Annotated in this window: 103 protein-coding genes, 4 tRNA genes and 1 riboswitch (2 of these 108 running past the window's edge); of the genes, 71 read left to right on the forward strand and 36 right to left on the reverse strand. The window is 71.2% G+C overall.

Translation table 11 applies throughout. The annotated features are described in order from the left end of the window. A protein-coding gene (locus ACFC1X_RS08860; RefSeq protein WP_376350135.1) for a hypothetical protein crosses the window boundary here: on the forward strand, positions 1–108 show its end. It extends 339 nt beyond the left edge of the window; only the last 108 of its 447 coding nucleotides appear in the window; its start codon lies beyond the left edge, outside the window; the stop codon is at positions 106–108. A gap of 53 nt (positions 109–161) precedes the next feature. Here the strand turns inward: ACFC1X_RS08860 and ACFC1X_RS08865 are convergent, their stop codons facing one another. Then, on the reverse strand, positions 162–1,163 hold the full coding sequence (locus ACFC1X_RS08865) for a chitinase (protein WP_376350138.1): 1,002 nt from the start codon (positions 1,161–1,163) through the stop codon (positions 162–164). A gap of 183 nt (positions 1,164–1,346) precedes the next feature. On the opposite strand from ACFC1X_RS08865, the gene ACFC1X_RS08870 reads away from it, so the two are divergent. Genes ACFC1X_RS08870 through ACFC1X_RS08885 form a run of 4 tightly spaced genes read left to right on the forward strand, consistent with a single transcriptional unit; the run spans position 1,347 to position 5,808 of the window. Next, the gene (locus ACFC1X_RS08870; protein ID WP_376350141.1) at positions 1,347–1,766 is read left to right on the forward strand and encodes a hypothetical protein; all 420 of its coding nucleotides are present in this window, start codon (positions 1,347–1,349) and stop codon (positions 1,764–1,766) included. Between the two features lie 18 nt (positions 1,767–1,784). Beyond that, positions 1,785–4,031: a bifunctional polysaccharide deacetylase/glycosyltransferase family 2 protein gene (locus tag ACFC1X_RS08875; protein WP_376350144.1), complete on the forward strand. Its 2,247-nt coding sequence runs from the start codon at positions 1,785–1,787 to the stop codon at positions 4,029–4,031. Then, the gene (locus ACFC1X_RS08880; protein WP_376350147.1) at positions 4,031–5,116 is read left to right on the forward strand and encodes an acyltransferase; all 1,086 of its coding nucleotides are present in this window, start codon (positions 4,031–4,033) and stop codon (positions 5,114–5,116) included. The genes ACFC1X_RS08875 and ACFC1X_RS08880 overlap by 1 nt, the downstream gene beginning before the upstream one ends. After that, positions 5,113–5,808, forward strand: a complete 696-nt coding sequence (locus ACFC1X_RS08885; protein WP_329471911.1) for a demethylmenaquinone methyltransferase — start codon at positions 5,113–5,115, stop codon at positions 5,806–5,808. Before ACFC1X_RS08880 ends, ACFC1X_RS08885 begins: the two co-directional genes overlap by 4 nt. Here ACFC1X_RS08885 and ACFC1X_RS08890 read toward each other — a convergent pair. Both ACFC1X_RS08890 and ACFC1X_RS08895 read right to left on the reverse strand, forming a co-directional pair. Further along, a complete protein-coding gene (locus ACFC1X_RS08890) occupies positions 5,795–6,175 on the reverse strand; it encodes a PASTA domain-containing protein (RefSeq protein ID WP_376350151.1) in 381 nt (126 codons plus the stop codon). The genes ACFC1X_RS08885 and ACFC1X_RS08890 overlap by 14 nt on opposite strands. A 93-nt stretch (positions 6,176–6,268) precedes the next feature. After that, complete coding sequence (locus tag ACFC1X_RS08895; protein ID WP_376350154.1) at positions 6,269–6,784, reverse strand: GNAT family N-acetyltransferase; 516 nt, start codon at positions 6,782–6,784, stop codon at positions 6,269–6,271. 47 nt (positions 6,785–6,831) lie between these two features. On the opposite strand from ACFC1X_RS08895, the gene ACFC1X_RS08900 reads away from it, so the two are divergent. Further along, a complete protein-coding gene (locus tag ACFC1X_RS08900) occupies positions 6,832–8,166 on the forward strand; it encodes a geranylgeranyl reductase family protein (RefSeq protein ID WP_376350157.1) in 1,335 nt (444 codons plus the stop codon). Here the strand turns inward: ACFC1X_RS08900 and def are convergent, their stop codons facing one another. Then, positions 8,167–8,811 carry a peptide deformylase gene (gene def, locus ACFC1X_RS08905; RefSeq protein ID WP_376350159.1) on the reverse strand — a complete coding sequence of 215 codons (645 nt, stop codon included), beginning with the start codon at positions 8,809–8,811 and terminating at the stop codon, positions 8,167–8,169. It lies immediately after the preceding gene. 735 nt (positions 8,812–9,546) lie between these two features. Continuing rightward, positions 9,547–10,374, reverse strand: a complete 828-nt coding sequence (locus ACFC1X_RS08910) for a C40 family peptidase (RefSeq protein WP_376350162.1) — start codon at positions 10,372–10,374, stop codon at positions 9,547–9,549. A gap of 744 nt (positions 10,375–11,118) precedes the next feature. Between ACFC1X_RS08910 and ACFC1X_RS08915 the strand changes: the two genes are divergently transcribed. From ACFC1X_RS08915 to nuoN, 14 genes are read left to right on the forward strand one after another with little or no spacing between them, the layout of a single operon-like run. Beyond that, positions 11,119–11,478, forward strand: coding sequence for an NADH-quinone oxidoreductase subunit A (locus ACFC1X_RS08915; RefSeq protein WP_003974383.1), 360 nt, complete (start codon positions 11,119–11,121; stop codon positions 11,476–11,478). A gap of 12 nt (positions 11,479–11,490) precedes the next feature. Then, the gene (locus tag ACFC1X_RS08920; RefSeq protein ID WP_018528252.1) at positions 11,491–12,045 is read left to right on the forward strand and encodes an NADH-quinone oxidoreductase subunit B family protein; all 555 of its coding nucleotides are present in this window, start codon (positions 11,491–11,493) and stop codon (positions 12,043–12,045) included. Then, positions 12,042–12,797: an NADH-quinone oxidoreductase subunit C gene (locus ACFC1X_RS08925; protein WP_376350167.1), complete on the forward strand. Its 756-nt coding sequence runs from the start codon at positions 12,042–12,044 to the stop codon at positions 12,795–12,797. The genes ACFC1X_RS08920 and ACFC1X_RS08925 overlap by 4 nt, the downstream gene beginning before the upstream one ends. Beyond that, positions 12,794–14,116, forward strand: a complete 1,323-nt coding sequence (locus ACFC1X_RS08930; RefSeq protein ID WP_376350170.1) for an NADH-quinone oxidoreductase subunit D — start codon at positions 12,794–12,796, stop codon at positions 14,114–14,116. Before ACFC1X_RS08925 ends, ACFC1X_RS08930 begins: the two co-directional genes overlap by 4 nt. Then, complete coding sequence (nuoE, locus tag ACFC1X_RS08935) at positions 14,113–14,985, forward strand: NADH-quinone oxidoreductase subunit NuoE (RefSeq protein WP_376350173.1); 873 nt, start codon at positions 14,113–14,115, stop codon at positions 14,983–14,985. The genes ACFC1X_RS08930 and nuoE overlap by 4 nt, the downstream gene beginning before the upstream one ends. Then, complete coding sequence (gene nuoF, locus ACFC1X_RS08940) at positions 14,982–16,334, forward strand: NADH-quinone oxidoreductase subunit NuoF (protein WP_206328600.1); 1,353 nt, start codon at positions 14,982–14,984, stop codon at positions 16,332–16,334. Before nuoE ends, nuoF begins: the two co-directional genes overlap by 4 nt. Then, on the forward strand, positions 16,331–18,835 hold the full coding sequence (locus ACFC1X_RS08945) for an NADH-quinone oxidoreductase subunit G (RefSeq protein ID WP_376350176.1): 2,505 nt from the start codon (positions 16,331–16,333) through the stop codon (positions 18,833–18,835). The genes nuoF and ACFC1X_RS08945 overlap by 4 nt, the downstream gene beginning before the upstream one ends. Then, entirely contained in the window at positions 18,832–20,208 is a 1,377-nt protein-coding gene (nuoH, locus tag ACFC1X_RS08950) for an NADH-quinone oxidoreductase subunit NuoH (RefSeq protein WP_376350179.1), read from the forward strand. Before ACFC1X_RS08945 ends, nuoH begins: the two co-directional genes overlap by 4 nt. Beyond that, positions 20,201–20,842, forward strand: coding sequence for an NADH-quinone oxidoreductase subunit NuoI (gene nuoI, locus ACFC1X_RS08955; RefSeq protein WP_307014451.1), 642 nt, complete (start codon positions 20,201–20,203; stop codon positions 20,840–20,842). Before nuoH ends, nuoI begins: the two co-directional genes overlap by 8 nt. Continuing rightward, positions 20,839–21,696 (forward strand): NADH-quinone oxidoreductase subunit J, encoded by an 858-nt coding sequence (locus ACFC1X_RS08960; RefSeq protein ID WP_376350182.1) that lies wholly within the window; start codon positions 20,839–20,841, stop codon positions 21,694–21,696. The genes nuoI and ACFC1X_RS08960 overlap by 4 nt, the downstream gene beginning before the upstream one ends. Continuing rightward, positions 21,693–21,992: an NADH-quinone oxidoreductase subunit NuoK gene (gene nuoK, locus ACFC1X_RS08965; protein ID WP_003974374.1), complete on the forward strand. Its 300-nt coding sequence runs from the start codon at positions 21,693–21,695 to the stop codon at positions 21,990–21,992. Before ACFC1X_RS08960 ends, nuoK (ACFC1X_RS08965) begins: the two co-directional genes overlap by 4 nt. Before the next feature lie 14 nt (positions 21,993–22,006). Further along, positions 22,007–23,971, forward strand: coding sequence for an NADH-quinone oxidoreductase subunit L (nuoL, locus tag ACFC1X_RS08970; protein WP_376350187.1), 1,965 nt, complete (start codon positions 22,007–22,009; stop codon positions 23,969–23,971). 5 nt (positions 23,972–23,976) lie between these two features. Beyond that, complete coding sequence (locus ACFC1X_RS08975; RefSeq protein WP_376350190.1) at positions 23,977–25,548, forward strand: NADH-quinone oxidoreductase subunit M; 1,572 nt, start codon at positions 23,977–23,979, stop codon at positions 25,546–25,548. Further along, complete coding sequence (gene nuoN, locus ACFC1X_RS08980; RefSeq protein WP_376350193.1) at positions 25,545–27,197, forward strand: NADH-quinone oxidoreductase subunit NuoN; 1,653 nt, start codon at positions 25,545–25,547, stop codon at positions 27,195–27,197. Before ACFC1X_RS08975 ends, nuoN begins: the two co-directional genes overlap by 4 nt. A 74-nt stretch (positions 27,198–27,271) precedes the next feature. Here nuoN and ACFC1X_RS08985 read toward each other — a convergent pair whose 3' ends face one another. Then, the gene (locus ACFC1X_RS08985; RefSeq protein ID WP_376350196.1) at positions 27,272–27,871 is read right to left on the reverse strand and encodes a Uma2 family endonuclease; all 600 of its coding nucleotides are present in this window, start codon (positions 27,869–27,871) and stop codon (positions 27,272–27,274) included. 194 nt (positions 27,872–28,065) lie between these two features. On the opposite strand from ACFC1X_RS08985, the gene recQ reads away from it, so the two are divergent. Next, positions 28,066–30,063, forward strand: a complete 1,998-nt coding sequence (gene recQ / locus ACFC1X_RS08990) for a DNA helicase RecQ (RefSeq protein WP_376350199.1) — start codon at positions 28,066–28,068, stop codon at positions 30,061–30,063. A 42-nt stretch (positions 30,064–30,105) separates the two neighbouring features. Here the strand turns inward: recQ and ACFC1X_RS08995 are convergent, their stop codons facing one another. The 8 genes from ACFC1X_RS08995 to fahA form a co-directional block, all read right to left on the reverse strand. Then, positions 30,106–32,835 (reverse strand): fumarate reductase/succinate dehydrogenase flavoprotein subunit, encoded by a 2,730-nt coding sequence (locus tag ACFC1X_RS08995; RefSeq protein WP_376350202.1) that lies wholly within the window; start codon positions 32,833–32,835, stop codon positions 30,106–30,108. Between the two features lie 11 nt (positions 32,836–32,846). Further along, positions 32,847–33,680 carry an ABC transporter ATP-binding protein gene (locus tag ACFC1X_RS09000; protein ID WP_376350204.1) on the reverse strand — a complete coding sequence of 278 codons (834 nt, stop codon included), beginning with the start codon at positions 33,678–33,680 and terminating at the stop codon, positions 32,847–32,849. After that, the gene (locus ACFC1X_RS09005; RefSeq protein WP_376350207.1) at positions 33,658–34,539 is read right to left on the reverse strand and encodes an ABC transporter permease; all 882 of its coding nucleotides are present in this window, start codon (positions 34,537–34,539) and stop codon (positions 33,658–33,660) included. Before ACFC1X_RS09005 ends, ACFC1X_RS09000 begins: the two co-directional genes overlap by 23 nt. Further along, complete coding sequence (locus tag ACFC1X_RS09010; protein WP_376350210.1) at positions 34,536–35,903, reverse strand: ABC transporter substrate-binding protein; 1,368 nt, start codon at positions 35,901–35,903, stop codon at positions 34,536–34,538. Before ACFC1X_RS09010 ends, ACFC1X_RS09005 begins: the two co-directional genes overlap by 4 nt. Before the next feature lie 13 nt (positions 35,904–35,916). Beyond that, the gene (locus tag ACFC1X_RS09015) at positions 35,917–36,144 is read right to left on the reverse strand and encodes a ferredoxin family protein (protein WP_030145386.1); all 228 of its coding nucleotides are present in this window, start codon (positions 36,142–36,144) and stop codon (positions 35,917–35,919) included. 33 nt (positions 36,145–36,177) lie between these two features. Continuing rightward, positions 36,178–36,966, reverse strand: coding sequence for a GntR family transcriptional regulator (locus tag ACFC1X_RS09020; RefSeq protein ID WP_376350214.1), 789 nt, complete (start codon positions 36,964–36,966; stop codon positions 36,178–36,180). A 280-nt stretch (positions 36,967–37,246) separates the two neighbouring features. After that, positions 37,247–38,185, reverse strand: coding sequence for a M56 family metallopeptidase (locus ACFC1X_RS09025; protein ID WP_376350217.1), 939 nt, complete (start codon positions 38,183–38,185; stop codon positions 37,247–37,249). Between the two features lie 170 nt (positions 38,186–38,355). Continuing rightward, complete coding sequence (fahA, locus tag ACFC1X_RS09030; protein ID WP_376350219.1) at positions 38,356–39,582, reverse strand: fumarylacetoacetase; 1,227 nt, start codon at positions 39,580–39,582, stop codon at positions 38,356–38,358. 496 nt (positions 39,583–40,078) lie between these two features. On the opposite strand from fahA, the gene ACFC1X_RS09035 reads away from it, so the two are divergent. From ACFC1X_RS09035 to ACFC1X_RS09055, 5 genes are all read left to right on the forward strand, one after another. Beyond that, positions 40,079–41,263: a DegT/DnrJ/EryC1/StrS family aminotransferase gene (locus tag ACFC1X_RS09035; RefSeq protein WP_376350222.1), complete on the forward strand. Its 1,185-nt coding sequence runs from the start codon at positions 40,079–40,081 to the stop codon at positions 41,261–41,263. Continuing rightward, positions 41,256–43,658: a lipopolysaccharide biosynthesis protein gene (locus ACFC1X_RS09040; RefSeq protein ID WP_376350225.1), complete on the forward strand. Its 2,403-nt coding sequence runs from the start codon at positions 41,256–41,258 to the stop codon at positions 43,656–43,658. The genes ACFC1X_RS09035 and ACFC1X_RS09040 overlap by 8 nt, the downstream gene beginning before the upstream one ends. A gap of 237 nt (positions 43,659–43,895) precedes the next feature. Further along, positions 43,896–45,689, forward strand: a complete 1,794-nt coding sequence (locus ACFC1X_RS09045) for a glycosyltransferase (protein WP_376351010.1) — start codon at positions 43,896–43,898, stop codon at positions 45,687–45,689. Between the two features lie 16 nt (positions 45,690–45,705). Next, entirely contained in the window at positions 45,706–46,158 is a 453-nt protein-coding gene (locus ACFC1X_RS09050) for a hypothetical protein (RefSeq protein WP_376350228.1), read from the forward strand. Continuing rightward, positions 46,155–47,300, forward strand: coding sequence for a glycoside hydrolase family 26 protein (locus tag ACFC1X_RS09055; protein WP_376350231.1), 1,146 nt, complete (start codon positions 46,155–46,157; stop codon positions 47,298–47,300). The genes ACFC1X_RS09050 and ACFC1X_RS09055 overlap by 4 nt, the downstream gene beginning before the upstream one ends. Positions 47,301–47,323: 23 nt before the next feature. On the opposite strand, the gene ACFC1X_RS09060 is transcribed toward ACFC1X_RS09055, so the two are convergent. The 3 genes from ACFC1X_RS09060 to ACFC1X_RS09070 all read right to left on the reverse strand — a co-directional run bounded on the left by ACFC1X_RS09060 (position 47,324) and on the right by ACFC1X_RS09070 (position 50,637). Continuing rightward, positions 47,324–48,079, reverse strand: a complete 756-nt coding sequence (locus ACFC1X_RS09060; protein WP_376351013.1) for a polysaccharide deacetylase family protein — start codon at positions 48,077–48,079, stop codon at positions 47,324–47,326. A gap of 104 nt (positions 48,080–48,183) precedes the next feature. Continuing rightward, entirely contained in the window at positions 48,184–49,545 is a 1,362-nt protein-coding gene (locus ACFC1X_RS09065) for a glycosyltransferase (RefSeq protein ID WP_376350234.1), read from the reverse strand. 27 nt (positions 49,546–49,572) lie between these two features. Further along, entirely contained in the window at positions 49,573–50,637 is a 1,065-nt protein-coding gene (locus ACFC1X_RS09070; protein ID WP_376350237.1) for a GNAT family N-acetyltransferase, read from the reverse strand. A 266-nt stretch (positions 50,638–50,903) separates the two neighbouring features. Here ACFC1X_RS09070 and ACFC1X_RS09075 point away from each other — a divergent pair, with 266 nt between their 5' ends. Then, entirely contained in the window at positions 50,904–51,704 is an 801-nt protein-coding gene (locus tag ACFC1X_RS09075; protein WP_376350240.1) for an HAD family hydrolase, read from the forward strand. Positions 51,705–51,729: 25 nt separating this feature from the next. Here the strand turns inward: ACFC1X_RS09075 and ACFC1X_RS09080 are convergent, their stop codons facing one another. Beyond that, positions 51,730–52,221, reverse strand: coding sequence for a transglycosylase SLT domain-containing protein (locus tag ACFC1X_RS09080; RefSeq protein ID WP_376350243.1), 492 nt, complete (start codon positions 52,219–52,221; stop codon positions 51,730–51,732). A 4-nt stretch (positions 52,222–52,225) separates the two neighbouring features. Then, positions 52,226–52,381, reverse strand: a riboswitch (cyclic di-AMP (ydaO/yuaA leader). A gap of 567 nt (positions 52,382–52,948) precedes the next feature. Between ACFC1X_RS09080 and ACFC1X_RS09085 the strand changes: the two genes are divergently transcribed. The 4 genes from ACFC1X_RS09085 (at position 52,949) to ACFC1X_RS09100 (ending at position 57,387) form a co-directional block, all read left to right on the forward strand. After that, complete coding sequence (locus tag ACFC1X_RS09085) at positions 52,949–53,959, forward strand: polyprenyl synthetase family protein (protein ID WP_376350245.1); 1,011 nt, start codon at positions 52,949–52,951, stop codon at positions 53,957–53,959. A 279-nt stretch (positions 53,960–54,238) separates the two neighbouring features. Then, positions 54,239–55,450, forward strand: a complete 1,212-nt coding sequence (locus ACFC1X_RS09090; protein WP_376350248.1) for an outer membrane lipoprotein carrier protein LolA — start codon at positions 54,239–54,241, stop codon at positions 55,448–55,450. Between the two features lie 28 nt (positions 55,451–55,478). Beyond that, on the forward strand, positions 55,479–56,447 hold the full coding sequence (locus ACFC1X_RS09095; protein ID WP_376350250.1) for an ABC transporter ATP-binding protein: 969 nt from the start codon (positions 55,479–55,481) through the stop codon (positions 56,445–56,447). After that, entirely contained in the window at positions 56,434–57,387 is a 954-nt protein-coding gene (locus tag ACFC1X_RS09100) for an ABC transporter permease (RefSeq protein WP_376350252.1), read from the forward strand. The genes ACFC1X_RS09095 and ACFC1X_RS09100 overlap by 14 nt, the downstream gene beginning before the upstream one ends. Before the next feature lie 26 nt (positions 57,388–57,413). Here ACFC1X_RS09100 and ACFC1X_RS09105 read toward each other — a convergent pair whose 3' ends face one another. Further along, entirely contained in the window at positions 57,414–58,016 is a 603-nt protein-coding gene (locus ACFC1X_RS09105) for a flavodoxin family protein (RefSeq protein ID WP_376350255.1), read from the reverse strand. A 117-nt stretch (positions 58,017–58,133) separates the two neighbouring features. Beyond that, positions 58,134–58,664, reverse strand: a complete 531-nt coding sequence (locus tag ACFC1X_RS09110; protein ID WP_376350257.1) for a DUF6668 family protein — start codon at positions 58,662–58,664, stop codon at positions 58,134–58,136. Positions 58,665–58,893: 229 nt separating this feature from the next. Here ACFC1X_RS09110 and ACFC1X_RS09115 point away from each other — a divergent pair, with 229 nt between their 5' ends. Further along, on the forward strand, positions 58,894–60,330 hold the full coding sequence (locus tag ACFC1X_RS09115) for a tetratricopeptide repeat protein (protein ID WP_376350260.1): 1,437 nt from the start codon (positions 58,894–58,896) through the stop codon (positions 60,328–60,330). A 28-nt stretch (positions 60,331–60,358) separates the two neighbouring features. Here ACFC1X_RS09115 and ACFC1X_RS09120 read toward each other — a convergent pair whose 3' ends face one another. The 9 genes from ACFC1X_RS09120 to ACFC1X_RS09160 form a co-directional block, all read right to left on the reverse strand. After that, positions 60,359–61,333 (reverse strand): M28 family metallopeptidase, encoded by a 975-nt coding sequence (locus tag ACFC1X_RS09120; protein WP_376350262.1) that lies wholly within the window; start codon positions 61,331–61,333, stop codon positions 60,359–60,361. Positions 61,334–61,505: 172 nt separating this feature from the next. Next, positions 61,506–61,976 (reverse strand): VOC family protein, encoded by a 471-nt coding sequence (locus ACFC1X_RS09125; RefSeq protein ID WP_376350265.1) that lies wholly within the window; start codon positions 61,974–61,976, stop codon positions 61,506–61,508. Between the two features lie 16 nt (positions 61,977–61,992). Further along, positions 61,993–62,994 (reverse strand): EamA family transporter RarD, encoded by a 1,002-nt coding sequence (gene rarD, locus ACFC1X_RS09130; protein ID WP_376350268.1) that lies wholly within the window; start codon positions 62,992–62,994, stop codon positions 61,993–61,995. Positions 62,995–63,152: 158 nt separating this feature from the next. Beyond that, positions 63,153–64,007 carry an SDR family oxidoreductase gene (locus ACFC1X_RS09135; protein ID WP_376350271.1) on the reverse strand — a complete coding sequence of 285 codons (855 nt, stop codon included), beginning with the start codon at positions 64,005–64,007 and terminating at the stop codon, positions 63,153–63,155. A gap of 170 nt (positions 64,008–64,177) precedes the next feature. After that, entirely contained in the window at positions 64,178–65,236 is a 1,059-nt protein-coding gene (locus ACFC1X_RS09140) for a 2-oxoacid:ferredoxin oxidoreductase subunit beta (protein WP_376350273.1), read from the reverse strand. Further along, entirely contained in the window at positions 65,229–67,166 is a 1,938-nt protein-coding gene (locus tag ACFC1X_RS09145) for a 2-oxoacid:acceptor oxidoreductase subunit alpha (RefSeq protein ID WP_376350274.1), read from the reverse strand. The genes ACFC1X_RS09140 and ACFC1X_RS09145 overlap by 8 nt, the downstream gene beginning before the upstream one ends. A 282-nt stretch (positions 67,167–67,448) precedes the next feature. Then, on the reverse strand, positions 67,449–68,108 hold the full coding sequence (locus tag ACFC1X_RS09150; protein ID WP_376351015.1) for a LuxR C-terminal-related transcriptional regulator: 660 nt from the start codon (positions 68,106–68,108) through the stop codon (positions 67,449–67,451). A gap of 279 nt (positions 68,109–68,387) precedes the next feature. After that, positions 68,388–69,755: a sensor histidine kinase gene (locus ACFC1X_RS09155; RefSeq protein WP_376350277.1), complete on the reverse strand. Its 1,368-nt coding sequence runs from the start codon at positions 69,753–69,755 to the stop codon at positions 68,388–68,390. Positions 69,756–69,891: 136 nt separating this feature from the next. Then, positions 69,892–71,148, reverse strand: coding sequence for a sensor histidine kinase (locus ACFC1X_RS09160; RefSeq protein ID WP_376350278.1), 1,257 nt, complete (start codon positions 71,146–71,148; stop codon positions 69,892–69,894). 198 nt (positions 71,149–71,346) lie between these two features. On the opposite strand from ACFC1X_RS09160, the gene ACFC1X_RS09165 reads away from it, so the two are divergent. The 13 genes from ACFC1X_RS09165 to ACFC1X_RS09225 all read left to right on the forward strand — a co-directional run bounded on the left by ACFC1X_RS09165 (position 71,347) and on the right by ACFC1X_RS09225 (position 83,533). After that, a complete protein-coding gene (locus ACFC1X_RS09165; RefSeq protein ID WP_376350280.1) occupies positions 71,347–71,742 on the forward strand; it encodes an NADH-quinone oxidoreductase subunit A in 396 nt (131 codons plus the stop codon). Continuing rightward, positions 71,733–72,392 carry an NADH-quinone oxidoreductase subunit B gene (locus ACFC1X_RS09170; protein ID WP_376350282.1) on the forward strand — a complete coding sequence of 220 codons (660 nt, stop codon included), beginning with the start codon at positions 71,733–71,735 and terminating at the stop codon, positions 72,390–72,392. The genes ACFC1X_RS09165 and ACFC1X_RS09170 overlap by 10 nt, the downstream gene beginning before the upstream one ends. Further along, on the forward strand, positions 72,389–73,516 hold the full coding sequence (locus ACFC1X_RS09175; protein ID WP_376350285.1) for an NADH-quinone oxidoreductase subunit C: 1,128 nt from the start codon (positions 72,389–72,391) through the stop codon (positions 73,514–73,516). The genes ACFC1X_RS09170 and ACFC1X_RS09175 overlap by 4 nt, the downstream gene beginning before the upstream one ends. Continuing rightward, positions 73,513–74,481, forward strand: a complete 969-nt coding sequence (locus ACFC1X_RS09180; RefSeq protein WP_376350288.1) for an NADH-quinone oxidoreductase subunit H — start codon at positions 73,513–73,515, stop codon at positions 74,479–74,481. Before ACFC1X_RS09175 ends, ACFC1X_RS09180 begins: the two co-directional genes overlap by 4 nt. Positions 74,482–74,483: 2 nt before the next feature. After that, positions 74,484–75,092: a NuoI/complex I 23 kDa subunit family protein gene (locus ACFC1X_RS09185; RefSeq protein WP_376350291.1), complete on the forward strand. Its 609-nt coding sequence runs from the start codon at positions 74,484–74,486 to the stop codon at positions 75,090–75,092. Continuing rightward, entirely contained in the window at positions 75,089–75,784 is a 696-nt protein-coding gene (locus tag ACFC1X_RS09190) for an NADH-quinone oxidoreductase subunit J (RefSeq protein ID WP_376350293.1), read from the forward strand. Before ACFC1X_RS09185 ends, ACFC1X_RS09190 begins: the two co-directional genes overlap by 4 nt. Next, the gene (gene nuoK / locus ACFC1X_RS09195; protein WP_234957991.1) at positions 75,784–76,176 is read left to right on the forward strand and encodes an NADH-quinone oxidoreductase subunit NuoK; all 393 of its coding nucleotides are present in this window, start codon (positions 75,784–75,786) and stop codon (positions 76,174–76,176) included. The genes ACFC1X_RS09190 and nuoK (ACFC1X_RS09195) overlap by 1 nt, the downstream gene beginning before the upstream one ends. Further along, on the forward strand, positions 76,173–78,167 hold the full coding sequence (locus ACFC1X_RS09200) for an NADH-quinone oxidoreductase subunit L (protein WP_376350296.1): 1,995 nt from the start codon (positions 76,173–76,175) through the stop codon (positions 78,165–78,167). Before nuoK (ACFC1X_RS09195) ends, ACFC1X_RS09200 begins: the two co-directional genes overlap by 4 nt. A gap of 6 nt (positions 78,168–78,173) precedes the next feature. Next, positions 78,174–79,775: a NuoM family protein gene (locus tag ACFC1X_RS09205; protein ID WP_376350299.1), complete on the forward strand. Its 1,602-nt coding sequence runs from the start codon at positions 78,174–78,176 to the stop codon at positions 79,773–79,775. Next, positions 79,772–81,319 (forward strand): NADH-quinone oxidoreductase subunit N, encoded by a 1,548-nt coding sequence (locus ACFC1X_RS09210; protein ID WP_376350302.1) that lies wholly within the window; start codon positions 79,772–79,774, stop codon positions 81,317–81,319. Before ACFC1X_RS09205 ends, ACFC1X_RS09210 begins: the two co-directional genes overlap by 4 nt. A gap of 260 nt (positions 81,320–81,579) precedes the next feature. Further along, the gene (gene htpX / locus ACFC1X_RS09215; protein ID WP_376350304.1) at positions 81,580–82,443 is read left to right on the forward strand and encodes a zinc metalloprotease HtpX; all 864 of its coding nucleotides are present in this window, start codon (positions 81,580–81,582) and stop codon (positions 82,441–82,443) included. Further along, complete coding sequence (locus ACFC1X_RS09220) at positions 82,440–82,856, forward strand: YccF domain-containing protein (protein WP_376350307.1); 417 nt, start codon at positions 82,440–82,442, stop codon at positions 82,854–82,856. Before htpX ends, ACFC1X_RS09220 begins: the two co-directional genes overlap by 4 nt. 86 nt (positions 82,857–82,942) lie before the next feature. Beyond that, positions 82,943–83,533 (forward strand): SMI1/KNR4 family protein, encoded by a 591-nt coding sequence (locus tag ACFC1X_RS09225; RefSeq protein WP_376350310.1) that lies wholly within the window; start codon positions 82,943–82,945, stop codon positions 83,531–83,533. Positions 83,534–83,616: 83 nt separating this feature from the next. Here the strand turns inward: ACFC1X_RS09225 and ACFC1X_RS09230 are convergent, their stop codons facing one another. Next, on the reverse strand, positions 83,617–84,861 hold the full coding sequence (locus tag ACFC1X_RS09230) for an APC family permease (RefSeq protein ID WP_376350313.1): 1,245 nt from the start codon (positions 84,859–84,861) through the stop codon (positions 83,617–83,619). A gap of 145 nt (positions 84,862–85,006) precedes the next feature. On the opposite strand from ACFC1X_RS09230, the gene ACFC1X_RS09235 reads away from it, so the two are divergent. Beyond that, positions 85,007–85,273, forward strand: a complete 267-nt coding sequence (locus ACFC1X_RS09235) for a GlsB/YeaQ/YmgE family stress response membrane protein (protein ID WP_125495721.1) — start codon at positions 85,007–85,009, stop codon at positions 85,271–85,273. A 77-nt stretch (positions 85,274–85,350) separates the two neighbouring features. Here the strand turns inward: ACFC1X_RS09235 and ACFC1X_RS09240 are convergent, their stop codons facing one another. Next, positions 85,351–85,839 (reverse strand): YajQ family cyclic di-GMP-binding protein, encoded by a 489-nt coding sequence (locus tag ACFC1X_RS09240; RefSeq protein WP_125495720.1) that lies wholly within the window; start codon positions 85,837–85,839, stop codon positions 85,351–85,353. Positions 85,840–86,074: 235 nt separating this feature from the next. On the opposite strand from ACFC1X_RS09240, the gene ACFC1X_RS09245 reads away from it, so the two are divergent. Both ACFC1X_RS09245 and ACFC1X_RS09250 read left to right on the forward strand, forming a co-directional pair. Continuing rightward, a tRNA-Tyr gene (locus ACFC1X_RS09245) sits at positions 86,075–86,156 on the forward strand. 124 nt (positions 86,157–86,280) lie between these two features. Beyond that, a complete protein-coding gene (locus ACFC1X_RS09250) occupies positions 86,281–86,499 on the forward strand; it encodes a hypothetical protein (RefSeq protein WP_125495718.1) in 219 nt (72 codons plus the stop codon). A gap of 67 nt (positions 86,500–86,566) precedes the next feature. Here the strand turns inward: ACFC1X_RS09250 and ACFC1X_RS09255 are convergent, their stop codons facing one another. Further along, on the reverse strand, positions 86,567–87,223 hold the full coding sequence (locus tag ACFC1X_RS09255) for an SDR family oxidoreductase (RefSeq protein ID WP_376350317.1): 657 nt from the start codon (positions 87,221–87,223) through the stop codon (positions 86,567–86,569). A gap of 206 nt (positions 87,224–87,429) precedes the next feature. After that, positions 87,430–88,704 (reverse strand): hydrolase, encoded by a 1,275-nt coding sequence (locus ACFC1X_RS09260; RefSeq protein ID WP_376350320.1) that lies wholly within the window; start codon positions 88,702–88,704, stop codon positions 87,430–87,432. Positions 88,705–88,916: 212 nt separating this feature from the next. Here ACFC1X_RS09260 and ACFC1X_RS09265 point away from each other — a divergent pair. The 9 genes from ACFC1X_RS09265 to ACFC1X_RS09305 all read left to right on the forward strand — a co-directional run bounded on the left by ACFC1X_RS09265 (position 88,917) and on the right by ACFC1X_RS09305 (position 94,242). Further along, positions 88,917–88,989, forward strand: a tRNA-Thr gene (locus ACFC1X_RS09265). 46 nt (positions 88,990–89,035) lie between these two features. Beyond that, positions 89,036–89,108, forward strand: a tRNA-Met gene (locus ACFC1X_RS09270). An 89-nt stretch (positions 89,109–89,197) separates the two neighbouring features. Beyond that, complete coding sequence (rpmG, locus tag ACFC1X_RS09275; protein WP_003948671.1) at positions 89,198–89,362, forward strand: 50S ribosomal protein L33; 165 nt, start codon at positions 89,198–89,200, stop codon at positions 89,360–89,362. A 129-nt stretch (positions 89,363–89,491) separates the two neighbouring features. Beyond that, positions 89,492–89,944: a MaoC family dehydratase N-terminal domain-containing protein gene (locus ACFC1X_RS09280; protein WP_122615726.1), complete on the forward strand. Its 453-nt coding sequence runs from the start codon at positions 89,492–89,494 to the stop codon at positions 89,942–89,944. A gap of 35 nt (positions 89,945–89,979) precedes the next feature. Then, positions 89,980–90,426 carry a MaoC family dehydratase gene (locus tag ACFC1X_RS09285; protein WP_376351018.1) on the forward strand — a complete coding sequence of 149 codons (447 nt, stop codon included), beginning with the start codon at positions 89,980–89,982 and terminating at the stop codon, positions 90,424–90,426. An 83-nt stretch (positions 90,427–90,509) separates the two neighbouring features. Further along, positions 90,510–91,097: a TetR/AcrR family transcriptional regulator gene (locus ACFC1X_RS09290; protein WP_376350324.1), complete on the forward strand. Its 588-nt coding sequence runs from the start codon at positions 90,510–90,512 to the stop codon at positions 91,095–91,097. Between the two features lie 104 nt (positions 91,098–91,201). Continuing rightward, positions 91,202–92,674: an MFS transporter gene (locus tag ACFC1X_RS09295; RefSeq protein ID WP_376350327.1), complete on the forward strand. Its 1,473-nt coding sequence runs from the start codon at positions 91,202–91,204 to the stop codon at positions 92,672–92,674. A 36-nt stretch (positions 92,675–92,710) separates the two neighbouring features. Beyond that, entirely contained in the window at positions 92,711–93,091 is a 381-nt protein-coding gene (locus tag ACFC1X_RS09300) for a DUF3291 domain-containing protein (RefSeq protein WP_376350330.1), read from the forward strand. Between the two features lie 95 nt (positions 93,092–93,186). After that, positions 93,187–94,242: a UDP-N-acetylmuramate dehydrogenase gene (locus ACFC1X_RS09305; protein ID WP_376350333.1), complete on the forward strand. Its 1,056-nt coding sequence runs from the start codon at positions 93,187–93,189 to the stop codon at positions 94,240–94,242. A 229-nt stretch (positions 94,243–94,471) separates the two neighbouring features. Here ACFC1X_RS09305 and ACFC1X_RS09310 read toward each other — a convergent pair whose 3' ends face one another. Then, positions 94,472–95,506 (reverse strand): adenosine deaminase, encoded by a 1,035-nt coding sequence (locus tag ACFC1X_RS09310; protein WP_376350336.1) that lies wholly within the window; start codon positions 95,504–95,506, stop codon positions 94,472–94,474. Positions 95,507–95,631: 125 nt separating this feature from the next. Beyond that, entirely contained in the window at positions 95,632–96,858 is a 1,227-nt protein-coding gene (locus ACFC1X_RS09315; protein WP_234957957.1) for a pyridoxal phosphate-dependent aminotransferase, read from the reverse strand. Between the two features lie 271 nt (positions 96,859–97,129). Here ACFC1X_RS09315 and ACFC1X_RS09320 point away from each other — a divergent pair. The 11 genes from ACFC1X_RS09320 to ACFC1X_RS09370 all read left to right on the forward strand — a co-directional run bounded on the left by ACFC1X_RS09320 (position 97,130) and on the right by ACFC1X_RS09370 (position 111,418). Further along, positions 97,130–97,202: transfer RNA gene (locus ACFC1X_RS09320), tRNA-Trp, on the forward strand. Positions 97,203–97,310: 108 nt separating this feature from the next. After that, positions 97,311–97,592, forward strand: coding sequence for a preprotein translocase subunit SecE (gene secE, locus ACFC1X_RS09325; RefSeq protein WP_376350339.1), 282 nt, complete (start codon positions 97,311–97,313; stop codon positions 97,590–97,592). A gap of 80 nt (positions 97,593–97,672) precedes the next feature. After that, positions 97,673–98,617, forward strand: coding sequence for a transcription termination/antitermination protein NusG (gene nusG, locus ACFC1X_RS09330; protein WP_376350342.1), 945 nt, complete (start codon positions 97,673–97,675; stop codon positions 98,615–98,617). Between the two features lie 182 nt (positions 98,618–98,799). After that, positions 98,800–99,234: a 50S ribosomal protein L11 gene (gene rplK / locus ACFC1X_RS09335; protein WP_003974315.1), complete on the forward strand. Its 435-nt coding sequence runs from the start codon at positions 98,800–98,802 to the stop codon at positions 99,232–99,234. Positions 99,235–99,318: 84 nt separating this feature from the next. Beyond that, positions 99,319–100,044: a 50S ribosomal protein L1 gene (rplA, locus tag ACFC1X_RS09340; protein WP_376350346.1), complete on the forward strand. Its 726-nt coding sequence runs from the start codon at positions 99,319–99,321 to the stop codon at positions 100,042–100,044. A 145-nt stretch (positions 100,045–100,189) separates the two neighbouring features. Next, positions 100,190–101,026, forward strand: a complete 837-nt coding sequence (locus tag ACFC1X_RS09345) for a hypothetical protein (RefSeq protein WP_376350349.1) — start codon at positions 100,190–100,192, stop codon at positions 101,024–101,026. Between the two features lie 128 nt (positions 101,027–101,154). Beyond that, entirely contained in the window at positions 101,155–102,000 is an 846-nt protein-coding gene (locus tag ACFC1X_RS09350) for a DUF1396 domain-containing protein (protein ID WP_376350352.1), read from the forward strand. 309 nt (positions 102,001–102,309) lie between these two features. Further along, positions 102,310–102,840 carry a 50S ribosomal protein L10 gene (rplJ, locus tag ACFC1X_RS09355; protein WP_064729329.1) on the forward strand — a complete coding sequence of 177 codons (531 nt, stop codon included), beginning with the start codon at positions 102,310–102,312 and terminating at the stop codon, positions 102,838–102,840. A gap of 117 nt (positions 102,841–102,957) precedes the next feature. Further along, on the forward strand, positions 102,958–103,347 hold the full coding sequence (gene rplL, locus ACFC1X_RS09360; RefSeq protein WP_376350355.1) for a 50S ribosomal protein L7/L12: 390 nt from the start codon (positions 102,958–102,960) through the stop codon (positions 103,345–103,347). A gap of 588 nt (positions 103,348–103,935) precedes the next feature. Beyond that, on the forward strand, positions 103,936–107,421 hold the full coding sequence (rpoB, locus tag ACFC1X_RS09365; protein WP_234957952.1) for a DNA-directed RNA polymerase subunit beta: 3,486 nt from the start codon (positions 103,936–103,938) through the stop codon (positions 107,419–107,421). Between the two features lie 97 nt (positions 107,422–107,518). Then, positions 107,519–111,418 (forward strand): DNA-directed RNA polymerase subunit beta', encoded by a 3,900-nt coding sequence (locus ACFC1X_RS09370; protein WP_114533305.1) that lies wholly within the window; start codon positions 107,519–107,521, stop codon positions 111,416–111,418. Between the two features lie 70 nt (positions 111,419–111,488). On the opposite strand, the gene ACFC1X_RS09375 is transcribed toward ACFC1X_RS09370, so the two are convergent. Further along, positions 111,489–112,781: a hypothetical protein gene (locus tag ACFC1X_RS09375; protein WP_376350359.1), complete on the reverse strand. Its 1,293-nt coding sequence runs from the start codon at positions 112,779–112,781 to the stop codon at positions 111,489–111,491. A gap of 101 nt (positions 112,782–112,882) precedes the next feature. Between ACFC1X_RS09375 and ACFC1X_RS09380 the strand changes: the two genes are divergently transcribed. From ACFC1X_RS09380 to rpsG, 3 genes are all read left to right on the forward strand, one after another. Continuing rightward, positions 112,883–113,941: a glycosyltransferase family 2 protein gene (locus ACFC1X_RS09380; RefSeq protein ID WP_376350362.1), complete on the forward strand. Its 1,059-nt coding sequence runs from the start codon at positions 112,883–112,885 to the stop codon at positions 113,939–113,941. Positions 113,942–114,159: 218 nt separating this feature from the next. Further along, on the forward strand, positions 114,160–114,531 hold the full coding sequence (gene rpsL, locus ACFC1X_RS09385; protein ID WP_003948652.1) for a 30S ribosomal protein S12: 372 nt from the start codon (positions 114,160–114,162) through the stop codon (positions 114,529–114,531). Positions 114,532–114,533: 2 nt separating this feature from the next. Further along, positions 114,534–114,701 carry the 5' portion of a 30S ribosomal protein S7 gene (rpsG, locus tag ACFC1X_RS09390; RefSeq protein ID WP_003974303.1) on the forward strand. It continues 303 nt past the right edge of the window, so the window shows 168 of its 471 coding nt (coding positions 1–168); it begins with the start codon at positions 114,534–114,536; its stop codon lies beyond the right edge, outside the window.

A 114,701-nucleotide genomic window follows, 5' to 3' on the forward strand; every position in this document is an offset into this window, starting at 1 on the left:
GCCACCGCCCTCGCCGACCTCGGCCGGGCCGACCTCGCGGTCCTCGACGACGGCGGTGACTGCGTCGCCACGGTGTGCGCCGGGCGCCTGGTGCACCGCAGGCGCTGAGCACCGCGCCTCAGCCGCCGAACGCCGCCAGTTCAGCCAGCGAAAGCCGCCCGTCAGCCGCCGAACGCCGCCCCGAACGCCCCCGCCTCCTGCGTCACTCCGCTGCAGTCGGTCGCCGCGTCGTCCGTGCCGGTGTCGTCGGCGCACGGCTGGTCGCGGAAGGACGCCCACACCGACACCCAGGCGATCCCCTTCTCCGCCGCGAAGGCCCGTACTTCGGCCGCGTCCGCGAGCGTGAACGTCTCCCCGGCGACGTCGTTGACGCCGAGCATCGACGTCAGGGCCATCCCCTGCCAGGCCTCCGCGTCGGACGTCCCGAAGACCTCGCGCAGCTGGGCGTGGGCGGCCCGCGCCGAGGCGAGGGCGTAGTCACCCATGTCGCCGGTGTAGGACTCGCCGTAGTTCATGGTCATGAGGTTGACCGCGCCGACCCGTACGCCGTGGTCGTTGGCGGACGCCAGCAGCGCCAGGGAGTCCGAGTCCAGGCCCGAGGGCATCACCGGGAGGGTGAAGGAGACCTCCAGGTCGCTCCGTTCCTCCTGGAGCAGCGCGATCGCCTGTGAACGCAGGGCGACGGAGCCGGCGTCGGTCAGTTCGTCGCCCTCGATGTCGAAGTCCGCCCGGGTGGCCCCGGCCGCGTCCAGTGCCTCGCCGTAGGCCCGCGCGAGGTCGGAGGCGTTGTCGCAGGCGGCCGCCAGCTCCGTGCCGGAGGCGCCGCCGAAGGAGACCCGGACGGTGGCGCCGGACTCCGTGAGTTTCGCGACGCGGGCGGTGGCCGAGGCGTCGTCGATGTCCTGGACACCGTTCCAGCGCGGGACGCAGTCGTCGCCGGAGGAGAGGACGAACGCCAGGTTGTACGTCGCCGGGTCGCCCGCCGTGTCGTTGGCGGAGGCGGTGGTGGCGCTGACGTAGGGGGCGTAGGCGGTGCCCGGTGCCGATGACCCGGACGGAGCCGCGCCGGCCGCGTCCGTGGTGCCGTCCTGCCCGGCGCACCCCGTGGTGGCCAGGGCGAGCAGCAGGGCGCACCCGGCCGCCGCCTTCCGGTGAGCCCTCATGTGCGCACACTCCCGTTCTCGTCGTCGGACGGGTGAACGTCTCACGCCTTGCTGGGCCTTTCCTGAGGAAAGAGCGGGGTTTCCCGCCGTCCCACAGGACGCGGACAGGCTGCGCCGCTCTTCACCGGGACCTCACAGCCAGGTCAGAGTGCGCGGCAGGCAAAGCTCCCTAGCGTCCGGGGAATGCACTCCGAGCCAGACTTCGCCCCCGGCGCCGCCGTGCGCGGCCGCCGTCGCAAACGCGGCACCGCGCCGGCCGCGGGGCCCGTGTTCGTCGACAACTCCGGGCGCCGGGCCAGGCTGCTGCGCCGGCTCGGCCTGCTGGTGGGGGCGGTCTGCGTCGGCTACGCGGCCGTGCTGGGCCTGGCCTTCATGGGCATCGGCACGTCGGTGAACCCTTCCTCGCTGCTGCCCTTCGGGGGCGGCGGGGGCCAGGGCGGCCCGGGGCCCGGCGGAGGCGGCGCGCGTCCCCAGGGCGGCGTCGCCCCCACGGACACCCCGCCGAGCCCGGCCGACCCCGCGCGCCCCACTACCTCCGCTGCCCCCTCCGCAGCCGCCTCCTCTCCCTCCGCCTCCGCTTCCCCCACCACCGCCACCGACTGACCGGACGCCCCCACCTCCATGACCACGCCCACGCCACCCCCCGCCCCGCCCGCACGGGGCCGCCGCCGCGCCCCCTCCCGCATCGAGCGGGCCGCCGGCCGCGCGGCCGCGCTGCAACGCCCGCGCGTTCTGCTGGCCCTACTGCTCCTGCTCGCGCTGACCTGCGTGATGCTCCTCGACGGCTATCTGCGCGCGGAGGTCGGCGGCGACCAGCGCGTCCGCACCGGCGCGAGCGCGAGCGACGTACCCGACGACGTCCTCGACGGCGGGCCGATCCTCACCTTCCCCGGCGCAGAGGCGACCACCGTCTCCGTCCCGGACAAGACGATCGTGCTGACCTTCGACGACGGCCCGGACCCCACCTGGACCCCGCAGGTGCTGGAGATCCTGGAGGAGTACGACGTGCCCGGCACGTTCTTCCTGGTCGGCTCGATGGTCGCGCGCCATCCGGGCATCGTGCGGGACCTGGTCGAGCAGGGCAACGAGGTGGGCGTGCACACCTTCACGCACATCGACCTCTCCTACCAGAGCGAGGCCCGCGTCGCCCGCGAGATCGAGCAGACCCAGCTCGCCCTCGCGGGCGCGGCCGGCATCACCACCACGCTGTTCCGGGCGCCGTACTCCTCGCAGACGGACGCGATCGACGACTACAGCTGGCCCGTCTACGAGAACCTCGGCGAGGACGGCTACACCAGCGTCTTCATCGACACCGACAGCGACGACTGGAAGCGGCCCGGCGTCTCGAACATCGTGAAGTGGGCCACGCCCGAGGACGGCGAGGGCGCGTCCGTCCTCTTCCACGACGCCGGCGGCGAACGGTCGCAGACGATCGAGGCGTTGCCGAAGTACATCGAGAAGATGCAGGCGAAGGGCTACACCTTCACCACGGTCAGCGGAGCCATGGCCGGGCAGCGGCCCACCGACGGGCCCGCCGACGGCGCCGGAGCCGGGTCCGGGTCCGGCGACGGTCTCCAGGCCGCCCATCACCAGGCCACCGGCGCCACCCTCTACGAGGGCAGGGCACTCGTCGCGGCCGTCGCCGTGGCCGAGTGGACGGTGCCGGCGCTGTCGGCCGGGCTCGTGATCGTGGGCGTCGCCGTCCTGGGCCGGTTCACGTTGATGCTGGTCCTCGCCCGCCGCCACCGCCGGCAGCGCAACAGACCCCGGTTCCGGTGGGGTCCGCCCGTCAGCGGGCCGGTGAGCGTGATCGTCCCCGCGTACAACGAGAAGGAGTGCATCGAGGCGACCCTGAGATCGCTGGCCCGCAGCACCCATCCCATCGAGATCGTCCTCGTGGACGACGGTTCGACGGACGGCACCGCCGAGATCGCCGAGTCCCTCGCCCTGCCGAACGTCCGGGTCGTCCGGCAGCCCAACGCGGGCAAGCCCGCCGCCCTCAACAACGGCGTCCGGCAGGCCCGGTACGACATCGTCGTGATGATGGACGGCGACACCGTCTTCGAGCCGGACACCGTGGGGCAGCTGGTGCAGCCCTTCGCCGATCCGTCCGTGGGCGCGGTCGCGGGCAACGCCAAGGTCGGCAACCGGCGCACCCTCATCGGCGCCTGGCAGCACATCGAGTACGTGATGGGCTTCAACCTCGACCGGCGCATGTACGACCTGCTGCGCTGCATGCCCACCATCCCCGGCGCGATCGGCGCGTTCCGGAGGGCGGCCGTGGAGGGGGCCGGCGGCATGAGCGACGACACCCTCGCCGAGGACACGGACATCACCATCGCCCTGCACCGCGCGGGATGGCGGGTGGTCTACCAGGAGCACGCCCGTGCCTGGACGGAGGCGCCCGGCTCGCTCCGGCAGCTCTGGTCGCAGCGCTACCGCTGGTCCTACGGCACCATGCAGGCGCTGTGGAAGCACCGCCGTTCCCTGACGGACCGGGGGCCCTCGGGCCGGTTCGGCCGGGTCGGCATGCCGCTGGTGGTGCTCTTCCAGGTGGTCACGCCGCTCTTCGCCCCGCTCATCGACGTGTTCACCGTCTACTCGATGGTCTTCGTCGACTTCCGGGCGGCGCTGCTCGCGTGGCTGACGGTGCTGGGCGTGCAGCTGGTCTGCGCGGCGTACGCCTTCCGGCTCGACCGGGAGCAGTACCGGTACCTGCTGATGATGCCGCTGCAGCAGCTCGCGTACCGGCAGATGATGTACCTCGTCCTCATCCACTCCTGCGTCACCGCCCTCACCGGCGGCCGGCTGCGCTGGCAGAAGCTGAAGCGGACCGGCGAGGTGGGGACACCTGCGGGGACCGGGTGATGGGCGCGCACAGCAGGAAGGCGGTGGCGGGCCGGGACCGGTACTTCGACACCCTGCGCGCCCTCGCGCTGGTCCGCGTGGTCGCGTACCACGCGTTCGGCTGGCCGTGGGCGGGACTGGTCCTTCCCTCCATGGGCGTCATGTTCGCCCTCGCCGGCACCCTGACGGCGAAGTCGCTCCGGCGGCCCGCGACGGTGGTGGTCCGGAGCCGGCTGCGCCGCCTGCTGCCGCCGTTCTGGTGCTGGGGCCTGTTCGTGGTGGGCGCGATGCTGGTGCGCGGCTGGATGCCGGGGTGGCAGATCGTCTTCTGGGTGGTGCCGCTCGGCGATCCGCCGGGCAGCGCGTGGGGCGAGCAGGTCTGGGAGGTCCTGTGGTACCTGCGGACGTATCTGTGGTTCGTGCTGCTCTCGCCGCTGCTGCTGCGGGCCTTCCGGCGCGCGCCGGTCCTGGTGCTGGTGCTGTCGCTGGCCCCCGTCGTCGTGCTCCAGTACGGTCGGCAGCCGCCGGAGAACCGGTTCGGGTCCGCGCTCACCGACCTCGCCACGTATCTGTTCTGCTGGATCCTGGGCTTCGCCCTCCAGGAGGGGGTCCTGGAGCGGGTGCGGCCGGTCCCCGTCGTCCTGGCCGCGTGCGCCGCGTCGGCGTACGGCGCCTGGTTCGCCTTCACGCACCAGGCCGAGTACGGCACCTACGACCTCGACGACATCCCGCTCGCGCAGGCCTTCTGGTCGGCCGGGTTCGCGACGCTGCTGACGTACGCGAAGGCGCGGCTCGGCATCGGCCTCGCGGGGCTCGCCCGGTTCCCGCGGCTCGACCGGCTGGTGACCGTGCTCAACGCCCGCGCGGTGACCGTCTACCTCTGGCACGAGCCGGCGCTCGTCCTCGCGGTGCTGGTCGTCGACCGCTTCTGGGAGGTGCCGGCCTTCGAGGCGTATCTGCCGCTGGAGAGCCAGTGGTTCCTGCTGGGCGTGGCCTGGGCGCTGATCGCGGTGTGCGTGCTGCTGTTCGGCTGGGTGGAGGACGTCGCCGCGCGGAAGAGGCCCCGACTGCTGCCGTACGGCGGTGCTGCAAGAATGGGCCCGTGACCCGCGCCTCTCTGAACAAGCAGCCGCACGAAGTCGCCTCGATGTTCGACCACGTCGCGCGACGGTACGACCTGACGAACGCCGTGCTGTCGCTCGGCCAGGACCGGGCGTGGCGCAAGGAGGTCGCCGACGCCGTCGACGCCCGGCCCGCGCAGAAGGTCCTGGACCTCGCGGCCGGTACGGCGACCTCGTCGCTGCCCTTCGCCCGCACCGGCGCGTACGTCGTCCCCTGCGACTTCTCCCTCGGCATGCTCCAGGTGGGCAAGGAGCGGCACTCCTGGCTGCCGTTCACCGCGGGCGACGCGACGCGACTGCCGTTCGCCGACGACGTCTTCGACGCCGTCACCATCTCCTTCGGGCTGCGCAACGTCCAGGACACGGACGCGGCGCTGCGCGAGATGTACCGGGTGACGCGGCCCGGCGGCCGGGTCGTCATCTGCGAGTTCTCGCACCCGACCTGGACGCCGTTCCGGACCGTCTACACCGAGTATCTGATGCGCGCCCTGCCGCCGGTGGCCCGCGCGGTGTCGTCCAACCCGGACGCGTACGTCTACCTCGCCGAGTCGATCCGCGCCTGGCCCGACCAGCCGGCGCTCGCCCGGAGGCTGGGCGAGGCGGGCTGGTCGAAGGTGGCGTGGCGGAACCTGACGGGCGGCGTGGTGGCGTTGCACCGGGGCTTCAAGGCGAGCTGAGGGCCGCGCAGTAGGGCCCGGGGCCGGGCGGTGTCCCGCCCGGTTCGCCCGGCTCACTGTCCGGCTCGGCCAGCTCCCGCCGGAGCCCGCCCAGCGGCGGCCGCGGCACCCGCGGCTCGCGGATGCCCCCGCCGCCCTCGCCCTCCCCGAAGTCGAACCACACGTACACCGTCGACTCCCGCGGCACCCGCGCCCCGGGCTGCGGAAACTGGCGTACGACGTGGTCGACGACGGCGAGTCGCACATCGGGCCGGTCCGACGCGTACAGGGACAGGCCCCGCGCGCGTGCCGTCTCCCGCGCGTCCACGGCCATCAGGCCGACCAGGCGCGGTACGTGGACATCGGATTTCTCGGGTACCAGGCGCACGGACGTCACCCCCAGCGGTACCCGGCAGCGTAGCTCCGCCGCGCACCGCCCGGAAGCACCAAGTGGCTTTCTGTGACAGTCGATTACACTGCGTCACGCTCCGTGGAGGGGGAGGCGGTAGCAGTGGCCCTTCTTGTCGGAGCCGGGGATGGTGAAGACCTCGGCGAGCCGCATGCCCAGCCGCTCCGTGACCGCGATGGACCGGGCGTTGCGCGCGTTGACCATCGCGACCACCTCCGCCACGCCCGCCCCGCGCACCCGCTCCAGCGTCTGCCGGGCCGCCGCCGTGACGTACCCCTTGCCCCAGTGCGCCCGCCCGAGCCGCCACCCGATCTCGATCTCGCCCTTGGGACCCCAGTCGCCCGGCCAGGGCTGGGCGCCGGTGAAGCCCATGACCTGCCCGGACTCGTCCACCATGGACCACAGGCAGAAGCCGTGCTCGGCGTCGTGCCGGCGCTGGCGCGCGGTCAGCTCCTCGTAGACGGACAGTTCCGCCGCCCGGCCGCCGTGGAACTCCATGACGTCCGGATCGGCGAAGATCCGGTGCCAGGCGACGGCGTCCTCGTCGGTGGGGACGCGCAACCGTACAACGGGCACAGCTCGGTTCACTGGGCAGCCCTTCAGCCGGGTGATCGGTGACGCTGAATAGACTGCCCATGTCCAGTGCCCGTCGGCACGCAGATTTCGAACTCTGGGGAGATCCCGCCGTGACCGAGCCCCTCTCCGAAAACACCGCCGATGTGATCGTCGTGGGCGCGGGGCCAGCCGGCTCCACGGCCGCGTACCACCTGGCCAAGGCTGGGCTCGACGTCCTCCTGCTGGAGAAGACCGCCTTCCCCCGGGAGAAGGTCTGCGGCGACGGGCTGACCCCGCGCGCGGTCAAGCAGCTCGTCGCCATGGGCATCGACATCTCCGAGGAGGCCGGCTGGCTGCGCAACAAGGGCCTGCGCATCATCGGCGGCGGCTCCCGCCTCCAGCTGGACTGGCCGGATCTGGCCTCCTTCCCGGACTACGGACTCGTCCGCAAGCGCGACGACTTCGACGAGCAGCTCGCCCGGCAGGCCCAGAAGGCCGGCGCCCGCCTGTACGAGCGCTGCAACGTCGGCGCCCCCGTGGTCGACGACCGCACCGGCCGCATCACCGGCGTGCACGCCAAGCTGGGCGAGGACAAGCGCGAGGTCACCTTCCACGCGCCGCTGGTCGTGGCCGCCGACGGCAACTCGACGCGGCTGTCCCTGGCGATGGGCCTGCACCGCCGCGAGGACCGCCCGATGGGCGTCGCGGTCCGCACGTACTTCACCTCGCCCCGCCACGACGACGACTACCTGGAGTCCTGGCTGGAACTGTGGGACCGCCGCGGCGCCCAGGACCGCCTGCTGCCCGGCTACGGCTGGATCTTCGGCATGGGCGACGGCACCTCCAACGTCGGCCTGGGCGTGCTGAACACCTCCGCCTCCTTCAAGGACCTCGACTGGCGCGAGATCCTCAAGGCCTGGTGCGCGTCCATGCCCGAGGACTGGGGCTACACCCCGGACAACATGACCGGCCCGATCCGCGGCGCCGCCCTGCCCATGGCCTTCAACCGCCAGCCCCACTACACCAAGGGTCTGCTCCTGGTCGGCGACGCCGGCGGCCTGGTGAACCCCTTCAACGGCGAGGGCATCGCCTACGCCATGGAGTCCGCCCAGATCGCCGCCGACGTCATCGTCCAGGCACACGCGCGGGCCACGCCGGCCCAGCGGGAGATCGCCCTCCAGCGCTACCCGCGCGTCCTGAAGGACACCTACGGCGGCTACTACACGCTGGGCCGCGCCTTCGTGAAGCTCATCGGCAACCCGAAGGTCATGCAGATCGCGGCCCAGCGCGGCCTCACCCACCCCGTCCTGATGAAGTTCACCCTCAAGATGCTCGCCAATCTGACGGACCCGACGGGCGGCGACGCGATGGACCGCATCATCAACGGACTGAGCAAGGTCGCGCCGAAGGCTTGATCAGCCCTCGGGCCCCTCGTCGAGGGCGAGGGCGCGGGCGTTGGCGTCCCGGCGCGTGAAGACCTCCGCGCGCCGGTCCGCCGACTGCCGCAGCGCGGCCTTCCGCTCGCGCGCGGAGAGCCGGTCCAGGTACACCTGCCCGTTCACGTGGTCGGTCTCATGGGCGAGGCAGCGCGCGAAGTAGCCGGTGCCCTCGACGAGCAGCGGCTCCCCGTCCTTGTCGAGACCCCGCACGACGGCCCGGTCGGGCCGCGGTACGGCCATGACGGCGCCCGGCACCGACAGGCATCCCTCGCCCTCGTCCAGCAGCCGCCGGTCGGCCGGGTCCAGGGGTTCGAGGACCGGGTTCACGATGTGCCCGACATGTCGGACACCGTCGTCGTCCGGGCAGTCGTAGACGAACAGCCGCAGTGCGACCCCTACCTGATTCGCCGCCAGCCCCGCCCCTTCGGCGACGTACATCGTGCGGAACATGTCGTCGATGAGCGCGGCCAGGTCGGGACCGAACTCGGTGACGTCCCGGCAGGGCTTGTGCAGCACCTCCTCACCGACCTCGGTCACACGTCGCACCGACCCGCGCCGGGCCTCGGGCGCGAGCGGCGGATACGCGGCGGCGGGCCGCCCCTGTACGAACACACTCGGCATGACGATTTCTCTCCTCCGGCTCGCGAACGGCCGACGGGAGCGCCGGCCCGCGCCCGAGCATGCCAGGAGGCACGGCGGGGCCGCGCGGGAATCCTGGGAGGCGGTCGAGGCGCCGGGAGGCGGGTGAGGCGCCGGGAGGCGGCGGGCGAGGCCGGGGGTGGCGGGACGCCGGGGTGTGGCGTGTGAGGCCGGGGGTGGCGTGACGCCGGGGTGTGGCGTGCGGGACGCCGAGAGACGGCGAGATGCCGAAGAGCGGCGAGTCGCCACGAGGCGGCGGGACGGCACGAGGCGGCGGGCGCCACGAGGCTGCCGGGCGCCAGGGGGTGGCGTGTGAGGCCGGGGGTGGCGTGCGGGACGCCAAGAGACGGCGAGATGCCGAAAAGTGGCGAGTCACCACGAAACGGCGGGGCGCCACGAAACGGCGGGACGCCACGAGGCAGCGGGGCGCCACGGGGCTGCGGGGCGCCACGGGGCTGCGGGGCGCCAGGGGGTGGCGTGCGCGGCCGGGTGAGGGTGGGACGCCCGCGACGTGGCGTGCGGGACGCCGGGAGGCGGCGAGATGCGGGGAGGCGGCGTGGCGCCAGGAGGCGGCGTGCGGGGGCCGGGAGGCGGCGTGCGGGGCCAGGAGGCGGCGGGACGCCGAGGCGGTGGCGCCCGGGGCGTCGGGAGGCGGCGGCATGCCGAAAGGCCGCAGCCCCCGAGCGGCTGCGGCCTTCGTACGGATGTGCCCGAGTGCTACAGCACGCGGACCGCGCCGCTCGGCGGGTCGTAGTCGAGCGTTTGCTTGACGACGCCCGTGGAGGAGTTCTGCGCGCCGACGAACATGCCGTCGCCGACGTAGATGCCCACGTGGTACGCGCTGCCCGCGCCACCCCAGTACAGGATGTCGCCCGGCTGGAGGTTGTCGAGGCCGACCTGGGTGCCGGCGGTCGACTGGTGCTGGGAGACCCGGGGGAGGCTGACGCCGACCTGCTTGAAGGCGGCCTGCACGAGACCGGAGCAGTCGTAGGCGGACGGGCCGGTGGCGCCGGAGACGTACGCCTTGCCCACCTGCGCCTGCGCGAAGGCGACGACCGCGGCGGCCGAACCGGTGGCGGTGGACGTGCTGGTGCCGCTGTCGGAGCCGGTGGAGGTGCCGGTGTCCGCGGAGGCGCTCAGGGTGGTGCGCTCGGCGCTGCGGGCGGCGCGCTCGGCGGCCTCCTTGCGCTCGGCCTCCTCGGCCTTCTTCTTGGCCTCCGCGGCCTTCTTCTTGGCGTCGGCGAGGTCGGCCTTGGCCTGCTTGGCGGCCTTGGCGGCAGCCGCGTCACGCTCGGCACGCAGCTCGTAGCTCGACGCCGCCTGCTGCGTGACGTCGGCGGACTGGGCGACCTGAGCGGCCAGGTCGGCCGTCAGGGTGGGCAGTTCGAGGGTCTGCGTCACCGGTTCGGCCGCGTTGGCCGACCCCGACGCACCGGCGACTGCCAGGGTGCTGAGGACGCCACCGGCAACTCCGGCCCGCATCGCGATTTTCGACGCGCTGCGGCGGGGCTTCCGGTGGCTGCGTATGTGAGCGGTGTGGGACATAGGGACAACCGGTATCAGTAGCTCCTCCATACCTTCAAGAAACGTGTGCTGCGCCACAGTTGTTCAATCGAGCCTCCGAACGCCGGGCGTGTCGCTCTTTATTGACGCCGTAACGGACATTGCGGACGGCCCATATCAGGCCTGTGATCACGGTCTTTGATCATTACGCCCGAATTGCCCCGCACCTACCACTGGTTGGTTCAGATGGCCAAGCCCGGTTCTCATGGGCCTCTCATGAATGTGGCGCAGGTCACGGAACGGTTACCCCGGCGCATGCGTCTCGGTGCGCCCCAGCGCTCGTGAACGCGTGCACGTGTCCACATCGCACCCCGCCCCTCCCTCCGACGTGTGAACGCGTCCTCTATCAAGCCACTTCGTCCAGCGCCAATTTGCATGCAAGGGAAGCATCTTGATATGGAGACGCCCCTCGGCGACCCTCTCTGGCCAGCGGCGACGATCGAAAATGTCACCTCTGGTGATCAGCTGAACGCTTCTTGTGTGAAGATCACCGCTCATCCGACTTCATGATCGTTCGTCAGGTGGTGGAGATCACAAAGCTTGTGCAATACCCCGTGTCGCAGATCACAGAGCGGCGGGCATAGGATGCGAGGCAGTTGGGCTTGTGACCTGCTTCACATGTTCGCGATCTTCGCCGGGACGAGCGGGGCTCGTGGGGCTGTTGGGGCGGCTGTGAGTCCAGTGCAACCGCCAGCAGTCAGTGCCGACTGAGAGGAGCGAGGAGCGGTGAACGCGTATGCGCCCATCCTCGTACTGGGAGCCCTCGGGGCAGGCTTTGCGATCTTCTCCGTGGTCATGGCCACGCTGATCGGTCCGAAGCGGTACAACCGGGCGAAGCTCGAGGCCTACGAGTGCGGCATCGAGCCGACCCCCACGCCGGCCGGCGGCGGGCGCTTCCCCATCAAGTACTACCTGACGGCGATGCTCTTCATCATCTTCGATATCGAGATCGTCTTCCTCTACCCCTGGGCCGTCACCTTCGACGCCCTGGGGATTTTCGGGCTCGTGGAGATGCTGCTCTTCGTGCTCACCGTCTTCGTCGCGTACGCGTACGTATGGCGGCGCGGCGGCCTGGAATGGGACTGAGGGGCCTTTGACATGGGACTCGAAGAAAAACTGCCGAGCGGCTTCCTGCTGACCACCGTCGAGCAGGCCGCGGGCTGGGTGCGCAAGTCGTCCGTCTTCCCTGCCACGTTCGGCCTCGCCTGCTGTGCCATCGAGATGATGACCACCGGCGCCGGCCGCTACGACCTGGCGCGCTTCGGCATGGAGGTCTTCCGCGGCTCGCCGCGGCAGGCGGACCTGATGATCGTCGCGGGCCGGGTCAGCCAGAAGATGGCGCCGGTGCTGCGGCAGGTCTACGACCAGATGCCGAACCCGAAATGGGTGATCTCCATGGGGGTCTGCGCCTCCTCGGGCGGCATGTTCAACAACTACGCCATCGTCCAGGGCGTCGACCACATCGTCCCGGTCGACATCTATCTCCCCGGCTGCCCGCCGCGGCCGGAGATGCTGATGGACGCCATCCTCAAGCTCCACCAGAAGATCCAGAGCTCCAAGCTCGGGGTGAACGCGGAGGAAGCGGCCCGCGAGGCGGAGGAAGCGGCGCTCAAGGCCCTGCCCACGATCGAGATGAAGGGGCTGCTGCGGTGAGCGACGCCAACAACACCCCGGGTGACGCGAACGGGGTGAACCCCGAGAAGGACCTCTCCGCGGAGAACCTGCCGGGCCAGCGCGGCCAGGGCGGCGAGGAGATCCGCGTCCAGCGCGGCATGTTCGGCGCCAACAACGGCGGCGACACCTCCGGCTACGGCGGCCTGGTCCGCTCCGTCCGCCTCCCCGGCCCGGCGAGCAGGCCCTACGGCGGCTGGTTCGACGAGGTCGCCGACGAGCTGGAGGGGGCGCTGGAGGAGCAGGGACTGCTCCCCGGCAACGCCATCGAGAAGACGGTCGTCGACCGCGACGAGCTGACCTTCCACATCGAGCGCGAGCACCTGGTCCGCGTCGCCCGCACCCTGCGCGACGACCCGGCCCTGCGCTTCGAGCTGTGCACCGGCGTCAGCGGCGTGCACTACCTGCACGACAAGGGCCGCGAGCTGCACGCCGTCTACCACCTGCGCTCGATCACCCACAACCGGCTGATCCGCCTCGAAGTCAGCGCCCCCGACGCGGACCCGCACATTCCGTCGCTGGTCGCCGTCTATCCGACGAACGACTGGCACGAGCGGGAGACCTACGACTTCTTCGGCATCGTCTTCGACGATCACCCGGCCCTGACGCGGATCATGATGCCGGACGACTGGCAGGGCTTTCCGCAGCGCAAGGACTATCCCCTCGGCGGCATCCCCGTCGAGTACAAGGGCGCCCAGATCCCGGCTCCGGACCAGCGGAGGTCGTACTCGTGAGCACTTCACACGCCTCCCCCAGGGAGACCACCGAGGGCACCGTCTACACGGTCACCGGCGGTGACTGGGACGAAGTCGTCCAGTCCGCCGCCCGCGCCGACGACGAGCGCATCGTCGTCAACATGGGCCCGCAGCACCCGTCCACGCACGGCGTGCTCCGCCTGATCCTGGAGATCGACGGCGAGACGGTCAGCGAGGCCCGCTGCGGCATCGGCTACCTGCACACCGGCATCGAGAAGAACCTCGAGTACCGGACCTGGACGCAGGGCACCACCTTCGTGACGCGCATGGACTACCTGACGCCGTTCTTCAACGAGACGGCGTACTGCCTGGGCGTCGAGAAGCTCCTCGGCGTCGAGGACCAGATCCCGGACCGGGCCACGATCATCCGCGTCCTGCTGATGGAGCTGAACCGGCTCTCCTCGCACCTGGTGTGCATCGCCACCGGCGGCATGGAGCTGGGCGCCACCACGATCATGATCTACGGCTTCCGCGATCGTGAACTGATTCTCGACGTCTTCGAGCTGATCACCGGCCTCCGGATGAACCACGCGTACATCCGCCCCGGCGGGCTCGCCCAGGACCTGCCGCCCGGCGCGGTGGACCAGATGCGCGAGCTCGTGAAGAAGATGAAGAAGAACCTCCCGGAGTACGACAAGCTCGCCACCGGGAACCCCATCTTCAAGGGCCGCATGCAGGACGTCGGCTACCTCGACCTGTCCGGCTGCATGGCCCTCGGCGCCACCGGCCCGGTGCTCAGGTCCACCGGCCTGCCGCACGACCTGCGCAAGAGCCAGCCCTACTGCGGCTACGAGACGTACGACTTCGACGTCCCGACCGCCGACACCTGCGACTCCTACGGCCGCTTCCTGATCCGGCTGGAGGAGATGCGCCAGTCGCTCAGGATCGTCGAGCAGTGCCTGGACCGGCTGGAGCCCGGCCCGGTCATGGTCGCCGACAAGAAGATCGCCTGGCCCGCCCAGCTCGCCCTGGGACCGGACGGACTCGGCAACTCCCTCGACCACATCAAGAAGATCATGGGCACTTCCATGGAGGCCCTGATCCACCACTTCAAGCTGGTCACCGAGGGCTTCCGGGTGCCGCCGGGACAGGCGTACGCGGCCGTCGAGTCGCCCAAGGGCGAGCTGGGGGTGCACGTCGTCTCCGACGGCGGCACCCGCCCCTTCCGGGTCCACTTCCGCGACCCGTCCTTCACCAACCTTCAGGCCATGGCGGCGATGTGCGAGGGCGGCCAGGTCGCCGACGTCATCGTCGCGGTGGCCTCCATCGACCCCGTGATGGGAGGCGTCGACCGGTGACCACCTCTTCTTCGGAGCGGGGCGTCAGCCTGGGCATGCCGGAGCTGCCCGCGCCCGCCTACCCGGACGACGTCCGGGCCCGGCTGGAGACCGACGCGCGCGAGATCGTCGCGCGCTACCCGGACTCCCGGTCCGCCCTCCTGCCGCTGCTGCACCTCGTGCAGGCGGAGGAGGGGTACGTCACGCGCACCGGCATGCGGTTCTGCGCGGACATGCTGGGCCTCACCACCGCCGAGGTCACCGCGGTCGCCACCTTCTACTCCATGTACCGGCGCCGGCCGAGCGGCGACTACCAGGTCGGCGTCTGCACCAACACGCTGTGCGCGGTCATGGGCGGCGACGCCATCTTCGAGTCCCTCCAGGAGCACCTGGGCGTCGGCAACGGCGAGACCACCGAGGACGGCAAGGTCACCCTGGAGCACATCGAGTGCAACGCGGCCTGCGACTTCGCGCCGGTCGTGATGGTCAACTGGGAGTTCTTCGACGACCAGACCCCGGCGAGCGCCCGTGCCCTCGTCGACGACCTGCGCGCGGGACGGCAGGTGACGCCCACGCGCGGCGCGCCGCTGTGCACCTTCAAGGAGACCGCCCGGATCCTGGCGGGCTTCCCCGACGAGCGGGACGGCGCCGTCGCGGCCGGCGGCAGCGCGGGCCCCGCCTCCCTGGCCGGCCTGAAGCTGGCCAAGGGCGAGACGGCCGCCGCGCGCGTGGTGCACCCGCGGGACGGCGGACCGCACGACGCCGCGCCGGACCGGGACGTGCACGAGCCGTCACCGACGGAACACCTCAGCTCGCACGACGCGCCGCAGGACACGTCGGCGTCCGACCCGGCCAACCCGGCAGGGCCTACCGCCGAGGAGGGGGAGTGATGACCGTGGCAGCCGAGATCAAGGGCAGCAGCCCGGAGAAGCTGCTCGCACCCGTGCTGTCGGCCTTCTGGGACGAGGACGAGTCCTGGACTCTGGACGTCTACCGGAGGCACGAAGGGTACGAGGGGCTCCGCAAGGCGCTGGCGATGGCGCCGGACGACCTGATCGCGTACGTCAAGGAGTCCGGTCTGCGTGGACGCGGCGGCGCCGGCTTCCCGACGGGCATGAAGTGGCAGTTCATTCCCCAGGGTGACGGCAAGCCTCACTATCTTGTTGTCAACGCCGACGAATCGGAGCCGGGGACCTGCAAGGACATCCCGCTCCTCTTCGCGAACCCGCACAGCCTCATCGAGGGCATGATCATCGCGTGCTACGCCATCAGGTCGTCGCACGCCTTCATCTACCTGCGTGGTGAAGTCGTACCGGTACTGCGGCGGTTGCACGAGGCCGTGCGCGAGGCCTACGCGGCCGGCTTCCTCGGCGAGAACATCCTGGGCAGCGGACTCGACCTCGACATCACCGTGCACGCGGGCGCGGGCGCGTACATCTGCGGTGAGGAGACCGCACTGCTCGACTCGCTCGAAGGCCGCCGGGGTCAACCGCGGCTCCGTCCCCCCTTCCCTGCCGTCGCGGGCCTCTACGCGTGCCCGACTGTGGTGAATAACGTCGAGTCGATCGCTTCCGTTCCCGCGATCCTCAACAAGGGCAAGGAGTGGTTCAGGTCGATGGGCAGCGAGAAGTCCCCGGGCTTCACGCTGTACTCGCTCAGCGGCCACGTGGCGGGTCCCGGCCAGTACGAGGCCCCGCTCGGCATCACGCTGCGCCAGCTCCTCGACATGAGCGGCGGCATGCGGCCCGGCCACCGGCTGAAGTTCTGGACACCGGGCGGCTCCTCGACGCCGATGTTCACCGACGAGCACCTCGACGTCCCCCTCGACTACGAGGGAGTGGGCGCCGCGGGTTCCATGCTCGGCACCAAGGCGCTCCAGTGCTTCGACGAGACGACCTGCGTCGTGCGCGCCGTCACCCGCTGGACCGAGTTCTACGCCCACGAGTCCTGCGGCAAGTGCACCCCCTGCCGTGAGGGCACGTACTGGCTCGTGCAGTTGCTGCGCGACATCGAGGCCGGCAAGGGCGTGATGTCCGACCTCGACAAGCTGAACGACATCGCCGACAACATCAACGGCAAGTCGTTCTGCGCCCTCGGCGACGGCGCCGCCTCGCCGATCTTCTCCTCGCTCAAGTACTTCCGCGAGGAGTACGAGCAGCACATCACGGGCCGCGGCTGCCCCTTCGACCCGGCCAAGTCGACGGCCTGGGCCGACCACCGTACGGAGGTGAACGCATGACTGTGACCACCAGCGCTCCCTCCGGCGGAGGAGAGGCTGCGGTCCCGCCCGAGGACCTCGTGTCGCTCACGATCGACGGCGCCGAGATCAGCGTGCCCAAGGGCACCCTGGTCATCCGGGCCGCCGAACAGCTCGGCATCGAGATCCCGCGCTTCTGCGACCACCCTCTCCTCGACCCGGCCGGCGCCTGCCGGCAGTGCATCGTCGAGGTCGAGGGCCAGCGCAAGCCGATGGCGTCCTGCACCATCACCTGCACCGACGGCATGGTGGTCAAGACCCAGCTCACCTCGCCCGTCGCCGAGAAGGCCCAGTACGGGGTGATGGAGCTGCTGCTCATCAACCACCCGCTGGACTGCCCGGTCTGCGACAAGGGCGGCGAGTGCCCGCTGCAGAACCAGGCGATGTCGCACGGCCAGTCCGAGTCCCGCTTCGAGGGCAAGAAGCGGACGTACGAGAAGCCCGTGCCCATCTCCACGCAGGTGCTGCTCGACCGGGAGCGCTGCGTGCTCTGCGCCCGCTGCACCCGGTTCTCCAACCAGATCGCGGGCGACCCGATGATCGAGCTGATCGAGCGGGGCGCGCTCCAGCAGGTCGGCACCGGCGAGGGCGACCCCTTCGAGTCGTACTTCTCCGGCAACACCATCCAGATCTGCCCGGTCGGCGCGCTCACCTCGGCGGCGTACCGGTTCCGCTCCCGCCCCTTCGACCTGATCTCCTCGCCGTCGGTCTGCGAGCACTGCTCCGGCGGTTGCGCGACCCGCACCGACCACCGGCGCGGCAAGGTCATGCGGCGCCTCGCGGCCAACGAGCCCGAGGTCAACGAGGAGTGGATCTGCGACAAGGGGCGCTTCGGGTTCCGGTACGCGCAGCAGCGGGACCGGCTGACCACGCCCCTGGTGCGCAACGCGGAGGGCGACCTGGAGCCGGCCTCGTGGCCGGAGGCCCTGCAGATCGCCGCGCAGGGGCTGCTTGCCTCCAGGGGCCGCACCGGCGTGCTGACCGGCGGCCGGCTCACCGTCGAGGACGCGTACACCTACAGCAAGTTCGCGCGCGTGGCGCTCGACACCAACGACATCGACTTCCGCGCGCGCGTGCACAGCGCCGAGGAGGCCGACTTCCTGGCCGCCCGGATCGCCGGACGCGGCCGCGACCTGGACGGTACGGGCGTCACCTACACCGCGCTGGAGAAGGCGCCCGCCGTCCTGCTGGTCGGGTTCGAGGCCGAGGAGGAGGCGCCCGGCGTCTTCCTGCGGCTGCGGAAGGCCTGGCGGGGGCACGGGCAGAAGGTCTTCTCGCTGGCCACGCACGCCACCCGGGGCCTGGAGAAGGCCGGCGGCACGCTGCTTCCCGCCGCTCCCGGCACCGAGACCGAGTGGCTGGACGCCCTCGCGAGCGGCGTCGGACTGGAGGACGGCGGCGGCCAGGCGGCCGAGGCGCTGCGCGCCGAGGGTGCCGTGATCGTCGTCGGTGAGCGGCTGGCCTCCGTGGCCGGGGGTCTGACCTCCGCCGTACGGACGGCCGCCGCGACCGGCGCCCGGCTGGTGTGGATCCCGCGCCGGGCCGGGGAGCGCGGCGCGATCGAGGCGGGTGCGCTGCCGTCGCTGCTGCCCGGTGGCCGCCCGGCGACCGACCCGCGCGCGCGTGAGGAGGTCGCCGCGGTCTGGGGCCTGGCCGACCTCCCGCACCGCTACGGCCGGGACACCGGCGAGATCGTCGAGGCCGCGGCCCGGGGCGAACTCCAGGCGCTGCTGGTGGCGGGCGTGGAGGTCGCCGACCTGCCCGACCCGGCACGCGCGCGTGCGGCGCTCGACGAGGCCGGTTTCGTGGTGTCGCTGGAGCTGCGGCCCAGCGAGGTCACCGAACGCGCCGACGTGGTCCTGCCCGTCGCCGCGGTCGCCGAGAAGCCGGGCACCTTCCTCAACTGGGAGGGCCGGGCGCGCTTCTTCGCGGCCGCGCTCAAGCCCGACCAGATGACCCGCCGCCTCGCGCCCACCGACGGCCGCGTCCTGCAGATGCTGGCCGACGCCATGGACGTACACCTCGGCCTGCCGGATCTGCGCACCACGCGCGCGGAGATCGACCGGCTCGCTGCATGGGGCGGGGCGCGGGCCGGCGAGCCGCTGCAGACCGCGAGCGCGCTGCCGCGCCCGGCCGCCGGTGAGGCCGTACTGGCCGGGCACCGGCTGCTGCTCGACCAGGGCCTGCTCCAGGTGGGCGACGAGGCGCTGGCCGGCACCAGGCACGCCGCGCACGCGCGCGTGTCGGCCGCCACGGCCGCGGAGGCCGGCGTCAAGGACGGCGACCTGCTGGCCGTGACCGGCCCCGCCGGGGCCGTCGCCCTCCCGCTCCAGGTCACCGAGATGCCCGACCGGGTGGTCTGGCTCCCGCTGAACTCGGCCGGCACGGGCGTCGCCTCCGACGCCGGGGTGCTGCCCGGGTCCCTCGTCCGCATCGGTCCGGCGGCGCCCGCCGGCGAGGCCCCCAAGGAGGTGGAGGCATGAGCCCGTACCTCGCCGCTGAAGACCTCTCGATGTTCGGCACCGACCCCTGGTGGCTGGTCGTCATCAAGGCGGTGTTCTGCTTCGCCTTCCTGATGGTGACCGTGCTGTTCTCCATCGTGTGGGAGCGCAAGGTCGTCGCCTGGATGCAGCTGCGCATCGGCCCGAACCGGCACGGCCCCTGGGGCATGCTCCAGTCGCTCGCCGACGGCATCAAGCTGATGCTCAAGGAAGACCTGATCGTCAAGCGCGCCGACAAGGCGGTGTACGTCCTCGCGCCGATCGTCGCGGCCATCCCGGCCTTCATGGCGATCGCCGTGATCCCCTTCGGCCCGGCCGGCAACGAGGTCTCGATCTTCGGCCACCGCACCGCGATGCAGCTCACCGACCTGCCGATCGCCATGCTGTTCATCCTGGCGGTCGCCTCGGTCGGCATCTACGGCATCGTGCTGGCGGGCTGGAGCTCCGGATCGACGTACCCGCTCCTAGGCGGGCTGCGGTCCTGCGCGCAGATGATCTCCTACGAGATCGCGATGGGCGCCGCGTTCGCCTCGGTCTTCCTCTACTCCGGGTCGATGTCCACGTCGGAGATCGTCGCGCAGCAGGACGACCGCTGGTACATCGTGCTGCTGCCGGTCTCCTTCATCCTCTACGTCGTCACGATGATCGGCGAGACCAACCGCGCCCCCTTCGACATGCCGGAGTCCGAGGGCGACCTGGTGGGCGGCTTCAACACCGAGTACTCGTCGATCAAGTTCGCGATGTTCATGCTCGCCGAGTACGTGAACATGGTGACCGTCTCGGCGGTCGCCACCACGCTGTTCCTGGGCGGCTGGCGGGCCCCGTGGCCGGTCAGCACCTTCTGGGAGGGCGCCAACCACGGCTGGTGGCCGCTGCTCTGGTTCACGGTCAAGGTCCAGTTGCTGCTGTTCTTCTTCATCTGGCTGCGCGGCACGCTCCCGCGCGTGCGCTACGACCAGTTGATGAAGCTCGGCTGGAAGGTCCTCATCCCGGTCTCCCTGGTCTGGCTGATGCTGGTCGCGACCGTGCGGGCGCTCCGGAACGAGAACTACGACTTCGCCGACATCGCCCTCTACATCGGCGGCGGCGTCCTGGCCCTGCTGCTGTTGTCCTTCGTCGTGGACATCTTCCGCGAGAAGGGCAAGCGGGCCGAGGAGCCCGTCGAGGAGCCCGCCGCCTTCGACCCGATGGCCGGCGGATTCCCCGTACCGCCGATGCCCGGACAGGAGTTGCCGCCGGTGCCACGACGCCGCCCGCGCCGGGAGCGGGAGCTGATTGTCAGTGGTGGGCCCGATACTCAGAGTGACGGGCCTGCGGGCGGATCTACGGATGGAAAGGAGGCGTCCGATGGCTGAGGAACCCAAGGAGACCAACCCCGGTTTCCAGAACCCCGTGGCCGGCTTCGGCGTGACCTTCAAGGCCATGTTCAAGAAGCGGCTGACCGAGCAGTACCCGGAGCAGCAGAAGACCACCGCTCCGCGCTTCCACGGACGGCACCAGCTCAACCGCCATCCGGACGGCCTGGAGAAGTGCGTCGGGTGCGAACTGTGCGCCTGGGCCTGCCCCGCGGACGCCATCTACGTGGAGGGCGCGGACAACACCGACGAGGAGCGCTACTCGCCGGGCGAGCGGTACGGCCGCGTCTACCAGATCAACTACGCCCGCTGCATCCTGTGCGGCCTGTGCATCGAGGCGTGCCCCACGCGCGCGCTGACGATGACCAACGAGTTCGAACTGGCCGACTCCAGCCGCGCCAACCTCATCTTCACCAAGGACCAGCTGCTGGCCGGCCTGGAGGAGGGCATGGTCGACTCGCCCCACGCCATCTACCCGGGCACGGACGAGCAGGACTACTACCGGGGCCTGGTGACCGAGGCGGCCCCCGGCACCGAGCAGCAGGTCGCGCACTCCGAGGGCGAGGTCGTCCAGGAGGGCGACTCGACCTTCGGCGGGACCGAACCGGCGTCGGAGAAGGTGATCCGCCGATGAGCGCGCAGCTCGCCGCCGCGGTGACTCTCTCCGCCGGCACCTCCACCGGAGAGGCCGTCCAGTTCTGGATCCTCGGCACGGTCGCGGTGATCGGCGCCCTGTGCACCGTCTTCATGCGGAAGGCCGTGCACAGCGCGCTCTGCCTCGCCGGGACCATGATCGTCCTGGCGGTGTTCTACCTCGCCAACGGCGCCTACTTCCTCGGCATCGTGCAGATCGTCGTCTACACCGGCGCGGTCATGATGCTGTTCCTGTTCGTGGTGATGCTCGTCGGCGTCACCGCGGCGGACTCCCTGAAGGAGACCATCAAGGGCCAGCGCTGGCTGGCCCTGGTGTCCGGGCTCGGCTTCGGCATCCTGCTGGTCGCCGGCATCGGCAACGCCTCCGTCTCGGAGTCCACCGGCCTCGCCCGGGCGAACGCGAACGGGAACGTGGAGGGCATCGCCTCCCTCATCTTCACCAAGTACGTCTTCGCCTTCGAGATCACCGGCGCGCTGCTCATCACCGCCGCCGTCGGCGCCATGGTGCTCACCCACCGCGAGCGCACCGAACGCGCGGCGACCCAGCGCGAACTGGCCGAGCGCCGCGTCCGCGAGGGCAAGCACCTGCCACCGCTCCCGGCGCCCGGCGTGTACGCCCGGCACAACGCGGTCGACATCGCGGGCCTGCTGCCCGACGGCACCCCGTCCGAGCTGACCGTCAGCAAGACGCTGCGCGAGCGGGGCCAGATCCGCGACGTGTCGACCCAGGCGCTGGGCGACCTGAAGGCCCTGGAACGACGGGCCGGGGAGCGCCTGGAGCGCGGCGCGGCCGGGCCGGACAACTCCGAGCGGTCCGAGGAGACGTCGAAGTGAACCCCGTCAACTACCTGTACCTCGCGGCCCTGTTGTTCACGATCGGCGCCACCGGCGTACTGATCCGGCGCAACGCGATCGTGGTCTTCATGTGCATCGAGCTGATGCTCAACGCCTGCAACCTCGCGTTCGTCGCCTTCTCCCGCATGCACGGCAACCTCGACGGCCAGATCATCGCCTTCTTCACGATGGTCGTCGCCGCCGCGGAGGTCGTGGTCGGGCTCGCGATCATCGTGTCCCTGTTCCGTTCCCGCCACTCGGCCTCGGTCGACGACGCCAGCCTGATGAAGCTGTGAGGGGTCGCTGAATCGTGGAGAATCTGATTGCGCTGCTGGTCGCGGCGCCCTTGCTCGGAGCTGCGGTTCTGCTGTGCGGCGGACGCCGGCTCGACGCCGTCGGCCACTGGATCGGCACGCTGCTGGCGGCCGCGTCCTTCGTGATCGGCGTCGTCCTCTTCGCCGACATGCTCGGCAGCGGCGCCGAGGACCGCACCCTGACGCAGCACCTGTTCAGCTGGATCCCCGTGGAGGGATTCCAGGCCGACGTCGCCTTCCGGCTCGACCAGCTGTCGATGACGTTCGTCCTGCTGATCACCGGCGTCGGCTCGCTGATCCACCTGTACTCGGTCGCGTACATGGAGCACGACGAGCGCCGCCGCCGCTTCTTCGGCTATCTGAACCTGTTCCTCGCGGCGATGCTGCTGCTCGTCCTCGCCGACAACTACCTGCTGCTGTACGTCGGCTGGGAGGGCGTCGGACTCGCCTCCTACCTGCTGATCGGCTTCTGGCAGCACAAGCCCAGCGCCGCCACCGCCGCGAAGAAGGCCTTCCTGGTCAACCGCGTCGGCGACATGGGCCTGTCCATCGCGATCATGCTGATGTTCCTGTGGTTCGGCACCTTCGCCTTCGGGCCGGTGCTCGGCGGCGAGGGCGAGGCCGGGCTCGCGGGCTCGGCCGACGAGGGCAAGCTCACCGCGATCGCCCTGATGCTGCTGCTCGCCGCGTGCGGCAAGTCCGCCCAGGTACCGCTCCAGTCCTGGCTCGGGGACGCGATGGAGGGCCCGACCCCGGTCTCGGCCCTCATCCACGCCGCGACCATGGTGACCGCGGGCGTCTACCTGATCGTCCGCTCCGGCGCGATCTTCAACGGCGCGCCCGACGCCCAGCTGGTGGTCGCCATCGTGGGCGCGGTCACGCTGCTCTTCGGTGCGATCGTCGGTTGTGCCAAGGACGACATCAAGAAGGCGCTGGCCGGTTCGACCATGTCGCAGATCGGCTACATGGTGCTGGCCGCCGGACTCGGCCCCATCGGCTACGTCTTCGCGATCATGCACCTGGTGACGCACGGCTTCTTCAAGGCCGGGCTGTTCCTCGGCGCGGGTTCCGTCATGCACGGCATGAACGACGAGGTCGACATGCGCCGCTACGGCGGACTGCGCAAGTACATGCCGGTCACCTTCGTCACCTTCGGCCTCGGCTACCTCGCCATCATCGGCTTCCCGGGACTGTCCGGCTTCTTCTCCAAGGACAAGATCATCGAGTCCGCCTTCGCCAAGGGCGGCACCGAGGGCTGGATCCTCGGCGGCGTCGCCCTGCTGGGCGCGGCCATCACGGCGTACTACATGACGCGCGTGATGCTGATGACGTTCTTCGGCGAGGAGCGCTGGCGCAAGGCCCCGACGCCGTCGCCCGCGTCGCCCGACGTGGAGCCCGCGGCGGAAACCCGCGGCGCGTACACGCCGCCCCACCCGCACGAGTCGCCGAAGATCATGACGATCCCGATGATCGTGCTGGCCGTCGGCTCGGTGTTCGGCGGCGCGTTCTTCAGCATCGGCGACCGGTTCGTGCACTGGCTGGAGCCCATCACCGGGCACGACCACGGACACGCGCCGATCAGCGCCCTGACGGTCACCTTCTCCACGGTGGCCGTGATGGTGATCGGTGTCGCGGTCGCCTGGGCGCAGTACGGGCGCCGTCCGGTCCCGGCCGTCGCCCCGCGCGGGTCGCTGCTCACCCGGGCCGCCCGGCGCGACCTGCTCCAGGACGACTTCAACCACGTCGTCCTGGTCCGCGGCGGCGAGCACCTCACGCGCTCCCTGGTCTACGTCGACCACACCCTGGTCGACGGGGTCGTCAACGGCACGGCGGCCTCGGTCGGCGGCCTGTCCGGGCGGATGCGCAAGCTGCAGAACGGGTTCGCGCGCAGTTACGCGGTCTCGATGTTCGGCGGTGCGGCGGTCCTCGTCGCCGCGACCCTGCTGATGAGGGCGGTCTGATACCGATGTCCTTTCCCCTGCTGACAGTCACGGCGGCCCTCCCGGCCGTCGGGGCGATCGCCACGGCCGCCGTGCCGGCCGCGAAACGCACGGTGGCCAAGTGGCTGGCGCTGCTAGTCTCGCTGGCCACGCTCGCGCTGGCGATCGCGGTCCTGGTCCGCTTCGACCCCGGCGGCGAGCGTTACCAGCTCACCGAGTCGCACTCCTGGATCGCGGACTTCGGCGTCCGGTACGAACTGGGCGTGGACGGCATCGCGGTGGCGCTGATCGCGCTGACCGCGCTGCTGATCCCGTTCATCATCCTCGCGGGCTGGCACGACGCCGACCCGCTGGAGACCGGCAGCAGCCGGTGGCGGCCGACGCAGGGCTTCTTCGCCCTGATCCTGGCCGTCGAGGCGATGGTGATCATCTCGTTCGAGGCCACTGACGTCTTCCTCTTCTACATCTTCTTCGAAGCCATGCTCATCCCGATGTACTTCCTCATCGGCGGCTTCGGGGACCGGGCCCACGAGCACGGCGAGAAGACGGCGGCGACGCAGCGGTCGTACGCCGCGGTGAAGTTCCTCCTCTACAACCTGGCCGGCGGTCTGATCATGCTGGCCGCGGTGATCGGGCTGTACGTGGTCGCCGGGAACTTCTCGCTGACGGAGATCGCGGCGGCCCGCGCGAGCGGCGAACTCGACATGGCGACCAGCACCGAGCGGTGGCTGTTCCTCGGCTTCTTCTTCGCCTTCGCGGTGAAGGCGCCGCTGTGGCCGCTGCACACCTGGCTGCCCAACGCCATGCAGGAGTCGACCGCCCCGGTCGCCGTGCTCATCACGGCGGTCGTCGACAAGGTCGGCACCTTCGCGATGCTCCGCTTCTGCCTCCAGCTCTTCCCGGAGGCGAGCAAGTGGGCGACGCCGGTCATCCTGGTCCTGGCGGTCGTCAGCATCATCTACGGCGCGCTGCTCGCGGTCGGCCAGCGCGACATCAAGCGGCTGATCGCGTACGCGTCGATCTCGCACTTCGGCTTCATCATCATGGGCATCTTCGCGATGACGAGCCAGGGCCAGTCGGGCGCGACGCTGTACATGGTCAACCACGGCATCTCGACCGCGGTGCTGATGCTGATCGCCGGCTTCCTGATCTCGCGGCGCGGCTCGCGGCTCATCGCCGACTACGGCGGAGTGCAGAAGGTGGCGCCGGTGCTCGCCGGCACCTTCCTGATCGGCGGCCTCGCGACCCTCTCCCTGCCGGGCCTCGCGCCCTTCATCAGTGAGTTCCTGGTCCTGGTCGGCACGTTCACGCGCTACCCCGTGATCGGCATCATCGCCACCTTCGGCATCGTGCTCGCCGCGCTCTACACCCTCGTCCTCTACCAGCGGACGATGACGGGCCCGGTGAAGCCGGAGGTCTCCGCGATGCCCGACCTGCGGGTGCGTGAGCTGGTCGTGGTGGCGCCGCTGGTGGCGCTGCTGATCTTCCTGGGCGTCTTCCCGAAGCCCCTCACGGACATCGTCAACCCCGCGGTGGAGCAGACCATGTCCGACGTACACAAGAAGGACCCCCAGCCTGAGGTGGAGGCGGCCAAGTGAGCGCAACAGCCGTCCACAGCCTGTGGACAACGGCGGCGGCCGACCCGATCGCCAAGATCGACGCGCCGAAGATCGAGTACGGGCAGCTCGCGCCCACCCTCATCATCGTCGGCGCGGCGATCATCGGAATCCTGATCGAGGCCTTCGTGCCGCGCAGGGCCCGCTACTACGTGCAGATGTTCGTGTCGGTCGTCGCGCTGGTCGCCGCCTTCGCCGCGGTCGTCGCGCTCGCGGCGGGCGGCTACGGCACGACCAAGGCGGGCATCGCGGCGATGGGTGCCATCGCCGTCGACGGACCGGCCCTCTTCCTGCAGGGCACGATCCTGCTGGTGGCGCTGGTCGGCCTGTTCACCTTCGCCGAGCGGCGGCTCGACCCGGAGGCGCACGGCAACCGCGTCGACTCCTTCGCCGCGCAGGCCGCCGCCGTACCGGGCAGCGAGAGCGAGCAGAAGGCGGTCAAGGCCGGCTTCACCACCACGGAGGTGTTCCCGCTCCTGCTCTTCGCGGTCGCCGGCATGCTGGTCTTCCCGGCCGCCAACGACCTGCTGACGCTCTTCGTGGCCCTGGAGGTCTTCTCCCTCCCGCTGTACCTGCTCTGCGCGCTGGCCCGCCGCAAGCGGCTCATGTCGCAGGAGGCGGCGGTCAAGTACTTCCTGCTCGGCGCCTTCGCCTCCGCGTTCACCCTGTTCGGCATCGCCCTGCTCTACGGCTACGCGGGTTCCATGTCGTACGGCACGATCGCCCAGGTCGTCGACGGCACCGTGCAGAACGTCACCCCGGCGCTCGCCGACACCATGGGCAACGACGCGCTGCTGCTGGTGGGCTCCGCGCTGATCGTCATGGGCCTGCTGTTCAAGGTGGGCGCGGTGCCGTTCCACATGTGGACGCCGGACGTGTACCAGGGCGCGCCGACGCCGGTGACCGGCTTCATGGCGGCGGCGACCAAGGTGGCCGCCTTCGGCGCGCTGCTGCGCATCCTCTACGTCGTCCTGCCCGGCCTGCGCTGGGACTGGCGGCCGGTGATGTGGGCCGTGGCGATCGTCACCATGCTGGGCGGCGCGATCGTCGCGATCACGCAGACCGACATCAAGCGGCTGCTGGCGTACTCGTCGATCGCGCACGCGGGCTTCATCCTCGCCGGTGTCATCGCGACCACGCCGGAAGGCATCTCGTCCGTCCTCTTCTACCTGGCCGCGTACTCCTTCGTCACGATCGGCGCCTTCGCCGTGGTGACGCTGGTGCGCGACGCGGGCGGCGAGGCGACGCACCTGTCCAAGTGGGCCGGGCTCGGCCGCAGGTCACCGCTGGTGGCGGCGGTGTTCGCGATCTTCCTGCTGGCCTTCGCGGGCATCCCGCTGACCTCCGGGTTCTCCGGCAAGTTCGCCGTGTTCAAGGCGGCGGCGGAGGGCGGCGCGGCCCCGCTGGTCGTGATCGGCGTGATCTCCTCGGCGATCGCGGCATTCTTCTACATCCGCGTGATCGTCCTGATGTTCTTCAGCGAGCCACGGCCGGAGGGCCCGACGGTGGCGGTCCCCTCCCCCCTGACGATGACGGCGATCGGCGTCGGAGTCGCGGTCACGGTGGTACTCGGCGTGGCGCCGCAGTACTTCCTGGACCTTGCCGGTCAGGCGGGGGTGTTCGTGCGCTGACGCGGCGCTCGCTGTTCTTGAGGCGGCGGCCCGGCACCCCCTCGGGGTGCCGGGCCGCCGTCGTGCGTGCGGGGCTACTCGCCGCCGCGGCGTGCCTTGATGGCGGTGAGGTCCAGGTCCATCGGGAACGGGGCGCTCAGCTTCATGCGCTCACGGAAGATGCCGACGCTCACGTAGGCGCCGGTGGCCGGCTCCAGCTCGAAGGCGTGGACGACGGCGAGGCTCTTCTCGTTCTCCACGCGCCAGTAGTGGGGGATTCCGGCCCGGGCGTACTTGAGGGGCTTGGTCTCGCGGTCGCGGGAGACGGAGTCCGGCGAGACGACCTCCACGGCCAGCACGACGGCCGTCGCCGGGACGCGGGTCTGGGCGGGACTTGTGAGCGCTTCTTCCTGTAGTAGCAGCACATCCGGCTCCAACCTGTTCTGCCGGTCTACGTCGACGGTGAATCTGCACAGAACATCGAGCCCTTGTGTCGCCGCTACGGAGAGCTGCCGACCGAAGAAGGACGTTGCCCGCTCGTGAAAGATCGATTGCGGGCAGGGGAAGACAAGCCCGGCATCGATCAGCTGCGTATGCGGAGGCAGGTTGGGGAGGCGGTCCAGATCGTCAGCGGTCCAGCCCCCGTCGGGAGGGATGGGCCAGTCAGGCGGTGAGGCCTCGGATGCCACTCTCATGGAAGCCCAACGGTAGGAGTCCCTGTTGTCACTTCAGGCTATCGAATGGTAACGGTCGGCGACGAGTGAAGCCTGTGGATAACTCGGAGGCTGTCGGCGCGGGCCCCTATCGTTGAGGCAGTGGTCGGGGCAGGGCGGACCAGACGGACCAGGCAGACCAGACGGGCGAGGCAAGGCGTACGGGGGACGGGACGATGGGCGGGACGGGTGTGATCGGCGAGATGGCAGAGGCGGCAGAGGCGAGGCGCGTGGACGGCGAGGGCAGCGAGACGCTGGCCACGTTGCACCGGGTCTTCGGATACGAGGCCTTCCGCGGCGAGCAGGAAGAGGTCGTCGACCACGTGGTGGCGGGCGGCGACGCCGTCGTGCTGATGCCGACCGGCGCCGGAAAGTCGCTGTGCTACCAGATTCCGGCCCTGGTCAGGCCCGGCACCGGCGTCGTGGTCTCGCCGCTCATCGCGCTGATGCAGGACCAGGTGGACGCGCTGCGGGCGCTCGGCGTGCGGGCCGGCTTCATGAACTCCACGCAGGACTTCGACGAGCGGCGCATGGTGGAGGCCGAGTTCCTCGCCGGCGAGCTGGACCTGCTCTACCTGGCGCCCGAGCGGCTGCGTCTGGAGGGCACCCTCGACCTGCTCTCCCGCGGCAAGATCTCGCTCTTCGCCATCGACGAGGCCCACTGCGTCTCGCAGTGGGGCCACGACTTCCGGCCCGACTACCTCGCCCTGTCGCTGCTCGGCGAGCGCTGGCCGGACGTCCCCCGCCTCGCGCTCACGGCGACGGCCACGCACGCGACCCACCGCGAGCTGACCGAGCGGCTGAACATGCCGACGGCGCGGCACTTCGTGGCCAGCTTCGACCGGCCCAACATCCAGTACCGGATCGTGCCGAAGACGGACCCCAAGAAGCAGCTGCTGAGCTTCCTGCGAGAGGAGCACCCGGGCGACGCGGGCATCGTGTACTGCCTCTCGCGCAACTCCGTCGAGAAGACCGCCGAGTTCCTGTCCCGCAACGGCGTGGAGGCGGTGCCGTACCACGCGGGTCTGGACGCGGGCACCCGCGCGGCGCACCAGTCCCGGTTCCTGCGGGAGGAGGGCCTGGTGGTCGTGGCGACCATCGCCTTCGGTATGGGCATCGACAAGCCGGACGTGCGGTTCGTCGCCCACCTGGACCTGCCAAAGTCGGTCGAGGGCTACTACCAGGAGACCGGCCGCGCCGGCCGCGACGGACTGCCGTCGACCGCGTGGATGGCGTACGGACTCAACGACGTCATTCAGCAGCGCAAGCTGATCCAGTCCGGCGAGGGCGACGAGGCCTTCCGCCGCCGGGCCCAGTCCCACCTGGACTCCATGCTCGCGCTCTGCGAGACCGTCCGCTGCCGCCGCGGCCAGCTCCTCGCCTACTTCGGCCAGGACCCGGACGCGTCCGCCTGCGGCAACTGCGACACCTGCCTCACCCCTCCCGAGACCTGGGACGGCACGGTGGCGGCGCAGAAGGTGCTGTCCACGGTGGTGCGGCTGAAGCGGGAGCGCGGGCAGAAGTTCGGCGCCGGACAGATCATCGACATCCTGCTGGGCAAGCGCACCGCCAAGGTGATCCAGTTCGACCACGACCAGCTCTCCGTGTTCGGCATCGGTGAGGATCTCGCCGAGAGCGAGTGGCGGGGCGTCGCCCGGCAGCTCCTCGCCCAGGGACTGCTCGCCGTCGAGGGGGAGTACGGCACGCTGGTGCTGACCGACGACAGCGGGGCGGTGCTGCGGCGGGAGCGGGAGGTGCCGCTGCGCAAGGAGCCCAAGAAGGCGGCGGCACGGGGGTCGGCCTCGCGCGGCGAGCGCAAGGCCAAGGCGGCCGTGGCCGAGCTGCCCGAGGAGCTTCAGCCGGCGTTCGAGGCGTTGCGCGCCTGGCGGGCCGAGCAGGCCCGCGAGCAGGGCGTCCCGGCCTACGTGATCTTCCACGACGCCACGCTCAGGGAGATTGCCACGGTATGGCCCACCTCCGTGGGGCAGCTCGGCGGCATCAGCGGCGTCGGTGAGAAGAAGCTCGCGACCTACGGGGAGGGAGTGATCGCCGTGCTCGCGGGACTCTCGGGTGCGGCGACGCAGGCGGCTTCCGCCTCCGGCGGCGACACCGGGCCCGGCCCGGACGAGTGGCCCGATGCCGAGCCCGAGCCGGAGCCCGAGGACTGGATATAGAGGACGCGTCCGGGCGCCTGACTTCCCGGCCGGTCCTCGGCGTCACAGGGCCCGGGCCGCGTACGCCCTGACGTCGGCGTCGCTGTCGGTGGTCGCCGTGGCGAGGGCCGACCTGGCGTCCGGCGTACCGTCCGCGTGCCGGGTCAGGGCCAGGACGGCGGTCTTGCGCACGTCGGCGTTCGGATCGGCGAGGGCCTTGGCGAGGACGGGGACCGCGCTGCCGGGGACCGCGGCGGACAGGGCGCCGGCCGCTCCGGCCCGGACCTGCCAGGCGGGGTCGGACAGCGCGGCGACCGCCCGTTCCGCCAGCGGCGCCGGGCAGCCCGTCCGGGCCAGGGCCGCGAAGGCCGCGCCGCGGACCAGGGCGTCGGGGTCCTCGGTGAGCCGGTCGAGCGCACCGCCGGCACCGGTGGCCGCCCGCAGCGTCCCCAGCGCCTTGGCGACGGTGACCCGGACCTCGCGGGACGGATCCGCCGCCGCCGGGGAGAGCGACTCCGCCGCGTCCAGGGACACCAGCCCGCGCACCGCCTCGATGCGCACCGAGGGGTCCGGGTCGCCGAGGTACGTGGTGAAGGTGCCGGTTTCGCCCAGCCGCAGAATGCGCAGCAGGTCGAGGGCGGTGGCGCGGACCACCGGGTCGTCCTGGCCCAGCGCCCGCACCAGGGGGTCGCCCAGGGCCGGTTCGGGCGCCAGCGTGTCGGCCAGTTCGCGCAGCGAGGCCGCGGCGGCGGCGCGCACCTCGCCGTCCGCGTCGGACAGGGCGGCGGCCAGGACGGGCCCGGTGCCGACGGGGGTGGTCTCGGTGAGCACGGTGACCGCCGTGCGCCGTACCGCGGGTTCGGGATCGGACAGGTAGGGCCGGAGGACGGGCAGTTCGGGTTCGTTGTCGGCGAGGGCGAGCAGTTCGAGGAGGCGGGGGGAGGCCGTGGCGGTGGGCTCGGCGGAGCCGCCTCCGCCCGCGTCGCCGGCGCCCGTGGAAGGCGTACCCGTGGCACGGGGCGCCGCGTCGCGCGGGCCGGCCGTCGCCACCTGCTCCGGGTGCACCTCGCCAAGGTGCCGGGAGACACCGCCGACCGGCGTGAATTCGTCGATCGGCACCAGATACGGAGCCACGGGACGGGCCGTGAACTCCATTGCACCGGAGGGGGACTTGTGCAGATCGAGATGATGGAACCAGGCGGCGTCGTCGCGCTCGGGGATGTCCACGCGCTCGTGGTAGAGACCCCAGCGGGACTCGGTGCGGGCCAGCGAGGCCCGGGCGGCCATCTCCGCGCAGTCGCGGATGAAGGAGACCTCGGCGCAGCGCATCAGCTCGTGCGGGGTGCGCGCGCCCATCGCCGCGATGTCCGCCCGCATCCGCTCGAAGGACTCCAGGGCGAGCGACAGCCGGGCGCCGGACTTCGGCGGGGCCACGTAGTCGTTGACGAAGCGGCGCAGCTTGTACTCGACCTGGGGCTGCGGCGGGCCGTCGGGGTTGCGCAGCGGGCGGTAGACCAGCTCGTGCGCCTCACGCAGCTGGTCGGGCGGCAGTTCGCCCGCGTACGCCGTGTAGCGCGAGGCGTCCGCGCCCGCCAGGTCGCCGAAGACGAACGCGCCGATCATGTAGTTGTGCGGCACGCAGGCCAGGTCGCCGGCGGCGTAGAGGTGGGGGACGGTGGTGCGGGCGTGGTCGTCCACCCGTACCCCCGAGGCGGAGTGGCCGCCGCACAGGCCGATCTCGGAGATGTGCATCTCGACGTCGTGGGTGCGGTAGTCGTGCCCGCGGCCCGCGTGGAAGGTGCCGCGCGTCGGGCGCTCCGTCGAGTGCAGGATCGACTCCAGGGCGGAGACGGACTCCTCCGGGAGATGGCTGAGCTTCAGGTAGACCGGTCCGCGGTCGCCGGCCACCTCCGCGGCGAACTCGGCCATCATCTGGCCCGACCAGTAGTCGGAGTCGACGAAGCGCTCGCCGTGCCGGTTGACCTGGTAGCCGCCGAAGGGGTTGGCGACGTACGCGCAGGCGGGGCCGTTGTAGTCCTTGATCAGCGGGTTGATCTGGAAGCACTCGATGCCGGTCAGTTCGGCGCCCGCGTGGTAGGCCATGGCGTAGCCGTCACCGGCGTTGGTGGGGTTCTCGTAGGTGCCGTAGAGGTAACCGGACGCGGGCAGGCCGAGCCGACCGGCGGCTCCGGTCGCCAGGATCACCGCGCCCGCGCGGACGGTCACGAACGCGCCCGTGCGGGTGTTGAACCCGGCCGCGCCCACCGCCCGGCCCTCCGCCGTCAGGACCCGCACCGGCATCACGCGGTTCTCGATGCGGATCCGCTCGCGCATCTCGCGCCGCCGCAACTGCCGGTACAGGACCTTCTTGACGTCCTTGCCCTCCGGCATCGGCAGTACGTAGGAGCCGGACCGGTGCACCTGCCGGACCGCGTAGTCGCCGTGCTCGTCCTTCTCGAACTTCACCCCGTACGACTCCAGCCGCTGGACCATGGCGAAGCCGCGGGTGGCGGTCTGGCGGACGGTGGACTGGTCGACGATGCCGTCGTTGGCGCGGGTGATCTCGGCGACGTAGTCGTCGGGTTCGGCCCGGCCGGGGACGACCGCGTTGTTGACGCCGTCCATGCCCATGGCGAGGGCGCCGGAGTGGCGGACGTGGGCCTTCTCCAGGAGCAGTACGTCCGCGCCGTGCTCGGCCGCGGTCAGCGCGGCCATCGTGCCGGCGGTACCGCCGCCGATGACGAGGACGTCGCAGGAGAGTTCTTCGGCGTCGGTGAGCGCGGGGATCTCCACCAGAGGGCCTTTCAGGTGCCGAGGGATGTCAGTACGTCGCGCCGCAGCGCCACCCGCGCCGGATCGTCGTGCGCGGCACGCTCCCGGGGCCGGGGCACGTCGCGTACGGCGGTGAGGCGGCCGGCGCCGAGCAGGGCCACCCGGTCGCCGAGGAACAGGGCCTCGTCCACGTCGTGGGTGACGAAGGCGACGGTGGCGCCGGTGCCGCGCAACACCTCCACCAGCAGGTCCTGCATGCCGGCGCGGGTCTGGGCGTCGAGGGCGCCGAAGGGTTCGTCCATCAGGACGGCGCGGGGGCGTCCGGCCAGCGCGCGGGCCAGCTGGGCGCGCTGGCGCTGCCCGCCGGAGACGCGGTGCGGCAACTGCCGTGCCTGCGCGGTGAGCCCGACGCGGTCCAGCCAGGACGCCGCCTGGTCCCGGCGTTCGGCGCGGGGCAGGCCCTGGATGGCGAGGGGGAGTTCGACGTTGGCGCGCAGGGTGCGCCAGGGCAGGAGGGCGTCCTCCTGGAAGACCAGCGCGCGGTCCGTACCCGGGCCGGTGATCAGGTGCCCGTCCTGTTCCGCCGTCCCGGCCAGTGGGGGCAGCAGCCCGGCCAGGGTGCGCAGCAGGGTCGACTTGCCGCAGCCCGAGGGGCCGACGACGGTGAGGATCTCGCCGGGGGAGACGTCGACGTCCACGCCGGTCAGCGCGGCGGCGCCGGGGCGGCCGAGGGTGGCGTCGCGGAGAGTGAGCCGGGTGCCGCGCGGGGCGCGGGTCCCGGTGGCGGTTGCCGTCTCGGCGGCGGTTCCGGTCGCGGTCCCGGCCTCGGTGTCGGTCCCGGTCTCAGTCTCGGACGAGGTGCTCATCGCGTGCCTCCTCGGGTTCGGTGCCCTTGGGCGCGGCGGTGCGCGCGGGCGGGGTCGCCGGGCGGGTCCGCGGGGACTTCGGCCGGGCGGCGGGGACGTACGCCGTGCGGGGCAGCCAGTGGGTCAGGCGGCGGCCCAGCAGTTCGACGGCGGTGGAGGTCAGCCAGCCGAGTACGCCGATGGTGACCATGCCGACGAAGACGCCCGGGTAGTCGACGACGGTGTAGTCCTGCCAGGTGCGGTAGCCGACGCCGTACTGGCCGGAGATCATCTCGGCGGAGATCACGCAGATCCACGAGACGCCGATGCCGACCGACAGACCGCCGAACACGCCGGGCAGGGCGCCCGGCAGGACCACCGAGGCGAGCACCCGCCACCGGCCGCCGCCCATGGTGCGGACCGCCTCCTCCCAGGTCGGGGCGAGCGCGCGGACCGCGTGCCGGGTGGAGACCAGCACGGGGAAGAAGGCGGCGGTGCAGGTGATGAAGACGATGCCCTGCTCGTTGGAGGGGAAGAGGAGGATCGCCACGGGGACGAGGGCGATCGCGGGGACGGGGCGGATCACCTCCAGCACCGGGCCGAGCAGGTCCTCGGCCAGCCGCGAGCGGGCCACGAGCACACCGGTGGCCACGCCCAGGACGGCGGCGAGCAGGAAGCCGGTGAGGATGCGGGTGAGGCTGTCGGTGAGGTCGGTCCAGTAGTCGGGCCCCGCCAGCCGGTCGGCGAAGGCGTGGGCCACGTCGGTGACAGTGGGGAACTGCGAGAAGCGCAGCCACAGATCGACGTCCCGGCTGGTCAGCAGCTGCCAGAGACCGAGGGCGGCGGCGAGCGAGACGACGCGCAGCGCGTACCGGATCACGACGCCCGCTCCAGCGCCTCGGTGTATGTGACGACGCGGGCTCCGCCGTGCCCGGCGACGTACTCCCGCGCGGTCTCCGGTGCGAGGAAGGGCAGCAGTTCGGTGCCGTCGGCGACCCACACCGACTGGTCGGCGAACCACAGGGTGCCGGTGGTGGCGTCGGGGACGTAGGCGGCGCGCACGTCGTCGCGGTGGGCGGCCACGTGCTTCAGCAGGGCGCCGGGGGAGGTGAAGGAGAGGGTCTTGCGCGCTTCCTTCGGCCAGACCTCGCCGGCCGGCTTCGGGGGCCCGGCGGCGAGCCGCTCGGCGTACGCGGCCGGACCGAGCGCCTTCTTCACGTACCGGTCGTCGACGAAGGCGTCCACGTCCACGTCGCCGGTGAGTTTCGCGTCCCGGAGGATCGACACGTCCTTCTTGAGGGCGGCGACGAGCTGGGGCTTGATCGCCGGGTCGAAGGTGGCGATGCCCTGGGCGCCGTTGTAGAGGTAGACGGCCTCGGCGGGCAGGCCGGTGGCCTTCGCGACCTTCTCGGCGGCGGCCACCGGGTGGGCGTCGAGATAGTCGGTCGCCTGCGTCTGGGCCCTCAGGAACGCCTCCAGCACGGCGGGGCGCTCCTTGGCGAAGTCCTCGCGGGCGGTGACGCCGTGGAAGGTGGGCAGGTCGAGCCGCGCACCGTCGTACAGGGCCTTCGCCTTGCCCTGGTGAGCGAGCAGGCCGGGCCACGCGACGAACTGCGACAGGGCGTCCGCGCTGCCCGAGGAGAGGGCCGAGGCGCCCACCGCGGGCTGCTGGTTGAGTTTCTCGATGTCCTTGGCGGGGTCGAGGCCGGCGCGTTGCAGGGCGCGTACGAGCGTGCCGTCGGCGGCCGAGCCGACGCTCGTCGAGACCTTCTTGCCCTTGAGGTCCTTCAGGGAGGTGAGCGAGGAACCGGGCGCGGTCACGATGGTGTTGAGGCCGCCGCGGAGGTTGTAGCCGGTGACCGAGACCAGGCGGGTCGGCTTGCCGAGCTGCTTGCCGCGGGCCGCGTTGATGAGCAGCGGGAAGTCGCCCATCGAGCCTATGTCGATCTTCCCGGCGGTCATCTGGGCGGTGATGGGGGCGCCGGTGGCGTAGTCCTGCCAGTCCACCTTGTAGGTGACGCCGTCGCCGAGGGCGTTGAGCTGCTGCTCGAAGTGGCCTAGGGAGCGCAGAAGGGTGCCGGCGGTGACCGTGTTGATCGTCCGGGACTGGTAGCCGACGGTCACGGTGACCGTGGAGCCGTCCCCGTCGGCCGAGGCGTCGCCGCCGCAGGCGGTGAGGGAGAGGAGCAGGGCCACGGCGGCCGCGGACGCGGTGGCGGGGAGCGCGGTGCGTTTCGGTTTCATGGGAGTCGGCCTCTCACCGGAGCAGGTAGGGCATGTTGACCGTGACCGCCCCGGTGGGGCAGCGGGCGGCGCACGGGCCGCAGTACCAGCACTCGTCGACGTGCATGTAGGCCTTGCCGTTGCGCTCGTCGATGGCGAGGGAGTCCAGCGGGCACATGTCCACGCAGAGGGTGCAGCCTTCGATGCACTTCGACTCGTCGATGGTCACGGGCACGTCGGCCCGCTGGGGCGCCAAGGGCATGGCTGTCTCCAGGGAGGGTGCGCGAAAGGGGGTTCAGAGCGACCGGTGCAGCAGGCCGCTCATCGCGATGCGGTCGCCGCGGAAGCGGACGAACTCCAGGTCCACGGGGCGGCCGTCGTCGAGGTGGGTGAGCCGTTCCAGCATGAGGACGGCGGTGCCCCGCGGCGCCTCCAGCACGGCGGCGGTGTGCGCGTCCGCGGTCACCGCCTCCAGGGTGATGTCGGCGTGGCCGAGCGGCCGGCCGGTGACGGATTCCAGGAGCCGGAAGACGTCGGTGTTCTCCAGGTCGGCGCCGAGCAGGGCGGTGCCGATGTCGAGGGGCAGGTAGGTGAGGTCGAGGGAGAGGGGGACGCCGCCCAGGCGGCGCAGACGCTCGATGTAGAGGACGTCGGCGCCGGGCGGTACGCGCAGGCGTTCGGCGACCGGGGCGGGGGCCGGTACGGGGACCGTGGTGCGGACCTCGTTGGTGACGCGGCCCTGTTCGTGCAGGGTCTCCGCGAGGCCCATCAGGCGGTCGAGCCCATGGGCGTACTTGCGGGCCACGACCACGGTCCCGATGCCGGGCTGGCGGGCCACGAGGCCCTCGGCGCGCAGCAGGTCGAGGGCCTGGCGGACGGTGTTGCGGGTGGCGCCGTAGTCGACGGCGAGGGCGTCCTCGTGGGGGAGTGTGCCGTCGGGGAAGGCGTCGTCCAGGAGTTGGCGGCGGAGCAGGTCGGCGAGCTGGCGGGCCCGGTCGGCGCGCAACCGGCGGCGCGCGCGGTGGGCGGCGACGGTGGTCGCGCCCTGGCCGGCGTGGTCGCGGATGCGGTCGGTGGGCGGCATGGCTGGAACCATACCTATCCGGTGGGGTTGGTGGTGTTGCTGGATTGTTGCGCCACCGGGGGCTCCGCCGGGTGGGGGGATGAGCTGGGGGTTTCTGGGAGGGTGGGCGGACTTCTGCCACGTGCGGGCCCTGCGTTGTCCGGTGGCCCGGCGTCGCTGTGGGCCGGGGGTGGGTGTCGCGGCCCGGCGTTGCGGGGTGCCGCTGCGCCCACCCGTGCCGCCCCAGCGGCACGACTGCCCGCAGCTGGGGCGGGGGACGACTGCCCGCAGCTCACGCGGGTTACGTCAGCGCCGTCAACCCCGGTGCGAAGGTGATCAAGAGAGGGAGGAGGGGCACCAGCGCCGCCGTTGCCGTCGTCAGGGCGCGGTGGCGTGGGGTCAGGCGGGGTGAGGGCTCCAGGAGGCGGTCGACTCGTTCGCCGAGGAGGCGGTGGCTGGAGGCGCAGGACAGGACGCCGCGGTGCTGGTTCAGCTCGATCAGGGCCAGCGCCGTGGTCAGGTGGCCGCAGCGACGGGAGGCGGTGTCGTCGGCGGAGAGCTCGACCAGGCGATGGGTCTGGTCGCAGAAGTGGGTGAAGAGCGGGACGCGCGGGAAGCCGGTGGCCAGCGCGGTGGACAGGTGCAGCAGCCAGTCGTGGCGGGCCCGGGCGTGGCCGCGCTCGTGGGTGAGCACGGCGTCGAGCTGATGGTCGGTGAGGCGGTGCAGGGCGCCCGTGGTGACGATCAGCTGGGCGGGACTGCCCGGCAGCCACCAGGCGTCCGGGTACTCGTCCTCCAGGACCAGCAGCGGCCCGCGGGCGGCGGGGAGCCCGGCGGGCAGGTCGGGGGCGCGCTCGCGCAGGTGCGCGCGGGACCGGGCGCGCCGCCTGCGGGCCTCGACGAGTTCGCGGCCCAGCATCGCGGTCGTCCAGGCGGCACCGGCGGCCAGCAGCAGGGTGAGGGCGGCCGCCCAGGCCGGTCCGGCGGAGAGGTTGTACGCGGCGGTCACCGCGGGCGGCGCCGGCGCGAAGAGCTGGGCGCGGACGGTGCCGAAGACGGCGGTGGCGCCGAGAGCCAGGGCCGTCAGACAGCACAGCAGGACGGTGGCGACCAGGCACTGCCACACCCACAGCGCGACCACGGGGTCCCGCTCGGGCCACGCGGACCGGGTCAGCGCGCGCGGCACCGGCACCGCGGCGGTCACGGCGACGACGAACAGCAGGAGCAGGCAGACGGTCATGCCACTGGCTCCGGATCCTGGTCGAGAGGACGGGCGGCTCTGGCAGGGCGGGGCGGAAACGCGGGGCGGGGTGCCGCGCACACCGCCCGACGCCAGTATGCCGCTGCCGGGCGGTGTGAGTCAGGTGCCGGCGGCCACCGGATTCGGGAGCCTCGGAGCCGTCCCGGCCCTCAGACCCCCCGTCCGACCACGCGTCCCGTCACCTCGCCCAGCCCCACCCGGATCCCGTCCGGACCCGGTGCCCACGCCGACAGGGTCACCACGTCCCCGTCCTCCAGGAACGTCCGCTTGCCGTCGGGGAGTTCCAGCGCGTCGCGGCCGTTCCAGGTCAGTTCCAGCAGCGACCCGCGTTCGCGTTCGCCCGGTCCGCTCACCGTGCCCGAGCCGTAGAGGTCGCCGGTGCGCAGTGAGGCGCCGTTGACGGTCATGTGGGCCAACTGCTGGGCGGCCGTCCAGTACATGGTGGAGAACGGCGGTTCGGAGACGGCGTGACCGTTGACCGCGACGGTGATCCGCAGGTCGTAGCCGCCGGGCTCGGCGTGGTCGTCGGCCGTGTCGTCCAGGTAGGGCAGCAGCTCGTGCGTGCGCGCGGGGGGCGCCACCCGAGCCTCCTCCAGGGCGTCCAGCGGCGTGATCCATGCCGACACCGAGGTGGCGAAGGACTTGCCGAGGAACGGGCCGAGGGGGACGTACTCCCAGGCCTGGACGTCCCGCGCGGACCAGTCGTTGAGCAGGCAGAGCCCGAAGACGTGCTCGCGGAAGTCGCCGAGCGCGACCGGGTCGCCCGGTGCGGACGGCACCCCCACCACGAACCCGACCTCGGCCTCGATGTCGAGGCGGACGGACGGGCCGAAGACCGGCGCCTCGTCGGCCGGTGCCTTGCGCTGCCCGGACGGCCGCACGACGTCCGTGCCCGAGACGAACACCGTGCCGGAGCGGCCGTGGTAGCCGATCGGGAGGTGCTTCCAGTTCGGGGTGAGGGAGTCGGCGGCGTCGGGGCGGAAGATCTGGCCGACGTTCCGGGCGTGGTTCTCGGAGGCGTAGAAGTCGACGTAGTCCGCGACCTCGAAGGGCAGGTGCAGGGTCACCGACGACAGCGGGTGGAAGAGGGGTTCCAGCGTCTCGCGGTGGGAGGGCACCGTCACCCAGGCCGTCAGCGCGCGCCGCACGTCGGACCAGGCCGTGCGCCCGGCCGCCAGCAGCGGGTTGAGGGTGGGCCGCGCGAGCAGGGAGGCGTACGGCGAGCCGAGCGCGTGGGCCGCCGCGCCGGCGTCGAGGACGTGGTCGCCGAGCCGGACGCCCACCGTCCGCTCCCGCGTGCCGGGGATCGAGAACACGCCGTACGGAAGGTTGTGCGGGCCGAAGGGGTCGCCCTCGGGGACATCGAAGGGGGGCATCGGGTGCTGCCTCGCTTTCGTGCTCGCCATGTGCGCCGTGCGCGCCGTGTGCGCCACGTGGCCGGTGTGCGCCGCGTGGTGCGTGGACTGGCCACACGTTACGGGTGACACGGCCGTCTTGGGCAGTGCGGCGGGAGGTGGCTCCATGTGGGGGACGAGGGCGTGCGCAGGCGGGCTGACGTGCGCGGAGCGGCCCGCGCGCCGGTGCGCGGGAGACGGAAAGTGACCGTGGGACGGGGCCTTCGCCGACGGCGCACGCCCGCGCGCACGGTCGTGGATGTGGCGCTCCGCGTCCGTTCGTGTGCGGGAAGTTGTCCACAGGCCCGGACGCAATCTTGACGGAGCGGTGCGAACAGGGAGACTCTGGGCGGGTGCCGGGAGGTCTCGGGGAGGGGGCCTTCGACGGCACATCTGGGGGGAACGGATGGCCATTGGGGAGGCCGGTCCGGGTCCGGGGCGGGATGGTTCACGGCCGAGCAGACGGCTGGAAGAGACCATGCGCGGCCGGCTCGACCGGGAATGCGTGTATGTACCGTCATGCCGATTCGGGCTGTACGCGGCACTGCGTCACTGGTGCCCGCCCGGCGGCCGGGTCCTGATGTCGCCGGTCAACGACGACGTCATCTTCTTCGTCGTGCTCGCGGCCGGACTGCGCCCCGTACAGGCGCCGCTCGACCCGTCGGACGCGTCCATCGACGTCGACGCCGTGCCCGACGACGTCTGGGGCTCGCTGTCCGCCGTACTGACGACCAACCTGTACGGCAACCCGGACCAGGCGCCCCGGCTGCGGGCCCGCTGCGACGCCCTGGGCATCCCGCTGTTCGAGGACGCGGCGCACGCCATCGGCAGCGAGGTGGGCGGCCGACCGGTCGGATCCTGGGGCGACGCCTCCGTCTTCAGCCTGTCCAAGCACGTCGGCGCCAAGGCCGGGGGCATCCTCGCGGTCGCCGACCCGGGGCTGCGGGAGACGCTGGCGAAGACCTGCGAGGACCTGCTGCTGCCGCGCCGTACGAGGGCCGAAGCCGCCTACGCCGTAAGACCGTACGCGGAGGCCGCCGTGCGCGGGCTGGGGCTGCGCCGGGCCGCCTGGGCCACGCTGCGGCTGCTGGGGCGGATGGAGCGCGAGGAGATCCGGATGCCGCTGCGTCCGGAGGAGCTGGCCCGCGCCGCAGCCTCGGCACCCGGCCTCGACGCCCACGACCCCTGGGTCCGCGTCGACATGCACGACTACCGGCTGCGGGGCGGCCGGTTCCGGCTCGGCCGGATCGGGCGCGGGCTCGACCGGCTGGACCAGGTACTGGCGGACTGCCGGGCGGGGACGGAGCTGCTGCTGTCGACGCCCTGGGCGGGACCGGCCGCGTGGGAGGGAACGCGGAGCCGGACTCCCGGCAAGGCACAGCCCTTGTTCCGCGTGCCGTTGCTCGTGGCCGACCGGGACGCGGCGGTCCGGGCGCTGGCCCGGCGCGGCATCATCGTGGGCTACCTCTATGACCCCCCGCTCGACGACTACGCGGGCGCCGCCTTCACCGACCCGTCGCCCGCGCCCGAGGGGGCACGCTGGTTCGCGCGGCACGCGCTGCCCGTCGAACCGCTGCGGGCCCGCGCCGTGATCGCGGCGCTCGAGGAGTCCGGCGTACGACCGGCCGAGGCACCGGAGGGGTTGATTCCGTCCGGTGGCTGAGACCCGGGTGCACGAGACGGCCGTCGAACCGGCGGACGGCGGCACCGCGCTGCCCGAGAGCGGGCACGGGGGCGACTCGCTCTTCAAGAACGCCTACTTCCTGATGCTCAGCACCGGCGTCTCGGCCGTGCTCGGCCTGGGCTTCTGGCTCGTGGCCGCCCGCTACTACTCGGAGGAGGCCGTCGGACAGGGCTCCGCCGCCATCGCCGCCATGCGGCTGCTCGCCAGCATCACGGCGACGACGATGATCGGCGCCGTGGTCCGCTTCGTGCCGCGCGCCGGCCGCGCCACCGGACCGCTGGTGTGGCGTGCGTACGCGGCGAGTTCGGTGGTCGTCGCCGTCGCCGCCGTGGTCTTCCTGCTCACCCTCGACCTCTGGGGTGCCTCGTACGCCCCGCTGGGCACCGCCGCGATGGGGACCCTGTTCGTCCTGGCGTGCGTGGCCTGGGCGCTGCTCACCCTCCAGGACGGCGTGCTGACCGGCCTGCGCAAGGCGGAGTGGGTGCCCGCGGGGAATGCGGTGTTCTCGGTCGGGAAGCTGATCCTGCTTGCCGTCTTCGCCACCTCGCTGCCGGTGCTCGGCATCTTCGTGTCCTGGGCCGTGGCCATCGCCTTCTCCACCCTGCCGCTGGGCTGGCTGATCTTCCGCAGGCTGATCCCGCGCCAGGCCGAGGCCGACCGCGACGTGGAGCCGCCGAAGACCCGCGAGATGGGCCGCTTCCTGGCCGGGGACTCGCTGGGAGCACTCTTCAGCCTGGCGATGATCAACCTGCTGCCGGTGATGGTCGCGGTCAACTTCAGCGCCGCGCAGAACGGCTACTTCTACGTCGCCTACACCGTCGGCGGCACGATGGAGTTCATGGCCATCAACATGGCCTCCTCGCTCACCGCGCACGCCTCGCACGACCCGCGCCGCCTCGCCGACGGCATCCGGGGAGCGCTGCGCCGCATGACGGTGCTGCTGGTGCCGGTGGTGCTCTTCCTGGTCGTCTTCGCCCCGCAGATCCTCGCGCCCTTCGACGAGGACTACGCCGAACACGGCTCCACGGTGCTGCGGCTGCTCGCCCTCGGGGCGCTGCCGCGGATCGTGGTCGAGCTGTACATCGGCGTACTCCGCGTCCAGGGGCGCACCGGCGTACTCGCCGCGGTGCAGGGCGCCATGTGCGTCCTCGTCCTGGGCAGCGCGACGATGCTGTTCACGCCGGCCGGGATCTCCGGTGCCGGCTGGGCGGTGCTGGTGAGCATGACGGTGGTCGCCCTGGGCTGCGCACCCGGCCTGCGCTCCGCGCTGCGGGGCATCGACGGGGCCGGTCGTTCCGGCGACCCGGGTGCCACGGTGGACACCGGCCCGCTGCTCGGACCGAAGCCACGGCCCGGTACCGGCCACGGCACCGGCCCGGCCCGGCTGAACGCCACCGCCGGGTACGGCACGACCTGGGCACGGCAGGCGGCGTCCGAGCACGGACGGCCCGAGGACGCGTCCGGGGAGGACACCGTCGCCCTGTTCATAGGGCGCCCCGGGTACGAACGGGAGGCCCTGGAGGCGGACACCCTCGCGGTGATCCGCCGGCCGCGCCACCCCGACCCGAACACGCACGTCCCCGACCCGAACACGCACGTCCACGCCCCGGACGCCCACGTCCACAACACGGATGCCGACACCCACGGTCCCCACGACGACGACCCGGGCCCGATCCCCGAGCGCTACCTCAGGCCCGCCCTGTGGCTGCTGTTCGCCGCCGCCACGGTCGTCTTCTGGGCGGCGTTGCGCGGACTGCCCTGGCTGGACGGCCCGTCCGGGACCGGCGCCGAACTCACCGGCCGGGAGCTGCTGCGCGGGCTGCCCCTGCCGGCGCTGGTCGCGGGCGCCGTGCTGCTCGTGGTGTTCGTCGGGGCGGTGACCCTGTCCGTCCGCCCCGACCCGTGGCTGCCCGGTGCCGCGCTGGGCTCCGCCGTACTCGCGCTGCACGCGGCGCCCGTCGCCCTCGGCCGGGAACCGGAGGCGGTCGGCGGGGAGTTGTACGCGAGGGCGGCCGGATTCCTCGCGGAGGCGCTGGGCCTCGACGGACCCGGCCCGGTCCTGCGCTGGGCGCCGCTCGTCCTCCAGTTGCTGTGCCTCGTGCCGCTGTGGACGCTGCTCACGAAGGCGGGCGACCGGCTGCCCTGGCAGGGACGCTGGGGTGTCCTCTATCTCGCCGCGGTCGGGAGCTGGCTCTGGCGGCAGGAACTCGCGCCGGTCGCACCGCCGCTCCTCCTGCTGCTCGTCCTCGCCGCCCTGCTCCTGTCACTGCGCCGCCCGGCCGAGGCTCCGCACCACACAAGACACGCCGAACACACCAGCCACACCCAACACAACACCAGCCACACCAGACCGACAGACACGTTCCGGGACTGATCAAGCACAGAGCCGATTCGCCAGGGGGGAACCGTCGTGCGTCCGCCAGCAACTCCACGGGAGAGATCCGTACCAGAGCCCGTGCCCGAGACCGGGGAGACCCCCGAACACCCCGAACACTCCGAACACCCCGAGCACGACTCCCGCACCTCGCAGGAGTCGGCCACCACGCGTTCGCACGAGGCCTCCGCCCGGCCGGACCCGTCCGCCCCCACCCCCGCCGCCCGTCCGGCGCGCGTGGCGGCCGCCTGGCCCGCCGTTCCGCTGCTCGCCGCGCTCGCCCTGTGGGTCTACGCGGTGCGGCACACCGACGTGTCCGCCCTGGACGACTACGGCCTCGTCAGCGCGCTGCACCCCACCTTCTGGGCGGGCCTCGCCGTGCTCACCGCGGGCTTCTGGTTCACGGTCCGCGACCCGCGCCGCCGGGCCGGCTGGCCGCTGGCGTACGTCCTCGGCCTGCTGGTGATGGAGCGGGCCACCCAGGCCGTGCTCTACCCGACCCCGCTGTACGCGTGGGCGTGGAAGCACGACGCGGTCATCGACCACCTGCTGACGTCCGGCGGACTCCAGAGCGCGGACCAGCTCGGCGACATGGCCGTGTACGACCAGTGGCCCGGCTTCTTCGCGGCGCAGGCCGCGCTGGTGCGGCTGCTTGGCGTGGACAACGCGGCGATGTACATGGCGTGGTGGCCGCTGGTCTCCAGCGTGCTGCTGCTCCTGCCGCTGCTGCTGATCTACCGGACCTTCACCGAGGACCGGCGCCTGATCTGGACCGGCGTGTGGCTGTTCTGCGTCGGCAACTGGGTGGGCCAGGACTACTTCTCGCCGCAGTCCGTCGCCTTCGCCCTGCACCTGGGCGTCCTCGCGGTCGTCCTGCGCCGCTACGGCCGTACGGGCGGCCGGGGCGACCGGCAGCGGCAGGCGGTGTGGACCGTGCTGCTCAGCGTGCTGGTCATCGCCATCGTCGTCTCGCACCAGCTGACCCCCGGCATGCTCGTCGTCACGCTCCTCGTGCTGGCCTTCACCCGACGCCACCGCGACTGGGTGCCGCTGGTCACCACGGTCGTGATCTTCCTGGCCTGGTGTCTCACCGCCGCGCTGCCCTTCCTGTCCGCGGCCATGCCGGACATGATCCGTTCCGTCGGCGACATCGGGGCCAACGTCGAGACCGGGTACGGGTCCACGCCCACCGGCACCGGCGCGGTTGCCACCTCCTGGGCGGCCCGGCTGCTCTCGGGTTCCGTACTGCTGCTGGCGCTGGCCGGAGTACTGCGCCAAAGGGCGCTGCGGCAGCGGGCGCTGCCGCTGCTGCTGGTCGCGGCGGCCCCGCTGCCGATGTTCGTGGCGAGCAGTTACGGCAGCGAGATGATCTTCCGGGTGCTGATGTTCATGCTGCCCGGCGCGGCCTTCTTCGCCGCCGCCGCGCTGCTGCCCAGGGCCCGCACGCTGACCGCCGACGCGCGGGAGACGGAGCGGGGGGCGGAGCGGGGGGCGCCGCCTCCCCCCGCCCACCGCCGCCGATCCCGCCTGCCCTCGCTGCCGCCCCTGCGGTACGCAGCCTGGCTGTCACCGCTCGTGCTGCTCGCCGGGACCCTCGCGTTCGTGCCGAGCTACTCGGGCAAGGACCGCGTCAACTACTTCCCGCCCGGCGAGGTGGCGCTCGTGCGGCAGCTCTTCGACCAGGCGCCGGACGACTCCCTGGTCGTCGCCGCCAACCGCAACTACCCGCTCGCCTACGAGCAGTACTGGCGGGTCGACCACTACTGGTTCCTCGAGGACACCCGGGCCCACGTCGACGACATCGTGCGCGACCCGGCGGCCGTCCTCGCCCGCGACATGGCCGGCGTGGACGCACCGGCCCGCGCCTACTTCCTGCTCACCCAGGGGCAGGTGGCCAACTCCGAGATGAACGGCCAGCTGAACACGGCCCAGTTGAGACGCGTCCGGGAGTCCGTCGCGGACTCGCCGCGCTTCGAGCGCGTGGCGCAGAACAGCGCGGGCGTGCTGTACGTCCTGAAACCGGCGAGCTGAGGAGGGGCACGCACCCATGACACCGCAGGACCTCGTGATACGTATGCTGCCCCCGTTCGCCGGCTGGCTGGCGCTCGCCGCGCTCGCCCTGCCCGGCGGCTCCCCGCTGCGCGGCGCGGCCGTCGCCGTCTTCCTGGCCGTCGGCCCCGGCGCCGCCCTGGTCAGAATCTGCGGGCCCGCGCTCCGGGCCCGCCGTGCCGGGGCCCCGGCCGAGCGCCGGGACGACGCCTTCGAGCGCCACTCCGACCTGCTGGAACAGCTGATGCTGGCCGTCCTGCTGAGCGTGAGCGCCGCGATGCTCGTCGCCACGGTGCTGGTCGCCGCGCACGCCCTCAGCGGGGACCGCGTCCTGCTGACGCTCACCCTGCTGACCACCCTCGCCGCCTTCTGCCCGAGCCTGCGTGCCCTCCCGGCGCCCAGGACGGCGCCGGGCGCCGCGCCACCGACACGGAAGGGTTCCACTCTGTGAGGTTCGCCCGTCCCGCTCGCCGCACGAACGCGGACTCGACGACCGGACAGCACCGCCGACCAACGCACCGCACGCACCCCGCCCGCCCCGCGCCCCCCGGCAGGCGCCGCCTGCTGATCACGTCCATCACCGCCACCTGCGCGGTCCTGGTCGCGGTGCTCGCCCTGCGCGACGCCTCGGGACCCGCCGACCCGGCCGACGACCCGAGGTGCCGCCCCACCGCCCTCCTCGAACCGCCCTGCGGCGCCTGGTTCGGCGCCTTCGTGCCGCACGACAAGTCCGACCTGGCCGCGAAGGTCCGGGAGTACGAGAAGAACGTCGGCCGCGGGCTCGACATCGTGTACACGTACCACGACATGTCCGCCGTCACGGAGACCCGGCTGGAGGGCCAGCTCCTCACCGAGCAGGAACAGCGCGTCGGCGAGGACCGCATGCTGCTGCTGTCCTGGGAGAGCAAGTGGTGGGGCGGCACCAAGGGCCAGCAGCCCACCTGGAAGCAGATCGCCGCCGGCGACCTGGACGAGTCCGTGATCGACGTCCAGGCGCGGCGCGTCAAGGAGTACGGGCAGCGCACGGGCAAGAAGGTGTTCCTCTCCTTCGACCTGGAGATGGACACCCGCACCCCGGACAACGGCACCCCCGCCGACTACGTCCGCGCCTACCGCCACATCCACGACCGCTTCCGCGCACTGGGCGTCGACAACGTGGTGTGGACCTGGATCATCACCGGATACCTGAACCACGGCGACCTGTTCGAGCGGATGTACCCGGGCGACGACTACGTCGACTGGATCGGCTACAACCAGTACAACTACTACCTCTGCCACAAGACCGGCTGGCTCAGCTTCGCGCAGACGCAGTACGCCACCCACGACTGGATCCGCGCCAACATCTCCGACGACAAGCCCCTGATGCTCTCGGAGTTCGGCAGCGCCTCCGACCCGAAGCGCCCGGACCGGCAGGCGGACTGGTACGCGCAGGTGCCCCGGGTGCTCAAGGACCTGGAGGGCGTCAAGGCGGCCCTCCAGTGGAACTACCGCGACCCGGGACCGCACTGCGACCTGGCCGTGGCGAACGATCAGGCGTGGGACAGCCTGCGGGAGGTGGCCGCCGACCCGCACCTCAACCAGCCGCACGACTGACCGCCACCCCTGCTGGACAGGCCCTAACCCGCGAACTCGGGGCCCCGCACCATCGCCCGCCCCCGCCGGTACCAGCGCCACGCGACGGTCTTCGGGCCGTCGCGGTAGGGGGCGACGCGGGCGCCGCCGCCCGCCAGCCAGGACTCGACGTCGGCGACCGTGTGGCTCCGCCGCACGATCAGCCGGGCGATGCGGTACCGCTCGTCGCGGTCCGAGCTGAGCGCGTGCCGCACGGCGGTCGCCGTCTCGTACCCGGCCCGGGCCGACGACGCCCGCACCTTGGCGCTGTTGTAGCCGTGCGGGTAGGCGAGGTGGCGGACCGGATGCCCGAGGGCGTCCTCCAGGACCGCCTTGGACTCGCGGAGTTCGTGCGCCAGGGCCGTGCCGGACAGGGTGTCGAGCTGCGCGTGCGTGACGGTGTGGCTGCCGATCTCCATGCCGGAACGTTCCAGCCCGGCCACCGCGTCCAGCGTCATCATCGGGGCGGGCGGCAGCAGACTGCGGCCGCCCGGCGCGATCGCCCCGGTGGTGAGATACGCGGTGGCGGGCAGCGCCCGCTCGGCCAGCGCCTCGGCGGTGGGCCCGGGCAGGTCGGCGAAGCCGTCGTCGAAGGTGAGCAGCACCGGCCGGGGCGGCAGGGGCGCCCGCCCGGCGAGATGGTCGGCGAGCACACTGATCGTGACGGGCGTCATGCCGCTGTCGACGATCGCATCCAGCTGGGCCGCGAACTCCTTCGGCGTGACGGTGAACTCGGCGATCCACGACGGCGGATCCTCCATCACCGCGTGGTAGAGGAACACGGGTATGTGCCCGCCGCCCGGCGCCGGGACGCCCTCCCGCGCCCCGCCCCCGCCCGCTCCCGACGAGCCGGCCCCAGCCCCGCTCACCGCGCCTCCACCCCGGCCGCACGCAGCGCGCGCCGGGCGCGCAGATAGCCGACGGGGCCGTACAGCATGCCCCGGCGCTGCAACCGCGCCAGGCGCCGCGGCCAGGGATGGGTACGGGAGTCGTGCCCGCCCGGCGCTCCAACCGCCTCCGCGCCCGCGCGCTCGCCCGCGCTCTCGCCCTCGCCGGTGGCGCGTACGGCGGTCAGGCGCCGGGCGTGCGCGAGTCCGCCCGGCACCCGGGCGAGGAGGGCCGGCAGCAGCGCGGGCCGGTTCACCAGGATCGCCGTGAGGTACGCGGTGAGGCCGGCGCCGTAGCCGTACGCCTGGGTCTCCAGGTCGCGCCAGGTCTCCCGGTGGTGGTGCCAGACGAGCGCCCGGGGCGTGTAGCGCAGCCGCTGCCCCTGGGCGAGGACGCGGACGAACCCGTAGAGGTCGTCGCCGCCCCGCGCGCGGGTGCCCGCGCCGGTCGCCGGGTCGAAGCCGCCGACCGTCCGCAGCACCGCCGTACGGAAGGCCATGTTGGCGCCCGAGCCGAACCGGCCCGCGGTGAACGGGAACAGCGGCTCGTCGGCGGGCGGGTGCTCCGGGTCGTACGTCCGCGGGACGAACCCCTTCGCGAAGCCGCCGTGGCTCTCCAGGAGCACCTGGGCGGGGGTGCGCAGCCGCGCGGGCAGGATCAGGCCGGTGGCACAGCCGAGGTGCGGGTCGGCGGCGAACGGCGCGGTCAGTTCGGTGAGCCAGCGCGGGTCGGCGACCACGTCGTCGTCGGTGAACGCGACCACCTCGCCCCGGACCACCGCGAGGCCCCGGTTGTGCGCGACGGCGAGTCCGGGGACCGGCTCGCACACGTACCGCACCCGCTCGCCGTACTTCCGCTCGACCAGTTCCCGGGTCTCGCCGGTCACGGGCGCGTTGTCGACCACGACGATCTCGAAGTCCGGGTGGTCCTGGGCGAGCAGCGAGTCGAGGGCGCGGGCGAGCTGGTCCGCGCGTTCCCGGGTGGCGACCACGACACTGGCGGACGGTGGCGCGGGCGATGGCTCGGGCGGCGCTCCCCGGGGCAGCTCCCGCGCGAGCCCGGCCAGCACCCGCGTGGGGTCCGCGCCCTCGGGGACCTGCCCGAGCAGCGTGCCCACGGGCAGTCCCGCCCGTCTGACCAGGACGAACACCGCGCCGGACGTCACCGGCGGGCTCCCCGGGCCCGGTCTCAGTACCGCCGCCGCCTCCTCCACCGCCGCGCCGGTGTCGTCGCCGAGGTCCAGCTCGGCGACCTGCACCGCCCCGATACGCAGGAAGTCGTCGATCTCCCGTCGCGTCTCCCGCAATGTCTCCTGCCGCGCACGCCGCACACCGGCCATGCGCCCACCCCCTCGTGGTTGACCTCGTCAGGACCGGCGCAGCCGGGCCGCGCCCCTCAACGTCCGTACCGCGAGCGACGCCAGCCGGGGCCGGTCGCGCACGAAGCCGTGCGCGCGGCGGGCCGGTTCGCGGCCGAGCCAGTGCAGGGCGGCGCCCGCCCCCGGACGCGTCGCCGCCCCCTCGTACACCGGCAGTTCCCCGGTCTTCAGCGAATCCTTGTACTCCGCCGGGCCCCGCCCCATGTCCAGCAGTCCGATGCCCTCGGCGGCCGCGGCCTGAGCCATCCGCAGGTGCAGGACGAGCCCCGGCGAGTACTTGGCGAAGTCCGGGTCGTACGCCGGGAACCAGCACGCCAGGACCGTCGCCGAACGCAGCCCGAAGTGGGCGGCGACCGGCCGGCCGCCCGCGTAGAGCACGGACAGGGTGCCCGTGCACTCCCGCGCCCGCGTCTCCGCGAGCCGGGCGACGAGGCGGCTGATCCACTCCTGCGCGAACCGGTCCCGGCGTCCCGTCCTGCGGTACTGCGCCGACTTCCACTCCATGAGCGTGCGCAGCGCGGCCGGCTCACGCTCGTCGAAGACGAAGCGCACGTCGCCGGCCTGGCGGCCCAGCCTGCGCTCCTTGGCGAGCGTGGTCTTCAGGAACTTCGGCGACTGGGTGCGCAGGACGTTCTCGTACGCCTCGTAGCCCTTCTCCACGTCGATGACGTAGGTGGTGTGCTCCTCGGCGGCGTACGGCACGAACAGCCCCTGCTCGGCCTCCAGGTTGTCGAAGGCGAGGCTCGACAGGGAGCAGGCCCGCAGCAGGCGGCGGGGGTCCGGGGCGAGGCCCTGGCGCAGTATCGCGCCCTGGCAGTCCGACACCCCCAGCCCGATCGCCCGGCCCTGGCCCAGCGGCCCGCGTTCGTGCGGCAGGAATCCGGCCGCCTCACCGCCGTCGTACAGCACCGCCACCCGCGCGCGCGGCCGTACCCGGCCCACGACGTCGGTGAACTCCGGTTCCATGAACGGGTTGCGCGGCGCCGTCGACTTGGCGCGCAGCTCCCGCCAGTGCTCCCGTTCCCCCTCGCCCAGCTCCTGTGGCCTGAGCACACGTACGCGTCCGCTGTTCAACCCGACCCCCCGATCAAGTCCCCCCTGGACAACAGGAAGGTACCCCGGGGGCCGCCCCGGGGGGTAGGTAGCAGACCATGTTGTTGCCAACCGGTGCACAGGCCCTTAACCGGCTTTAGCCGATGATGTGCCAGGTTTCGGACATGTTCGTGCGCCGTCGTGCGCGTTCGAACGTACTCGCCGCGTCCTCGTTCGGAACCGGTCGCGGGTGAGTCGGACCGCTGCCGCGTCCGTATTCTCTGATCATGGACCGCACCGCATACTCACTCGTCGCCACCGACCTCGACGGCACGCTGCTCCGCGGCGACGACACCGTCTCCGAACGGTCGCTGGCCGCGCTGGCGCGGGTGGCCCGGGCGGGTGCGCGCCATCTGGTGGTGACGGGGCGCCCGGCACCCCGGGTGCGGCCCCTGCTCGACCGCCTGGGGTGCACGGGGCTCGCGGTGTGCGGGCAGGGCGCGCAGGTGTACGACGCCGGCGCGCACCGGATGCTGTGGTCGGTGACCCTGGACCGGGAGCTGGCGGAGACCGCGCTCGGCAAGATCGAGGCCGAGGTGGGCCAGGTGTACGCCGCGGTCGACCAGGACGGCGTCGACGGCCTGACCCTCATCGAGCCCGGGTACCTGATGCCCCACCCCACGCTGCCCGCGGTGCGGGTGGAGCGGCGCGACCAGCTGTGGCGCACCCCGATCAGCAAGGTGCTGCTGCGCCACCCCGACCTGAGCGACGACGAGTTGGCGTCGACCGCGCGCGCGGTGGTCGGCTCCCTCGCGACGGTCACCATGTCGGGGCCCGGCACGGTGGAGCTGCAGCCGTGCGGCATCACCAAGGCGACCGGCCTGGCGCTGGCCGCCGAGCACCTGGGGGTGGGCCGCCGGCGCACGATCGCCTTCGGCGACATGCCCAACGACATCCCCATGTTCGACTGGGCGGCGCACGGCGTCGCCATGGCCGGTGCCCACTCCGAACTCAAGGCGGTGGCCGACGAGGTCACCACGACGAACGAGGACGACGGCGTGGCCGTCGTCCTCGAACGGATCTTCTGAACGTCCCTGTACAGCTCAGTACGGCTCAGTACGCGCCGAAGACGTTGTCGATCGAGCCGTAGCGGTCGGCCGCGTAGTTGCAGGCGGCGGTGATGTTGGCGACCGGGTCGTACGGGTCCCAGGAGGTGCCCTCGACGTGGTACGCCTGGAAGGTCGGGGCGATCACCTGGAGCAGGCCCTTGGACGGGGTGCCGTTGATGGCGTTGATGTCCCAGTTGTTGATGGCCAGCGGGTTGCCGGACGACTCCCGCATGATGTTGCGGTGGATGCTGTCGTACGAGCCGGGGATGCCGTGCTGCGCCATGATGTCCATCGACTCGCGGATCCAGCCGTCGAGGTTGTCCGGGTACGTCGTCGCCGCCGTGGCGGCGGTCTTGGTGGCGGCCGGGGTGGCCGCGGACGCGCCGGTGGCGCCGATGAGCGGCAGGGCGAGCACCGCGGCACCGGTGCCGGCCACGGCGAGCTTGCGGGCGATGCGGGTGGTCCGGGCGTGACGGTTCTGACCGATGGCAGACATGCTGTGTCCCTCTCCTGACGCCTGCGAGGTGAGCTGTCGGGTTCGGGCGGGGAGGTGCCCGGCCGCGCCCTGACGGGTACGGCTTCACCCCGAGCCGCTCCGGTGGTGACCGGTGCGGCGACTTACCTGGGTCCCCCGCTCCTGCCGGCGAGTGAGTTGAGTGGATGACTGTGTGTCCGGGCGATGGCAGGATTCGGCGTCCGCCCGACAGGCCGGGAACGTATGCGAGAGCACATGTCCGGAACAAGTGCAGGAATCACCCAACGTCCTGTTGACCTTGGTCTGAGGCATTTCGGGGTCTTGATCCTTTGCGGTTGCCAAGCCTCAACTGGCTTGCGGCGCAAAGGGAGGGCACAGGTTGCGGCGGGGTTGCCCGAGGGTGCTGCAGAGTGAGCCAACTCACGGGCCTCAACAAGCGCGGCAAAACGGGCATTAATCCCAACTGCGCCCCAACCGGCCCTCGATGCAGAGTGCTTCACCCGTCCGGTGTTTTCGCGCGCCGGGAGGGCATCCGTTCGGGACCGGGGAGGCGATATTGAAATCGGCCAATATGTGCTCATATCGACTGATCAAAAACATACCGCTCATGATCCGATACCGACCGGCCTGTAACGGTGGGCGCTAGCGGTGATCGAAAGGTGACCGGATACGCTGACTCGAGTGGTGGCAGCGACCTATCGACAAACCAGGTAATCGCCAGTAGGCACCAGCAGACAGGAGACCCCTCGTGACCGTCGTCGGGCCGTTCGGGCTGAGCGTGCGGGACCAGGCTCTGGAAGCCGATGTCCAGGCCGGATTGGTCGCGGTCGAGGAAGGGTTGCTTGAAGCAACCAAAAGCGAGGTGCCCTTCATCACGGAGGCCGCCCAGCACCTGGTGCGGGCCGGCGGCAAGCGGTTCCGGCCGCTCCTGGTGATGCTCTCGGCCCAGTTCGGCGACCCCTACGCCCCCGGGATCGTGCCCTCGGCCGTGGTGGTGGAGCTGACCCACCTGGCCACGCTGTACCACGACGACGTGATGGACGAGGCCGCCGTGCGGCGCGGGGTCGCCAGCGCCAACGTCCGCTGGGACAACTCGGTCGCGGTGCTGACCGGCGACTTCCTCTTCGCCCGCGCCTCCCAGATCCTCGCCGACCTCGGTCCCGAGGCGGTCCGCGTGCAGGCCCTCGCGTTCGAGCGGCTGGTCACCGGCCAGATCCTGGAGACGGCCGGACCGCAGGACGGCCGGGACCCCGTCGACCACTACCTGGACGTGCTGGGCGGCAAGACGGGCTCGCTGGTGGCCGTCTCCTGCCGGTTCGGCGCGATGATGTCCGGCGCCGACGAGACGGTGGTGGACGTGCTGACCCAGTACGGCGAGCGGCTCGGCGTCGCCTTCCAGCTCGCGGACGACGTCCTGGACATCGCCTCCGACTCCCACGAGTCGGGCAAGACGCCCGGCACGGACCTGCGCGAGGGCATCCCCACCCTGCCGGTGCTCCGGCTGCGCGAGCGCGCGGCCCGGCTGGGCCTCGCCGAGGACATCGCGCTGAGCGAGCTGCTCGACTCCGACCTGAGCGACGACGCCCGGCACGCCGAGGCGCTGCGCCTGCTGCGCGCCCACCCCGCGCTGGAGCACGCCCGGCGGGACACCGTCCGCTACGCCAAGGACGCCCGCGCGGCCCTGGCTCCGCTGCGGGAGTGCGAGGCGAAGGCCGCGCTGGTGGAACTGTGCGACGCCGTGGTGCACCGGGCCGGCTGAACCCCGCCCCGCCCGTGCGCCGCGCCACGGGCGGGTGCCCGCCGTCGGCGGGCGGCGTACCCGTCCCCTACGGGGCGGGGGAGCAGCCGCCCTCCGGTGTCATCCCGCAGGAGTACGTGGAGTTGAGCCCGCGGTCTGACGATTGCGCTCCGGTGATTTGGTCAGATGGACACCACGGAAAACACCAATCCTCACCGATTCGGGTGAGAATGGCGGCTCACGGGTGAACGAGTGCGAGGTCGCGAGACAGCCGCCGCCGACGACGGAGGTAGGGCACACATGGCACCGATCGATTCCGACGACAACACGACCGCCGGGGCGGGCGAGGAGCTGAGCGCCCGACGGCGCAAGGCCGCGCGGTACGTCGTCCCGGTCGCGGTGATGGGAGTGGCGGCCGCGACGATCGGGCTGGTCCCCGCGCTCGCCGACTCCGGGGACCCCGACCTGCCGAAGGTCACGGCGGAGGAACTCGTCCAGAGGATCGCCGAGTCGGACGTCCAGCAGCTCTCCGGCACGGTCCGGATCAGCACCGACCTGGGCCTGCCGGACCTCGGCGGCCTGGAGAGCGGCCTGATGTCCGGAATGTCCGGCGGTCCGGGCGGGGACGGGAAGGACGGCGGCTCGTCCGCCGACCCCTCGGCCAAGCTCACCCAGCTGGTCTCCGGCTCCCACACCCTGCGCGTCGCGGCCGACGGCCCCGACCGGCAGAAGGTGTCCCTGCTGGAGGACGCCGCCGAGTACAGCCTCATCCACGACGGCAAGGACGTCTGGGGCTACGACAGCAAGTCCAACGAGGTCTACCACTCCACCTCCGACGGCGGAGAGCGGCCGGAGAAGGACGTGCCGGCCACCCCGAAGGACTTCGCCGACCAGGCGCTCAAGTCGATCGACGACACCACGTCCGTGAAGGTCGGCGGCACCGCCCAGGTGGCCGGCCGCGACGCGTACCGGCTCGTCGTCGAGCCCAAGCAGAAGGGTTCCACGGTCGGTGCGATCACCGTCGCCGTGGACGCCGAGACCGGCACCCCGCTGAAGTTCACGCTGACCCCGGCGAGCGGCGGCGCCGCCGTCGTGGACGCGGGCTTCACCAAGGTCAGCTTCGCGAAGCCGGACGCGTCGACGTTCGACTTCACCCCGCCCAAGGGCGCGAAGGTGACCGAGGCCGACGAGAAGGCCGCCAAGACTCCGGAGCACGGGCGCAAGGCCGAGGGCGACCTCGCCAAGCTGGACGGCCTGAAGGTCATCGGCGAGGGCTGGAACTCGATCGCCGCCTTCGACACCGGCGGCCAGGGCCTGCCCACGGGCGCCGCGGGCGGCGGCGACCTCGGCGGCTTCCTCGGCTCCCTGGGCGACCAGGTCAAGGGCGACTTCGGCTCGGGCACGGTCTTCAAGACCCGCCTGGTCAACGCCCTGATCACCGAGGACGGCAAGGTCTACGCCGGTGCGGTCACCAAGGACGCGCTGGTGAAGGCCGCGAACGCCGCGAAGTAGCGGAGCAGGGGCACAGGAGAGGAAGCCGATGGCCGAACCGTCCGTCACGGAGCCGGAGCGGGCGGACGACGCCGTCATCTCCACCCGCGGGCTCACCAAGCGCTACCGCGGCGGACAACTCGCCGTCGACGGTCTCGACCTGACCGTCCCGGCGGGCAGCGTCTTCGGCTTCCTCGGCCCCAACGGTTCCGGCAAGACCACCACCATCCGCATGCTGATGGGCCTGATCGAACCGACCTCGGGCAGCGCCCGGGTCCTCGGCCGGCCCATGCCGCGCGCGGCCCGCACCGTCCTGCCCAGGGTCGGCGCCCTCATCGAGGGCCCGGCCCTGTACGGCTTCCTCTCCGGCCGCGACAACCTGCTGCGCTACGACGCCGCCGACCCGACCGCCGACCCGCGCACCCGGCGCGAGCGCGTCGCGGCGGCGCTGGACCGGGTGGGCCTCGCGGCCGCCGCCGGCAAGAAGGCGAAGGCGTACTCGCTCGGCATGAAGCAGCGGCTCGGCCTCGCCGCCGCGCTGCTCCAGCCGCGCCGCCTGCTGGTCCTGGACGAGCCGACCAACGGGCTCGACCCCCAGGGCATGCGCGAGATCCGCGCGCTGGTCCGCGAACTCGCCTCCGACGGCACCACCGTCTTCCTCTCCTCCCACCTGCTGGACGAGATCGAGCAGGTCTGCACGCACGCCGCCGTGATGGCCCAGGGACGCCTGATCACCCAGGGCGCGGTCGCCGACCTGTCGGCCGGGGCGCGCGGCCGGCTGGTGGTGACCACGCCGGACGCGGGCGACGCGGCCCGGGTGCTGAAGGAGCAGGGGGCCGGGGACGTGGTCGTCGCCGAGGACCGGGTGACGGCCGAGCCCCCGGACCGCGACCTGGCCGAGGTCAACGCGGCCCTGGTCGCGGCCCACGTCCGGGTCCGCGGCTTCGCACTGGAACGGGCCTCCCTGGAGGATGCGTTCGTGGCCCTGACCGGAGAGGGATTCGATGTCGCGGGCTGAGACGGGGAACGTGCCGGTGGCGCCGGCGGAGACGCCGGGTGCGGGTGCGGGTGCGGGTGTGGACGCGGGTGCGGTGCGCACGCCGAGTCCGCTGTGGTCCCTCGGACTGCTGCGCAGCGAACTGCTGATCACCTTCCGGCGCTGGCGCACCCTCGCCCTGCTGGGCGTCCTGGCCGCCGTGCCGGTCCTGGTGGGCATCGCGGTGAAGATCGAGACCAGCGACGGGTCGTCGTCGTTCGGTGGCGGCGGTGGGGGTGGCGGCGGCGAGGGCCCGGCCTTCATCTCGCAGATCAGCAACAACGGCCTGTTCCTGGTCTTCACCGCGCTCGCCGCGACCCTCCCGTTCTTCCTGCCGATGGCCGTCGGCGTCGTCGCGGGCGACGCGATCGCCGGCGAGTCCAGCGCGGGCACGCTGCGCTACCTCCTCGTCGCCCCGGCCGGGCGCACCCGGCTGCTGCTCACCAAGTACGCGACGGTGATCGCCTTCTGCCTCGCCGCCACCCTGGTGGTCGCGGTCTCGGCGCTCGCGGTCGGGGCGCTGCTCTTCCCGCTGGGCGACCTGACCACGATCTCCGGCACCCGGATCGGCTACGCGGAGGGCCTGGGGCGCGCGCTGCTGATCGCCCTGGTGGTGGCTGCCTCACTCGTCGGCCTCGCGGCCCTCGGCCTGTTCGTCTCGACCCTGACGGGCAGCGGCATCGCGGCGATGGCGACCACCGTCGGACTGCTGATCACGGTCCAGATCCTCGACCAGATCCCCCAGCTGCACGCGCTCCAGCCGTACTTCTTCTCGCACTACTGGCTGTCCTTCGCCGACCTGATGCGCGAACCGGTCTACTGGGACGACCTGATGAAGAACCTGGGCCTCCAGGCCCTCTACGCGGCGGTCTTCGGCTCGGCGGCGTGGGCGCGGTTCACGGCGAAGGACATCACCGCGTAGGGCGTCACGCCTCGCGCCCGAGGACCTCACCGCGCGGGCACGGCCACCGGCTCCTCGTACGGGAACCGGGCGAGCGGTGCCTCCCGCGCGAAGAACGTCTTGGCGCGGGACAGCGCGTCCGTGTCCCGCAGCACGTCACCGGGACGGCTGCCGTTGCCGAGCAGTACGCCGCCGAAGCGCATCCCCATGTAGGCCGCGGAGTTGCTGAGGGTGCCGATCAGCGGGTCGGCGACCTCCTGCTCCTCGTGCGCCAGCGCGGTGACGCCCCACAGGGTGCGGCCGGCCAGGGTCGCCTTGAAGTCGAGGCCGGGCGTGCGCAGCCAGCCCGACCAGTGGTCGAGGTAGCGCTTGACCGGCGTGGACAGCGAGTACCAGTACAGCGGCGACGCGATCACGAGGTCGGTCGCGTCGAGCGTGGCGTCGAGCAGCAGACCGGCGTTGCCCTCGGTGGGGCGCGTGTGGTCGCTGTCGTGCCGCAGGTCCTCGAACTCGGGCAACGGGTGGCGGGCCAGGTCGATCCAGCGCTGCTCGACGTCCGCGGGGAGCTGTTCGGCGGCCCGGCGGGCGAGCAGCTCGGTGTTGCCGTCGGGGCGGCTGCTGCCCAGCAGGAAGAGAAAACGGCGCGTCATGGTGTCCCCTGGAGTGATCGGCGATGAGCGAATACCAGCACATGCATTATATGCGTACGCATTCAATTGTCCATGCGTGTGCATTCACCTAGCGGCGTCCGGGGGTGCCGACCGGGCTCAGTGCACCCGCCGCGTGCGGCGGACCAGTGACTCCGTCCCCCGGGGCGGGCCCTCGTACGTCCCGTCCAGGCGCCAGGCGGGCACCCACGGGACGCGGTGGACGTCCACGGCCGACTCGAGCAGCCGTACGCGCTGGGCGAGCTGCCGGGGAAGCCGCCCGGGCGCGTCCGCAACGAGGACCACGGAGTCGAGCCCGACCCCCGTGGGCACCCGTCCGAGCCGGAACTCCTCCACGGCCCGGCCGACGGCCGTGAGACCGGCCGCGTGCGTGCGGGCCACCAGCAGCACCGACGAGGGGTCGCCGGGGCCGGGCCAGCCCCGCCCGCAGTCCTGCCCGCCGAACACCCCGGCGAGCGTCGTCACCCCGGCACCGCCGTGGACGCCGATCCAGGAGAAGCCTGGCGCTTCGGCGGGGGTGGGGGCAGGGGCGAGTGGCGGCTCGGGGGCGGTCGGCCCCCGGTCGGGCGGCTCGGGCGGCTCGGGCGCCGCCACCGGCCCGCGGATCCATATCTCCGGTCCCTGTCGCATGCCTGACCGCCTGCCCGCTCTCCCCCCGGCTCACGCACCCCGCCCACCGGCCCCGCACCGACCCGCCGATACGTGCGTGACCTCCTGGAACGAGCCTGTGACACCCCGGTGACGTGAGAATCGCGAGCGAGCGGAGAGACTCGACAGTAGGTGCAGGACTGGTATGACAGGCTCTGGACGGCAGGGAACACGGGACCGCCGACGGAAGCCGCCGATGAGTGGGGGAACGATGTCTCGACTCGGTCGCGACAAGCAGCGGGAGCACGAGCGCGCCGAGCGCTCGCCGGACCCCGCGGCGACGCCGATCGACGTGTGCGTGCCGGAGGCCGGTTCCGGCGCGCAGACCGCCACGATCGACGGTTCGACGGTCGTCGCGGCACCCGGCGAGGAGATCCAGAACGCCGTCCTGAACCGCCTCCACCGCCTCGCCCTCGCCGTCGGCCACCCCGTCCTCGCCACGATCCACGACCGGCGCATCGGCTACTCCGTCCCGCTCCGCGTCGACCCGGACGGCTCCAGCCACCTCGCCGCCGACCCGGTGCCGACGGCTCCCGAGGAGGAGGCGGCGACCGGGTGGGACCGGCCCACACACGTCCTCCGGTCGCTGGAGGCCGTACGGGACAGCGCCCCGACGTTCCCGCTCCCGGCCGTGCCCGACGCCGGGCGGACGCCGTCCGGCGACTCCCCGCCGACGTTCACCCTCCGCGCCCTGCCGGGGGCCTCCGGCGGTACGGCGCCGGGCACGGTGGCGCCGCCGACGGGGGAGTTCGGACCGCCGCCGCGGATGGAGGGGGCCGGGGACGCGGAAGGGGCGGTCCCTCGGGAGGCTGCCGGGCCGTTCACCGGCGCCGGGTATGCGTCAGGGGGCGGGTCGGGGGCCGTGCCGACGCCCGGGGCCGCGTCGGAGGCCGAGCCGTCCGTGTCCGAGCCGTCCGTGTCCGAGCCCGCGGCCCGACCCGCCGGCGGCCCCCGCCCGTTCGCCGGGCACGAGCCGGTCGCTGACGCTCAGCCGGTCGCTGACGCGCAGCCAGTCGTTGACGCGCAGCCGGTCGCCGAGGCCAAGCCGGTCGCCGAGGCCAAGCCCCTTGCCGACCCGGGCCCGTTCGTCGACCCCGACCCCAAGCCGACCCCCGCCCGCGGGTTCGACGCCGTGGCCGAGGCCGTGCTCGGGGACGGACCGCTCACCGCGCCCGGTGACTCGACCGTCCCCGCGCTGCTCGCGCAGCCGACCGCGCGGGTCAACGAGGCCGTCAAGGAGGGCCGTACGCAGGACGCGGCGCTGCTGGCGGAGCAGGCCGTGGCGGAGGCCTCGCAGACGCTGGGGCCGGAGCACCCGGAGGTACTCCGGCTCCGCGAACTCACGGCGTACATCGCCTACTTGTCCGGCGATCCCGACCGCGCCTTCCGCCTCTCCCTGGACCTGGCCCGGATACACCGCCGCGCGGGCGACGCCGAGGCCGCGTACGGCAACGTCCAGAGCGCGGCCACCGCCTGGCGTGCCGTACGCGACCCCGAACGGGGCATGGAACTGGGGCAGGACCTGGTCGGCCTGTGGGACGAACTCGCCGCCGAGGAGGGCCCGGCCGCGGAGGACGCCGAGCAACTGGAGTCCGCCCGCACCCGCATGGGCCGCCTCGCCGAACGCGCCCGGGCCCAGGCCGGCTGACCGGGCGGCCCCGCCTCGGAAGCCTGTCCTACTGCGACAGTTCCCAGATCGCGTACGCGATGGCGTCGCCGTTGCGGTCCAGGGCCGTGTCGTTGATGTTGGCGGTGGTGTCGCAGGACGAGTGGTAGCAGCGGTCGAAGGACTGGCCCGCGGTGCCGCCCCACTTGGCCGCCTGGGCGGACGTCTTGCGGTAGTCGGCGCCGCTGAAGAGGCCGCCGACGGGGACGCCCACGTTCTTGAAGGGCGCGTGGTCGGAGCGGCCGTCGCCCTCGGTCTCGATCTCGGTGGAGACGCCGATCCCGGCGAAGTAGTCCTTGAAGGTCTTCTCGATGGTGGGGTCGTCGTCGTAGACGAAGTAGCCGGGGTTGGGCGAGCCGATCATGTCGAAGTTCAGGTAGCCGCTGATCTTCGCGCGGTCGGCGGAGGAGAGGCGGTTGACGTAGTAGCGGGACCCGACCAGCCCCAGTTCCTCCGCTCCCCACCAGGCGAAGCGCAGGTGCTTGGTGGGCTGGTAGCCGGACCGTGCCACGGCGAGCGCGGTCTCCAGTACGGCGGCGGAGCCGGAAGCGTTGTCGTTGATGCCGGGCCCGGAGCCGACGCTGTCCAGGTGTGACCCGGCCATGACAACCTGATTCGCGTCACCGCCGGGCCAGTCGGCTATCAGGTTGTACCCGGTGCGGCCGGAGGCGGTGAACTGCTGGATGCGGGTGGTGAATCCGGCGGCGTCCAGCTTGGCCTTCACGTAGTCGAGCGAGGCCTTGTAGCCGGGGCGGCCGTGGGCGCGGTTGCCGCCGTTCGCCGTGGCGATCGACTGGAACTGGGTGAGGTGGGCCTTGACGTTGGCTATCGGCAGGTCGGGCGCGGCGGCGACGGCCGCCGTGCCCGAGGCGGGGCCGGACCGCTCGGTGGCGGAGGCCGCGCCGGCCACGGAACCGCCGGCCGCGAGTGTGACGACCGCGACGGCACCGGCCGTCAGCGCACGTCCGGAGAAGGGGAGCTTCATGTGGGGGGCTCCGAATTCCTAGGGAATCCCTGGGGAGGGAACTCCGCAGTGAATGGGGTGCCTGGATGGTGTGGCCGGGACTGACCGCTCGTCAAGACCGCTATTCGGCCATGGCATCGCGGATATCGGAAGCTCCGCCCCGCCGGTACACGGCCCCCGCGTCGGACGGCCCCTAGTGCACGCAGAACTCGTTCCCCTCGGGGTCCGCCATCACCACCCACTCCCCGCCCTGCTCCGCCACCCGCCGCAGCACGCCCGCCCCCAGCGCCTCCAGCCGGCCTACCTCCGCCTCGCGTTCCCCTTCCCGGGAGTGCACGTCGAGGTGGACGCGGTTCTTGCCGGTCTTGGTCTCCGGGACGCGCTGGAACAGCAGCCGCCGCCCCAGCCCCGTCCCGCTCTCCTCGTCGTAGGGGTCGTCGGGGTGCCGTACGGCCACCAGGTCCCGCCAGGCGCGGCGCCCGTGGGACTCCAGGGTCAGCTCCTCCGGTACGGCCCCGAAGCCCAGCAGTTTCCCGATGAGCGCGCTGTTGTCCTCCACCTCGTAGTGCAGGGCGGCGGCCCAGAAGTCCGCCTGCGCGTGCGGGGCGGCGGCGTCGATGACGATCTTGAAGTGCAGGGGAGCGGGTCGTGGTGTCGAGGTCATGGACCAGTCATATGGGTTACGTGACCGAGCGGGCAACGGAATCGCCGGAGTCCCGCGTCGCGTCGCTCTCCTTGACCGGCGGTACGCCCGCGCCCGTCCGGTCCAGCTGCTCCCTGAGCGCCCGCGCGGTCCGGCGGGCCGTACGCAGCGCGTCCCAGGTGAGCAGCGTCAGCGCCAGCCAGACCAGGGCGAAACCGGCCCAGCGCTCGGGCGGCATGGCCTCGTGGAAGTAGAGGACCCCGAGGGCGAACTGGAAGACCGGCGCCAGGTACTGCAGCAGCCCCAGCGTGGACAGCGGCACGCGGATCGCGGCCGCGCCGAAGCAGACCAGCGGGATCGCGGTGACCAGACCGGTCGCGGCCAGCAGCGCCGAGTGCCCGACGCCCTCGGTGGTGAACGTCGACTCGCCCTGCGCCGACAGCCACACCACATAGCCGAGCGCGGGCAGGAACTGGATCGCCGTCTCGGCGGCCAGCGACTCCACGCCCCCGAGGTTGACCTTCTTCTTCACCAGGCCGTACGTGGCGAAGGAGAAGGCGAGGCAGAGGGAGATCCACGGCGGCTGTCCGTAGCCGACGGCGAGGACCAGGACGGCGGCGAAGCCGGTGCCGACCGCCGCCCACTGCGCGGGCCGCAGCCGCTCCTTGAGCAGCAGCACGCCCATCGCGATGGTGACCAGCGGGTTGATGAAGTACCCGAGCGAGGCCTCGACGACATGGCCGCTGTTCACGGCCCAGATGTACACGCCCCAGTTGACGGTGATGACCGCGGCGGCCACGGTGACCAGGCCGAGCCTGCGCGGCTGCCGCAGCAGCTCACCGGCCCAGGCCCAGCGCCGTACGAAGAACAGCGCGACGGCGACGAAGACGAGGGACCACGCCATCCGGTGGGCGAGGATCTCCCCGGCCCCGGCGGGCTTGAGCAACGGCCAGAACAGCGGGACGAGCCCCCACAGCCCGTACGCCGTGAAGCCGTTCAGCAGACCTATGCGCTGCTCACTCCTGGACGACCCGGCCACGGGCACCTCCTTCTCGCACACGGCATGCCGGGACGGACGCATGCCACGACGAAAGGTAGCGCCGCACCCGGCCGCCTGTCATGCCCGTATCGCCATACGGTCATGACAGGCGGGGTGCGTGCCGTGGAGGAGGCGGCGGGGGCGGGCCCGTGCGGGCGTCAGCTCCTGACCGCGGCGGCGACCGCCTCGGCGAGCGGCGTGGTGGGGCGGCCGGTCAGCCGGGAGAGGTCGCCGCTGGTGACGACCAGCTCACCCTTCTCGATGGAGTCCTCCACGCCCGCGAGGATGGCGGCCAGCGGCGCGGGCAGTCCCGCGCCGGCCAGGATGCCGGTGTAGGCCTCGGCGGAGACGGGGGTGTAGGCGATCTCCCTGCCGGTCCGCCGGCTCAGCTCGGCGGCGTACTCGGCGAAGCCCCACGCCTCGTCGCCGCCCAGCTCGTACGCCTTGTTCTCGTGGCCCTCGCCGGTCAGTACGGCGACGGCGGCGGCCGCGTAGTCGGCGCGGGAGGCGGAGGAGATCCGGCCCTCGCCGGCCGCCTGCACGACGGCGCCGTGCTCCAGGACCGGGGCGAGCTGCTCGGTGTAGTTCTCGTGGTACCAGCCGTTGCGCAGCAGCACGTAGGGCACGCCCGAGCCGACGAGGACGTCCTCGGTGGCGCGGTGGTCGTCCGCGAGCGCGGCCTTGAGGCTGCTGGGCGCGCTGGTGTAGGCGAGCAGGGCGACGCCGGCCTTCTTCGCCGCGTCGATCACCACCGTGTGCTGCTGGACGCGGCCCTTGTCGAACTCGTTGCCGGAGATCAGCAGCACCCGGTCGCCGGACGCGAACAGGCCGTCGAAGGTCTCGGGCGCGTTGTAGTCGGCGACCGCGAGCCGTACGCCGCGGGCGGCGAGGTCGGCGGCCCTGTCGCGGTCCCGGACGACCGCGGTGACCTGGTCGGCGGGCACCTTCTCCAGCAGTTGCCGCACGACGTGGCGGCCGAGGTGTCCGGTGGCTCCGGTGACGACGATGCTCATGGGTTCAGTACTCCTTGTGGGGTGCGATGTCACCAACCATAGGAGCTGCGCTAACTTCTGGATAGTGCCCACTTTGAAGTAAGGTACTTACGTTTGGGTAAGCGTAAGGGGCCCGGGCGTTCTCCGCCCGGGCCCCTCGGTTCTCGTCGGTTCTTGTCAGTTCTCGGTTCTCAGCCGACGACCGTCCAGGTGTCGTTGCCCGCGAGCAGCGCGGCGAGGTCGCCCTTGCCGTCCCGCTCGATGGCGGCGTCGAGCTGGTCGGACATGAGCGTGTCGTAGACCGGCCGCTCCACCGAGCGCAGCACACCGATGGGCGTGTGGTGCAGGGTGTCCGGGTCGGCCAGCCGGGAGAGGGCGAAGGCGGTGGTCGGCGAGGTGGCGTGGGCGTCGTGGACCAGGACGTCCGCCTCGTTGTCCGCGGTGACGGTGACGACCTTCAGGTCGCCGGTCCCCGGGTCCCGTACGACGCCCTTGGCGCCGTCGGAGCCGAAGCGGATCGGCTGCCCGTGCTCCAGCCGGATCACCGCTTCCTCGGCCCGCTCCCGGTCCTTGAGCGCGTCGAAGGCGCCGTCGTTGAAGATGTTGCAGTTCTGGTAGATCTCGATCAGCGCCGTGCCGGGGTGCTCGGCGGCCTGGCGCAGTACCTCGGTGAGGTGCTTGCGGTCCGAGTCGACGGTCCGGGCGACGAAGGACGCCTCCGCGCCGATGGCCAGCGAGACCGGGTTGAAGGGCGCGTCCAGCGACCCCATCGGGGTCGACTTGGTGATCTTCCCGACCTCGGAGGTGGGGGAGTACTGGCCCTTGGTCAGCCCGTAGATCCGGTTGTTGAACAGCAGGATCTTGAGGTTGACGTTGCGTCGCAGCGCGTGGATGAGGTGGTTGCCGCCGATGGAGAGCGCGTCGCCGTCACCGGTGACGACCCAGACGGACAGGTCGCGGCGGGAGGCGGCGAGCCCGGTCGCGATGGCGGGGGCGCGGCCGTGGATGGAGTGCATCCCGTACGTGTTCATGTAGTACGGGAAGCGGGAGGAGCAGCCGATGCCGGAGACGAAGACGATGTTCTCCTTCGCCAGGCCGAGCTGGGGCATGAAGCCCTGCACGGCGGCGAGGATGGCGTAGTCGCCGCAGCCGGGGCACCAGCGCACTTCCTGGTCGGACTTGAAGTCCTTCATGGACTGCTTGCCCTCGGCCTTGGGGACGAGGTGGAGCAGCGCGTTGGCGTCAGTCATCGATGGCCTCCTTCAACACCGCGGCGAGCTGCTCCGCCTTGAACGGCATGCCGTTGACCTGGTTGTACGACTGCGCGTCGACCAGGTACTTCGCCCGGATGAGGGTGGCGAGCTGACCGAGGTTCATCTCGGGGACCACCACCTTGTCGTACCGCTTCAGCACCTCGCCCAGGTTGGGCGGCAAGGGGTTGAGGTGGCGGAGGTGGGCCTGCGCGATCGGCACCCCGGCGGTGCGCAGCCGGCGCACGGCGGCGGTGATGGGGCCGTACGTCGAACCCCAGCCCAGTACCAGGGTCCGCGCCCCGCCCGGGTCGTCGACCGCCAGTTCGGGGACGTCGATCCCGTCGATCTTGGCCTGCCGGGTGCGGACCATGAAGTCGTGATTGGCCGGGTCGTACGAGATGTTCCCGGAACCGTCCTGCTTCTCGATGCCGCCGATCCGGTGCTCCAGACCAGGGGTACCGGGCACGGCCCAGGGCCGGGCCAGGGTCTGCGGATCGCGCTTGTACGGCCAGAAGACCTCGGTGCCGTCGTCCAGGGCGTGGTTGGGGCCCTGCGCGAACCGCACCGCCAGGTCCGGCAGCTCGTCCGGCTCCGGGACCCGCCAGGGCTCGCTGCCGTTGGCCAGGTAGCCGTCGGACAGCAGGAAGACCGGGGTGCGGTACGCCAGCGCGATCCGCGCCGCCTCCAGCGCCGCGTTGAAACAGTCCGCCGGGGTGCGCGGTGCGACGATCGGGACCGGCGCCTCGCCGTTGCGCCCGTACATCGCCTGCAACAGGTCGGCCTGCTCCGTCTTGGTCGGCAGCCCGGTGGACGGCCCGCCGCGCTGGATGTCCACGACCAGCAGCGGCAGTTCGAGGGAGACAGCGAGTCCGATCGTCTCGCTCTTGAGCGCCACGCCGGGACCCGAGGTGGTGGTCACCGCCAGCGAGCCGCCGAACGCGGCGCCCAGCGCGGCGCCGATGCCGGCGATCTCGTCCTCGGCCTGGAAGGTCCGCACCCCGAAGTTCTTGTGCCGGCTCAGCTCGTGCAGGATGTCCGAGGCCGGGGTGATCGGGTACGAGCCCAGGAAGAGCGGCAGGTCCGCCTGGCGGGAGGCCGCGATCAGACCGTAGGACAGGGCGAGGTTCCCGGAGATGTTGCGGTACACCCCCGGCGGGAACGCCGTAGCCGCCGGTGCCACCTCGTAGGAGACCGCGAAGTCCTCCGTGGTCTCCCCGAAGTTCCAGCCCGCGCGGTACGCCGCGATGTTGGCCGCGGCGATGTCCGGCTTCTTCGCGAACTTCGTGTTCAGGAACTTCTCCGTGCCCTCGGTGGGCCGGTGGTACATCCAGCTCAGCAGCCCGAGCGCGAACATGTTCTTGCTGCGCTCGGCCTCCTTGCGGCTGAGGTCGAACTCCTTGAGGGCCTCGACGGTCAGCGTGGTCAGCGGCACCGGATGCAGGTGGTAGCCGTCGAGCGAACCGTCCTCCAGCGGCGACGTGTCGTAGCCGACCTTCTGCATCGCCCGCCGGGTGAACTCGTCCGTGTTGACGATGATCTCCGCGCCGCGCGGCAGGTCGCCGACGTTCGCCTTCAGCGCGGCCGGGTTCATCGCGACCAGCACGTTGGGGGCGTCGCCCGGGGTGAGGATGTCGTGGTCGGCGAAGTGCAGCTGGAAGGACGAGACACCGGGCAGGGTGCCGGCGGGCGCCCGGATCTCGGCCGGGAAGTTCGGCAGCGTCGACAGGTCGTTCCCGAACGACGCGGTCTCCGAGGTGAAACGGTCGCCGGTGAGCTGCATCCCGTCGCCCGAGTCTCCGGCGAACCTGATGATCACCCGGTCCAGCCGGCGGACGTCCTTCGTCCCGACCGGTTTGCGCTGCGCTCCCACGACGGTCTCGTCGGTTCCGTCGGCCTGCTCCGCTGGGCTGCTGACCTGGCTGGTCACTGAACTGGACCTCCCTCGAGACGGCTGTCCGGGGACTGGTCTCCCACCGACCGTCCCAGGATCAACCCTACGTCCGCGGATGCTGACTTCCGGTGGAGATTCGCATGATGGACACGACTTCGAGATGGCCCACAGCCCCGGTATTCCGGGGATTTCCCGCCCCTCGACACCGATGAGGACGTCCCCCGCCCACGCTCCGGTTTCTCATTCGTCCGGATGAGCCGGACGAGTGGGAGGGCCGCCGGGCCCGGTGTGTGGCCCCTGAGGTTCAGGAACCGGGAGTCATGAGTTGAGGTACGTGAGCACCGCCAGCACCCGCCGGTGATCACCGTCGCTCGGGGACAGACCCAGCTTCATGAAGATGTTGCTGACGTGCTTCTCGACCGCCCCGTCGCTCACGACGAGCTGCCGGGCGATCGCCGAGTTCGTCCGGCCCTCGGCCATCAGCCCCAGTACCTCCCGCTCCCGTGGGGTGAGCCCCGCCAGCACGTCCTGCTTGCGGCTGCGCCCGAGCAACTGCGCGACCACCTCCGGGTCCAGCGCGGTACCCCCGTCCGCCACGCGCACCACGGCGTCCACGAACTCCCGCACCTCGGCCACCCGGTCCTTGAGCAGATAACCGACGCCCCGGCTGGAACCGGCCAGCAGCTCCGTGGCGTACCGCTCCTCCACGTACTGCGACAGCACCAGTACCCCGAGGCCGGGATGCGCCTTGCGCAGCCGGATCGACGCGCGCACTCCCTCGTCCGTGTGCGTCGGAGGCATCCGCACGTCCGCGACCACGACGTCCGGCAGCTCGCCCTGGGCGTCCAGCTCGGTGATGGTCTTGATCAGTGCCTCACCGTCGCCGACACCGGCCACGACCTCGTGCCCGCGGTCGGTCAGCAACCGGGTCAGCCCCTCTCGGAGCAGCACTGAATCCTCGGCGATGACCACCCGCACCCTGTCCTCCACGATTTTTCGGCCCCCCACAGCCCGTCCGCCTCACGGTCCCCGCGGCCCACACCGCGTCCACGAACCGTTCGTACGACAGGTCCAGCATTCCAGCATCGGAGGCCGGATGCCCTGGGGCAACGGGAAGAGGACGGGAAGTCCCGGCCGTACCGTCCGGCTTCGGCTCCACGATGGCCGGATTTCGACCCCGGGCGAACGGGTCACCGCAGGCCGCCCGGGCCGCCCGGAGTGGCGTAAGGGAGAGCGGGGCGGGCGCGGCGCCGCGCCTCAGCCGGATATCGGCTCGTTCCGCCAGGGCAGCTCGGCCGTCACCCGCGTCGGCCCCCCGGCCGGAGAGTCCACCACCAGGATCCCGTCCACCGCGTCGAGCCGCTCCGCCAGTCCGGCGAGTCCCGAGCCGGCCGTCACGTCCGCCCCGCCGACGCCGTTGTCCACGACCTGGAGCAGCAGCCGGTTCTCCACCCGCCACACCTCGACGGCGGCCGCCGTGGCCCGCGCGTGCTTGCTGATGTTCTGCAGCAGCTCCGACACCGTGAAGTACGCGATGCCCTCGATCGCCGATGCCGGCCGCTCGGTGAGGTCGACCTCCACCCGCACCGGCACGGTGCAGCGCGAGGCGACCGAGGAGAGCGCCGCGTCCAGACCGCGGTCGGTCAGTACCGCGGGGTGGATGCCCCGGGCCAGGTCTCGCAGCTCCTGGAGGGCCGTCTTCACCTCGCCGTGCGCCTCCTCCACCATGATCGCCGCCGCCCGCGGGTCCTCCTGCAGCTTCTCCTTCGCCAGGCCGAGATCCATGGCCAGGTTGACCAGGCGGGCCTGCGCCCCGTCGTGCAGGTCGCGCTCGATGCGCCGCAGGTCGGCCGCGGCCGTGTCCACCACGACCCCCCGGTCCGACTCCAGCTCCACGACCCGCGTCGCCAGCCGCGACGGTCCGAGCAGCCCGTGCACCATCACCCGGTCCACCGTCGTCAGCGCCCGCACGATCCACGGCGTCGCCAGCGTGAACAGCAGCCCGACCAGCGCGGTCACGGTGATCTCGAACGGGTTGTCCAGGTAGATCCGGTGCGTCTCGTCGCCGTAGAGCTGGAGCCCGTCCTGCCCCGCGTACATCGGGAACACCCAGAACCACAGCGGGTACGTCAGCATCGCCCACCCGACCGCCCAGAAGTTCACGGCGACGACGAACGAGAACACCGCCCACGGGAACTGAAGAAACGCGTACAGCAGACTCCGCCAGGAGGTGCCGCTCTTGAGCACGGCCCCCATCCAGCCCATCGCCCCGTGCTTCCGCACCCGCAGCGGCTCCGGGTCGGACACGTCGAGCCCCAGCAGCGCCCGGGCCCGCGCCCGCTCCATCACCCCGAAGCCCCGGCACCCGGCGAGCGCCGCCGCCAGCACCGGCACACCCAGGAACGTCACCAGCAGGCCCGCTCCCAGCGACACCATCGTGACCGCGTAGGTGAAGAGCAGGATGCTGATCGGCAGACCCACCAGCACGTAGCCGAACTCCCGCCAGCTGCGTGCCTCGAACGGCGCTCGCAGCCCGGCCGGCAGCCGGTGGCGACGCGCCCCGGTGTCCCCGGGGAAGCCGGGCCCGCTCCCGAACCCGTAACCCTGTCCGTATTCCGTGGCCATCGGTGCCGTCCTTCTCCTCGTCCTACGGCTCTGCTGTCGTAACTCCACCCTCCTCGCCCGCACCTCCACGGGCCATGGAGCCCGTCGGCGTCTGGAGAGGGGGGTTTTCCCTACCTCGGGACCTCGGGCCCGTCCGTCACCGCGTCCCGGACGTGCGCCGCGCGTGGCCGGCGTCGGAGGCGCCGGGAGCCGCGTCCGCCGCGGTGCGGTCGCGCCACGGCAGCTCGGCCGTGATCGCCGTCGGTCCGCCCTCCGGCGAGTCGATGACGAAGAGGCCGTCGACCGCGGAGAGCCGGTCGGCGAGGCCCTTCATCCCCGTACCCGCGTCGAGGTGTGCGCCGCCCTGACCGTCGTCCTCCACCTGTATGAGCAGCCGGTCGGACGACCGCCACACCTCCACGGAGGCGGAACGCGCCCCACTGTGCTTGCTGACGTTCTGGAGCAGCTCCGAGACGGTGAAGTAGGCGATGCCTTCGATGGCCGGCGCCGGACGCTCCGCCAGGTCGACGGTCACCCTGACCGGCACGGTGCAGCGGGAGGCGACCGAGGAGAGCGCCGCGTCCAGACCGCGGTCGGTCAGGACGGCCGGGTGGATGCCCCGCGCCAGGTCCCGCAACTCCTGAAGGGCCAGCTTCACCTCGCCGTGCGCCTCGTCGACCATCGCCGCCGCCGCGTCGGGATCCTCCAGGAGCTTCTCCTTGGCCAGACCCAGCCCCATGGCCAGGTTGACCAGGCGGGCCTGCGCCCCGTCGTGCAGGTCGCGCTCGATGCGCCGAAGGTCCGCCGCGGCCGTGTCCACCACGACCCCCCGGTCCGACTCCAGCTCGGCGATCCGCCGTTCCAGCTCGTCGGACGGGGACAGCAGCGCGCGCACCATCGCCCGGTCGGCGTTGGCCAGGCCCCGCGCGATGAACGGCAGCACCGGCCACAGCACGAACAACGACGTCAGCGTGATGACGAAGGTGACCACGCCCCAGGGGAGCCGCATGAAGTCGTACAGGACCGTGCGCCAGCCCACCGGGTCCTTCAGCGCCATCCACAACTGGGGAAAGAACCCGCCCCCGCCGTGCAACGGCAGCGGACTGGGCTCCTCCACCCGCACTCCGAGCAGCGCCCGGGCCCGCGCCCGCTCCAGCTTGCCGAGCTGACGTGCGCCGAGCAGTCCGGCCGCCAGCAGCGGGAACCCGATCACCGTGACCGTCAACCCGACCCCGACGAACAGCATCGTCGAGACATAGACGAAGCCGAGCAGCGACGCCGGGAAGTTCGCCAGCAGGTGGGCGATCTCTTTCCAGGTGTGCCGGTCGAAGGCGAAACGGGCCGGCGGCAGGCGGTCGCCGGCCGCCCCACCGGCGGTCCCGGCGGGGGTCGAAGTCGCGAGGTGTTCGGTCATACGGATCAGCGTGCCGTGCGGCAGGGCACCGCGCCATGAGGTGGACCGCCGGGATGTACTGAGGAAAACCCCACCCCGGCCCCGGCCCACGTCTCAACGTACGACGGGCTGCTTACCGTCTCTTTATCAGGCCCTAGACTCCCGTGCGTACAGATCGTCGAGCAGCAGGCGTTGAGGACAGGGAGCGAGGGGACGCACGTGCCGGAACCGACCGTCGGGCTCGCCGCGGACTACTTCCAGTCCTACTCGGTCGTCGCCCTGCTCGCCGTGGTGGGCGTGCTCTTCGTCGCCGTGGCCTTCGGAGCCGGGCGGCTGCTGCGGCCCGTGGTCCCGACACCCGAGAAGCTGCTGACGTACGAGTGCGGCGTGGACCCCGTCGGCGAGGGCTGGGCACACACCCAGATCCGCTACTACGTCTACGCGTTCCTCTACGTCATTTTCGCGGTCGACTCGATCTTCCTCTTCCCTTGGGCGACGGTCTTCGCCGATCCTGGTTATGGAGCGACGACCCTCGTGGAGATGTTCATCTTCCTGGGCTTCCTGGCCGTGGGCCTGCTCTACGCATACAAGAAGGGCGTCCTGTCGTGGACGTGAATCCCTCCGGAGCCGAACCGCTCCCGGAGCCCGTACCGCTTCCCGAGCCCCAGCGGCTGGGCACCCTCGCGCGCCTGGCCCCCGAGCCGATGAAGGTCGTCCTGAACTGGGGCCGCCGGTACTCCCTCTGGGTCTTCAACTTCGGCCTCGCCTGCTGCGCGATCGAGTTCATCGCCGCGTCGATGGCCCGCCACGACTTCATCCGGCTCGGCGTCATCCCCTTCGCGCCGGGCCCCCGCCAGGCCGACCTGATGGTCGTCTCGGGCACGGTGACCGACAAGATGGCGCCCGCCGTCAAGCGCCTGTACGAGCAGATGCCCGAGCCCAAGTACGTCATCTCCTTCGGCGCCTGCTCCAACTGCGGCGGCCCGTACTGGGACTCCTACTCCGTGACGAAGGGCGTCGACCAGATCATCCCCGTCGACGTCTACGTCCCCGGCTGCCCGCCGCGCCCCGAGGCACTGCTCCAGGGGATCCTCAAGCTCCAGGAGAAGATCGCACGGGAGTCGCTGGGGGAGCGCTACGGCACGTCGGGCCGGCCGTCGACGGCCGCGCTGCAGAGCGGACTGGTGCGACCGCCTGGGTCGGGATCGGGGTCGGACTCCGGATCGGGATCGGGATCGGGATCGGGCTCAGGGGGTGCGCGATGACGGCGGTCGGCTGGCTGCCCGCCGGCACCGAGGAGCTCTTCGGCCCCGAAGCCACGGCCGAGGAGTCGTACGACGTCCTGACGGTCGACGTACCGCCGACGTCCTGGATCTCCGCCCTGGAGACCGCGCGTGACCGGCTGAGCTGCACGTACTTCGACTGGCTGAGCGCGGTCGACGAGCCGGGCACGGGGTTCCGCGTCGCCGCACACGTCGTGGCCCTCGGACCCGTACGCCGACTGCTGCTGCGTACGACGGTCCCGCACGAGTCCCCGGCCCTGCCCACCGCCGTCGCGGTGTACGCGGGCGCGGCCTGGCACGAGCGCGAGACCCACGAGATGTTCGGCGTCGAGTTCGCGGACCATCCCGCGCTGGACCACCTGCTCCTGCCGGAGGGCTTCGAGGGCCACCCGCTGCGGAAGGATTTCGTCCTCGCCGCCCGCGTGGCCAAGGCCTGGCCCGGCGCCAAGGAGCCGGGCGAGTCCGACCACGGCGGACCCCGTCGCCGCCAGATGCTGCCGCCGGGCGTCCCCGACCCCAACGAGTGGGGCCCGCAGAAGGGCCAGCTGCCGCCCGCCCCGGCCCGCCCGGCACGCGGCGCGGGACGTGCGGCCGGAGAGCGCCCGGCTCGCGCGGCCGGTGACCGGCCGGTCCGCCGGACCCGTACGGCGGGCGAGGGCTCCGCCAGTCAGGCACCGCCGCCCAGCACCGGCACCGGCACCGAAACGCCGTCCACTCCGCGTCGCTCCCGCACGGCGGCGGAGGGATCGGCGAGCCAGACGCCCACGGATGGCCGGACGTCTCCGGCCGACCAGACGTCTCCGGCCGAGGAGTCTTCGGCGGCTCCGACGCCCCGACGCAGCCGAAGCGCGTCGCAGGGCTCGACGAGCCAGCGGGCCGCCACCGACGCGGGACAGCAGGAGAAGACCGGGTCGTCCGGCGAGGCGCCCGCCTCGGCACCCCGCAGCCCGGACGCCCCGTGGCATCACGACCGCCCGGCGTTCGACGAGCCGGAGGAGCGCGACCAGCGCGACGAGCGGGACGAGTCGGACGAGCCGGACGAGCCCCAGGAGTCGGACCGGACGAAGCCCGAGAACCCCCCGAACCCCCCAGGAGGCCCGCGGTGAACGACGCGCTCGACGTCACCCTGCGCCTCCTGATCGTGTTCGCCGTCTTCCTCACGTTCCCCCTGATCATCGGCCAGACCGAGCACAAGGTGATGGCCCACATGCAGGGCCGCCTCGGCCCGATGTACGCCGGCGGCTTCCACGGCTGGGCCCAGCTCGTCGCGGACGGCGTGAAGTTCGCGCAGAAGGAGGACGTGGTCCCCGCCGACGCGGACCGCCGTATCTTCCAGCTCGCCCCCGCCGTGGCCCTGCTGCCGTACCTCCTGGTGCTCCTGGCCATCCCCATCGGCCCCGGCGAGGGCGCGGTCGGCCAGGTCGTCGACGCGGGCGTCTTCTTCGTGCTCGCCGTGATGGGCGTGGGCGTCCTCGGCTCGCTCATGGCCGGGTGGTCCTCCGCCAACAAGTTCTCCCTCCTCGGCGGCCTGCGCACCGCCGCCCAGCTCCTCGCCTACGAACTCCCGATGCTGCTCACCGCCGCCTCGGTGGCCATGGCGGCCGGCACGGTCTCACTCGTCGGCATCCTGAACGCCTTCGAGTGGTGGTGGCTGCCCTGGCAGATCGTCGGCGCGATCGTCTTCTTCGTCGCCGGGCTGGCCGAACTGCAACGCCCCCCGTTCGACATGCCGGTCGCCGACTCGGAGATCATCTTTGGCGCCTACACCGAGTACACCGGCCTGCGCTTCGCCCTGTTCCTCCTCGCGGAGTACGCCGGGATCGTCGTCCTGTGCGGCCTGACCACCGTCCTCTTCCTGGGCGGCTGGCACGGGCCCTGGGGCGCGGACGGCCTCGGCTGGGTGTGGACCCTGCTGAAGACGGCCGTGCTCGCCTTCGTCGTGATCTGGCTGCGCGTGACCTATCCGCGCCTGCGTGAGGACCAGCTCCAGAAGCTCTCCTGGACCCTCCTCGTCCCCCTCTCCCTCGCCCAGATCGCCCTCACCGGCATCGTCAAGGTGGTGATCCAGTAACCATGGCCCCCATCCCCGGCTCGGGTCTGGCCAAGGGCCTGGCCGTCACCCTCCGCACGATGACGAAGAAGACCGTCACCCAGCAGTACCCGGACGCCCAGCCCGAGCTCCCGCCCCGCACCCGCGGCGTGATCGGCCTGTTCGAGGAGAACTGCACGGTCTGCATGCTGTGCGCCCGCGAGTGCCCCGACTGGTGCATCTACATCGACTCCCACAAGGAGACGGTCCCGGCGGCCACCCCGGGCGGGCGCGACCGCAGCCGCAACGTCCTCGACCGTTTCGCCATCGACTTCTCCCTGTGCATGTACTGCGGTATCTGCATCGAGGTCTGTCCTTTCGACGCCCTGTTCTGGTCCCCGGAGTTCGAGTACGCCGAGACCGACATCCGTGACCTCACCCACGAACGCGACAGGCTCCGCGACTGGATGTGGACCGTCCCGGCCCCGCCGGCCCTCGACCCCGGCGCCGAGGAACCGAAGGAACTCGCCGCCGCCCGCAAGACCGCCGACAAACTGGCGGCCCAGCAGGAGTCGGCCCAGCAGGAGGCGACCCAGCAGGAGTCGGCCGCCGCCCCCGAGCAGGCGAAGCCCGAACAGGAGGGCCGGGAATGACCCTCGCCGCGACCGTCCGCCACCTGGCCGCGGACCCCACGACCACGGCCGCCGAAGCACACGGCTTCCTCTCGCCGACCGGCGTCGAGATCGCCTTCCTCCTCGTCGGCCTGGTCACATTCGGCGCCGCCGTCCTCACCGTCACCACCCGGCAGCTCGTCCACGCCGCCCTGTGGCTGGTGGTGGCCCTCGGCGGCCTGGCCGTCGAGTACCTGCTGCTCACCGCCGAGTTCATCGCCTGGGTACAGGTCCTCATCTACGTCGGGGCGGTCGTCGTCCTCATCCTGTTCGGCCTGATGCTCACCAGGGCGCCCATCGGCCGGTCCCCGGACGCCGACTCCGGCAACCGCTGGGCGGCCCTCACCGTGGCCGTGGCCGCCGCGGTGGCCCTGGTGTGGGTCGTCGTCGACGCCTTCCGGGCCACCTGGATCGACCTGGACGGCCCGGCGGCCGGCTCGACCGCCGTCACCGGAGCGAGTCTCTTCCAGAACTGGGTCCTCCCCTTCGAAGCCCTCTCCGTCCTCCTCCTCGCCGCGCTGGTCGGCGCGATCGTCCTGTCCCGCAAGGCCAAGGCGGACCGCGCGAGCGACGCGCCCAAGGCCGACGCGCCCAAGGCCGACGGACCCAAGACCCACGCGCCCAAGGCCGACGCGCCCGCCCCGAACGCCGCCGCCAAGGGCGGTGACCGCTGATGCACCTCGCCTATCCCGCCGTCCTCTCCGCCCTCCTGTTCTGCACGGGCCTCTACGGCGTCCTGGCCCGCCGCAACGCGATCCTGGTCCTGATGTCGGTCGAGCTGATGCTCAACGCCGTCAACCTCAACCTGGTCGCCTTCGACGTCTGGCTCAGCAAGGCCGCCGAGGAGACCCTGCACTCCGGCCAGGCCCTGACCCTGTTCACGATCGCCATCGCGGCCGCCGAGATCGGCATCGGTCTCGCGATCGTGCTCGCCGTCCACCGCAACCGCGGCACCGCCGACATCGACAAACTGCGCGACACCGCCGAGGGCCACGAGCCGGACGGCCCCGACACCGACACCCCCGCGACCGGGACGGCCGCCGAGAAGGCTGAGGCCACCGCGTGACCACGACCACCCTCGCCGTACTCGTCCCACTCCTTCCCTTCCTCGGGGCCGCCGCCGGTCTTCTCCTGGGCCGCACCGCGCCCGGCTTCGTCCGCCCGCTCGCCGTCCTGCCGACCCTGGCCGCCCTCGTCCTCGCCGTACTGGTCGCCTCCCGCCAGGGCGGCGGTCGCGCGGTCGACGCCGCCACGGAGCTGACGCCCACCGGTTCGGTCCCCGTCGAGCTCGCCCTGCACATCGACGGCTTCGCCGCCCTCGTCGCCGTCCTGGTCGGCACCGTCGCCACCTGCGTGCAGATCTACTCGACGGGCTACCTGCGCGACGACCCGCGCTACCCCTCGTACGCCGCGCTCGTCTCCCTGTTCACCTCCGCCATGTTCCTCGTCGTCTACTCCGGCGACCTGATGGTGCTGCTGGTCGGCTGGGAGATCATGGGCATCTGCTCGTACTTCCTGGTCGGCCACTACTGGGAGACCCCGGAGGCGCGTGCCGCCTCCCTCAAGGCCTTCCTGGTGACCAAGCTCGGTGACGTCCCCTTCCTGATCGGTCTGCTGGCGCTGGCCACCGAGGCCGGTTCCTTCCGCATCACGAAGATCCTCGGCGCGGTCGCCAACGGCTCCCTCGACCATCCGACGCTGATCGCCCTGCTGCTCCTGGCCGGTGTGGCGGGCAAGTCGGCGCAGTTCCCGCTGCACACCTGGCTCCCCGACGCGATGGCGGGCCCGACGCCCGTCTCCGCGCTGATCCACGCCGCGACGATGGTCGCCGCCGGTGTCTACTTCGTCGCCAGGCTCCTTCCGCTCTTCGAGGCCTCACGGGCCGCGATGGTCGTCCTCGCCGTCATGGCCGCCGTCACGATGGTCGGGTCGGCGCTCGCCGCGCTCGCCCAGGACGACATCAAACGCGTCCTCGCCTACTCGACGATCGGCCAACTCGGCTACATGACCGGGGCCCTCGCCGCGGGCGACCGCGGTGCCGCCGTCTTCCACCTCCTCACGCACGGCGCCTTCAAGGCGCTGCTCTTCCTCGGCGCGGGCGTGATCATCCACGCCGCCGGCACCAACTCGCTGGCCGCCATGTCCCGCATGCACAACCTGCGCGACCGCGTCCCGGACGCCTACTGGACGATGAGCGTCGCGCTGCTCGCCCTCGCCGCGATCCCTCCCTTCAGCGGCTTCTTCTCCAAGGAGTCCGTCCTCGGCGTCGCGGAGCACGTCGCCACCGGGCACACCGAGCACGCACCCGGCACCGTGGGCTGGACGGTCCTCGTCGCCGGGCTGATCACGGCCCTGCTCACCGCCGCGTACGCGACCCGCCTGTGGCTGCTGGCCTTCCGCGGGCGGGGCGCCGAGGCCCCCGACCACGGCCGGCAGCCGGTGGTCATGAACGCCGTGCTCTGGGTGCTCGCCATCCCCTCACTCGCTCTCGGCGGGCTCGCCTTCCGTCTGCTGCCCGACTGGTTCGACGGCCAGGACCTCACCCCGACCCTCACCACCTCCGTGCTCGGCACGGGCGTGGCCCTGATCGGCGGCATCGTGACCTACGCCGCCTGGCGGCACACCACCTCGTTCGCGGCCCGAGTCCCGCTCGGCGCGGTCGCGGCCCACCCGGAGGGCGACGCCGCACTGGTGGAGGCCGAGGCCATCGCCAGTCACGAGCCCGCCTACGGAAACGTCGCCTCCGCCCCCGACCCGTCGGATCCCGGACGGCTCCTGCTGGGCCCGCTGCACCGGCACGCGGCCGCCGGCTTCCACCTGGACGCGGTGTACACGACCCTCTTCGTCCGGCCCGTCCAGGCCGGCGCGAGCCTCGTACGGTTCCTCGACCGCGAGGTCGTCGACACCTACGTACGCGGGGCGGGCGCCCTGCCCCGCTGGCTCGGGGCCGCCGTACGACGTGCCCAGACCGGCAATGTGCAGACCTATGTGAGCGCGCTGCTCGCCGGCACCGTCGTCCTCGCGGTCGCCGCCGTCCTCGTCGCCACGGGAGCGTGAGCAGGCGTGATCGATATCAACGAGTCCGTGATGCAGTTCCTTCTGGCGTTCGTCGTCGTCGGCCCGCTCCTGGGGGCCGCCGCCGCTCTGCTGCCCGCACCGCCCGGGCTGAAGGGAAAGTCGCCCGAGCAGGCCGTCCTGCGCCACGGCGTCACCGTCACCGGCGCCGTCCTCATCGCCGCGATCGTCCTCGTGCTCGGCTTCGACCACGACCATCCGTCGAAGATGCAGGCCAGCACGGACATCAGCTGGATCCCCGCACTCGACGTGCGCATCCACCTCGGCATCGACGGCATCTCCCTCCCCCTCCTGGTCCTGACCGCGCTGCTGACCTTCCTGTGCGCGCTCTACTCGTACTTCAAGCAGCGGCAGGAGCGGCCGACCGAGGCGCGGACCGCGGGCCACGGACCGGTGGGCTTCGTCGCGCTGCTGCTCGTCCTGGAGTCCGGCACCCTCGCGACCTTCGCCGTCCTCGACCTGATCCTGTTCTTCCTCGCCTTCGAGATGGTCCTCATCCCGATGTACTTCCTCATCGCCCGCTGGGGCGGCGAGGGACGGGCCGGGGCCGCCTGGAAGTTCATCCTCTTCACGCTCCTCGGCTCCGTCGTCATGCTGCTCGGCCTGCTCCTGATCGGAATCACGGCGGGCACATTCGACATGGTGGCACTCGCCACTGACAACGGCCGGTCGCTGACCACATCCGTGCAGGTCATCGCGGTTCTGGCGATCGGGATCGGGCTGGCGGTGAAGACCCCGATGTGGCCGCTGCACAGCTGGCTGCCGGACGCCCACACCGCCGCGCCGACCGTCGGCTCGGTCCTGCTGGCCGGTGTCCTGCTCAAGATGGGTACGTACGGGTTCGTCCGGATTCTGCTTCCGGTCGCGCCGGACGGCTTCCGCATCTTCGCGCCCTACCTCGCCGCCTTCGCCGTGGTCGGCATCATCTACGGCTCCCTGGCCTGCCTGGCCCTCGCCAAGAGGGGCGCGAAGGGCGACCTCAAGCGCCTCATCGCCTACTCCTCCGTCGGCCACATGGGCTTCGTCCTGCTCGGCATCGCGACCATGACCCCGACCGGCGTGAACGGCGCCCTGTTCGCCAACATCGCCCACGGCCTCATCACCGGCCTGCTCTTCTTCGTCGTCGGCGCCCTCAAGGACCGCACCGGCACCACCGACCTCGACACCCTCTCCGAGGAGACCGGCGCGGCCCTGTACGGCAAGGCACCGCGCCTCGGCGGCCTGCTCGCCTTCGCCGCGGTCGCCTCGCTCGGCCTGCCGGGCCTGGCCGGGTTCTGGGGCGAGATGCTGGCCCTCTTCGGCGCCTTCGACCCCCACGAAGACCTCAGCCGCCCCGCCTTCCTCACCTTCATGGTGATCGCCGCGTTCGGCACGCTGCTGACGGCCGCGTACATGCTGATCGTGGTCCGCCGCGTCTGCATGGGCGCCCTGCCGCAAGAAGCCCCGAAGCTCGCCGACGTACGCACGTACGAGTTCGCCGCCTGGACCCCGCTCGTCGTCCTCACCGTCGTCGCCGGGCTGTGGCCCAGGACCCTCCTCGGGCTGACCGACCCGGCCGTGCAGCAGCTCCTCTCAGGAGGCACCCGATGAGCTTCCAGGCCCACCCCCTCGCCGGGACCGTCTCGCAGCCGCTGGCCCAGAACCTCGTGCAGTCCGTCGACTGGCTCGCCATCGCGCCGCCCACCATCGCGGCCGTCGTCGGACTCGTCGTCCTCGTCACCGACCTCTTCGTCAAGGACGCCCGCAAGTCGCTGCTCGGCTGGATGTCGGTCGCCGGACTCGCCGCCTCCACCCTCATGCTGCTGCCCCTGGTGAACGGCGACCGCTCGACGTTCTGCCAGACCGGCGCCGCCGACGTCTGCAGCTACACCGCGGACACCTTCACCCTCGCCATCCAGTTCCTGGTCCTCGGCGGAGCCCTGCTGACCGCGTTGCTCTCGGTCACCGCCGTCAAGGACGCCGACCGGGGACTGCCCGAGGGCGAGTTCTGGTTCCTGCTGCTCTCCTCGGCGGCCGGCGCCGCGCTGCTGCCCGCCTCCCGCGACCTCGCGACGCTGATCGTCGCCCTGGAGGTCGCCTCCCTGCCCGCCTTCGCCCTGGTGGGCCTGCGACAGGGCGACCGCCGGTCCTCCGAGGCGGCCCTGAAGTTCTTCCTGTCCTCGGTCACCGCGACCGCGGTCAGCCTCATGGGCATCAGCTTCGTGTACGCCACCACCGGCACCCTCTACCTCACCCAGGTGGCCGACCGCATCCAGAACGTCGACGGGCAGTTCACCACGCTCGCCCAGACCGGCGTCGTCCTCACCCTCGTCGGCTTCGCCTTCAAGACGGCCGCCGTGCCCTTCCACTTCTGGGTGCCCGACACCTACGTGGGCGCGCCCCTGCCGATCGCGGCCTACCTGTCCGTGATCGGCAAGGCGGTCGGCTTCTCCGGGCTGATCCTCGTCACCGTCATCGCCCTCCCGTCCTACGCCGACGTCTGGGGACCGGCCCTCGCGGCGCTGGCCGCGCTCACCATGACCGTCGGGAACGTCGGAGCCCTCCGGCAACAGGCCACGCGCGCGTACAGCGCGGTACGCCTGCTCGCCTGGTCGTCCGTCGGCCAGGCCGGCTACCTCCTGGTGCCGATCGCCGCCGCCGCGTACTCCGACGACCCCGAGCGGTCCATCGGCTCCACCGTCGCCTACGCGCTCATGTACGCCGCCGTGAATCTCGGCGCCTTCGCGGTGGCCGCCCTCGTAGGCCGTACGAGGTCCCTGAACCGCGTCGCCGACTACCGCGGCCTGTACGCGTCCAACCCCCTGACCGCCCTGCTCCTGGCGTTCTTCCTGCTCTGCCTCGCAGGACTGCCGCCCGGCGTCATCGGCCTCTTCGCCAAGGTCACCGTCTTCTCCGCGGCCGTCGACGCCGGGCTCGGCTGGCTGGCCGTCGTCATGGCGGTCAACGTCGTGATCGCGCTCTTCTACTACCTCCAATGGACGGCCCAGCTGTTCCGGGCGCCCGAGGAACCGACCGTCGGCCACCGCGTGCCCGTCCCCCTCACAGCGGCGATCACCGTGACCGCGGTCCTCGCCCTCGCCCTCTCCGGAGCACCCCAGCTGATCCTCCGCTTCACCGACACCGGTCTCTTCTGAGCACAGCCGCTCCGGCACCCGCGCGTACCGCACCCGGCTTCCACGCGCGCGTGTCGACGCCGCGGCCGTCACCCGTACGGACCACGCCCCCCGCCATGAGCGCCGGGGAACTGGTGGCCCTCGCCTGGCGTTGACCAGTACGGAAGGGTCCACTGGACGTGATGCCACGGCGCCAGTGGCACCGGAGACCAGGAAGCAACCACAGCGAGCGAGACCAGCAAGCGAAGGGTTCCCCTGCCGCACCACTTGGAGGGCGTACCGTGCACCGCCGGCACAACGGGCTCAGGACCGCAGTACTCCTCGGGGGACTGTCGGCGCTCATCATCGTCATCGGCAGCTTCTTCGGCCGAGCGGGGCTTGTCGTCGCCGTCCTCGTCGCCCTGGGCACCAACGCGTACGCGTACTGGAACAGCGACAAGCTGGCCCTGCGCGCGATGCGGGCCCGCCCGGTCAGCGAGTTCGAGGCCCCGGCGCTGTACCGCATGGTCCGAGACCTCTCCACGCAGGCCCGCCAGCCCATGCCGCGCCTCTACATCTCACCGACCGAGGCACCCAACGCCTTCGCGACCGGGCGCAATCCGCGCAACGCGGCCGTGTGCTGCACCGAGGGCATCATGCGCCTGCTCGACGAGCGTGAGCTGCGCGGCGTCATCGGGCACGAGCTCAGCCATGTCTACAACCGCGACATCCTGATCTCGTCCGTCGCGGGCGCCCTCGCCTCGGTGATCATGTTCCTGGTCAACTTCGCCTGGCTGATCCCCATCGGACGCTCCAACGACGATGACGGACCCGGTCTGCTGGGCATGCTCCTCATCATGCTTCTCGGTCCGCTCGCAGCCACCGTCATCCAACTGGCGATCAGCCGCTCCAGGGAGTATGAGGCCGACGCCTCCGGTGCGCAGCTCACCGGCGATCCCATCGCCCTCGCCAGCGCCCTGCGCAAACTCGAAACGGGTACGAAGCAGCTTCCGCTGCCCCCGGAGCCCCGGATCGAGACCGCCAGCCACATGATGATCGCCAACCCGTTCCGACCAGTACAGGGGCTGTCGAAGATGTTCTCCACCCACCCGCCGATGGCGGAGCGAATCGCCCGGCTCGAAAAGATGGCAGGTCGTCAGCAGTGAAGACCATCCTCAACGTCATTTGGCTCGTGCTCAGCGGCTTCTGGCTGTTCCTCGCCTACCTGCTCGCGGGCGCGCTGCTCTGCATCACGATCATCGGCATCCCGTTCGGGATCGCGGCCTTCCGCATCGGCGTCTACGCCCTGTGGCCCTTCGGCTACACGGCGATCGAGCGCCAGGACGCCGGAACCCCCTCCTGCGTCGGCAACGTGCTGTGGCTGGTCCTGGCCGGCTGGTGGCTGGCCCTCGGCCACATCGTCACCGGCATCGCGCTGTGCGTCACGATCATCGGCATCCCGCTCGGCGTCGCCAACTTCAAGCTGATCCCCGTCTCGCTGCTCCCCATGGGACGCGAGATCGTACGGACGGACCAGCCGTTCACGGCCACCGCGGGCGGCCGGCGGACGGGTTGGTAGAGCGAGCCTGGAGCGCTCGTTCTCCACAACTTCAGGGTTGTCCACAGGCCCGCTCGATTGTCGGTGGCGGCCTGCATGATGAATGCATGAGCGAGAACGAGCAGTTGCTGGCACGGGTGGCCGACAAGGCACGCAACACCCGCCCCTGGGGCTGGGATTCCCTGCCCGCGCCCGTCGACGGGACGACCCCGTCCCGGGCCGAGGCCGCCCTGGGCTTCTCCCTCCCTCCGCTGCTCGCCGAGCTGTATCTGCGGATAGGGGACGGAGGGTTCGGCCCGGAGTACGGTCTGCTGCCCCTGCTCGACAACCCGCCCTCCGGCGAGCCGGCCGCCGTCCCCCAGTACCTCGCCAACCGCGAGAGCGGCCTGAAGGACCCCCACTGGCCCTGGCCCGAGGGCGTCCTGCCGATATCCCACTGGGGCTGCGCGATGTACGCCTGCGTGGACTGCCGCTCCCCACAGGCCACCGTCCTCCTCTTCGAGCCCAACGCCGACGACGCCGACCACGCCTGGTACGTCGACGCCCCGAGCCTCACGGACTGGCTGCACGCCTGGCTCGACGGCACGGGCTGGTACGAGGAGGCCAACGAGGGCCCGGAACCGCTCCCGTGGGCCGACTTCCCCCTGCGCACGGGAAGAGGACCCACGGCGGCCGCACCACCCGCCCAGGCGTCCTGAGAAGTCCGAGGGCACGGCGGCCTCGCGGCGCTCCCGCCCCACGGCCCTCCCGCCCCACGGCCCTCCCGCCCCCTCACGGCCACCTACCGCGAGACCTGCTGCCCCCGCACGCCGTACGCGACCACACCCACCGCCAGCACACCCACGCCCACGACGACCGACACCGCCGGAAGCGAGAACGCGAGGACCACGCACCCGATCAGACCCAGCGCCGGTACCACCCGCGACGCCCTCGACCGGTCGAGCGTCCAGGCCGACGCGTTGGCCACCGCGTAGTACAGGAGCACACCGAAGGAGGAGAAGCCGATCGCGTCCCGCACGTTCACCGTGGCCGCCAGGACGGCGACCACCGCGCCCACGGCCAGCTCGGCCCGGTGCGGCACCTGAAAACGCGGATGCACCGCGGCCAGCGCTTCGGGCAGATGACGGTCCCGGGCCATGGCGAGCGTCGTCCGTGACACGCCCAGGATCAACGCCAGCAGCGAGCCCAGCGCCGCCACCGCCGCGCCCACCCGGACGACCGGTACCAGCTCCGGCACACCGGCCGCCCGCGCCGCGTCCGCCAGCGGCGCCGGCGCCTGCCCCAGCCCGACCGGGCCCAGCACGGAGAGGACGGCCACCGCGACACACACGTACACCGTCAGCGTGATCCCCAGGGCCAGCGGGATCGCGCGGGGAATGGTGCGCCCAGGATCCCGCACCTCCTCACCCAGGGTCGCGATCCGGGCGTACCCCGCGAACGCGAAGAACAGCAGCCCGGCCGCCTCCAGCACCCCACCGGCGCCCTCCGACAACCCGATCTCCAGCCGCCCGGCATCGGACCGGCCCGACCCCAGACAGACCACCACCACGGAAGCGAGGACAGCCAGGACGACCGCCACGATCGCCCGCGTCAGCCAGGCGGACTTCCGAATGCCGCCGTAGTTCACCGCGGTCAGCGCCACCACGGCCGCGACCGCCACCACATGCGCCCACTCCGGCCAGACGTACGCGCCCACGGTGAGCGCCATGGCAGCACAGGAGGCCGTCTTCCCGACGATGAACGACCAGCCCGCGAGGTACCCCCAGAACTCCCCGAGCCGCTCCCGCCCGTAGACGTACGTGCCGCCCGAGGCCGGATAGCGGGCGGCCAGCCGGGCCGAGGACATGGCGTTGCAGTAGGCCACCACGGCCGCCACCGCGAGGCCGATCAGTAACCCCGACCCGGCCGCGCGCGCCGCCGGCGCCAGGGCGGCGAAGATCCCGGCGCCGATCATCGAACCGAGCCCGACGACGACGGCGTCGCCCACACCCAGCGTGCGACGCAGCTCAGAACCCGCAGGTGTCATGGGTCGCACCATACTGATCAGCGCAACCACCGGACGCGCTCGCAACGTCCTCCCCGCCAAGAGGACATGAACACCGCGACCGCGAAGGAAAGAGCCCACAGCACTGGGAAGGTGCGGGCACAGCGAGGAAGGGCAGGGTCACGGCATGACCGTCATCAGCTGGATCATCCTGGGACTGTTGGCCGGGGCCATCGCCAAGTTCCTGCTGCCGGGACGGGACCCCGGAGGGCTGATCGGCACGACCGTGATCGGCATCGCGGGGGCGTTCATCGGCGGCTGGATATCGGCCCGCTGGCTGGACCACCCGATCAGCAAGGACTTCTACGACGGCGCCACCTGGGCGGCGGCCATCGGCGGAGCCCTGGTGCTCCTGATCGCCTACCGACTTCTCTTCGGCAACTCACGCGACTGAACGCGACCGCACGCGCGTGAACCGCGGACGGGAGGGGTGGGCACCGCCGGGCGCCCGCCCCTCCCGTCTGTAGCAACTCACCGGTAGTTGACGAACTGCAGCGCGAAGTCGAAGTCCTGGCCCTTCAGCAGGGTGATCACGGTCTGCAGGTCGTCACGGCTCTTCGACGAGACCCGCAGCTCCTCACCCTGCACCTGGGCCTTCACGCCCTTGGGGCCCTCGTCGCGGATGAGCTTGGCCACCTTCTTCGCGTTCTCCTGGGAGATGCCCTCCTCGATCGACGCGAAGATCTTGTACTCCTTGCCGGAGAGCTGCGGCTCGCCCGCGTCCAGAGCCTTCAGCGAGATGCCGCGCTTGATCAGCTTGGACTGGAAGACGTCGAGGACGGCACTCACCCGGTCCTCGGAGTTGGCCTCCATGAGGATCTTCTCGCCGGACCACGAGATCGAGGCGCCCACGCCCTTGAAGTCGTAGCGCTGCGAGATCTCCTTGGCGGCCTGGTTGAGGGCGTTGTCGACCTCCTGCCGCTCGACCTTCGAGACGATGTCGAAACTGGAGTCGGCCATGTCCTGTGGCTCCTTGTATCTGGGTGCGTGTCGGCCCCGTATCGGGCCCGTACCGGCATGTGTCGGCGGCCGCCGAGCCCGCCAGGGTCCCTCGGCCGCATCCGGACCAGCCTAGCCACCCGCCGACCCCCGGGCGGCGATCAATCGGGTGGCGAAGCACCCCACCACATCAGGTATTGTTTACGTCGTTGCCACGGAGGGCCGCCGAAAAGCGGCTCGACAGGCAGCGACCCCCGGCGGTGTGCCCGAGCGGCCAAAGGGAGCAGACTGTAAATCTGCCGGCTCAGCCTTCCCAGGTTCGAATCCTGGCGCCGCCACACGGGAACGAAAGGGCCCCGTGACCTGCGAATCAGCAGGTCACGGGGCCCTTCGTCATGGGCTTCACCCGACAGGCGTGCGCGTGGTCGTCCGGCGGGTGGGCGGTGCGGGCAGACTGGGGGCATGGCCTCGTCCTCCCGTCGCAGAATGTGCCCCGAGTGCCGTCGCGAGATCGCCGTCGTCGCGGGGCGGTACGCGCGTCATGACCCGCCCGGAGCGCGGGGCGGTGGCGAGCTGGTGTCCTGTCCCGGATCGCGGCGGACGGCGCAACTCGGGGCGGCGCAGCCGTCCTTGGACGGGTATGTCGTCCCCGACTTCCCCGGACAGCTGCCCCTGTTCTGACCGCGTCGCACGCCCCGCGTCCGCCCGGCGTCTCCTGCCCGCCCCCCGGCCGGCCCGGGAGCCCGCCTCAGTTCCCGGCCACCGACTTCACCGCCACCGACACCGGTGTCGAACCGCTGATCAGCTCCAGGGTCAGGCCGTGCGTCGCCGGGGTGTCGACCAGTTCCGCCAAGGCCGCGGCCACGTCGTCGCGCGGGACGGGGCCGCGGCCGGTGTGCGCCTCCAGCCGTACGAGCCCGGTGCCCGCGTCGTCCGTCAGCATGCCGGGGCGCAGGATCGTCCAGTCCAGCTCGTCCAGTGAGCGGACGTGCGCGTCGGCCTCGCCCTTGGCACGCAGGTAGACATCGAAGATCTCGTCCCCCTGGTGCGCGGGGTCGGCGCCCATGGAGGACACGACCACGAAGCGCCGTACGCCCGCCCGGACCGCCGCGTCCGCGAACAGGACCGCCGCCGACTTGTCCACCGTGTCCTTGCGGGCCACCCCGCTTCCCGGGCCCGCCCCCGCTGCGAAGACCGCCGCGTCGGCGCCCCGCAGGCGTTCCGCGACCTCCTCCAGCGAGGCCGACTCCAGATCGAGCACGATCGGTTCGGCACCCGCCGCACGGAGATCGTCGGCCTGTTCGGCCTTGCGGATGATGCCCGCCACCTCGTCGCCGCGCGCGGCGAGCAACCGCTCCAGCCGCAGCGCGATCTGACCATGACCACCAGCGATGACAATGCGCATGTCTTCGACCGTACGCCCCGACAGCCGCCCCCGCCGCACGACTTCGGCCCGCTCCCCGGCACGACCACCGGATGCCGGTGCGTCCACGGGAAACGGAAGACGGGAAAACGGAAGACGGGAAAACGGAAGACGGGAAAACGGAAGACGGGGAAACGGAAGACGGGGAAACGGGGAAGGGGCCTTGCCCACCCCCCCGGCCCGCTCGCTCAGCTCGGCGGACCCCCACGCTCCCCCCGCCCCTGCCGCGGCAGCCCCAGGTCCGCGGCGCCGCCGTTCTGGTCGCCGTACTCCCGTACCGCGCTGGTCCGCGACACCACGCGCCCCCGGTGCACCACCACGCGGCTGTACGCCAGGGACAGCGCCCCCGCAAGCCGGTCGCCGCGTACCGCGAGGAGCTCGGCCGGGAAACCGGCCTCCACCCGTACCTCGGGCAGGCCGAGCGCCGCCCGTGCCCCCGTGCTCACCGCCTCGTACGCGTCCTCCGGGCGCAGCCCGTGGCGTGAGGCGAGCAGGTACGCCGCCTCCAGGGGGTCACCGCGCCCGACGGGGTTGGAGACGTCCCGGAGTGCGCCGCTCCCGGCGGCGACCCGCACCCCGGCCGCCCGCAGCAGCCGTACCGGAGCCGTGCCGTCGGGGTGGTCGGCGGCGCCGCACGCGCCCTGCGGCAGGCAGACCACCGTCACTCCGGCCGCCGCGAGCTGTTCCGCCGCCCGGGAGGCGACCTCGGCCGGCAGCAGGGCGAGGCCCTCGCAGGGGCCGAGGGCCACCCCCGGGCGCAGCCCGCCCGCCATGGCCGCCAGCCGGGCCAGCCGCGCCGGATCGGCCGCGTCCGTGTGCAGGTCGACCGGGCAGCCGTGCTCGGCCGCGACCTCCAGGACCGCCTCCACGTACCCCGCCGGATCGGGGTCGAGGTCGGGGCACCCGCCCACCACGTCCGCGCCCATCTTGACCGCGTCCCGCAGCATCGCAAGACCGTCGGCCCCGGCCACGCCGGTCAGCACCCTCGGCATCGCCACCGTCGTCAGCTCGGCCAGGCCGCGCAGCGAACGCCGCGCCCGCAGTACGGCGGTCAGCGCGCCCAGCCCCGCGACGTCGCCCACGCGCACGTGTGCCCGCAGCGCGGTCGCCCCGTGCCCCAGCTGGAGCAGGGCGGCCTCCGTGGCCCGGCGCTGGACGTCCTCGGGTTCGTAGGAGACGGGGCCCGGGACGTCGGCGGTCAGGGCCGTGTCGGGGTGGACGTGGGGTTCGGCGGGGGCGGGGAGCAGCAGGTAGCCGCCGAGGTCGACGCGCGTGCCGGGTCCCGGCGTGCGGGCCGGCGTCAGGCTGCCGGCGGTGCCGACGGCCTCGATACGCCCGCCGTGGAGCCGCACGTCCACGGTCCGGCCGTCGGTGAGCCGAGCCCCGGAGAGCAGGAGCGAGCCGCGGTCGGCGGGGCCCGAGGGGGAGGGCGAACGGGGCGGCTGCGGCTGGCTGTCGGGCATCGCGCTCCTCTGGGCTCGGGGCTGCGCAGTGGGGGACGCAAGATCACGCAGAGTGAGTCGAGCCTAGGACGGTGATCAGCCCGTGGCGCGGAGGAGCGCAATAGTCGTACCGGCGCGGTCCGGCCCTCCGGAGCGGTGGGTACGGGACGGGTCAGGGGCGACGAAACGGATTTGGGCGAACGGCGGGCGACCGTGTAATGTCTTCATCGCTCGCCCCAATAGCTCAGTCGGCAGAGCGTCTCCATGGTAAGGAGAAGGTCAACGGTTCGATTCCGTTTTGGGGCTCTGGTGTGAGAGGTTCCCGTCGCGAGGCGGGGCCCGATCGCATCACAGCGGTGTAGCTCAGTCGGTAGAGCAAGCGGCTCATAATCGCTGTGTCACCGGTTCAAGTCCGGTCACCGCTACTCTCAGTAGCCGATTGCGGGGTCGGTCCTTCAATCGGCTACTCTTTCCTGCGTTAATATCATCAACCCGTCCGTCAAGGAGCACTCACGTGGCTGCCACCGACGTCCGCCCGAAGATCACGCTGGCCTGCGTGGAGTGCAAGGAGCGGAACTACATCACCAAGAAGAACCGGCGCAACAACCCGGACCGACTGGAGATGAAGAAGCACTGCCCGCGTTGCAACGCGCACACCGCGCACCGCGAAACGCGATAACAAGGCTCGTACACGAGGCCGTCCCCGATACCTGGGGGCGGCCTCGCGTCGTTTGGGTCAGTGGTGCCCAGCGCGGCGCCCACCGCACAGCAGAGCAGAGCAGAGCAAAACAGCAGGAGGAGCGAGCCCATGGCGCTCGACCAGTCGTTCGTGGGGCGGACCTATCCGCCTACCGCGCCCTACGAGGTGGGCCGGGAGAAGATCCGCGAGTTCGCGGAGGCCGTGGGTGACGCCAACCCGGCGTACACGGACACGGAGGCCGCGAAGTCGCTCGGTCACCCGGACGTGATCGCCCCGCCGACCTTCGTGTTCTCGATCACGTTCAAGGCGGCCAGGCAGGTCGTCGAGGACCCGCAGCTGGGCCTCGACTACAGCCGGGTGGTGCACGGCGACCAGAAGTTCGCCTACGTCCGCCCGGTGCGGGCCGGTGACCGGCTCACCGTCACCTCGACCATCGAGGCGATCAAGTCGCTGGCCGGCAACGACGTCCTGGACATCCGCGGCGAGGTCCACGACGAGCTCGGCGAGCACGTCGTCACCGCCTGGACCAAGCTCGTGGCCCGCGCGGCCGAGGAGGCGTGAGCACCGTGACGGACCCCCACATGACGGACCCCACCATGACGCCTCCGGCCGCTCCCGCCGCCAGGATCGCGTACGGCGACGTCGAGGTCGGCACCGAACTGCCCGCGCAGTCCTTCCCCGTGGACCGCGCCAAGCTCGTCCAGTACGCGGGCGCCTCCGGCGACTTCAACCCGATCCACTGGAACGAGAAGTTCGCCAAGGACGTCGGCCTGCCGGACGTCATCGCGCACGGCATGTTCACCATGGCCGAGGCGATCCGCGTGGTCACCGACTGGGTCGGCGACCCGGGCGCGGTCGTGGAGTACGGCGTCCGCTTCACGCGGCCCGTCGTCGTCCCGAACGACGGCCAGGGTGCCGTGATCGAGGTCAGCGGGAAGGTCGCGGCCAAGCTCGACGACAACACCGTCCGCGTCGACCTCACGGCCACCAGCGGCGGCCAGAAGGTCCTCGGCATGTCCCGGGCGGTCGTCCGCCTGGCCTGAGCGGTGCGGTAAGGGGCGTTCTCCATAGAGGACGCCCCTTACGCCCTTGACGTAGTTAGTGATTGAGTACTAACTTACTGCGCATGGTCAGGATGAGCGCAGAGGAGCGACGCGAGAGCGTCATCCGCGCGGCGACGACCGAGTTCGCCCGGGGTGGCTACTACGGCACCTCCACGGAGGCCATCGCCAAGCGGGTGGGGGTCTCCCAGCCGTACCTCTTCCGGCTCTTCCCGGGCAAGAGGGCGATCTTCCTCGCGGTGGCGGAACGCTGCCTCCAGGACACGCACGAGGTGTTCGAGACGGCGTCCGAGGGGCTGCACGGCGAAGAGGCCCTGCACTCCATGGCCGAGGCCTACACGCAGCTGATCGCCGATCACCCCGAGAAGCTGCAGATGCAGTTGCAGGTCTACGTCACGGTCGCCGCGGCCGAGGCGTCCGGGGACCACGAGTTCGGCGAGATGGTGCGCAGGGGCTGGCTGGAACTCTGGGACACCGTGCACGTGCCCCTGGGGGGCGACGTCGGCGAGACGACGACCTTCATGGCGTACGGCATGCTCGTCAACACCCTGGCCGGCATGGGCTTTCCGCCGGGTCACCGGATCTGGGAAGGCCTCTACATCTCGTCGCGGGCCAAGCCGAGCCAGAAAGACCGGAGCCAGGAAAGCGCGTAGCGGGCGCGAGGGCGGAATCGGCGCTCTCGTATGCCCGGACAAGTTAGTCATCAATTACTAACCACCAACGCAACCGCAAGCGGTGCACACCCTCTGGGGGAGAGATGTCACAGCACAGCACAGGTCGGAGCGCGCGCGGCGGGGGAGCCGTGTGGGCCCTCGTCATCACCAGCGTCGCCGGGTTCATGGCCGCCCTCGACAACCTCGTCGTCACCACCGCCCTGCCCTCCATCCGCGAGGACCTGGGCGGGGCGCTGCACGACCTGGAATGGACCGTGAGCGCGTATACGCTCACCTTCGCCGTCCTCCTGATGTTCGGCGCGGCACTCGGCGACCGCTTCGGCCGCCGCAAACTCTTCATCGTCGGCCTGACCGTCTTCACCGTCGCCTCCGCCGCCGCGGCCATGGCACCCGGCATCGACTCGCTCATCGCCGCCCGCGCGGTCCAGGGCGTCGGCGCGGCGATCATGATGCCGCTCACCCTGACCCTGCTGACGGCCGCCGTCCCCGCCGAACGCCGCGGGATGGCGTACGGCATCTGGGGTGCCGTCAACGGGCTGGCCGTGGCCTCGGGTCCGCTGGTCGGCGGCACCCTCACCGAGCACATCTCCTGGCAGTGGATCTTCTGGCTGAACGTTCCGCTGGGTCTGGCCCTGCTGCCGCTCGCCCGCCTCCGCCTCGCCGAGTCGTACGGCACCGGCGCCCGGCTCGACATCCCCGGCACCCTGCTCGCCAGCGGCGGACTCTTCGGCATCGTCTACGGCCTGGTCCGCGGCCCCGTCGACGGCTGGAGCGGCTCCGTGGTGCTGATGGCCCTGTTCGCGGGGGCGGCGCTGCTCGCCGGCTTCGTCCTCTACAGCACCCGCGCCAGGAACCCCATGCTCCCCATGCGCCTCTTCCGCTCCCGGGCCTTCGCCGGGATCAACGCGGCGAGCCTGCTGATGTTCCTCGGGATGTTCGGCTCGATCTTCCTGCTCAGCCAGTACATGCAGGGCGTGCTCGGCTACTCGCCCACCGAGGCGGGGCTGCGCATGCTGCCCTGGACCGGCATGCCGATGCTGGTCGCGCCCATCGCCGGCATCCTCTCGGACCGCATCGGAGGGCGCCCGGTCGTCGCCGCGGGACTCTTCCTCCAGGCGGCCGGCCTCGGCTACCTCGCCTGGGTGATCACGGCCGACGCCACCTACGGGGCCCAGCTGCCCGGTCTGATCATCAGCGGAATCGGCATGGCCCTGTACTTCGCTCCCGCCTCCGCCCTGGTGATGTCCAGCGTCACGAACAAGGAACAGGGCATCGCCTCCGGCGCCAACAACGCCCTGCGCGAGGTCGGCGGCGCGCTCGGCATCGCGGTCATGTCCTCGATCTTCGCGGCGCAGGGCGGCTACGAGTCCCCCCAGATCTTCGTCGACGGACTGCGGCCCGCGGTCGCGGTCGGCGCGGCGGTGGTGGCCCTCGGAGGCGTGGCGGCCCTGCTGATCCCTGGCGGCCGCGACCGTCATCCCACGGACACGCCGAAGTCCCCCTCGGCCCCGACGGCCGCCCCGACCCCGGAACCGGCCACGCCCACCACCCGCTGACCGCATCGAACGTCAGACACGAGAGGAGAGCCCGACATGCCCACCCTTCCCTGGACCGTGCCGAACCGGCCGCCGCAGGCCACCGAGGTCCACGTCTTCGCCTCCCGTTTCGAGACCCGCACGCTGTGGGGAGCGCTGAAGTTCCTGGCGCGCACGCCGGGCGTGTGGCAGCAGGTGAGGGGCGCGCGAGGTGCGTACGGCGCCTCCCTGAAGGCGGAGCCCTTCAAGCGGACGTTCTGGACGCTGTCCGCCTGGGAGTCGCCCGAGGCGCTCAAGGACTTCGCCCGCTCCGGCACCCATGCCCCGGCCTCCCGCGGGCTCTCCGGGCAGATGCGGGACGCGAAGTTCGCCTCCTGGCCGGCGTCGAGCGACGAGCTGCCGGTCAGCTGGGCCGAAGTACGACAGCGCCTGCGCTGAAGGACACCTGCGGTGAAGGAGGGAACGCCCCGGCCGGACGGTCGGGGCGTTCCCGCTGCCCGGGGCTGTCGGTGCCGTCTCGTAGTCTTGAGCGCGTGCAGGAAATCCAGGACGCCCCCCTCGCCCCGCTGACCACCTTCCGCCTCGGCGGACCGGCGACCCGGCTGATCACGGCCACGACCGACGCCGAGGTGATCGCCGCCGTCCGCGACGCCGACGACACCGGCACACCCCTGCTGCTCATCGGCGGCGGATCCAACCTGGTCATCGGCGACAAGGGCTTCGACGGCACCGCCGTGCACATCGCCACCCGCGGCCTCACCCTCGACGGCACGACGCTGGAGCTGGCGGCCGGCGAGATCTGGTCCGACGCCGTCGCCCGCACCGTCGAGGCCGGACTGGCCGGCGTCGAGTGCCTGGCCGGCATCCCCGGCTCGGCGGGCGCGACGCCCATCCAGAACGTCGGCGCGTACGGCCAGGAGGTCAGCTCCACGATCACCGAGGTGACGGCGTACGACCGCAGGAACAGGGAGACGGTCACCCTCTCCAACGCGGCCTGCGACTTCTCCTACCGCAACAGCCGCTTCAAGGCCGAACCCGAGCGGTATGTCGTGCTGCGCGTCCGTTTCCGGCTGGAGGACGCGCGCGGATTCTCCGCGCCCCTCCGCTACGCCGAGACGGCCCGTGCGCTCGGCGTCGAGGCGGGTGACCGGGTCCGGCTGACCGCCGCCCGCGACACCGTGCTGAAGCTGCGCGCGGGGAAGGGCATGGTGCTGAACCCCGACGACCACGACACATGGTCGGCCGGGTCGTTCTTCACCAACCCGATCCTCACGGACGAGGAGTTCACCGCGTTCCGCTCGCGCGTGTCCGAGCGGCTCGGGGAGTCGGTGGAGCCGCCCGCCTTCCCGGCGGGGGACGGCCTCATCAAGACCTCGGCGGCCTGGCTGATCGACAAAGCCGGCTTCACCAAGGGGTACGGCACGGGCCCCGCCCGCATCTCCACGAAGCACACGCTGGCGCTGACCAACCGCGGCGAGGCCACCACGGAGGACCTGCTGGCGCTGGCCCGCGAGGTCGTCGCCGGGGTCCACGACGCGTTCGGCGTCACGCTGGTCAACGAGCCGGTGACGGTGGGCGTGCGGCTGTAACGGTCGCCCGGCGCGGGCAAGGGGGTGGGTGACGCGGTCCGGCGTGACGGGGGCACCCGGCGTGGCTGCGGGCCCGGGGTGCGTTACGCGGCCCGGCGCTTGCCGGGTGCCGCCGCGCCCACCCGTGCCGCCCCAGGCGGCACATCTGCCCGCGGTTGCGGGGCAAGCTGCCCGCGGTTACGCGGGACTGCGGCCCACCACCGAACCGACCGCGCCACGCGCACCCCCACTACCCCGCCGCCAGCCACCCGTCCACCCCAGCCAGCAGCTTCTCCTTCACGTCCTCCGGCGCCGCCGACCCCCGTACCGACTGCCGTGCCAGTTCCGCCAGTTCCGGGTCCGTGAACCCGTGGTGCTCGCGGGCGAACTCGTACTGGGCCGCCAGCCGCGCCCCGAACAGCAGCGGGTCGTCCGCGCCCAGGGCCATCGGCACCCCCGCCTCGAACAGCCTCCGCAGCGGCACGTCCTCCGGCTTCTCGTACACGCCCAGGGCGACGTTCGACGCCGGACACACCTCGCACGTCACCTGCCGGTCGGCGAGCCGCTTCAGCAGCCGCGGGTCCTCCGCCGCCCGTACCCCGTGCCCGATCCGGTCCGCGTCCAGGTCGTCCAGGCAGTCCCGCACCGAAGCCGGCCCGGTCAGCTCACCGCCGTGCGGCGCCGACAGCAGCCCGCCTTCGCGCGCGATCGCGAACGCCCGGTCGAAGTCGCGGGCCATGCCCCGCCGTTCGTCGTTGGACAGGCCGAACCCGACCACGCCCTTGTCCGCGTACCGCACCGCCAGCCGGGCCAGCGTCCGCGCGTCCAGTGGGTGCTTCATCCGGTTCGCGGCCACCAGCACCCGCATCCCGATACCGGTGTCCCGCACGGTCGTCTCCACCGCGTCCAGGATGATCTCCAGCGCCGGGATCAGCCCGCCCAGCCGCGGCGCGTACGACGTCGGGTCCACCTGGATCTCCAGCCACCCCGACCCGTCCCGCACATCCTCCTCCGCGGCCTCCCGCACCAGCCGCTGGATGTCCTCCGGCTCCTGCAGACACGACCGCGCCGCGTCGTACAGCCGCTGGAAGCGGAACCAGCCCCGCTCGTCCGTCGCCCGCAGCTTGGGCGACTCACCGCGGCCCAGCGCCTCGGTCAGCGTCTCGGGCAGTCGTACACCGTGCTTGTCGGCCAGTTCCAGCAGGGTCGCGGGCCGCATCGACCCGGTGAAGTGCAGGTGGAGATGGGCCTTCGGCAGTTCAGAGACATCACGTACACGCTCCATTCCGCGATCCTGCCGCACGACACGCCCGGCCCGACAGCACTTTCCCCGTACGTGGTCTTGCTCGCACAAACAAACAGAGCACCCCGGAACGTTCCGGAGTGCTCTGTCGCGGCAGCGGGTCGGGGTCAGTCCCGGGCCTCCGCCAGCAGCTTCTGGATCCGGCTCACGCCCTCGACGAGGTCCTCGTCGCCGAGCGCGTACGACAGCCGCAGGTACCCGGGCGTACCGAACGCCTCACCCGGCACCACCGCGACCTCGGCCTCCTCCAGGATCAGCGCGGCCAGCTCGACCGTGTCCTGCGGACGCTTGCCGCGGATCTCCTTGCCGACCAGGGCCTTCACCGACGGGTAGGCGTAGAACGCGCCCTTGGGCTCCGGGCACACCACGCCGTCGATGTCGTTGAGCATCCGCACGATGGTCTGGCGGCGCCGGTCGAAGGCCTCCCGCATCTTCGCCACGGCGTCCAGGTCGCCGGAGACCGCGGCGATCGCGGCCGCCTGGGCCACGTTGGACACGTTGGACGTGGCGTGCGACTGGAGGTTGGTCGCGGCCTTGACGACGTCCTTCGGGCCGATGACCCACCCGACCCGCCAGCCGGTCATCGCGTACGTCTTCGCGACACCGTTGACCACGATGCACTTGTCGCGCAGCTCGGGCAGCAGCGCCGGCAGGGACACGGAGAAGGCGTCGCCGTAGACGAGGTGCTCGTAGATCTCGTCGGTCAGCACCCACAGGCCGTGCTCGACGGCCCACTGGCCGATCGCCTCGGTCTCGGCCTCGCTGTACACGGCCCCCGTCGGGTTCGACGGCGAGACGAAGAGGACGACCTTGGTCTTGTCCGTGCGCGCGGCCTCCAGCTGCTCCACGCTCACCCGGTAGCCGGTCGTCTCGTCGGCGACGACCTCGACGGGCACGCCCCCGGCCAGCCGGATCGACTCCGGGTACGTCGTCCAGTACGGCGCCGGGACGATGACCTCGTCGCCCGGGTCGAGGATCGCGGCGAACGCCTCGTAGATGGCCTGCTTGCCGCCGTTGGTGACGAGGATCTGAGACGGGTCGACCTCGTAGCCGGAGTCGCGCAGCGTCTTCGCGGCGATGGCGGCCTTCAGCTCGGGCAGCCCGCCGGCCGGCGTGTAGCGGTGGTACTTCGGGTTCTTGCACGCCTCGACGGCGGCCTCGACGATGTAGTCCGGCGTCGGGAAGTCGGGCTCACCGGCGCCGAAGCCGATCACCGGACGCCCGGCGGCCTTCAGGGCCTTGGCCTTGGCGTCCACGGCGAGGGTCGCGGACTCGGAGATCGCGCCGACTCGGGCGGAGACCCGGCGCTCGGTGGGAGGGGTTGCAGCGCTCATGACCCCATCGTTCCAGACCGGAAACCGCACCGGCACACGGGTTTCACGGACTGAACAGGACGGGGCACGGTCCAGAACATCAGTCCGGAACCCCGCGCCCGCCTGGGCGATCTTCGGCCAAGGCCCCCTGGCGGGGCGCCTCGCCGCCCCATTCTGTTCGACGCCCGGCCCGTGAGCACGTACACTCTCACCTCGTTGGCCTTCAGCAGCCCGCGATCATTCGGTGCACACCAAGCATCCGAGTGGATGCGGTACGTTGGGGGGCACACAAAGGGTCGTAGCTCAATTGGTAGAGCACTGGTCTCCAAAACCAGCGGTTGGGGGTTCAAGTCCCTCCGGCCCTGCTACACACACCATCGCCAGGATGTGTGCGCATGTACGTACAGCAATGCACCGCCGTGCGGCTCCAACCGGGCGCGGCACGGCCACGACCCGGAATCAGGTGAGGACGAGTGACGGACGCCGTGGGCTCCATCGACATGCCTGATGCCCAGGACGAGGCGCCGGACAAGAAGTCCCGCAAGGGCGGCAAGCGCGGCAAGAAGGGCCCCCTCAAGCGGCTCGCCCTCTTCTACCGCCAGATCGTCGCGGAACTGCGCAAGGTCGTCTGGCCGACCCGGAATCAGCTGACGACGTACACCACCGTGGTGATCATCTTTGTGGTCATCATGATCGGCCTGGTGACTCTGATTGACTATGGCTTCTCTCACGCCGCCAAGTACATCTTCGGCTGAGTCGAGAGCGAAGGGCGCCGAGGTACCCGGCGCCCCTTTCGCGTGTTCCACCCCTATGTATCCAGGAAGAAGCAGCCACCGTGTCTGACCCGAACGTGAACGACGCCTTCGAGCCGGTCGAGTCCGTCGAGGACGAGCCCGGCACCGTCGAGGGCGCCGGCAACGAGGACACCCAGGCCTCCGCCGAGGCCGAGGCTGCCGACGACGCCGTCGTCGACGCGGACGAGACCGCAGAGGCCGAGGACGAGACCGCGGAGGCCGCGGGCGACGAAACCGCGGAGGCCGAGGCCGACGACACCGCCGAGCAGGCGGACGAGGCCGTGGAGGCCGCGGGCGACGAAACCGCGGAGGCCGAGGCCGACGACACCGCCGAGCAGGCGGACGAGGCCGTGGAGGCCGAGCCCGAGCTCGACCCGATCGAGGCGCTCCGCCGTGAACTGCGCGTCCTCCCCGGCGAGTGGTACGTGATCCACACCTACGCCGGTTACGAGAACCGCGTGAAGACCAACCTCGAACAGCGCGCCGTCTCGCTGAACGTCGAGGACTACATCTTCCAGGCCGAGGTGCCGCAGGAAGAGGTCGTCCAGATCAAGAACGGCGACCGCAAGACGATCCGCCAGAACAAGCTGCCGGGTTACGTCCTGGTCCGCATGGATCTGACCAACGAGTCCTGGGGTGTCGTCCGCAACACCCCCGGCGTCACCGGCTTCGTGGGCAACGCCTACGACCCGTACCCGCTGACGCTGGACGAGATCGTCAAGATGCTCGCCCCGGAGGCCGAGGAGAAGGCCGCCCGCGAGGCCGCCGAGGCCGAGGGCAAGCCGGCGCCGCAGCGCAAGGTCGAGGTCCAGGTCCTGGACTTCGAGGTCGGCGACTCGGTCACCGTCACCGACGGCCCCTTCGCCACGCTCCAGGCCACGATCAACGAGATCAACCCCGACTCGAAGAAGGTCAAGGGCCTCGTCGAGATCTTCGGCCGCGAGACCCCGGTCGAGCTGAGCTTCGACCAGATCCAGAAGAACTAGTACCTCTCACCGGTACTTCTCTGGACGTAACGCTTCCGAACAGGTCGGACGGGCGCAGGCTGCTCGTCTGACCTGCTCGGTTTTTGGCCGCGCATCCATACCCGTTATCGTTGTGCGGTATGCCTGTGTCCGGGTAGCTCCCGAACGCGGGCAGGACCCGAATCGAAAGGACCCGGAGAGCTATGCCTCCCAAGAAGAAGAAGGTCACGGGGCTCATCAAGCTCCAGATCCAGGCCGGTGCCGCGAACCCGGCTCCGCCGGTCGGCCCCGCGCTGGGTCAGCACGGCGTGAACATCATGGAGTTCTGCAAGGCCTACAACGCCGCGACCGAGTCGCAGCGTGGCTGGGTCATCCCGGTGGAGATCACGGTCTACGAGGACCGATCCTTCACCTTCATCACCAAGACCCCGCCGGCCGCGAAGATGATCCTCAAGGCCGCGGGTGTGGAGAAGGGCTCCGGCGAGCCGCACAAGACCAAGGTCGCGAAGATCACGCGTGACCAGGTCCGTGAGATCGCCACCACCAAGATGCCCGACCTCAACGCCAACGACCTGGACCAGGCGGAGAAGATCATCGCCGGTACCGCTCGTTCCATGGGCGTCACGGTCGAGGGCTGACCTCCACCCCCGTAAGCAAGCAGCAGTAGTGGCAGGGCCGGCTCGGCCCGCACCACGACTCCTCAGAAGCCAACAGGAGCAGTAGTGAGCAAGCGCAGCAAGTCTCTCCGCGCTGCGGACGCCAAGATCGACCGGGACAAGCTCTACGCCCCGCTCGAGGCCGTCCGTCTCGCCAAGGAGACCTCCACGAGCAAGTTCGACGGCACCGTCGAGGTCGCCTTCCGCCTGGGTGTCGACCCGCGCAAGGCCGACCAGATGGTCCGTGGCACCGTGAACCTCCCGCACGGCACCGGCAAGACCGCCCGGGTCCTGGTCTTCGCGACCGGCGACCGTGCCGAGGCCGCGCGTGCCGCGGGCGCCGACATCGTCGGCGCCGACGAACTGATCGACGAGGTGTCGAAGGGCCGTCTGGACTTCGACGCCGTCGTCGCCACCCCGGACCTCATGGGCAAGGTCGGCCGCCTCGGCCGCGTGCTCGGTCCCCGTGGTCTCATGCCGAACCCCAAGACCGGCACCGTGACCCCGGACGTCGCCAAGGCTGTCAACGACATCAAGGGCGGCAAGATCGAGTTCCGCGTCGACAAGCACTCGAACCTGCACTTCATCATCGGCAAGACGTCGTTCGACGACACCAAGCTGGTGGAGAACTACGGCGCGGCGCTGGAGGAGATCCTCCGTCTCAAGCCGTCCGCCGCGAAGGGCCGGTACATCAGGAAGGCCGCGATCAGCACCACGATCGGCCCCGGCATCCCGGTCGACTCCAACCGCACCCGCAACCTCCTCACCGAGGAGGACCCGGCGGCGGTCTGAGCCAACGGCTCGCCCAACCGGTTCACGGGCCCCGCACCTTCCGAGGTGCGGGGCCCGTCCCTTTTCCCGCGACCCTGGGCTAGCGTGCGGGCAGGGGACCCCCGCACGAGGCGCAGGGGGCGCACGGGGCACAGGGGGTGGGCGGATGAGGGGTTCGACGGTACGCCGTACGGTCGTCTCGGTCGCGGTGTCGGTCATGCTGGCGGGCGTCACCGCCTGCACGTCCTCCGGCGACCCCGCCGCCCCGCCCTCCTCCGCTCCGCGGTCCTCCGCATCGGCGTCCGCCAACCCCCCGGCCCTCACCGGCCCTTCGGCCGACGCCCTGCGCGCCGTCGAGCGGGCGACCGGACGGGCGGGTTCGGCGCGGGTGGAGTCCACGACCGTGATGGGCAGCGAGCTGTCCCTGGAGGCCACCGGCGCCCTCGGCTGGCACGACGGCCTCACCGGCACCCTCATGATCACGTACACCGGCGGCACCACCGCCGAGACGATGCGCCGGCTGGGCACCACCGCGATGGAGGCCCGGTACCTGGCCGACGCCTACTACGCCCGCATGGGCGACGAGTTCGCCGCCCGGGTCGGCGGCCGGCACTGGATCAAGTACGTCTACGCCGACCTGGAGGACCTCGGCGGCGGCGCGGGCGCCGGGTTCGCGGACCAGATGCGCAACACCACGCCCCACCAGGCGGTGAAGCTGCTGCTGACCGCCAAGGACGTACGCAGGGTGGGCGAGGAGAAGACGCGCGGCCGACGCGCCACCCACTGGTCCGGCACGGTCGGCGGGCCCACCGCCCAGACCGTCGACATCTGGGTCGACGACCGGAACCTGCTGGTCAAGAAGGTCGAGCGGGGGCGGACGAAGACCGGGGAGCTGACCCAGACCGCGTACTACAGCGACTACGGCGTCGAGGTCTCCGCCGAGCGCCCCCCGGCCGCGGACACGGCCGACTTCAAGGAACTGCTGGCGGCGCAGGACCGCTAGCGGGAAATCACAAGATCGTTCGAACCATCTCGGATACGCTCGCGTCCTTGATGTGGAGATCTGATGTGCATCGGCTGTGCGTCCGCTGCGCGTCACCTGTGCTCCTTGAATCCCGTGGGGGGATACCGATGAAGACTTCCGTACGTGTGCCCGTGGGCGCCTCCGTGGCCGCGCTGCTCCTCGCCGCCGGAGCCGTGGGCTGTTCCGGCGGGACCGAGGAGTCCCCGGAGATGACGCCCGCGGCGGCCGTCGCCAAGGCGGCGAAGAACACCGAGGACATCGACTCCATCCGCTACCGGATGACCGGCCGGGCGCCCGAGGAGGGCCGGGTCAAGGCCGAGGCGCAGATGCAGCTCAAGCCCGAGCTGGCGATGAGCATGAAGATGACGGCGCTGGACCAGGGCGCCGGCGCGAGCGCGGAGATCCGGCTCGTCGACAAGGCGATGTACATCGGCGGCGGCGCCGAGGCCGCCAAGGAGATGGACGGCAAGAGCTGGATGAAGTTCGACCTGTCCGCGCTGGGCGCCGAAGGCGAGGAGCTGGACCAGCTGGGCAGCGCCTCCCAGGCGGACAAGAACCCGGCGGCCGAGTCCACCTTCCTCACCGGAGCCGAGGACGTCGAGAAGGTCGGCACCGAGACCGTCGACGGCGTCAAGACCACCCACTACAAGGGCACGGTCACTGTCGCCGACCTGGAGAAGTCCCTCGCCGACGAGGACAAGGCCACTCGGGAGAAGCGACAGAAGAGCCTCGAGCAGTACGAGAAGATGGGCGTCGACAAGCTCACGATGGACCTGTGGATCGACGGCGACGACCACACCAAGCAGTTCCGCATGCGCGGTGAGGCCGACAAGGGCCCGCTGGACATGACCTTCACCTTCCTCGGGTTCAACGAACCGGTGAAGGTCTCCGCCCCGCCGGCCAAGGACACCATGGACCTGGCCGAGATGATGAAGGAGTCCCAGCAGGGCTGAGCCGCCCCTCGTCAGGGGTGGCGGCAGGGGCGGATTTGCTTGACACTGCCCCGGTCCCGTACGCTTCCACAGAAGCCAAAGACCGCTGGTCGTTGCCGTGTGCTCGTTGGAGGACACGGTGGCCGAAGGATCCGCTGAACTGCGGACGACCCGCGCAGGTGACTGTGGATGAGCTCCCGGAGTCCGCGCCTCGTGCGCGTCAGCGACGGTCGAGCCACGCCCCGTGCGCCTGCGCCGGGGCGTTTCGTTTTCCCCAGTCCTCCTTCGGGTCCGCGCGGTCCGAATCACCCGGAAGGAGGCCGAGGCTCTATGGCGACGCCCGACAAGGCTGCCGCGGTTGCCGAGCTGACGGACAAGTTCCGCAGCTCCAACGCCGCCGTGCTGACCGAGTACCGCGGTCTCACCGTGGCGCAGCTCAAGACGCTGCGCCGGTCGCTCGGTGAGAACGCCCAGTACGCCGTGGTGAAGAACACGCTGACCAAGATTGCGGCCAACGAGGCCGGGATCTCGACGCTGGACGACCACTTCAATGGTCCGACGGCTGTCGCCTTCATCACCGGTGACCCGGTGGAGTCGGCGAAGGGTCTGCGCGACTTCGCCAAGGACAACCCCAACCTCGTCATCAAGGGCGGTGTCCTTGACGGCAAGGCGCTGTCCGCCGACGAGATCAAGAAGCTTGCGGACCTCGAGTCCCGCGAGGTTCTGCTCTCCAAGCTGGCCGGTGCCTTCAAGGCGAAGCAGTCCCAGGCTGCCTCCGTCTTCCAGGCGCTGCCCTCGAAGCTCGTCCGCACCGTGGACGCGCTCCGTGCCAAGCAGGACGAGCAGGGCGGTGCCGAGTAATTCGGCTCGCTTTCTGATCCGGGCCGCCTGAGCGCGGCACGGATCGCAGCGGGCCGACGTACGCCCGCCTCACCCCGTACATCCGGCACCTGCCGAATTAGTGGAAGGACCGCCATCATGGCGAAGCTCAGCCAGGACGACCTGCTCGCCCAGTTCGAGGAGATGACCCTCATCGAGCTCTCCGAGTTCGTGAAGGCCTTCGAGGACAAGTTCGACGTCACCGCCGCCGCTGCCGCGCCGGTCGTCGTCGCCGGTGGTGCCGCTGGTGGCGCCGCTGCCGAGGCCGAGGCCGAGCAGGACGAGTTCGACGTCATCCTGACGGGTGCCGGCGACAAGAAGATCCAGGTCATCAAGGTCGTGCGCGAGCTGACCTCCCTGGGTCTGAAGGAGGCCAAGGACCTCGTGGACGGCGCCCCGAAGCCCGTCCTCGAGAAGGTCGCCAAGGACGCCGCCGAGAAGGCCGCCGAGTCCCTCAAGGGCGCCGGCGCCTCCGTCGAGGTCAAGTAAGACCACGAAGGCACCACGGATCCGTCAGGATCTGTAACGCCGTAGCACCGAAGAGCGATCATCCATCCGGGTGGTCGCTCTTCGGCGTACCGGGGGTCCGGCGGCGGCTGCCTTGCACGCGTGACGGCGGAGAGTATGGTGATCTTCGTTGTGCCGTCGCCGGGGCCCTGAGAGCCCCTGGCGGCAACCGGTTTGGGCAAGGGGGGCCTTGACGAACCGCACGCAGCGCGCAATTCTCAGGGCGTCGTCACAAGGATCCGAATCCGAGGCATGGATCGACGGCGAAGAGGGCAGTATCTGGGTGCGTTGAGGGCGAGGCCTTGCCGCACAGGTGGTGAGAACAACGAGGAGCGAACACGGTCCCCGAGAACCGCACTGGACATCAGTGTGCCAAGTGGCTACACTGACCCTTTGCGCTGCCTGTTAGCTGCCCCCTGCCCGTCACCAGGGGTCTGCCCTCGCCCGAGCACTGACGACCAGAGCATGTCTGACCTGGCTCTTTAGCCACATCAGGCACCCCCTGTCTTAGTGCACGGAAGAGGGACCGGTACGCGCGTAGTGAGTCCGAGCCCTCGGAAGGACCCCCTCTTGGCCGCCTCGCGCAATGCCTCGACCGCGAATACGAACAACGCTGCCAGCACCGCCCCGCTGCGCATCTCCTTTGCAAAGATCAAGGAGCCCCTCGAGGTTCCGAACCTTCTCGCGCTGCAAACCGAGAGCTTCGACTGGCTGCTCGGCAACGACGCGTGGAAGGCTCGCGTCGAGTCGGCTCTGGAGTCCGGTCAGGACGTCCCCACCAAGTCCGGTCTGGAAGAGATCTTCGAGGAGATCTCGCCGATCGAGGACTTCTCCGGGTCGATGTCGCTGACGTTCCGCGACCACCGTTTCGAGCCTCCGAAGAACAGCATCGACGAGTGCAAGGACCGCGACTTCACGTACGCGGCCCCGCTCTTCGTCACCGCCGAGTTCACCAACAACGAGACCGGCGAGATCAAGTCCCAGACGGTCTTCATGGGCGACTTCCCGCTCATGACCAACAAGGGCACCTTCGTCATCAACGGCACCGAGCGTGTCGTGGTCTCGCAGCTGGTCCGTTCGCCCGGCGTCTACTTCGACTCCTCCATCGACAAGACGTCCGACAAGGACATCTTCTCCGCCAAGATCATCCCGTCCCGGGGTGCCTGGCTGGAGATGGAGATCGACAAGCGCGACATGGTCGGTGTGCGCATCGACCGCAAGCGCAAGCAGTCCGTCACCGTCCTGCTCAAGGCGCTCGGTTGGACCACCGAGCAGATCCTCGAGGAGTTCGGCGAGTACGAGTCCATGCGCGCCACCCTGGAGAAGGACCACACCCAGGGCCAGGACGACGCGCTGCTCGACATCTACCGCAAGCTGCGTCCGGGCGAGCCCCCCACCCGTGAGGCCGCGCAGACGCTTCTGGAGAACCTGTACTTCAACCCGAAGCGCTACGACCTCGCCAAGGTCGGCCGCTACAAGGTCAACAAGAAGCTCGGCGCGGACGAGCCGCTGGACGCCGGCGTGCTCACCACCGACGACGTCATCGCCACCATTAAGTACCTGGTGAAGCTGCACGCCGGTGAGACCGAGACGACCGGCGAGTCGGGCCGGGAGATCGTCGTCGAGACCGACGACATCGACCACTTCGGCAACCGCCGCATCCGCAACGTCGGCGAGCTGATCCAGAACCAGGTCCGTACGGGTCTCGCCCGTATGGAGCGCGTCGTGCGCGAGCGCATGACCACCCAGGACGTCGAGGCGATCACGCCGCAGACCCTGATCAACATCCGGCCGGTCGTCGCCTCCATCAAGGAGTTCTTCGGCACCAGCCAGCTGTCCCAGTTCATGGACCAGAACAACCCGCTGTCGGGGCTGACGCACAAGCGTCGTCTGAACGCCCTCGGCCCGGGTGGTCTCTCCCGTGAGCGGGCCGGCTTCGAGGTCCGTGACGTTCACCCGTCGCACTACGGCCGCATGTGCCCGATCGAGACGCCCGAAGGCCCGAACATCGGTCTGATCGGCTCGCTCGCCTCGTACGGCCGGATCAACCCGTTCGGCTTCATCGAGACGCCTTACCGCAAGGTCGTCGACGGCCAGGTCACCGACGAGGTGGACTACCTGACCGCCGACGAGGAGGACCGCTTCGTCATCGCGCAGGCCAACGCCACGCTCAACGACGACATGCGCTTCTCCGAGGCCCGCGTCCTGGTCCGCCGTCGTGGCGGCGAGGTCGACTACGTCCCCGGTGACGACGTCGACTACATGGACGTCTCGCCGCGCCAGATGGTGTCGGTCGCGACCGCGATGATCCCGTTCCTGGAGCACGACGACGCCAACCGTGCCCTCATGGGCGCGAACATGATGCGCCAGGCCGTGCCGCTCATCAAGAGCGAGTCCCCGCTCGTCGGCACCGGCATGGAGTACCGCTCCGCCGCCGACGCCGGTGACGTGGTCAAGGCCGAGAAGGCGGGTGTGGTCCAGGAGGTCTCCGCCGACTACATCACCACCACCAACGACGACGGCACGTACATCACGTACCGCCTGGCCAAGTTCTCCCGGTCCAACCAGGGCACCTCGGTCAACCAGAAGGTCATCGTCGCCGAGGGCGACCGGATCATCGAGGGCCAGGTCCTGGCCGACGGTCCGGCCACCGAGAACGGCGAGATGGCGCTCGGCAAGAACCTGCTGGTCGCGTTCATGCCGTGGGAGGGTCACAACTACGAGGACGCGATCATCCTGTCGCAGCGCCTCGTGCAGGACGACGTCCTCTCCTCGATCCACATCGAGGAGCACGAGGTCGACGCCCGTGACACCAAGCTCGGCCCCGAGGAGATCACCCGGGACATCCCGAACGTCTCCGAGGAGGTCCTCGCCGACCTCGACGAGCGCGGCATCATCCGCATCGGTGCCGAGGTCGTCGCCGGCGACATCCTCGTCGGCAAGGTCACGCCCAAGGGTGAGACCGAGCTGACCCCGGAGGAGCGCCTGCTCCGCGCGATCTTCGGTGAGAAGGCGCGCGAGGTGCGCGACACCTCCCTGAAGGTGCCGCACGGCGAGATCGGCAAGGTCATCGGCGTCCGCGTCTTCGACCGCGAGGAGGGCGACGAGCTTCCCCCCGGTGTGAACCAGCTGGTGCGCGTGTACGTGGCGCAGAAGCGCAAGATCACCGACGGTGACAAGCTCGCCGGCCGGCACGGCAACAAGGGCGTCATCTCCAAGATCAACCCGATCGAGGACATGCCGTTCCTGGAGGACGGCACGCCCGTCGACATCATCCTCAACCCGCTGGGTGTCCCGTCCCGAATGAACCCGGGACAGGTCCTGGAGATCCACCTCGGCTGGCTCGCCAGCCGCGGCTGGGACGTCTCCGGCCTCGCGGAGGAGTGGGCGCAGCGCCTCCAGGCCATCGGCGCCGACAAGGTCGAGCCCGGCACCAACGTCGCCACCCCGGTCTTCGACGGTGCGCGCGAGGACGAGCTGGCCGGCCTGCTCCAGCACACCATCCCGAACCGCGACGGCGAGCGCATGGTGCTCCCGACCGGCAAGGCGCGGCTGTTCGACGGCCGCAGCGGTGAGCCGTTCCCGGACCCGATCTCGGTCGGGTACATGTACATCCTCAAGCTGCACCACCTGGTCGACGACAAGCTGCACGCCCGGTCGACCGGCCCGTACTCGATGATCACCCAGCAGCCGCTGGGTGGTAAGGCCCAGTTCGGTGGCCAGCGCTTCGGTGAGATGGAGGTGTGGGCGCTGGAGGCTTACGGCGCCGCGTACGCCCTCCAGGAGCTGCTGACGATCAAGTCCGACGACGTCACCGGCCGCGTGAAGGTCTACGAGGCCATCGTCAAGGGCGAGAACATCCCTGAGCCCGGCATCCCCGAGTCCTTCAAGGTGCTCATCAAGGAGATGCAGTCCCTGTGCCTCAACGTGGAGGTGCTGTCCTCGGACGGCATGTCCATCGAGATGCGTGACACCGACGAGGACGTCTTCCGCGCCGCGGAGGAGCTTGGCATCGACCTGTCCCGGCGCGAGCCGAGCAGCGTCGAAGAGGTCTGACGGGAGTCAGGCGGGGCCTCTTCCGCAGAGGCCCCGCCGATCCCGCGACCCCCGTTTCAGACCACAGACTTACAACCCTGAGAGGGATTGACGCATAGTGCTCGACGTCAACTTCTTCGACGAGCTCCGGATCGGTCTGGCCACCGCTGACGACATCCGTCAGTGGAGCCACGGCGAGGTCAAGAAGCCCGAGACGATCAACTACCGCACGCTCAAGCCCGAGAAGGACGGACTCTTCTGCGAGAAGATCTTCGGTCCGACCCGGGACTGGGAGTGCTACTGCGGCAAGTACAAGCGCGTCCGCTTCAAGGGCATCATCTGCGAGCGCTGTGGCGTCGAGGTCACGCGCGCCAAGGTGCGCCGTGAGCGGATGGGCCACATCGAGCTGGCCGCTCCCGTCACCCACATCTGGTACTTCAAGGGCGTCCCGTCGCGCCTCGGCTACCTGCTCGACCTCGCCCCGAAGGACCTCGAGAAGGTCATCTACTTCGCGGCGTACATGATCACGTTCGTCGACGAGGAGCGCCGTACGCGCGACCTGCCGTCGCTGGAGGCCCACGTCTCCGTCGAGCGTCAGCAGATCGAGCAGCGCCGCGACTCCGACCTGGAGGCCCGCGCCAAGAAGCTCGAGACCGACCTGGCCGAGCTGGAGGCCGAGGGCGCCAAGGCCGACGTGCGCCGCAAGGTGCGCGAGGGTGCCGAGCGTGAGATGAAGCAGCTGCGCGACCGTGCGCAGCGCGAGATCGACCGCCTCGACGAGGTGTGGAACCGGTTCAAGAACCTCAAGGTCCAGGACCTGGAGGGCGACGAGCTGCTCTACCGCGAGCTGCGCGACCGCTTCGGCACCTACTTCGACGGCTCGATGGGCGCCGCCGCGCTGCAGAAGCGCCTGGAGTCCTTCGACCTCGACGAGGAGGCCGAGCGCCTCCGCGAGATCATCCGCACCGGCAAGGGCCAGAAGAAGACCCGTGCGCTCAAGCGCCTCAAGGTCGTCTCCGCGTTCCTGCAGACCAGCAACAGCCCCAAGGGCATGGTGCTGGACTGCGTGCCGGTCATCCCGCCGGACCTGCGTCCGATGGTGCAGCTGGACGGTGGCCGCTTCGCGACCTCCGACCTGAACGACCTGTACCGCCGTGTCATCAACCGCAACAACCGCCTGAAGCGGCTTCTCGACCTCGGCGCGCCCGAGATCATCGTGAACAACGAGAAGCGCATGCTCCAGGAGGCCGTCGACGCGCTCTTCGACAACGGCCGCCGCGGCCGCCCGGTGACGGGTCCCGGCAACCGTCCGCTGAAGTCGCTGTCCGACATGCTCAAGGGCAAGCAGGGCCGCTTCCGTCAGAACCTGCTCGGTAAGCGAGTCGACTACTCGGCGCGTTCCGTCATCGTCGTCGGCCCGCAGCTGAAGCTGCACCAGTGCGGTCTGCCCAAGGCCATGGCGCTGGAGCTCTTCAAGCCGTTCGTGATGAAGCGCCTGGTGGACCTGAACCACGCGCAGAACATCAAGAGCGCCAAGCGCATGGTCGAGCGCGGCCGCACGGTCGTGTACGACGTGCTGGAAGAGGTCATCGCGGAGCACCCGGTTCTGCTGAACCGTGCGCCCACGCTGCACCGCCTCGGCATCCAGGCCTTCGAGCCGCAGCTGGTCGAGGGCAAGGCCATCCAGATCCACCCGCTCGTCTGCACCGCGTTCAACGCGGACTTCGACGGTGACCAGATGGCCGTGCACCTGCCGCTGTCCGCGGAGGCGCAGGCCGAGGCCCGCATCCTGATGCTGTCCTCGAACAACATCCTCAAGCCGGCCGACGGCCGTCCGGTGACGATGCCGACCCAGGACATGGTCCTCGGTCTGTTCTTCCTCACCACCGACTCCGAGGGTCGTGGTCCCAAGGGCGAGGGCCGTGCATTCGGCTCCTCCGCCGAGGCGATCATGGCGTTCGACGCCGGGGACCTGACGCTTCAGGCGAAGATCGACATCCGCTTCCCGGTGGGAACCATCCCGCCCCGCGGCTTCGAACCGCCGGCCCGCGAGGAGGGTGAGCCGGAGTGGCAGCAGGGTGACACCTTCACCCTGAAGACCACGCTGGGCCGTGCGCTCTTCAACGAGCTGCTGCCCGAGGACTACCCGTTCGTCGACTACGAGGTCGGCAAGAAGCAGCTCTCCGAGATCGTCAACGACCTCGCCGAGCGCTACCCGAAGGTCATCGTGGCGGCGACGCTCGACAACCTGAAGGCGGCCGGCTTCTTCTGGGCCACCCGTTCCGGCGTCACCGTCGCCATCTCCGACATCGTCGTTCCCGACGCGAAGAAGGAGATCGTCAAGGGCTACGAGGCGCAGGACGAGAAGGTCCAGAAGCAGTACGAGCGCGGTCTGATCACCAAGGAAGAGCGCACGCAGGAGCTCATCGCGATCTGGACCAAGGCGACCAACGAGGTCGCCGAGGCGATGAACGACAACTTCCCGAAGACCAACCCGGTCTCCATGATGGTGAACTCGGGTGCTCGCGGAAACATGATGCAGATGCGTCAGATCGCCGGTATGCGCGGTCTGGTGTCGAACGCCAAGAACGAGACGATCCCGCGTCCCATCAAGGCCTCCTTCCGTGAGGGCCTGTCCGTGCTGGAGTACTTCATCTCCACGCACGGTGCCCGTAAGGGTCTGGCGGACACCGCTCTGCGTACCGCCGACTCGGGTTACCTCACGCGTCGTCTGGTCGACGTCTCCCAGGACGTCATCATTCGCGAGGAGGACTGCGGCACCGAGCGCGGTCTCAAGCTGCCGATCGCCACGCGTGACGCGGACGGGACGCTGCGCAAGGCCGAGGACGTCGAGACCAGCGTCTACGCCCGCATGCTCGCCGAGGACGTCGTCATCGACGGCAAGGTGATCGCGCCGGCCAACGTCGACCTCGGTGACGTCCTGATCGACGCCCTGGTCGCCCACGGTGTCGAGGAGGTCAAGACCCGTTCGATCCTGACCTGCGAGTCCCAGGTCGGCACCTGCGCCATGTGCTACGGCCGTTCGCTGGCCACCGGCAAGCTGGTCGACATCGGTGAGGCGGTCGGCATCATCGCCGCCCAGTCCATCGGTGAGCCCGGCACCCAGCTGACGATGCGTACCTTCCACACCGGTGGTGTGGCCGGTGACGACATCACGCAGGGTCTGCCGCGTGTCGTCGAGCTCTTCGAGGCCCGTACCCCGAAGGGTGTCGCCCCGATCTCCGAGGCCTCCGGCCGCGTGCGGATCGAGGAGACCGAGAAGACGAAGAAGATCGTCGTCACCCCGGACGACGGCAGCGACGAGACGGCGTTCCCGATCTCGAAGCGTGCCCGTCTGCTCGTGGGCGAGGGCGACCACGTCGAGGTGGGCCAGAAGCTCACCGTGGGTGCCACCAACCCGCACGACGTGCTGCGCATCCTGGGTCAGCGTGCCGTCCAGGTCCACCTGGTCGGCGAGGTCCAGAAGGTCTACAACTCGCAGGGTGTGTCGATCCACGACAAGCACATCGAGATCATCATCCGGCAGATGCTCCGCCGCGTGACGATCATCGAGTCGGGCGACGCGGAGCTGCTGCCCGGCGAGCTGGTCGAGCGCACGAAGTTCGAGACCGAGAACCGTCGTGTGGTCCAGGAGGGCGGTCACCCGGCCTCCGGTCGTCCGCAGCTGATGGGTATCACCAAGGCCTCGCTGGCGACGGAGTCCTGGCTGTCGGCCGCCTCCTTCCAGGAGACGACGAGGGTCCTGACGGACGCGGCGATCAACGCCAAGTCCGACAGCCTCATCGGCCTCAAGGAGAACGTCATCATCGGTAAGCTCATCCCGGCCGGTACGGGCCTGTCCCGTTACCGCAACATCCGGGTCGAGCCGACCGAGGAGGCCAAGGCCGCGATGTACTCGGCCGTCGGCTACGACGACATCGACTACTCGCCGTTCGGCACGGGCTCCGGCCAGGCCGTTCCGCTGGAGGACTACGACTACGGTCCGTACAACCAGTAAGCGAGCAGGTTGAACGAAGGGCGGTCACCCCGTGGGGTGGCCGCCCTTCGGCGTTCTCGCGCGGGGGTGGTTACGGCACACCCAGCTCGAAGATGACGTAGTGCGCGTACCAGCCGGAGGCGAGGGCCGCCGTGGTGAAGAAGACCGCCAGGCTCGGGAGCTTCAGGCGGCTCAGGGCGGCGGCGGGGGCCAGGAGGAGCGGGAAGGCCGGGAGCAGGTAGCGCATGGTGTTGCCGAACATCTGCTGGGTGCCGAGGACCGTGATGATGGACGCCAGGGTGTAGGCGACCAGGACCAGCGGGGGCCGCTTGCGCAGCATCAGGGCGATCAGGAAGGGCAGTGCCAGGACCAGCTGGAGGGAGAGCAGGTCCGGGGTGGAGAAGGCGAAGTGGTAGTCGCCCTTGCCCACCGCGAGGTTGCGCAGCACGTCCAGGGTGTAGGCGCCGTAGTCGAAGAAGTGGGCCCAGCCCTCGCGCTGGAGGGTGAAGTACGCGGTGGCCTCGCCCGTGCTCCAGCCGACCCAGGCGATGTAGCCGAGCAGGCCGAGCGGGGCGACGAGCATGGCGTACACCGGGCCGCGCACCCCGTGCTCGCGTCTGGTCGCGGGGCGGGCCAGCGTCACCAGGGCGGCGAGTCCCACGGCGCCGATGAGCACGGCGGAGGTGGGGCGGTTCAGGCCGGCGGTGAAGGCGAGCAGCCCGGCCGCCACCCAGCGCCGGGTCATCACGGCGTAGCAGGCCCAGGCGGCGATGGCGACGAACAGGGACTCGGAGTAGACGGCCCACTCGACGCCCGCACCGGGGGCCACGGCCCACAGACCGGCGGCGATGGTGCCCGCGCGGGCGCCCGCGAGCAGCGAGATCACCGCGTAGATGCCGGCCGCCGCGATGAACGACGAGACGACGGAGACCAGGATCCCGGAGCCGTACAGGCCGAGACCGGTGGACTCCGAGACCATGCGGATCAGGGCCGGGTAGAGCGGGAAGAAGGCCACCGAGTTCTGCTGGACCGTGAACAGGCCGTCGGAGTCGAGCCGGATCAGGGAGGGGTGGTAGCCGTGTTCGGCGACCTGGAGGTACCACCAGCCGTCCCAGGTGGCCAGGACGTCCCACCAGTGGGCGCCGCCGCCGAAGCGCGGGTTCTTCTCCCGGAAGTCCTCGGCGTACGTCAGCAGGGCGGCGAAGACGCCGAGGCCGACCAGCTTGGTGACGCCGTACAGCAGGAGCGGGGTCAGATAGGGCCGGGCGCCGTCCGGCAGGCGGGGTGGCCAGGTCGCCCAGGGGCGTTTCCGGGGCCCGTCGGGCCGTGCCGTGCGTGCGCCGTCCGACCCGTCGGTCACCGTGTCGTCGGCAGCCGTGTCCATGGCTGTCATCCCCCTTGGCCCACCCTCAACCGTCAATTGCTGCCATAAGATCGCACAAGAGTCGCACATCTGTGCTCAGTGTCAGGGGGAGGGGAGGCGCGGTGCCCGAGGAACCGGACGCGGACCAGCACGAACCCGTCGTGCTGTCGGTCGTCATACCCATGTACAACGAGGAAGAGGTCCTGCCCGCGCTGGTCAGCAGGTTGCGCCCGGTCCTGACGGAGCTGGGCGTGCGGCACGAGGTCGTCGTGGTGGACGACGGCAGCGGTGACCGCACGGCGGAGCTGCTGGCCGCCTTCCGGCTGGGCTGGCCGGAGCTGCGCGTGGTCGCGCTGCGGCGCAACTCCGGACACCAGGCGGCCCTCACCGCGGGTCTGGACCGGGCGGTGGGCGCCTACGTCGTCAGTCTCGACGCCGACCTCCAGGACCCGCCGGAGAAGATCCCCGAGATGCTGGAGCTGGCCCGTACGCAGGGCCTGGACATCGTCTACGGCGTGCGGGCCGACCGCAGCAGCGACTCCGGGTTCAAGCGGTGGTCGGCCGGCGTCTACTACCGCCTGATGCGGCGCCTGGCGGGCCCGGACGTGCTCGCGCAGGCCGGCGACTTCCGGCTGCTCAGCCGGGCCGCCGTGGACGCGCTGAAGGCCCTGCCGGACCAGCAGCGGGTCTACCGGCTCCTCGTGCCGTGGCTGGGCTTCCCGAGCGGCTCGGTGACCTACGAGCGGGCGCCGCGCACCGCCGGCCGCACGAAGTACCCGCTGGGCCGGATGATCCGCCTCGCCGTCGACAGCGTCACCGGCTTCTCGGCGGCCCCGCTGCGCATCGCCACCTGGCTGGGCGCCGGTGCCTTCGTGGTCTGCCTGGGGCTGCTGGTCTACACGCTGACCGCCTTCGCGCTGGGCCGCACGGTCCCCGGCTGGACCTCGCTCTTCACCGGCATCGTGTTCATCGGCGCGGTGCAGCTGATCTGCGTCGGTCTGCTCGGTGAGTATGTCGGGCGCATATACACGGCGGTGCAGAACCGGCCGACGTACTTCGTCCGGGACGACACGGCGGCACCCGCGCCCGTACCCGCAGCCGCGCCCGCGCCCGGGGACGGGTCGATCGGGGCGCAACGGGACGAATCGGGTACGGATACCCGCGCCGCCCATTTGTTTTGACCGCAGCGAATGCGATAGGTACGCTCAGACCTTGTGCCTGGGGTGTGCCCTGGCCCTCGTGCGTGTCTTCAACCGCGGTGAGGGTCGTGACCGGCCACCGCAATCCGCGCTTTCTCCCGCCTGGCGGCAGGGGTTCGCGGCTTCGACACACCCGACCGCGTGGGTCGGCGACGTTCCGGGTTAGCTTCACCATTCGGCACACAGAAACCGGAGAAGTAGTGCCTACGATCCAGCAGCTGGTCCGGAAGGGCCGGCAGGACAAGGTCGAGAAGAACAAGACGCCCGCACTCGAGGGTTCGCCCCAGCGTCGCGGCGTCTGCACGCGTGTGTTCACGACCACCCCGAAGAAGCCGAACTCGGCCCTGCGTAAGGTCGCGCGTGTGCGTCTGACCAGCGGGATCGAGGTCACCGCTTACATTCCGGGTGAGGGGCACAACCTGCAGGAGCACTCCATCGTGCTCGTGCGCGGCGGCCGTGTGAAGGACCTGCCGGGTGTTCGCTACAAGATCATCCGCGGTTCCCTCGACACCCAGGGTGTCAAGAACCGCAAGCAGGCCCGCAGCCGCTACGGCGCCAAGAAGGAGAAGTAAGAATGCCTCGTAAGGGCCCCGCCCCGAAGCGCCCGGTCATCATCGACCCGGTCTACGGTTCTCCTCTGGTGACCTCCCTGATCAACAAGGTGCTGCTGAACGGCAAGCGCTCCACCGCCGAGCGCATCGTCTACGGCGCCATGGAGGGCCTGCGCGAGAAGACCGGCAAC

The sequence above is a fragment of the Streptomyces sp. NPDC056128 genome (genome assembly GCF_042263835.1).
Lineage (GTDB): Bacteria > Actinomycetota > Actinomycetes > Streptomycetales > Streptomycetaceae > Streptomyces.

Bases quoted from the DNA above. Each gene is read 5' to 3' on its own strand.
- ACFC1X_RS08865 (WP_376350138.1), bottom strand. From the start codon at position 1,163: ATGAGGGCTCACCGGAAGGCGGCGGCCGGGTGCGCCCTGCTGCTCGCC.
- ACFC1X_RS08870 (WP_376350141.1), top strand. From the start codon at position 1,347: ATGCACTCCGAGCCAGACTTCGCCCCCGGCGCCGCCGTGCGCGGCCGC.
- ACFC1X_RS08875 (WP_376350144.1), top strand. From the start codon at position 1,785: ATGACCACGCCCACGCCACCCCCCGCCCCGCCCGCACGGGGCCGCCGC.
- ACFC1X_RS08880 (WP_376350147.1), top strand. From the start codon at position 4,031: ATGGGCGCGCACAGCAGGAAGGCGGTGGCGGGCCGGGACCGGTACTTC.
- ACFC1X_RS08900 (WP_376350157.1), top strand. From the start codon at position 6,832: ATGTCCAGTGCCCGTCGGCACGCAGATTTCGAACTCTGGGGAGATCCC.
- def (WP_376350159.1), bottom strand. From the start codon at position 8,811: ATGCCGAGTGTGTTCGTACAGGGGCGGCCCGCCGCCGCGTATCCGCCG.
- ACFC1X_RS08910 (WP_376350162.1), bottom strand. From the start codon at position 10,374: ATGTCCCACACCGCTCACATACGCAGCCACCGGAAGCCCCGCCGCAGC.
- ACFC1X_RS08920 (WP_018528252.1), top strand. From the start codon at position 11,491: ATGGGACTCGAAGAAAAACTGCCGAGCGGCTTCCTGCTGACCACCGTC.
- ACFC1X_RS08945 (WP_376350176.1), top strand. From the start codon at position 16,331: ATGACTGTGACCACCAGCGCTCCCTCCGGCGGAGGAGAGGCTGCGGTC.
- nuoH (WP_376350179.1), top strand. From the start codon at position 18,832: ATGAGCCCGTACCTCGCCGCTGAAGACCTCTCGATGTTCGGCACCGAC.
- nuoI (WP_307014451.1), top strand. From the start codon at position 20,201: ATGGCTGAGGAACCCAAGGAGACCAACCCCGGTTTCCAGAACCCCGTG.
- ACFC1X_RS08960 (WP_376350182.1), top strand. From the start codon at position 20,839: ATGAGCGCGCAGCTCGCCGCCGCGGTGACTCTCTCCGCCGGCACCTCC.
- ACFC1X_RS08975 (WP_376350190.1), top strand. From the start codon at position 23,977: ATGTCCTTTCCCCTGCTGACAGTCACGGCGGCCCTCCCGGCCGTCGGG.
- ACFC1X_RS08985 (WP_376350196.1), bottom strand. From the start codon at position 27,871: ATGAGAGTGGCATCCGAGGCCTCACCGCCTGACTGGCCCATCCCTCCC.
- recQ (WP_376350199.1), top strand. From the start codon at position 28,066: ATGGGCGGGACGGGTGTGATCGGCGAGATGGCAGAGGCGGCAGAGGCG.
- ACFC1X_RS09000 (WP_376350204.1), bottom strand. From the start codon at position 33,680: ATGAGCACCTCGTCCGAGACTGAGACCGGGACCGACACCGAGGCCGGG.
- ACFC1X_RS09010 (WP_376350210.1), bottom strand. From the start codon at position 35,903: ATGAAACCGAAACGCACCGCGCTCCCCGCCACCGCGTCCGCGGCCGCC.
- ACFC1X_RS09015 (WP_030145386.1), bottom strand. From the start codon at position 36,144: ATGCCCTTGGCGCCCCAGCGGGCCGACGTGCCCGTGACCATCGACGAG.
- ACFC1X_RS09020 (WP_376350214.1), bottom strand. From the start codon at position 36,966: ATGCCGCCCACCGACCGCATCCGCGACCACGCCGGCCAGGGCGCGACC.
- ACFC1X_RS09025 (WP_376350217.1), bottom strand. From the start codon at position 38,185: ATGACCGTCTGCCTGCTCCTGCTGTTCGTCGTCGCCGTGACCGCCGCG.
- fahA (WP_376350219.1), bottom strand. From the start codon at position 39,582: ATGCCCCCCTTCGATGTCCCCGAGGGCGACCCCTTCGGCCCGCACAAC.
- ACFC1X_RS09035 (WP_376350222.1), top strand. From the start codon at position 40,079: ATGCGCGGCCGGCTCGACCGGGAATGCGTGTATGTACCGTCATGCCGA.
- ACFC1X_RS09050 (WP_376350228.1), top strand. From the start codon at position 45,706: ATGACACCGCAGGACCTCGTGATACGTATGCTGCCCCCGTTCGCCGGC.
- ACFC1X_RS09060 (WP_376351013.1), bottom strand. From the start codon at position 48,079: ATGGAGGATCCGCCGTCGTGGATCGCCGAGTTCACCGTCACGCCGAAG.
- ACFC1X_RS09065 (WP_376350234.1), bottom strand. From the start codon at position 49,545: ATGGCCGGTGTGCGGCGTGCGCGGCAGGAGACATTGCGGGAGACGCGA.
- ACFC1X_RS09075 (WP_376350240.1), top strand. From the start codon at position 50,904: ATGGACCGCACCGCATACTCACTCGTCGCCACCGACCTCGACGGCACG.
- ACFC1X_RS09080 (WP_376350243.1), bottom strand. From the start codon at position 52,221: ATGTCTGCCATCGGTCAGAACCGTCACGCCCGGACCACCCGCATCGCC.
- ACFC1X_RS09090 (WP_376350248.1), top strand. From the start codon at position 54,239: ATGGCACCGATCGATTCCGACGACAACACGACCGCCGGGGCGGGCGAG.
- ACFC1X_RS09095 (WP_376350250.1), top strand. From the start codon at position 55,479: ATGGCCGAACCGTCCGTCACGGAGCCGGAGCGGGCGGACGACGCCGTC.
- ACFC1X_RS09100 (WP_376350252.1), top strand. From the start codon at position 56,434: ATGTCGCGGGCTGAGACGGGGAACGTGCCGGTGGCGCCGGCGGAGACG.
- ACFC1X_RS09105 (WP_376350255.1), bottom strand. From the start codon at position 58,016: ATGACGCGCCGTTTTCTCTTCCTGCTGGGCAGCAGCCGCCCCGACGGC.
- ACFC1X_RS09110 (WP_376350257.1), bottom strand. From the start codon at position 58,664: ATGCGACAGGGACCGGAGATATGGATCCGCGGGCCGGTGGCGGCGCCC.
- ACFC1X_RS09115 (WP_376350260.1), top strand. From the start codon at position 58,894: ATGTCTCGACTCGGTCGCGACAAGCAGCGGGAGCACGAGCGCGCCGAG.
- ACFC1X_RS09120 (WP_376350262.1), bottom strand. From the start codon at position 61,333: ATGAAGCTCCCCTTCTCCGGACGTGCGCTGACGGCCGGTGCCGTCGCG.
- ACFC1X_RS09125 (WP_376350265.1), bottom strand. From the start codon at position 61,976: ATGACCTCGACACCACGACCCGCTCCCCTGCACTTCAAGATCGTCATC.
- ACFC1X_RS09135 (WP_376350271.1), bottom strand. From the start codon at position 64,007: ATGAGCATCGTCGTCACCGGAGCCACCGGACACCTCGGCCGCCACGTC.
- ACFC1X_RS09140 (WP_376350273.1), bottom strand. From the start codon at position 65,236: ATGACTGACGCCAACGCGCTGCTCCACCTCGTCCCCAAGGCCGAGGGC.
- ACFC1X_RS09155 (WP_376350277.1), bottom strand. From the start codon at position 69,755: ATGGCCACGGAATACGGACAGGGTTACGGGTTCGGGAGCGGGCCCGGC.
- ACFC1X_RS09160 (WP_376350278.1), bottom strand. From the start codon at position 71,148: ATGACCGAACACCTCGCGACTTCGACCCCCGCCGGGACCGCCGGTGGG.
- ACFC1X_RS09175 (WP_376350285.1), top strand. From the start codon at position 72,389: ATGACGGCGGTCGGCTGGCTGCCCGCCGGCACCGAGGAGCTCTTCGGC.
- ACFC1X_RS09185 (WP_376350291.1), top strand. From the start codon at position 74,484: ATGGCCCCCATCCCCGGCTCGGGTCTGGCCAAGGGCCTGGCCGTCACC.
- ACFC1X_RS09190 (WP_376350293.1), top strand. From the start codon at position 75,089: ATGACCCTCGCCGCGACCGTCCGCCACCTGGCCGCGGACCCCACGACC.
- nuoK (WP_234957991.1), top strand. From the start codon at position 75,784: ATGCACCTCGCCTATCCCGCCGTCCTCTCCGCCCTCCTGTTCTGCACG.
- ACFC1X_RS09210 (WP_376350302.1), top strand. From the start codon at position 79,772: ATGAGCTTCCAGGCCCACCCCCTCGCCGGGACCGTCTCGCAGCCGCTG.
- ACFC1X_RS09225 (WP_376350310.1), top strand. From the start codon at position 82,943: ATGAGCGAGAACGAGCAGTTGCTGGCACGGGTGGCCGACAAGGCACGC.
- ACFC1X_RS09230 (WP_376350313.1), bottom strand. From the start codon at position 84,861: ATGACACCTGCGGGTTCTGAGCTGCGTCGCACGCTGGGTGTGGGCGAC.
- ACFC1X_RS09235 (WP_125495721.1), top strand. From the start codon at position 85,007: ATGACCGTCATCAGCTGGATCATCCTGGGACTGTTGGCCGGGGCCATC.
- ACFC1X_RS09240 (WP_125495720.1), bottom strand. From the start codon at position 85,839: ATGGCCGACTCCAGTTTCGACATCGTCTCGAAGGTCGAGCGGCAGGAG.
- ACFC1X_RS09250 (WP_125495718.1), top strand. From the start codon at position 86,281: ATGGCCTCGTCCTCCCGTCGCAGAATGTGCCCCGAGTGCCGTCGCGAG.
- ACFC1X_RS09255 (WP_376350317.1), bottom strand. From the start codon at position 87,223: ATGCGCATTGTCATCGCTGGTGGTCATGGTCAGATCGCGCTGCGGCTG.
- ACFC1X_RS09260 (WP_376350320.1), bottom strand. From the start codon at position 88,704: ATGCCCGACAGCCAGCCGCAGCCGCCCCGTTCGCCCTCCCCCTCGGGC.
- ACFC1X_RS09280 (WP_122615726.1), top strand. From the start codon at position 89,492: ATGGCGCTCGACCAGTCGTTCGTGGGGCGGACCTATCCGCCTACCGCG.
- ACFC1X_RS09285 (WP_376351018.1), top strand. From the start codon at position 89,980: ATGACGCCTCCGGCCGCTCCCGCCGCCAGGATCGCGTACGGCGACGTC.
- ACFC1X_RS09290 (WP_376350324.1), top strand. From the start codon at position 90,510: ATGGTCAGGATGAGCGCAGAGGAGCGACGCGAGAGCGTCATCCGCGCG.
- ACFC1X_RS09295 (WP_376350327.1), top strand. From the start codon at position 91,202: ATGTCACAGCACAGCACAGGTCGGAGCGCGCGCGGCGGGGGAGCCGTG.
- ACFC1X_RS09300 (WP_376350330.1), top strand. From the start codon at position 92,711: ATGCCCACCCTTCCCTGGACCGTGCCGAACCGGCCGCCGCAGGCCACC.
- ACFC1X_RS09310 (WP_376350336.1), bottom strand. From the start codon at position 95,506: ATGGAGCGTGTACGTGATGTCTCTGAACTGCCGAAGGCCCATCTCCAC.
- ACFC1X_RS09315 (WP_234957957.1), bottom strand. From the start codon at position 96,858: ATGAGCGCTGCAACCCCTCCCACCGAGCGCCGGGTCTCCGCCCGAGTC.
- rplK (WP_003974315.1), top strand. From the start codon at position 98,800: ATGCCTCCCAAGAAGAAGAAGGTCACGGGGCTCATCAAGCTCCAGATC.
- ACFC1X_RS09345 (WP_376350349.1), top strand. From the start codon at position 100,190: ATGAGGGGTTCGACGGTACGCCGTACGGTCGTCTCGGTCGCGGTGTCG.
- ACFC1X_RS09350 (WP_376350352.1), top strand. From the start codon at position 101,155: ATGAAGACTTCCGTACGTGTGCCCGTGGGCGCCTCCGTGGCCGCGCTG.
- rplJ (WP_064729329.1), top strand. From the start codon at position 102,310: ATGGCGACGCCCGACAAGGCTGCCGCGGTTGCCGAGCTGACGGACAAG.
- rplL (WP_376350355.1), top strand. From the start codon at position 102,958: ATGGCGAAGCTCAGCCAGGACGACCTGCTCGCCCAGTTCGAGGAGATG.
- ACFC1X_RS09375 (WP_376350359.1), bottom strand. From the start codon at position 112,781: ATGGACACGGCTGCCGACGACACGGTGACCGACGGGTCGGACGGCGCA.